The sequence below is a fragment of the Ruegeria sp. A5 genome, assembly GCF_056543005.1.
Genome location: NZ_JBQGAV010000001.1, coordinates 559809 through 672588, shown reverse-complemented (window position 1 = coordinate 672588; position 112780 = coordinate 559809). Strand labels below are relative to the sequence as shown.

Annotated in this window: 106 protein-coding genes and 6 tRNA genes (2 of these 112 only partly in view); 52 read left to right on the top strand and 60 right to left on the bottom strand. The window is 57.1% G+C overall.

The window, feature by feature from the left end:
* A protein-coding gene (locus ACR0AY_RS03410; RefSeq protein WP_480453718.1) for a class I adenylate-forming enzyme family protein crosses the window boundary here: on the bottom strand, positions 1–607 show its 5' end (the start). It extends 911 nt beyond the left edge of the window; 607 of the gene's 1518 nt are visible here — the first part of the coding sequence; the start codon lies at positions 605–607; the stop codon falls past the left edge of the window.
* Between the two features lie 65 nt (positions 608–672).
* Here ACR0AY_RS03410 and ACR0AY_RS03405 point away from each other — a divergent pair, with 65 nt between their 5' ends.
* The gene (locus tag ACR0AY_RS03405; protein WP_170396891.1) at positions 673–1296 is read left to right on the top strand and encodes an XRE family transcriptional regulator; all 624 of its coding nucleotides are present in this window, start codon (positions 673–675) and stop codon (positions 1294–1296) included.
* Here the strand turns inward: ACR0AY_RS03405 and ACR0AY_RS03400 are convergent.
* From ACR0AY_RS03400 to ACR0AY_RS03380, 5 genes are all read right to left on the bottom strand, one after another.
* Positions 1285–1521: a hypothetical protein gene (locus tag ACR0AY_RS03400; RefSeq protein WP_170396893.1), complete on the bottom strand. Its 237-nt coding sequence runs from the start codon at positions 1519–1521 to the stop codon at positions 1285–1287. The two genes, ACR0AY_RS03405 and ACR0AY_RS03400, sit on opposite strands and share 12 nt — an antisense overlap.
* A 187-nt stretch (positions 1522–1708) precedes the next feature.
* The gene (locus tag ACR0AY_RS03395; protein WP_170509637.1) at positions 1709–2368 is read right to left on the bottom strand and encodes an MIP/aquaporin family protein; all 660 of its coding nucleotides are present in this window, start codon (positions 2366–2368) and stop codon (positions 1709–1711) included.
* The gene (locus ACR0AY_RS03390; protein ID WP_170509640.1) at positions 2365–2841 is read right to left on the bottom strand and encodes an arsenate reductase ArsC; all 477 of its coding nucleotides are present in this window, start codon (positions 2839–2841) and stop codon (positions 2365–2367) included. The genes ACR0AY_RS03395 and ACR0AY_RS03390 overlap by 4 nt, the downstream gene beginning before the upstream one ends.
* A gap of 26 nt (positions 2842–2867) precedes the next feature.
* The gene (locus ACR0AY_RS03385) at positions 2868–3692 is read right to left on the bottom strand and encodes an arsenate reductase/protein-tyrosine-phosphatase family protein (RefSeq protein WP_480453715.1); all 825 of its coding nucleotides are present in this window, start codon (positions 3690–3692) and stop codon (positions 2868–2870) included.
* Between the two features lie 32 nt (positions 3693–3724).
* The gene (locus tag ACR0AY_RS03380) at positions 3725–5551 is read right to left on the bottom strand and encodes an extracellular solute-binding protein (protein WP_170509647.1); all 1827 of its coding nucleotides are present in this window, start codon (positions 5549–5551) and stop codon (positions 3725–3727) included.
* Between the two features lie 293 nt (positions 5552–5844).
* On the opposite strand from ACR0AY_RS03380, the gene ACR0AY_RS03375 reads away from it, so the two are divergent.
* Positions 5845–6618 carry a 3-hydroxybutyrate dehydrogenase gene (locus tag ACR0AY_RS03375; protein WP_170509650.1) on the top strand — a complete coding sequence of 258 codons (774 nt, stop codon included), beginning with the start codon at positions 5845–5847 and terminating at the stop codon, positions 6616–6618.
* A 64-nt stretch (positions 6619–6682) separates the two neighbouring features.
* Complete coding sequence (locus ACR0AY_RS03370) at positions 6683–7708, top strand: patatin-like phospholipase family protein (protein WP_170509652.1); 1026 nt, start codon at positions 6683–6685, stop codon at positions 7706–7708.
* On the opposite strand, the gene ACR0AY_RS03365 is transcribed toward ACR0AY_RS03370, so the two are convergent.
* The 4 genes from ACR0AY_RS03365 to ACR0AY_RS03350 all read right to left on the bottom strand — a co-directional run bounded on the left by ACR0AY_RS03365 (position 7709) and on the right by ACR0AY_RS03350 (position 10930).
* Positions 7709–8386, bottom strand: coding sequence for a DUF502 domain-containing protein (locus ACR0AY_RS03365; protein WP_170396909.1), 678 nt, complete (start codon positions 8384–8386; stop codon positions 7709–7711).
* A 63-nt stretch (positions 8387–8449) separates the two neighbouring features.
* A complete protein-coding gene (locus ACR0AY_RS03360) occupies positions 8450–9364 on the bottom strand; it encodes a pseudouridine-5'-phosphate glycosidase (protein WP_170406047.1) in 915 nt (304 codons plus the stop codon).
* Positions 9361–10254 carry a PfkB family carbohydrate kinase gene (locus ACR0AY_RS03355; RefSeq protein WP_170509655.1) on the bottom strand — a complete coding sequence of 298 codons (894 nt, stop codon included), beginning with the start codon at positions 10252–10254 and terminating at the stop codon, positions 9361–9363. The genes ACR0AY_RS03360 and ACR0AY_RS03355 overlap by 4 nt, the downstream gene beginning before the upstream one ends.
* A gap of 55 nt (positions 10255–10309) precedes the next feature.
* Entirely contained in the window at positions 10310–10930 is a 621-nt protein-coding gene (locus ACR0AY_RS03350) for a thiamine phosphate synthase (protein WP_170509658.1), read from the bottom strand.
* 164 nt (positions 10931–11094) lie between these two features.
* On the opposite strand from ACR0AY_RS03350, the gene ACR0AY_RS03345 reads away from it, so the two are divergent.
* Genes ACR0AY_RS03345 through ACR0AY_RS03335 form a run of 3 tightly spaced genes read left to right on the top strand, consistent with a single transcriptional unit; the run spans position 11095 to position 14517 of the window.
* Positions 11095–11838 carry an RNA methyltransferase gene (locus ACR0AY_RS03345; RefSeq protein ID WP_170396917.1) on the top strand — a complete coding sequence of 248 codons (744 nt, stop codon included), beginning with the start codon at positions 11095–11097 and terminating at the stop codon, positions 11836–11838.
* A 59-nt stretch (positions 11839–11897) separates the two neighbouring features.
* Complete coding sequence (gene ctaA, locus ACR0AY_RS03340) at positions 11898–13043, top strand: heme A synthase (RefSeq protein WP_170509661.1); 1146 nt, start codon at positions 11898–11900, stop codon at positions 13041–13043.
* 4 nt (positions 13044–13047) lie between these two features.
* Entirely contained in the window at positions 13048–14517 is a 1470-nt protein-coding gene (locus ACR0AY_RS03335; protein WP_170509663.1) for a carboxypeptidase M32, read from the top strand.
* 23 nt (positions 14518–14540) lie between these two features.
* On the opposite strand, the gene trhA is transcribed toward ACR0AY_RS03335, so the two are convergent.
* Both trhA and gyrA read right to left on the bottom strand, forming a co-directional pair.
* The gene (trhA, locus tag ACR0AY_RS03330; RefSeq protein ID WP_170406032.1) at positions 14541–15209 is read right to left on the bottom strand and encodes a PAQR family membrane homeostasis protein TrhA; all 669 of its coding nucleotides are present in this window, start codon (positions 15207–15209) and stop codon (positions 14541–14543) included.
* Positions 15210–15335: 126 nt separating this feature from the next.
* A complete protein-coding gene (gene gyrA / locus ACR0AY_RS03325) occupies positions 15336–18059 on the bottom strand; it encodes a DNA gyrase subunit A (RefSeq protein WP_170509667.1) in 2724 nt (907 codons plus the stop codon).
* 194 nt (positions 18060–18253) lie between these two features.
* Between gyrA and ACR0AY_RS03320 the strand changes: the two genes are divergently transcribed.
* A complete protein-coding gene (locus tag ACR0AY_RS03320) occupies positions 18254–18523 on the top strand; it encodes an usg protein (RefSeq protein WP_039535770.1) in 270 nt (89 codons plus the stop codon).
* A 3-nt stretch (positions 18524–18526) separates the two neighbouring features.
* Here ACR0AY_RS03320 and ACR0AY_RS03315 read toward each other — a convergent pair whose 3' ends face one another.
* Positions 18527–19480: a radical SAM family protein gene (locus ACR0AY_RS03315; protein WP_170509670.1), complete on the bottom strand. Its 954-nt coding sequence runs from the start codon at positions 19478–19480 to the stop codon at positions 18527–18529.
* A 163-nt stretch (positions 19481–19643) separates the two neighbouring features.
* On the opposite strand from ACR0AY_RS03315, the gene zwf reads away from it, so the two are divergent.
* The 4 genes from zwf (at position 19644) to ACR0AY_RS03295 (ending at position 25108) form a co-directional block, all read left to right on the top strand.
* Positions 19644–21098, top strand: a complete 1455-nt coding sequence (gene zwf / locus ACR0AY_RS03310) for a glucose-6-phosphate dehydrogenase (protein WP_170421852.1) — start codon at positions 19644–19646, stop codon at positions 21096–21098.
* Positions 21095–21766, top strand: coding sequence for a 6-phosphogluconolactonase (gene pgl / locus ACR0AY_RS03305; protein WP_170396937.1), 672 nt, complete (start codon positions 21095–21097; stop codon positions 21764–21766). The genes zwf and pgl overlap by 4 nt, the downstream gene beginning before the upstream one ends.
* A gap of 5 nt (positions 21767–21771) precedes the next feature.
* Positions 21772–23382 (top strand): glucose-6-phosphate isomerase, encoded by a 1611-nt coding sequence (pgi, locus tag ACR0AY_RS03300; protein ID WP_170406019.1) that lies wholly within the window; start codon positions 21772–21774, stop codon positions 23380–23382.
* A gap of 106 nt (positions 23383–23488) precedes the next feature.
* A complete protein-coding gene (locus ACR0AY_RS03295) occupies positions 23489–25108 on the top strand; it encodes a long-chain-fatty-acid--CoA ligase (RefSeq protein ID WP_170509673.1) in 1620 nt (539 codons plus the stop codon).
* Between the two features lie 18 nt (positions 25109–25126).
* Here ACR0AY_RS03295 and ACR0AY_RS03290 read toward each other — a convergent pair.
* The 3 genes from ACR0AY_RS03290 to ACR0AY_RS03280 form a co-directional block, all read right to left on the bottom strand.
* Positions 25127–25201, bottom strand: a tRNA-Asn gene (locus ACR0AY_RS03290).
* 117 nt (positions 25202–25318) lie between these two features.
* Positions 25319–25393 (bottom strand) — tRNA-Asn (locus ACR0AY_RS03285).
* A gap of 73 nt (positions 25394–25466) precedes the next feature.
* Positions 25467–26381 carry an MBL fold metallo-hydrolase gene (locus ACR0AY_RS03280; protein ID WP_480453712.1) on the bottom strand — a complete coding sequence of 305 codons (915 nt, stop codon included), beginning with the start codon at positions 26379–26381 and terminating at the stop codon, positions 25467–25469.
* A gap of 44 nt (positions 26382–26425) precedes the next feature.
* Between ACR0AY_RS03280 and ACR0AY_RS03275 the strand changes: the two genes are divergently transcribed.
* Positions 26426–27745, top strand: coding sequence for an ATP-binding protein (locus ACR0AY_RS03275; protein ID WP_170509678.1), 1320 nt, complete (start codon positions 26426–26428; stop codon positions 27743–27745).
* 2 nt (positions 27746–27747) lie between these two features.
* Here ACR0AY_RS03275 and ACR0AY_RS03270 read toward each other — a convergent pair.
* Positions 27748–27824 (bottom strand) — tRNA-Ile (locus ACR0AY_RS03270).
* Between the two features lie 107 nt (positions 27825–27931).
* Here ACR0AY_RS03270 and purM point away from each other — a divergent pair.
* The 3 genes from purM to rnd all read left to right on the top strand — a co-directional run bounded on the left by purM (position 27932) and on the right by rnd (position 30839).
* Positions 27932–28978 carry a phosphoribosylformylglycinamidine cyclo-ligase gene (gene purM, locus ACR0AY_RS03265; protein ID WP_480453711.1) on the top strand — a complete coding sequence of 349 codons (1047 nt, stop codon included), beginning with the start codon at positions 27932–27934 and terminating at the stop codon, positions 28976–28978.
* On the top strand, positions 28975–29571 hold the full coding sequence (gene purN, locus ACR0AY_RS03260; RefSeq protein ID WP_170509684.1) for a phosphoribosylglycinamide formyltransferase: 597 nt from the start codon (positions 28975–28977) through the stop codon (positions 29569–29571). The genes purM and purN overlap by 4 nt, the downstream gene beginning before the upstream one ends.
* A 110-nt stretch (positions 29572–29681) precedes the next feature.
* On the top strand, positions 29682–30839 hold the full coding sequence (rnd, locus tag ACR0AY_RS03255; protein WP_170406001.1) for a ribonuclease D: 1158 nt from the start codon (positions 29682–29684) through the stop codon (positions 30837–30839).
* On the opposite strand, the gene ACR0AY_RS03250 is transcribed toward rnd, so the two are convergent.
* Entirely contained in the window at positions 30836–31360 is a 525-nt protein-coding gene (locus ACR0AY_RS03250) for a hypothetical protein (protein ID WP_170392961.1), read from the bottom strand. The two genes, rnd and ACR0AY_RS03250, sit on opposite strands and share 4 nt — an antisense overlap.
* 141 nt (positions 31361–31501) lie before the next feature.
* Here ACR0AY_RS03250 and ACR0AY_RS03245 point away from each other — a divergent pair, with 141 nt between their 5' ends.
* A complete protein-coding gene (locus ACR0AY_RS03245; protein ID WP_170392962.1) occupies positions 31502–31912 on the top strand; it encodes a SufE family protein in 411 nt (136 codons plus the stop codon).
* Between the two features lie 3 nt (positions 31913–31915).
* Here ACR0AY_RS03245 and ACR0AY_RS03240 read toward each other — a convergent pair whose 3' ends face one another.
* Both ACR0AY_RS03240 and ACR0AY_RS03235 read right to left on the bottom strand, forming a co-directional pair.
* The gene (locus ACR0AY_RS03240) at positions 31916–32581 is read right to left on the bottom strand and encodes a DUF1638 domain-containing protein (protein ID WP_170509686.1); all 666 of its coding nucleotides are present in this window, start codon (positions 32579–32581) and stop codon (positions 31916–31918) included.
* 101 nt (positions 32582–32682) lie between these two features.
* Complete coding sequence (locus ACR0AY_RS03235; protein WP_170392964.1) at positions 32683–33381, bottom strand: corrinoid protein; 699 nt, start codon at positions 33379–33381, stop codon at positions 32683–32685.
* A gap of 315 nt (positions 33382–33696) precedes the next feature.
* On the opposite strand from ACR0AY_RS03235, the gene ACR0AY_RS03230 reads away from it, so the two are divergent.
* Positions 33697–34764, top strand: coding sequence for a PA0069 family radical SAM protein (locus ACR0AY_RS03230; protein ID WP_170509689.1), 1068 nt, complete (start codon positions 33697–33699; stop codon positions 34762–34764).
* 9 nt (positions 34765–34773) lie between these two features.
* Here ACR0AY_RS03230 and ACR0AY_RS03225 read toward each other — a convergent pair whose 3' ends face one another.
* The 3 genes from ACR0AY_RS03225 to gltX all read right to left on the bottom strand — a co-directional run bounded on the left by ACR0AY_RS03225 (position 34774) and on the right by gltX (position 38702).
* Positions 34774–35655 carry an autotransporter outer membrane beta-barrel domain-containing protein gene (locus tag ACR0AY_RS03225; RefSeq protein ID WP_480453709.1) on the bottom strand — a complete coding sequence of 294 codons (882 nt, stop codon included), beginning with the start codon at positions 35653–35655 and terminating at the stop codon, positions 34774–34776.
* A 230-nt stretch (positions 35656–35885) separates the two neighbouring features.
* On the bottom strand, positions 35886–37181 hold the full coding sequence (gene gltA / locus ACR0AY_RS03220) for a citrate synthase (RefSeq protein WP_170392967.1): 1296 nt from the start codon (positions 37179–37181) through the stop codon (positions 35886–35888).
* 114 nt (positions 37182–37295) lie between these two features.
* A complete protein-coding gene (gene gltX / locus ACR0AY_RS03215) occupies positions 37296–38702 on the bottom strand; it encodes a glutamate--tRNA ligase (protein ID WP_170509692.1) in 1407 nt (468 codons plus the stop codon).
* A gap of 78 nt (positions 38703–38780) precedes the next feature.
* Between gltX and ACR0AY_RS03210 the strand changes: the two genes are divergently transcribed.
* Entirely contained in the window at positions 38781–40808 is a 2028-nt protein-coding gene (locus ACR0AY_RS03210) for a ComEC/Rec2 family competence protein (RefSeq protein WP_170509695.1), read from the top strand.
* On the opposite strand, the gene lexA is transcribed toward ACR0AY_RS03210, so the two are convergent.
* The 6 genes from lexA to ACR0AY_RS03180 all read right to left on the bottom strand — a co-directional run bounded on the left by lexA (position 40802) and on the right by ACR0AY_RS03180 (position 45619).
* A complete protein-coding gene (lexA, locus tag ACR0AY_RS03205; RefSeq protein ID WP_170509698.1) occupies positions 40802–41500 on the bottom strand; it encodes a transcriptional repressor LexA in 699 nt (232 codons plus the stop codon). The genes ACR0AY_RS03210 and lexA overlap by 7 nt on opposite strands.
* Positions 41501–41570: 70 nt before the next feature.
* Positions 41571–42743 carry a molybdopterin molybdotransferase MoeA gene (locus tag ACR0AY_RS03200; protein ID WP_170509702.1) on the bottom strand — a complete coding sequence of 391 codons (1173 nt, stop codon included), beginning with the start codon at positions 42741–42743 and terminating at the stop codon, positions 41571–41573.
* Entirely contained in the window at positions 42740–43213 is a 474-nt protein-coding gene (moaC, locus tag ACR0AY_RS03195; protein WP_170405973.1) for a cyclic pyranopterin monophosphate synthase MoaC, read from the bottom strand. Before moaC ends, ACR0AY_RS03200 begins: the two co-directional genes overlap by 4 nt.
* A complete protein-coding gene (trpC, locus tag ACR0AY_RS03190; RefSeq protein ID WP_170509705.1) occupies positions 43213–44025 on the bottom strand; it encodes an indole-3-glycerol phosphate synthase TrpC in 813 nt (270 codons plus the stop codon). Before trpC ends, moaC begins: the two co-directional genes overlap by 1 nt.
* Entirely contained in the window at positions 44022–45041 is a 1020-nt protein-coding gene (gene trpD, locus ACR0AY_RS03185; RefSeq protein WP_170509708.1) for an anthranilate phosphoribosyltransferase, read from the bottom strand. The genes trpC and trpD overlap by 4 nt, the downstream gene beginning before the upstream one ends.
* A complete protein-coding gene (locus ACR0AY_RS03180) occupies positions 45038–45619 on the bottom strand; it encodes an aminodeoxychorismate/anthranilate synthase component II (protein ID WP_170509711.1) in 582 nt (193 codons plus the stop codon). Before ACR0AY_RS03180 ends, trpD begins: the two co-directional genes overlap by 4 nt.
* A 131-nt stretch (positions 45620–45750) precedes the next feature.
* Between ACR0AY_RS03180 and ACR0AY_RS03175 the strand changes: the two genes are divergently transcribed.
* Positions 45751–47298, top strand: a complete 1548-nt coding sequence (locus ACR0AY_RS03175) for a divergent polysaccharide deacetylase family protein (RefSeq protein WP_170509713.1) — start codon at positions 45751–45753, stop codon at positions 47296–47298.
* A gap of 24 nt (positions 47299–47322) precedes the next feature.
* Here the strand turns inward: ACR0AY_RS03175 and trpE are convergent, their stop codons facing one another.
* The 5 genes from trpE to fabI form a co-directional block, all read right to left on the bottom strand.
* Positions 47323–48834 carry an anthranilate synthase component I gene (gene trpE, locus ACR0AY_RS03170; protein WP_170509716.1) on the bottom strand — a complete coding sequence of 504 codons (1512 nt, stop codon included), beginning with the start codon at positions 48832–48834 and terminating at the stop codon, positions 47323–47325.
* A 12-nt stretch (positions 48835–48846) separates the two neighbouring features.
* Positions 48847–50688 carry a peptidyl-prolyl cis-trans isomerase gene (locus tag ACR0AY_RS03165; RefSeq protein ID WP_170509720.1) on the bottom strand — a complete coding sequence of 614 codons (1842 nt, stop codon included), beginning with the start codon at positions 50686–50688 and terminating at the stop codon, positions 48847–48849.
* 81 nt (positions 50689–50769) lie between these two features.
* Complete coding sequence (locus ACR0AY_RS03160) at positions 50770–51945, bottom strand: aminotransferase (RefSeq protein WP_170509723.1); 1176 nt, start codon at positions 51943–51945, stop codon at positions 50770–50772.
* A 39-nt stretch (positions 51946–51984) separates the two neighbouring features.
* Positions 51985–52494, bottom strand: a complete 510-nt coding sequence (gene gpt, locus ACR0AY_RS03155) for a xanthine phosphoribosyltransferase (RefSeq protein ID WP_170392980.1) — start codon at positions 52492–52494, stop codon at positions 51985–51987.
* Positions 52495–52500: 6 nt separating this feature from the next.
* The gene (gene fabI, locus ACR0AY_RS03150) at positions 52501–53307 is read right to left on the bottom strand and encodes an enoyl-ACP reductase FabI (protein ID WP_170405951.1); all 807 of its coding nucleotides are present in this window, start codon (positions 53305–53307) and stop codon (positions 52501–52503) included.
* A gap of 134 nt (positions 53308–53441) precedes the next feature.
* On the opposite strand from fabI, the gene pdxH reads away from it, so the two are divergent.
* From pdxH to ACR0AY_RS03130, 4 genes are all read left to right on the top strand, one after another.
* On the top strand, positions 53442–54047 hold the full coding sequence (pdxH, locus tag ACR0AY_RS03145; RefSeq protein ID WP_170405948.1) for a pyridoxamine 5'-phosphate oxidase: 606 nt from the start codon (positions 53442–53444) through the stop codon (positions 54045–54047).
* 117 nt (positions 54048–54164) lie between these two features.
* A complete protein-coding gene (locus ACR0AY_RS03140) occupies positions 54165–54692 on the top strand; it encodes a cold-shock protein (protein ID WP_170392983.1) in 528 nt (175 codons plus the stop codon).
* A gap of 7 nt (positions 54693–54699) precedes the next feature.
* Positions 54700–55167, top strand: a complete 468-nt coding sequence (locus ACR0AY_RS03135; RefSeq protein WP_170392984.1) for a DUF192 domain-containing protein — start codon at positions 54700–54702, stop codon at positions 55165–55167.
* Positions 55168–55210: 43 nt separating this feature from the next.
* Positions 55211–55287, top strand: a tRNA-Pro gene (locus tag ACR0AY_RS03130).
* An 8-nt stretch (positions 55288–55295) separates the two neighbouring features.
* On the opposite strand, the gene ACR0AY_RS03125 is transcribed toward ACR0AY_RS03130, so the two are convergent.
* Positions 55296–55730 (bottom strand): hypothetical protein, encoded by a 435-nt coding sequence (locus tag ACR0AY_RS03125; RefSeq protein ID WP_170509726.1) that lies wholly within the window; start codon positions 55728–55730, stop codon positions 55296–55298.
* Positions 55731–56274: 544 nt separating this feature from the next.
* Here ACR0AY_RS03125 and ACR0AY_RS03120 point away from each other — a divergent pair.
* Both ACR0AY_RS03120 and ACR0AY_RS03115 read left to right on the top strand, forming a co-directional pair.
* Positions 56275–59892, top strand: a complete 3618-nt coding sequence (locus ACR0AY_RS03120) for a vitamin B12-dependent ribonucleotide reductase (RefSeq protein WP_170509729.1) — start codon at positions 56275–56277, stop codon at positions 59890–59892.
* Between the two features lie 543 nt (positions 59893–60435).
* Positions 60436–60681 carry a CREC-EF hand family protein gene (locus tag ACR0AY_RS03115; RefSeq protein ID WP_170509731.1) on the top strand — a complete coding sequence of 82 codons (246 nt, stop codon included), beginning with the start codon at positions 60436–60438 and terminating at the stop codon, positions 60679–60681.
* A gap of 54 nt (positions 60682–60735) precedes the next feature.
* Here ACR0AY_RS03115 and ACR0AY_RS03110 read toward each other — a convergent pair whose 3' ends face one another.
* A complete protein-coding gene (locus ACR0AY_RS03110; RefSeq protein ID WP_170509733.1) occupies positions 60736–62280 on the bottom strand; it encodes a trimethylamine methyltransferase family protein in 1545 nt (514 codons plus the stop codon).
* 413 nt (positions 62281–62693) lie between these two features.
* Between ACR0AY_RS03110 and ACR0AY_RS03105 the strand changes: the two genes are divergently transcribed.
* Positions 62694–63212, top strand: a complete 519-nt coding sequence (locus ACR0AY_RS03105) for an outer membrane protein (RefSeq protein WP_170405935.1) — start codon at positions 62694–62696, stop codon at positions 63210–63212.
* A 17-nt stretch (positions 63213–63229) separates the two neighbouring features.
* On the opposite strand, the gene ACR0AY_RS03100 is transcribed toward ACR0AY_RS03105, so the two are convergent.
* Both ACR0AY_RS03100 and ACR0AY_RS03095 read right to left on the bottom strand, forming a co-directional pair.
* Entirely contained in the window at positions 63230–64405 is a 1176-nt protein-coding gene (locus ACR0AY_RS03100; protein WP_170509737.1) for a pyridoxal phosphate-dependent aminotransferase, read from the bottom strand.
* 57 nt (positions 64406–64462) lie between these two features.
* Positions 64463–64807 carry an MmcQ/YjbR family DNA-binding protein gene (locus tag ACR0AY_RS03095; RefSeq protein ID WP_170662636.1) on the bottom strand — a complete coding sequence of 115 codons (345 nt, stop codon included), beginning with the start codon at positions 64805–64807 and terminating at the stop codon, positions 64463–64465.
* 218 nt (positions 64808–65025) lie between these two features.
* Between ACR0AY_RS03095 and cysS the strand changes: the two genes are divergently transcribed.
* From cysS to ACR0AY_RS03080, 3 genes are read left to right on the top strand one after another with little or no spacing between them, the layout of a single operon-like run.
* A complete protein-coding gene (gene cysS / locus ACR0AY_RS03090; protein WP_480453707.1) occupies positions 65026–66621 on the top strand; it encodes a cysteine--tRNA ligase in 1596 nt (531 codons plus the stop codon).
* Positions 66618–68252 carry a citramalate synthase gene (cimA, locus tag ACR0AY_RS03085; RefSeq protein ID WP_170509743.1) on the top strand — a complete coding sequence of 545 codons (1635 nt, stop codon included), beginning with the start codon at positions 66618–66620 and terminating at the stop codon, positions 68250–68252. Before cysS ends, cimA begins: the two co-directional genes overlap by 4 nt.
* 1 nt (position 68253) lies before the next feature.
* Positions 68254–69030 (top strand): squalene/phytoene synthase family protein, encoded by a 777-nt coding sequence (locus tag ACR0AY_RS03080; RefSeq protein ID WP_170509745.1) that lies wholly within the window; start codon positions 68254–68256, stop codon positions 69028–69030.
* A gap of 2 nt (positions 69031–69032) precedes the next feature.
* On the opposite strand, the gene ACR0AY_RS03075 is transcribed toward ACR0AY_RS03080, so the two are convergent.
* Positions 69033–70259 carry an MFS transporter gene (locus ACR0AY_RS03075; RefSeq protein WP_170509747.1) on the bottom strand — a complete coding sequence of 409 codons (1227 nt, stop codon included), beginning with the start codon at positions 70257–70259 and terminating at the stop codon, positions 69033–69035.
* Positions 70260–70357: 98 nt separating this feature from the next.
* Here ACR0AY_RS03075 and ACR0AY_RS03070 point away from each other — a divergent pair, with 98 nt between their 5' ends.
* From ACR0AY_RS03070 to ACR0AY_RS03060, 3 genes are read left to right on the top strand one after another with little or no spacing between them, the layout of a single operon-like run.
* Positions 70358–70990 carry a DNA-3-methyladenine glycosylase family protein gene (locus ACR0AY_RS03070; RefSeq protein ID WP_480453705.1) on the top strand — a complete coding sequence of 211 codons (633 nt, stop codon included), beginning with the start codon at positions 70358–70360 and terminating at the stop codon, positions 70988–70990.
* A complete protein-coding gene (locus ACR0AY_RS03065; protein WP_170392997.1) occupies positions 70987–71652 on the top strand; it encodes an alpha/beta fold hydrolase in 666 nt (221 codons plus the stop codon). Before ACR0AY_RS03070 ends, ACR0AY_RS03065 begins: the two co-directional genes overlap by 4 nt.
* Positions 71653–71679: 27 nt before the next feature.
* On the top strand, positions 71680–71982 hold the full coding sequence (locus tag ACR0AY_RS03060) for a putative quinol monooxygenase (protein WP_170509753.1): 303 nt from the start codon (positions 71680–71682) through the stop codon (positions 71980–71982).
* Positions 71983–71986: 4 nt separating this feature from the next.
* Here the strand turns inward: ACR0AY_RS03060 and ACR0AY_RS03055 are convergent, their stop codons facing one another.
* Both ACR0AY_RS03055 and ACR0AY_RS03050 read right to left on the bottom strand, forming a co-directional pair.
* The gene (locus ACR0AY_RS03055) at positions 71987–72412 is read right to left on the bottom strand and encodes a VOC family protein (protein ID WP_170405910.1); all 426 of its coding nucleotides are present in this window, start codon (positions 72410–72412) and stop codon (positions 71987–71989) included.
* A gap of 31 nt (positions 72413–72443) precedes the next feature.
* The gene (locus tag ACR0AY_RS03050; RefSeq protein ID WP_170509756.1) at positions 72444–73049 is read right to left on the bottom strand and encodes an rRNA large subunit pseudouridine synthase E; all 606 of its coding nucleotides are present in this window, start codon (positions 73047–73049) and stop codon (positions 72444–72446) included.
* A gap of 211 nt (positions 73050–73260) precedes the next feature.
* Here ACR0AY_RS03050 and ACR0AY_RS03045 point away from each other — a divergent pair, with 211 nt between their 5' ends.
* Complete coding sequence (locus ACR0AY_RS03045; protein WP_170405905.1) at positions 73261–73848, top strand: HNH endonuclease; 588 nt, start codon at positions 73261–73263, stop codon at positions 73846–73848.
* 3 nt (positions 73849–73851) lie between these two features.
* Here ACR0AY_RS03045 and ACR0AY_RS03040 read toward each other — a convergent pair whose 3' ends face one another.
* On the bottom strand, positions 73852–74316 hold the full coding sequence (locus ACR0AY_RS03040; protein ID WP_170421771.1) for a disulfide bond formation protein B: 465 nt from the start codon (positions 74314–74316) through the stop codon (positions 73852–73854).
* Entirely contained in the window at positions 74313–74891 is a 579-nt protein-coding gene (locus ACR0AY_RS03035; protein WP_170509759.1) for a YqaA family protein, read from the bottom strand. The genes ACR0AY_RS03040 and ACR0AY_RS03035 overlap by 4 nt, the downstream gene beginning before the upstream one ends.
* A 145-nt stretch (positions 74892–75036) precedes the next feature.
* Between ACR0AY_RS03035 and ACR0AY_RS03030 the strand changes: the two genes are divergently transcribed.
* Positions 75037–75122, top strand: a tRNA-Leu gene (locus tag ACR0AY_RS03030).
* Between the two features lie 33 nt (positions 75123–75155).
* Here ACR0AY_RS03030 and ACR0AY_RS03025 read toward each other — a convergent pair.
* Genes ACR0AY_RS03025 through ACR0AY_RS03015 form a run of 3 tightly spaced genes read right to left on the bottom strand, consistent with a single transcriptional unit; the run spans position 75156 to position 79238 of the window.
* Entirely contained in the window at positions 75156–76190 is a 1035-nt protein-coding gene (locus ACR0AY_RS03025; protein WP_170509762.1) for a lipocalin-like domain-containing protein, read from the bottom strand.
* Positions 76180–78594, bottom strand: coding sequence for an FtsX-like permease family protein (locus ACR0AY_RS03020; protein WP_170509765.1), 2415 nt, complete (start codon positions 78592–78594; stop codon positions 76180–76182). Before ACR0AY_RS03020 ends, ACR0AY_RS03025 begins: the two co-directional genes overlap by 11 nt.
* Complete coding sequence (locus tag ACR0AY_RS03015) at positions 78591–79238, bottom strand: ABC transporter ATP-binding protein (RefSeq protein ID WP_170509767.1); 648 nt, start codon at positions 79236–79238, stop codon at positions 78591–78593. The genes ACR0AY_RS03020 and ACR0AY_RS03015 overlap by 4 nt, the downstream gene beginning before the upstream one ends.
* Here ACR0AY_RS03015 and ACR0AY_RS03010 point away from each other — a divergent pair.
* Positions 79237–79839 carry a potassium channel family protein gene (locus ACR0AY_RS03010; RefSeq protein WP_370644421.1) on the top strand — a complete coding sequence of 201 codons (603 nt, stop codon included), beginning with the start codon at positions 79237–79239 and terminating at the stop codon, positions 79837–79839. The genes ACR0AY_RS03015 and ACR0AY_RS03010 overlap by 2 nt on opposite strands.
* On the opposite strand, the gene cls is transcribed toward ACR0AY_RS03010, so the two are convergent.
* From cls to ACR0AY_RS02995, 3 genes are read right to left on the bottom strand one after another with little or no spacing between them, the layout of a single operon-like run.
* The gene (gene cls, locus ACR0AY_RS03005) at positions 79836–81248 is read right to left on the bottom strand and encodes a cardiolipin synthase (protein WP_170509770.1); all 1413 of its coding nucleotides are present in this window, start codon (positions 81246–81248) and stop codon (positions 79836–79838) included. The two genes, ACR0AY_RS03010 and cls, sit on opposite strands and share 4 nt — an antisense overlap.
* A 23-nt stretch (positions 81249–81271) precedes the next feature.
* Positions 81272–82246 carry an HAD family hydrolase gene (locus ACR0AY_RS03000; protein ID WP_170509773.1) on the bottom strand — a complete coding sequence of 325 codons (975 nt, stop codon included), beginning with the start codon at positions 82244–82246 and terminating at the stop codon, positions 81272–81274.
* A 60-nt stretch (positions 82247–82306) separates the two neighbouring features.
* Positions 82307–83917, bottom strand: coding sequence for an arylsulfatase (locus ACR0AY_RS02995; protein ID WP_480453702.1), 1611 nt, complete (start codon positions 83915–83917; stop codon positions 82307–82309).
* 191 nt (positions 83918–84108) lie between these two features.
* Between ACR0AY_RS02995 and ACR0AY_RS02990 the strand changes: the two genes are divergently transcribed.
* Positions 84109–84789: a Crp/Fnr family transcriptional regulator gene (locus ACR0AY_RS02990; RefSeq protein WP_170421752.1), complete on the top strand. Its 681-nt coding sequence runs from the start codon at positions 84109–84111 to the stop codon at positions 84787–84789.
* 7 nt (positions 84790–84796) lie between these two features.
* Here the strand turns inward: ACR0AY_RS02990 and ACR0AY_RS02985 are convergent, their stop codons facing one another.
* A complete protein-coding gene (locus ACR0AY_RS02985; protein ID WP_170509776.1) occupies positions 84797–85888 on the bottom strand; it encodes an AI-2E family transporter in 1092 nt (363 codons plus the stop codon).
* Positions 85889–86046: 158 nt separating this feature from the next.
* Between ACR0AY_RS02985 and ACR0AY_RS02980 the strand changes: the two genes are divergently transcribed.
* The 3 genes from ACR0AY_RS02980 (at position 86047) to ACR0AY_RS02970 (ending at position 89094) form a co-directional block, all read left to right on the top strand.
* Positions 86047–86904 (top strand): YihY/virulence factor BrkB family protein, encoded by an 858-nt coding sequence (locus tag ACR0AY_RS02980; RefSeq protein WP_170393012.1) that lies wholly within the window; start codon positions 86047–86049, stop codon positions 86902–86904.
* On the top strand, positions 86904–88808 hold the full coding sequence (locus ACR0AY_RS02975) for a cytochrome c3 family protein (RefSeq protein WP_170510783.1): 1905 nt from the start codon (positions 86904–86906) through the stop codon (positions 88806–88808). The genes ACR0AY_RS02980 and ACR0AY_RS02975 overlap by 1 nt, the downstream gene beginning before the upstream one ends.
* Positions 88809–88899: 91 nt before the next feature.
* Positions 88900–89094, top strand: coding sequence for a hypothetical protein (locus ACR0AY_RS02970; protein ID WP_170393013.1), 195 nt, complete (start codon positions 88900–88902; stop codon positions 89092–89094).
* A gap of 6 nt (positions 89095–89100) precedes the next feature.
* Here the strand turns inward: ACR0AY_RS02970 and ACR0AY_RS02965 are convergent, their stop codons facing one another.
* On the bottom strand, positions 89101–89817 hold the full coding sequence (locus ACR0AY_RS02965; RefSeq protein ID WP_170393014.1) for an RlmE family RNA methyltransferase: 717 nt from the start codon (positions 89815–89817) through the stop codon (positions 89101–89103).
* Complete coding sequence (locus ACR0AY_RS02960) at positions 89817–90929, bottom strand: Ppx/GppA phosphatase family protein (protein ID WP_170393015.1); 1113 nt, start codon at positions 90927–90929, stop codon at positions 89817–89819. The genes ACR0AY_RS02965 and ACR0AY_RS02960 overlap by 1 nt, the downstream gene beginning before the upstream one ends.
* A gap of 241 nt (positions 90930–91170) precedes the next feature.
* On the opposite strand from ACR0AY_RS02960, the gene ACR0AY_RS02955 reads away from it, so the two are divergent.
* The 4 genes from ACR0AY_RS02955 (at position 91171) to ACR0AY_RS02940 (ending at position 93678) form a co-directional block, all read left to right on the top strand.
* Positions 91171–91467: a virulence factor gene (locus ACR0AY_RS02955; protein WP_170393016.1), complete on the top strand. Its 297-nt coding sequence runs from the start codon at positions 91171–91173 to the stop codon at positions 91465–91467.
* Positions 91468–91493: 26 nt separating this feature from the next.
* Positions 91494–92420 (top strand): methylenetetrahydrofolate reductase, encoded by a 927-nt coding sequence (locus ACR0AY_RS02950; protein WP_170509779.1) that lies wholly within the window; start codon positions 91494–91496, stop codon positions 92418–92420.
* A gap of 9 nt (positions 92421–92429) precedes the next feature.
* The gene (locus ACR0AY_RS02945; RefSeq protein WP_170509782.1) at positions 92430–93494 is read left to right on the top strand and encodes a methyltetrahydrofolate cobalamin methyltransferase; all 1065 of its coding nucleotides are present in this window, start codon (positions 92430–92432) and stop codon (positions 93492–93494) included.
* Between the two features lie 110 nt (positions 93495–93604).
* Positions 93605–93678, top strand: a tRNA-Gly gene (locus ACR0AY_RS02940).
* A 1-nt stretch (position 93679) separates the two neighbouring features.
* On the opposite strand, the gene ACR0AY_RS02935 is transcribed toward ACR0AY_RS02940, so the two are convergent.
* Positions 93680–94537: a class I SAM-dependent methyltransferase gene (locus tag ACR0AY_RS02935; RefSeq protein WP_170509785.1), complete on the bottom strand. Its 858-nt coding sequence runs from the start codon at positions 94535–94537 to the stop codon at positions 93680–93682.
* A gap of 24 nt (positions 94538–94561) precedes the next feature.
* The gene (locus ACR0AY_RS02930; RefSeq protein ID WP_170509787.1) at positions 94562–96607 is read right to left on the bottom strand and encodes an ASKHA domain-containing protein; all 2046 of its coding nucleotides are present in this window, start codon (positions 96605–96607) and stop codon (positions 94562–94564) included.
* Between the two features lie 215 nt (positions 96608–96822).
* On the opposite strand from ACR0AY_RS02930, the gene guaB reads away from it, so the two are divergent.
* The 3 genes from guaB (at position 96823) to ACR0AY_RS02915 (ending at position 101891) form a co-directional block, all read left to right on the top strand.
* Entirely contained in the window at positions 96823–98271 is a 1449-nt protein-coding gene (guaB, locus tag ACR0AY_RS02925) for an IMP dehydrogenase (protein ID WP_170509791.1), read from the top strand.
* A gap of 61 nt (positions 98272–98332) precedes the next feature.
* Positions 98333–99496, top strand: a complete 1164-nt coding sequence (locus ACR0AY_RS02920) for an RsmB/NOP family class I SAM-dependent RNA methyltransferase (RefSeq protein ID WP_170509795.1) — start codon at positions 98333–98335, stop codon at positions 99494–99496.
* Between the two features lie 103 nt (positions 99497–99599).
* A complete protein-coding gene (locus tag ACR0AY_RS02915) occupies positions 99600–101891 on the top strand; it encodes an ATP-binding protein (RefSeq protein WP_170509797.1) in 2292 nt (763 codons plus the stop codon).
* A gap of 5 nt (positions 101892–101896) precedes the next feature.
* On the opposite strand, the gene ACR0AY_RS02910 is transcribed toward ACR0AY_RS02915, so the two are convergent.
* Positions 101897–102490, bottom strand: coding sequence for a sulfotransferase family 2 domain-containing protein (locus tag ACR0AY_RS02910; protein ID WP_170509799.1), 594 nt, complete (start codon positions 102488–102490; stop codon positions 101897–101899).
* Between the two features lie 190 nt (positions 102491–102680).
* Between ACR0AY_RS02910 and recA the strand changes: the two genes are divergently transcribed.
* The 4 genes from recA to ACR0AY_RS02890 all read left to right on the top strand — a co-directional run bounded on the left by recA (position 102681) and on the right by ACR0AY_RS02890 (position 107867).
* Entirely contained in the window at positions 102681–103745 is a 1065-nt protein-coding gene (gene recA, locus ACR0AY_RS02905; RefSeq protein ID WP_170393025.1) for a recombinase RecA, read from the top strand.
* A 179-nt stretch (positions 103746–103924) separates the two neighbouring features.
* The gene (gene alaS / locus ACR0AY_RS02900; protein WP_170510786.1) at positions 103925–106597 is read left to right on the top strand and encodes an alanine--tRNA ligase; all 2673 of its coding nucleotides are present in this window, start codon (positions 103925–103927) and stop codon (positions 106595–106597) included.
* Position 106598: 1 nt separating this feature from the next.
* Complete coding sequence (locus ACR0AY_RS02895) at positions 106599–106886, top strand: DUF1330 domain-containing protein (RefSeq protein ID WP_170509800.1); 288 nt, start codon at positions 106599–106601, stop codon at positions 106884–106886.
* Positions 106887–107246: 360 nt separating this feature from the next.
* Entirely contained in the window at positions 107247–107867 is a 621-nt protein-coding gene (locus ACR0AY_RS02890; protein ID WP_170509802.1) for a transglutaminase-like cysteine peptidase, read from the top strand.
* Positions 107868–107920: 53 nt separating this feature from the next.
* Here the strand turns inward: ACR0AY_RS02890 and ACR0AY_RS02885 are convergent, their stop codons facing one another.
* The 3 genes from ACR0AY_RS02885 to ACR0AY_RS02875 all read right to left on the bottom strand — a co-directional run bounded on the left by ACR0AY_RS02885 (position 107921) and on the right by ACR0AY_RS02875 (position 111227).
* On the bottom strand, positions 107921–108724 hold the full coding sequence (locus tag ACR0AY_RS02885) for a hypothetical protein (RefSeq protein WP_170509804.1): 804 nt from the start codon (positions 108722–108724) through the stop codon (positions 107921–107923).
* Between the two features lie 273 nt (positions 108725–108997).
* On the bottom strand, positions 108998–110815 hold the full coding sequence (gene typA / locus ACR0AY_RS02880) for a translational GTPase TypA (protein ID WP_170421712.1): 1818 nt from the start codon (positions 110813–110815) through the stop codon (positions 108998–109000).
* 76 nt (positions 110816–110891) lie between these two features.
* Positions 110892–111227 carry a DMT family transporter gene (locus tag ACR0AY_RS02875; protein ID WP_480453698.1) on the bottom strand — a complete coding sequence of 112 codons (336 nt, stop codon included), beginning with the start codon at positions 111225–111227 and terminating at the stop codon, positions 110892–110894.
* Positions 111228–111413: 186 nt separating this feature from the next.
* On the opposite strand from ACR0AY_RS02875, the gene ACR0AY_RS02870 reads away from it, so the two are divergent.
* A complete protein-coding gene (locus tag ACR0AY_RS02870; protein ID WP_255612097.1) occupies positions 111414–111545 on the top strand; it encodes a hypothetical protein in 132 nt (43 codons plus the stop codon).
* Positions 111546–111617: 72 nt separating this feature from the next.
* Here ACR0AY_RS02870 and ACR0AY_RS02865 read toward each other — a convergent pair whose 3' ends face one another.
* Positions 111618–111863 carry a hypothetical protein gene (locus ACR0AY_RS02865; protein WP_170393030.1) on the bottom strand — a complete coding sequence of 82 codons (246 nt, stop codon included), beginning with the start codon at positions 111861–111863 and terminating at the stop codon, positions 111618–111620.
* Entirely contained in the window at positions 111863–112516 is a 654-nt protein-coding gene (locus ACR0AY_RS02860) for an alpha/beta hydrolase (RefSeq protein ID WP_008758207.1), read from the bottom strand. The genes ACR0AY_RS02865 and ACR0AY_RS02860 overlap by 1 nt, the downstream gene beginning before the upstream one ends.
* A gap of 178 nt (positions 112517–112694) precedes the next feature.
* Here ACR0AY_RS02860 and iscR point away from each other — a divergent pair, with 178 nt between their 5' ends.
* On the top strand, positions 112695–112780 hold the 5' portion of the coding sequence (iscR, locus tag ACR0AY_RS02855) for a Fe-S cluster assembly transcriptional regulator IscR (RefSeq protein WP_170393031.1). 373 nt of this gene lie beyond the right edge of the window; only the first 86 of its 459 coding nucleotides appear in the window; its start codon is at positions 112695–112697; its stop codon lies off the right edge, out of view.

Genomic DNA, 112780 nt, shown 5'->3' with positions numbered 1-112780 from the left:
GCCGGTCCGAGGATTTCAGGCCATACCAGCCGTCGACCATCATCTGCCGAGCCCAGATGGCGCGGTGTGCATGCGCAACCGCACGGGGTTTGCCCGAAGTGCCCGAAGTGTAGACCACGTAGGCAAGCCGCTCGGGATCTCCCATGGCAAAACTTGCAGGCGGCAGTGATCGCATCCGGGCCAGTTCAGGCAGCATGATCTGATCCGGGTGCGCCGCGCAGGCGACCTGGGGATCTCGCAAAATGGCGGCGGGTTTCAGATCGTCGACGATCTTTGCGGTCTCTTGCTCGGTCAGTTGTGATGAGGTGGGCACGGGGACCAGCCCCACGGCGATTGCGCCCAGATAGGCGATCGGAAAATCGATGGTATTGCCCAATCGCATGAGAACAATGTCTTGGGCGCGAAGGCCGCTCTGCAGCAATCCTGAACCGGTGCCCATTATCGCCGAATGCAGATCGCCATAGGTCCAGTCTGTTGCACCATCCGATCCCAGCACCGAAAGTGCGGTCTTCTCAGCTGAACTTTTCGCATGGCGCAGCACATGCGCGGCAAGATTGAATGGGCGCGGGCAGGGCGTAGGCGGCCCCTGATCAAAGATCGACAACATGAGAACTGGCTATCCCCGTGCGAGGCGCGTTGCAAGCAGGGCATGCTCGCCCTATAGAAAGACCCATGGCCACCAATGATCATAAATCTATAGTCAGAATTGCCCGCGACAATGGTGTCAACACCGAGTTGGAGCCGGTCGATCTGGGCGCGCGCGTGCGCGAACTGCGTAAAGCCCGCAACTGGACGCTGGAACAGGCGGCGAGTCAGGCGGGTCTGGCTCGGTCGACACTCAGCAAGATCGAAAATGGTCAGATGTCTCCGACCTATGATGCTTTGAAAAAGCTGGCGACCGGATTGGAGATTTCGGTGCCTCAGCTTTTTACGCCGCCACAACGCGATCAGGTGATCGGTCGAATGGCAGTGACCAAGATGGGCGGGGGTGCGGCCCATGCGACCACCACCTACGAACATGAGTTGCTGGCAGAAACGCTGACCAAAAAGCAGATGCTGCCCTATCGCGCCCGTGTACGTGCACGCTCGATGGAAGAATTTGACGGCTGGGTGCGTCACGATGGTGAGGAATTTCTGTATGTTCTGACCGGAGTGGTGCGGTTGTTTACCGAGTTCTATGAGCCGGTCGAAATGCGCCGCGGCGACAGCGCTTATTACGACGGCAGCATGGGGCATAACGTCATTTCGGTCAGTGATGAGGATGCGACGATCCTGTGGGTGACGTCACTTGCTTAGGGCTTGGGCCGCTTCGCGGTTCAATGCTTCGGTGAACAGGAAATCCTCAAGCTCTTCGCGCGCCTCGTTTACGGTCAGGTGGTGACGCTCGGCCAGGTAAGCTTCGAACTGTTTGCGATCTTCGCCAACGCGCGCCATATCCCTATCGCGCAGGTTCGGAAACCTACGTTTTGCACGCGCATATGACGCGTCCCAGTCTTGCGTCAGATCAGCCCAGTTTAGCATCTGCGAGCCTTCCTTAGTTGGTGTTTCAGGATTGCTCTCCCCCAAGACAGCCTACGGAGCGCCGTGCGTTGCTGCAGACATGACAAAATGTCGCAGCCGGAGTCGGGAGATAAGATGCAAAAAACCCGCTGCGGAGATACCGCAACGGGCCCACGGACCTGCTGTAAAGTGAGTGGCGGCCGGTCCGTTATTCTGCTGGTTCGAATAACCAGTTCAGTATTTTGTGTCCGATAAATACAGCAATTAACTGCATAATTATGAACATCGGAATGTGCGCAGGGTATATCCCCGCAAAGGTATCCGTAAAGCCCCTTGCGATTGTAACGGCCGGATTAGCAAAACTTGTGGAAGACGTATACCAGTAGGCGCCGGTAATATAGAGGCCCACAAGGGCTGGTACCGTGTCCGGCTTGTGCCGAATTCCGCCGAAAATCACAAACAGCAAACCCAAAGTGGCGATAATTTCCGAAAACCACTGATGAGCCCCGGTACGATGCATCGTTTCCGAAGTTTGCAGAATCGGCAGGTCAAACATGTAATGGCTGGCCCAGACCCCCGCGATACCTCCGGCAATCTGAACAAGCATGTAAGGGGTGACCGCACGCCAGGGATGTTCACCGCGCAGCGCAAAGGCCAATGTCACTGCAGGGTTGAAGTGAGCGCCCGAGACAGGGCCGAGCGTAGTGATGATAGCGTAAAGGATGCAGCCGGTCGCAATTGCATTCGCCAGCAACGCCAGCGCGATGTTCCCGTCGGACAAGGTTTGCGCCATGATGCCTGATCCGACGACGCCGATCAGCAGGAAGGCGGTTCCGAGGAATTCGGCAAAGTACTGGCGGGCGCTCACAGCAGGGCTCCTATACGTTTGAGATGGGCCGAGAGTTCAACGCTGTCCATGGTTTCAATGGGCAGCTCCATAAGTGCTTCGGCGCGGCGCCCAAGAATTTCATATGCCGTCCTAAAGGCGGTTTCCCAGTCTGAATGAGACGCGGCAGCCGGGTCCTCGACACCCCAATGCGCGCGTACGGGGGCGCCGGGCCAGACGGGGCATGTCTCTTCGGCGGCTGAGCCGCAAACCGTGATCACTATGTCCATTTCCGGAGCATCTTCTGCTGCAAACTCATCCCAGCTTTTAGAGCGGGCATCGCGGACGTCATGGCCTTCGGCACCAAGCAGCGTCAAGGATTGCGGATGCACCTTCCCGGTCGGGTTGGAGCCTGCTGAATAGGCGCGTACACGCCCTTCGCCGGTGTGATTGAAGAGCGACTCCAGCAGAATCGACCGAGCCGAGTTGCCGGTGCATAGAACCAGTATGTTCATGGGGGTATCCTTGGATTGATCGAGGACTACTCGGCCATTCGGCCGATATCATCCACCTTGTGCTGTAGTGAGATGCGGTCGAGCGTTTCGAACGGGAGGCTGGCAAAGGCGGCGATACGGTTGCGCAGCAATCCATAGACCTGCTGGAATGCCAGCTGCTTTTGCGCGTCGGTTCCTTCAACTTTGACCGGATCGGGCAGACCCCAATGCGCGCTTATTGGTTGTCCTGGCCAAGCGGGGCAGGCCTCGTTCGCCGCGTGGTCGCAGACGGTAAAGACAAAATCCATCTTTGGGGCATCAGCAGCGGCAAATTCTTCCAGTGATTTTGAGCGGAGCGAGGTTGTGTCGTAGTCTTTTTGCTTCAAGAGTTCCAAAACGATTGAATTTGGTCCGTCCGATGGTGCCGTTCCTGCCGAATAAGCGCGAAACAAGCCGTTACCTTCATTGTTTAGGATGGCTTCCGCCATGATCGAACGGGCCGAGTTTCCGGTGCAGAGGAAAAGCGCATTCATGACGCGGTCAGGGGACGCCATAACGGGGTCATCCGAGGGTTGCATGCACAAATCAGGACGATTTTGACAGCAACCGCCCAGCAACTCATCAAACAGCCCGCGCACCGCTGGTAAGTTGGCGGCATATTGCAATGATGTCCCTCTGCGCGACTGCTGGATCAGCCCGGCGGATTTCAATGCATTCAGGTAGGTTGACGCAGTATTGGGTTTCAGCGCTAAAGCCTCAGCTATCTGACCCGCAGCAACGGAATCTGGATAGCGACGCATCAACAGCCGGAACAGATCCAGCCGCTTGGGATGTGCGAGTGCGTTCAGCCTGTCATGAATCTCTATTTCCATAATTCATGAAATATGGAAATAGAAAGGACTCGTCAATCCTGAAACCACCAGACCTGTGGCATATATTCTGGCCCATCGCCATAAATTGGCAGAGTGTCGGGTTGTTTCAGCTCTTTGACATGGGCGATACGGCCGACATCAAAGCTCCAGATAGGAATGACATAGCGACCCGCTGTCAGAACACGATCCAGCGCGCGCGTTGCCGCAACAAAATCCTCGTGGCTTTCCGAGGCCAGCATCGCGTCGATCAGCCCGTCCACGGCGGGCGAGGTCAGGCCCATAACATTCCGCGTCCCGGGAGCATTTGCGTTTTCGCTGCCCCAATACAGACGTTGTTCGTTGCCTGGCGAGAGCGACAGCGCACGACGGAACGGGGTCATGTCAAAATCTTGCGCATCGATGCGTGAAGTATATTGCGCGTCATCTACTTTCTCGACTGTCAACTGGATACCCAGGCGTTCGAGGGCGCGGGCGTAGATTTCCGCGATCACGCCGACATCCTGGACCACGTTCAGGCTGCCCTGGCTGATGACCAGATCAATCACAAACGGCTCACCGCTGGCGTTGCGAAGCTGGCCGTCCTGAATGATCCATCCGGCCTCTTCCAGCAGTTTAAGCGCTTTGCGGATATTTCGGCGGTTGCGTTCGGTTCCATCGCTTTGAGGCAATTCATATCCATCCAGCGTGCCCGGTGCCAACTCGGCGGCATAAGGTTGAAGCAATTCCTCGACACGACCAGTGGCCGGTCCGGGTTGCATCCCCAATTCCGAACCCGAGAAATATGAGATGATCCTGGGCTGCGCCCCGCCTGTAATGGTGTCGTTGATGAACTCGAAGTTGAAGGCCAGCGTTAGTGCCTCGCGTACGCGCCAGTCATCGAATGGCGCCTTGCGTGTGTTCATGACAAAGCCGGTCATGCCTGATGGTTTTTGATGGGGAATTTCCGTCTTCACAACATCACCGCGCTGAACCGCTGGGAAGTTGTACTGCGTATTCCATTTATCCGCGTTGAATTCACGAACGGCCGAAAGCTCACCAGCTTTGAACGCTTCAAACGCGACTGTGCCGTCTCCGTAGAACTCAACCCGTATGTCATCCAGATTCATCGTGCCCTTGCGGTAGGGGATATCGGCACCCCAATAGTCAGGATTGCGACGCAGGTTCACATAGCGGCCAGCCTCATAGTCATCGATTACGTATGGTCCGGAACCGATGGGTATATCGTGTAGTTGAGCGTCAGCGAACGACTTTCCCTCCCACTGCGCTTTTTGCAGGATCGGGCGCATTCCGGCGATCAGGGCCAGTTCGCGATCCGGTTCGTTAAAGGTGATCCGAACGCTGCGCGGTCCAGTCTGTTCAATGCTATCAATCTTGCCCCACAGCCCGCGATATCGCAGGTGGCCTTCGGTGCCCAGTGTCTCATACGACCAGATCACGTCATCGACAGTGACCGGCGATCCATCCAAGAATTCAGCATTTTCGCGCAGCGTGAATTCGACCCAGGTTCGGTCCGAATCTGTCTCAACTGATTCGGCTAACAACCCGTAAAGAGTGAAAGGTTCGTCCCAGGAGCGGCCCATCAGGCTTTCATGAGTCCAAAATCGCAACTGCCACGGCGCGGTGCCTTTTTGCACAAACGGGTTCAGACTGTTATAGCCGCCGGTATTGCCAAATACGACCTTGCCGCCCTTGGGCGCGTCAGGATTTGCGTAGGGTAGCGACACAAAATCCGGTGGTAGGGCCGGGTCACCATACATAGCTATGCCATGGGCCGATTCTGCTGACGCCATTGAGGCGGCGAAAATACAGGTGATTCCCACAATCGCGGGACGAAGGGGGCGGAGATAATCGGGGCTCATTTTGGAAACAATCCTGCTCTGGCCTTATTTTGTTTGGGATTCACCGTAGCCATGATTTTTCTTATTATCAAACTTTTAGCTTGGACGAGGGCGTGGAATTGCTTATAAAGGTTCTACTGCTCGATAGGTTTCTTGCCTGTATGAAACCTGCCTCAATAACTTAACGCCCGCTTCGTGCGGGCGTTTTTTTTGGCAAAACTCGTGCGGGTGCGCGGATCAGATCATTCCCCGTTTTCTTTGCAGGTGCAGCATGGCACTGTGTTTGAGAAACAAAAACTCATAAGGAGAGTGCCATGAGTCTGTCGGGCAAAACAGCCGTCATCACGGGTTCGAATTCGGGGATTGGGCTGGGCATCGCGCGTGAGCTGGCGAAGGCCGGGGCGGATGTGGTGCTGAATTCGTTCACCGACCGGGATGAAGATCATGCGTTGGCCACCGAGATTGGCAAAGAGACGGGAACCAACGCGCGCTATATCAAGGCAGATATGTCCAAGGGCGATGAATGCCGTGCACTGATCGAACAGGCAGGTGCTTGTGACATTCTGGTGAACAACGCCGGCATTCAGCATGTGGCTCCGATCGATCAGTTTCCGTCGGACAAATGGGATGCGATCATCGCGATCAACATGAATTCGGTCTTTCATACGATGGCGGCAGCGCTTCCGATGATGCGCGCGGCGGGCTGGGGGCGGATCGTGAATATTGCCTCGGCTCACGGTCTGACGGCCTCGCCCTACAAGGCGGCTTACATCGCGGCAAAGCATGGTGTCGTCGGGATGAGCAAGACCGTGGCGCTAGAGACTGCGCAGGAGCCGATTACCTGCAATGCTATTTGTCCGGGATACGTACTGACTCCATTGGTTGAGGCGCAAATTCCCAACACGATGAAAGAGTACAATATGAGCCGTGAGGATGTGGTGAAGAACATCCTGCTGGAGCGGCAGCCGTCGAAGGAGTTTGCCACGGTCGAGCAGCTGGGCGGAACTACGATCTTCTTGTGCTCGGATGCAGCGGCACAGATCACAGGAACGACGATATCCGTGGATGGGGGATGGACGGCATTGTGAGGGACCATGGGGGCTCTGCCCCCATACCCCCGAGGTATTTCTGGCCAGATGAAGAGGCGGAACCATGAAACGGATCAATCTGGCATTGCAGGGCGGTGGGGCGCATGGCGCGTTTACCTGGGGTGTACTGGATCGATTGCTGGATGAAGAGAATATCGAGGTTGCCGCGATCACTGGGACTTCGGCCGGCGCGCTGAACGGGGCAGCGTTCAAATCAGGGATGGTGCATGCAGGGCGCGACGGGGCGCGGGCGTGTCTGGATGGGCTTTGGAAACGCATGGGTGCCGTCGGCGATATGCGAATTGCCCATTGGATGCGGGGCATTGAGCCTGCTCATGTTGCACAAGCGTTAGAGTACTCCGTTCCGTTCTCGATGGCCGAAGCATGGTCGCGGCTGGTATCGCCTTACGCCTATGGGCCGTTTTATCGCAATCCGCTCACCCCGGTTGTGGATCGGTTCAACTTTGATGAGATTTGTGCAGACGAAGGGCCCGCGCTGTTTGTCTGCGCCACCTGTGTGCGCAGCGGCAAGATTCGCGTGTTCACAGGCGAGGAGATTTCGACCGATGCGATTCTGGCCTCGGCCTGCTTGCCGAACCTGTTTCAGGCGGTTGAAATCTATGACCCGAAATCCGAGCGGACCGAAGCGTATTGGGATGGCGGCTATACCGGAAACCCGGCGCTTTATCCGTTGTTCGGTGGAGATTTGCCAGATGATGTGGTGATTGTGAACATCAACCCGCTGGAACGCGATGAGGTGCCTAAAACGCCGCAGCAGATTCAGAACCGGATCAATGAGATCAGCTTTAACTCATCGTTGTTTCGCGAGCTGCGTGCGATCAATTTCGTTCAACGGCTTCTGGCCGAAGGCAAGCTGAAGGCTGGTGAGATGAGCCGGGTGCTGGTGCATATGATCGCTGATGACGCCTTGATGAACGACCTTTCGGCGGCCACCAAGATCGTGCCAAACCCGGTTGTGCTGAACCGGCTGAAACAGTCCGGGCGCGATGCGGCGGATCAGTTTCTGAGCGCGCATAAGGACGATCTGGGTCAGCGAAGCACGGTCGATTTGCCCGCAATGTTTGGTTGATTATTCAGGCGGCTGGGTTGGGTCTTTGTCATTCGGGTAAACCAGGCCCGCTGAGATCACCAGCTTGGCTGCGTCCTCGATGGACATATCCAGCAGGATCACATCCTCTGCGGGGAAAAACAACAGGAACCCGGATGTGGGGTTTGGGGTTGTCGGGACAAACACGCTTAGCAACTCGCCCCCGGTTTCGGCGCGATCGCTCACTTCACCGCGCGCTGTTGTCGAGACGAAGCCGATTGCCCAGATGCCCCGGCGCGGATACTGGATCAGGCAGGCTTTTTCGAAAGACCGCTCGGTCTGGGCGAACACAGTTTCCGAGATTTGCTTGATCCCGGAATAAACCGAACGGACCACGGGCATGCGGTCGACGACACTCTCGGCGAAATGGATCAGAGAACGGCCCAGAATGCCCTTTGCGATCCAGCCGACGATAATCGTGAACAGCAGGAATATGACCACGCCAACGCCGCGCAGGTTGATGCCGACATATTCCGAGGGTTGGAACCGTTGCGGGATCAGTGGCAGGACGGCGCTGTCGATCCAGCCAACCACAGACCAGATCAACCAGATGGTCAGCCACACCGGAGCAATGACGACGATACCAGTCAGAAAGGACGCGCGTAGCCGGGAGAACAGGCCGGGGCGTCGGTGGGGTTCTTCGTCAAACGGAGTGTTCATTGCGGTCCTGAGTGGTTTGCGGAATTAGGTAAGCAGTCCGGGCGCTTGGTGCAATAGCTGGGGTCAGTGGGCTGATTCCGTTAGTGCACGCGCGATGACCGCTGCCAGTCGGGCGTTGTTGCGTACCAAAGCGATGTTGGCGGTAAGCGAACGGCCTTCGGTCTGTTCATAGATACGCTGTAGCAGATAAGGTGTGACGCCTTTACCTGTGATCCGGTGAGTTTCTGCATCGGCCTGTGCGGACGCGATGATCGGGGCCAGCTCCTCGGACGGGATCTGATCGGCTTGCGGGATCGGGTTAGCGACCAACTGACCACCCGGCAGCCCCAACGCACGCCGTGCTGCGTGGGCTTTTGCTATGTCAGCGGCATCATCCATGCGCAGCGGGGCTGCCAAGGGTGATTTTGCGGACCAGAAGGCTGGGAACTCGTCCTGTCCGTGGGCGATGACGGGGACGCCGAGCGTTTCCAGAACTTCAAGCGTTTTGGCGAGGTCGAGGATGGCTTTGGCCCCGGCCGCGACCACAGTCACCGGGGTCTGCGCGAGCTCGTGCAGGTCAGCGGAGATGTCGAAGGAGGTTTCGGCCCCCTGATGCACCCCACCGATGCCTCCGGTGGCGAAGACCTCAATGCCTGCATAATGTGCGGCGATCATTGTTGCGGCGACGGTGGTGGCCCCGGTGCCGCCTGTGGCGAGGCAGGCGGCCATGTCAGCGCGTGACAGTTTGGCGACGCCTTGCGCCTGACCCAGTGCGCTCAGCTGGTCGGCTTCGAGGCCGACGTGCAAAACTCCGTCAATAACGGCAATCGTTGCTGGAACGGCGCCCGCATCGCGGATGTCTTGTTCAACCTGTGCCGCGACCTCGATGTTCTGGGGGTAGGGCATGCCATGGGTGATGATGGTGCTTTCCAATGCCACGATCGGTTGGCCCGCATCCTTGGCGGCGCGGACCTCTGCAGAATAATGAATGGTGATCACAGTGGGGTTTCTCCGGAAACATAAGTTGCAGCGGCGCGCAGCGCGCGGCTGAGTGCCGCGTCGCTGTCGGCACCATTCGCCTCGGCGGCGATATGGGCGGCCATGAAAGTGTCACCCGCGCCGGTCACGCGGGTGACCAGAACGGAAGGGGGTGTTTGGGTCAAGACGGCGTCAGCATCCCCGACGGTGGCCGAGTTGCCGCCATCGGTCACAAGCACCCGCAACGCGCCACGGTCCAGCAGGCCTTTGGCGGCGCTCTCGGAATCGGTGAACTCGCGCTGGCAAAGCAGTCCGGCCTCTTCGAGATTCACATAGAGCGTTGCACGGGCGTGTTTGAGGAAGGGCAGCAGCCGTTCTGCCTTGCCGGGCGAGGCCGGGGCGACGCGCAGGTCGGCTTTGGCGAAGGCGGGGCTTTGGGCGATCTCTTCAAGCAAGGTCAGCGTGAGGTTACCGTCCAGCGCGATGGGCCCTTCGAATGGTGTATTTTCATAGCCCAGCGGACCATGCATCAAGGGACGCAGGATTTTGGCTCCGGCAGCTTCAAGCGAATGGGCGTCGGCAATGGCGGCGATCAGCCCGTTGGCTCCTTCAACCGCCATATATCTGTCGGTCGGCAGGTCTTGCGAGCGATAGATGTGATCGGTGACCATCCCCAAACGCGCGCAGGACCGGACCAGTTCATCCCCTTCAGCGTCGCGGCCAATTGCAGTCAGCAAAGTCGGGGTCATTCCGAACCGCACCAGCGTCATGGCGATGTTCATGGCGACGCCACCGGGCAGGCGAGTAATGCGGCCGGGTACATCCGAGCCCTGTCGCATGGCGCTGGCCGAACGTCCGATCACGTCCCAAAGGACCGAGCCGATGCACAAAATTTCGCTGTTCTTGTTCATGCCTTGTGTCATGCCGCAGCCCCGACGCGGGTGCAAGGGTTAACGCTCGCATCCCTCAGCGCATTGCGGCAATCAGAGAGTTCAGCGCCTCCAACGGGTTATCTTGCGACCAGATTTCCTCTCCGATGCCGAAGAAATCGGTGCAGGGGGTGAGGTCTCGGATCAGATCGGACGTCAGGCCGCCCTCGGCCACGACGGGAACCTCGATCATTTCGGACCACCATAGGAACAGGTCCTTTTCGGCCTGAGTACCATCGCCCAGCGTGGCGGAACCAACCGGGCCAAAGGCCACGTAATCCGCGCCACTTTCACCAGCAGTCATCCCGTCATGACTGGAAGACCCGCAAAAACTGCCGACAATCGCATCCGCGCCCAGCTCCTTGCGGGCTGCCCTGACAGACCGCGCGCCGTCATCCAGATGCACCCCGTCCAGACCCAACCGCTGCGCCAGCAATACATGGTTGGAAATCACGATGGCCACATCGCGCGCATGCGCAACTTCGCGGCAAGCATCGGCGGCGCGTGCGATGGTATCTTCGTCGCTTCCAGCCAAGGCGAGGCGGATACATGCAATTTCAGCCCCGTCCAATACGTGACCCAATTGATCAGGGAATGTACTCAGCGCGATGGCCGGAGGCGTGATCAGGTAAATCTGCGGCTGCTCGGGGGTGTCCATGGCGCGTCCTTCGGGTTTGTCATCTTTCGCGCGGTTTAGCGGATTGCGCGGGGGAAGCAAACTTTTATGCCGGCTACGTACCCTTTTGCGAACAGAAGACGCCGGGCCGACTTGCCCTCGACCCATGCGGCCATTAGAGCAAGCGGAGTTTTTCGGAGTTAGCCATGCCCAGCGATACATCACAGCCGTCTTTTGTTCTGGTGCGCCCTCAGATGGGTGAGAACATCGGTGCTGCCGCGCGGGCGATGTGGAACTTTGGGCTGGATCGGATGCGGATCGTGGCACCGCGCGACGGCTGGCCCAACCCCAAGGCGGTGGCGATGTCCAGCGGGGCCGGGCGGCTTTTGGATGAGGCGCAGTTATTTGACGATCTGGCGGGCGCGCTGGAGGACACCACCTTTGTCTTCGCCACCACAGCGCGGCAACGTGGGTTGACCAAGCCTGTCTATAGCCCGGAGCGCGCAATGCAGCTTGCATCGCAGAAAGTGGCGGCGGGCGAAAAGGTCGCTGTTCTGTTTGGCCCGGAACGGGCAGGGCTTGAGAATGAGGATATCGCCAAGGCCAATGCGATTATCTCGGTGCCAGTGAATCCGGAATATGCGTCGTTGAACCTCGGGCAGTGCGTTCTGCTGACCGCCTACGAATGGATGCGACAGACCGGGGATGTCGTGCATGAGGCAACTGATCTGGGCAAGGGCGATTGGGCGACCGGGATCGAGGTTGAAAAGTTGGTCGAGCATTATGAGGACCGTCTGGAACAGGCCGGGTTCTTTTATCCGCCGGAAAAAGCCGAAGGAATGAAGGTGAACCTGCGCAATCTGTGGTCGCGGATGCGGATGACACGGGCCGATGTACAGATGCTCCACGGGATCATGCGGCAGATGGTCCGCTGGAAAGACAAAAGCTGAGGCTGGACCTATCTTTCGCCAAACCATAGCTTGCGACGAAATCAGGACATGAGGACAGCATGAGCGGTAAGCGCAGCATCTTCGAAGAGGTCTCGGACAGCGAAAAACAACAGGCCGTCCAACCCGGTATGATCGACCGGGGGCGTGGCGGTGCGCGGGCCGCGATCCGGGTTTGGCTGATGATCCTGTTCGCGCTGGTCGTGATCATGATTGCCGTGGGCGGGCTCACGCGGCTGACCGACAGTGGACTATCGATCACCGAATGGCGACCTATTACGGGTGCGATCCCACCGATGAACGCCGCCGACTGGCAAGCCGAATTCGACAAATACAAGCAGATTGACCAGTGGCGCATTCAGAACCAATGGATGGAGCCGGATGATTTCAAAACCATCTATTGGTGGGAATGGGGCCATCGCCAGTTGGGCCGCGTGATAGGATTGGTTTGGGCCGTTGGATTTATCGGTTTCCTTGTGACCCGCAAGATTCCGACAGGATGGGCTGGTAAGCTGCTGATCCCCGGCCTGCTTGGCGGTGTTCAGGGTGCTGTAGGCTGGTGGATGGTCGCCTCGGGCGTCACACAGGGTGAAGGCATGACCGCCGTTGCCAGCTATCGTCTGGCAACGCATCTTGGCTTGGCCTTCGTGATCCTCGGCTTTCTTGCCTGGTACATCTTTGAACTTGGCCGTGACGAACGTGACCTGATGCAGGCCCGCCGCGCGAAAGAGGCTAAGCTTTTCTCGATATCGACCGGACTGCTGCACTTCACCTTCCTGCAAATCCTCATCGGTGCGCTGGTGGCCGGGATCGACGCGGGGAGGTCCTACACTGACTGGCCCCTGATTGGCGGTCAGTTGCTGCCGCCCGATGCGGCCATGCTGGAACCGATGTGGCGTAACTTCTTTGAAAGTCCCGGTCTGGTGCAGTTTATCCACCGTTGCGTCGGCTATCTGCTGTTTATTTTCGCCATCATAGTCTGGCGGCGCGGTGGCAGCAGCGCGCACCCACAGACCCGCTTTGCCTTCAACGCCATGTTCGCGGCTTTGTCACTGCAAGTGGTCGTGGGCATCATCACAGTCGTCTATGCGGCACCTTGGCAGATTGCCATTTTCCACCAGTTCATGGCCGTGGTCGTCTGGACACTGATCCTGCGCGCCCGCTTCCTGACAGCTTACCCTATCGCAACATCTGTGCGCGGAGCATGATCCCATGACAGCATACAATGACCTGATGGCCTTTCAGCGCGAAACCTCGGCCCTGGGCCAGATTGCCGGTAGGCTCGGCTGGGACCAGGAAACGGTGATGCCGCGCGGTGCCGCGCCGCAACGGGCCGAGGAAATGGCAGCGATCGAGGCTGTATTGCATGCTCGCCGCTCTGACCCTCGCGTTGCCGAATGGTTGGAGCAGGCCGCACCGCAAGATGAGGTCGGCAAGGCACAACTGCGTGAGATACGCCGCGCCTATGACCGCGCGGTGAAGGTGCCCGCCGATCTGGCGACGGCGATTGCCCGCGTGACATCCGCCGCGCAGGGCACATGGGCCCAGGCGCGAGCGGACGAAGATGTCTCAGCCTTCCTGCCAGTGCTGGAAGAAGTTGTCTCGCTGAAACGGCAAGAAGGTGAAGCGCTGGCACAGGGTGGCGACGTTTATGACGCGATGGTCGAGGATTACGAGCCCTACACAACCGGCGCTCAGATCGCTGCGATCTTTGACGAAATGCGCCCACGTCTGGTGGCTCTTCGCGCCGCCGTTCTGGATCGCCCGGAACCTGTCGCGCTGACCGGCAGCTTTGACGAACTGACCCAGATGCGCCTGACGCAGAAACTGGCCACGACATTCGGCTATGACCTCAACAATGGCCGCGTCGACAAAGCGGTGCATCCGTTCAGCTCGGGCAGTGGGCTGGACGTTCGGATCACCACCCGCACCAGCGAGACCGATCCGTTCAACTGCTTTTACTCGACCATTCACGAGGTTGGACACGCCGCCTATGAGCAGGGCATCGACCGCGATTACCTGCTGACCCCGCTGGGACGTGGTGTGTCGATGGGTGTGCATGAAAGCCAAAGCCGGATTTACGAAAACCAGCTGGGCCGCTCGCGCGCCTTTACCGGATGGCTGTTTGACCAGATGAAAGAGGCGTTCGGTGATTTTGGCATCGCCGATGCAGATGCGTTCTATGCCACCGTCAACCGCGTCCACAACGGCTATATCCGGACCGAGGCGGATGAGGTGCAGTACAATCTGCACATCATGCTGCGGTTTGATTTGGAACGCGCACTGATGGCCGGTGACTTGCAGGTCGGCGACCTTGAAGCCGCCTGGAACAACCGCTTCAAAGCAGATTTTGGTTATGCGGTCGACAAGCCCTCGAATGGATGCTTGCAGGACGTACACTGGTCGGTTGGCCTGTTTGGCTATTTCCCGACCTATTCGCTGGGTAATGTCTATGCGGGATGCCTGTATCAAACACTGCGCGCGGCAATTCCCGGACTTGAGGGGCAGTTGGCAGCTGGCGATACTTCCGGGGCGACCGGTTGGCTTCGAGAGCATGTGCAGCAGCATGGCGGCCTGTACGCGCCCCGCGAAATCATTCAGCGCGCCAGTGGGGTGGAACCAGGGCCGGAGCCGCTGTTGGCTTATCTGGAGCAGAAGTTCAGGGCGTTGTACGGGCTTTGAGGCGTGTTCGTGGCGCTCCGGCGTTACACTGGCCCTGACGGTACCATTTCGATACGCAAGGCAACAGCGGCGAAGAAAAGGCCGCTTCCTGCCAATACAAATACGTGCCAGATGGTGTTGTGGTAGGGCAGCCAGTCCAGAAGGTAGAATACCACGCCTGCGGTATAGATGAGGCCTCCGGCGATCATCAAAGTAAGGGTAAGGGGTGAAAGTTCGGCCAACATCGATTGTCCGGCCCAAACCGCGGCCCATCCCATCAGAAGATACAGCGCCAGCCCGAACCAGCGGAAGCGGTTCGGGTCGATCATCTTCAGAACAGAGCCCAGCGTCGCAGAAGACCACAGCCCCAGCAAAAGCCCCGGAGGTTGCGAAGCCGAGAGCAGCAGGAACGGCGTATAAGTTCCTGCGATCTTCACGTAGATACCCGAGTGATCAAGGCGGCGCAGAAACTCTGCCCACTCATCATGCTCGATCATGTTGTAGAGCGCCGAGAACGTCAGCATCAAAACCAGAGTTATTCCATAGATCGAGGCGCCCAAAACCGCCGCCGGGTCTGACCGATAGAAGACTGTCATGATGATCAGCATAGGCGCTGCGATCACCGCCGAAGAAACACCCAGCACATGAACAACACCGTCACTTATTCGCTCAGCACGGCTATAGGCAGGTCGGATATGGGCGAATGACCACATATCGAAATGCTAGGCGCGCCGGGTCTGCTGGGGCAAGCCCACCCTCGTGCCGTTGGCAGGAACGTGACCCTGAGTAACAAAAACGCCCGCAATACGGGCGTTTTGTTACACTTCTGTAGTGCTTTGTTATTCCTCGGCTTCTTCGTCACCCTGGTCGGCGATCCAGGCCACACTAACGACTTCTTCGCCTTTACCGGTGTTGAATACCCGCACACCACCCGCGCTGCGGGAGCGGAACGAGATGCCCTCGACCGGCACCCGGATTGATTGGCCTTTCGAGGTAGCCAGCATGATCTGATCGTCGATTTCTACGGGGAAGGAGGCAACCAGCTCGCCGCCGCGCATGGCTTTGTCCATCGCCGCCACACCCATGCCGCCGCGACCGCGGACCGGGTAATCATGACTGGAGCTCAGCTTGCCCGCACCGCCCGACGTGATGGTCAAGATCAGGTTCTCGGCTGCCGACATCTCGGCATAGCGTTCCTGCGTGATACTGCCAGGCGCGGCTTCGTCCTCGTCCATTTCGCCGTCATCCGCAATGCCCGCGACTGCGCGGCGCATCTTGAGGTAGGCGGCGCGCTCGTCCGGGTCGGCCTCGAAATGGCGAATTACGGACATCGAGACGACACGGTCGCCATTGCTCAGCCTGATGCCGCGCACACCCGTAGATTCGCGTGAGTTGAAGACACGTACATCAGTGGTGCGGAATCGGATCGCACGGCCCGAATTGGTGACCAGCATCACGTCTTCATCTTCTGAACAGATGCGGGCGTTTACCAGTTCCACATCCTCGGGCAGTTTCATCGCGATCTTGCCATTGCGGCGGACGTTTGTGAAATCTGACAGACGATTGCGGCGCACGTCACCCGCGCTGGTGGCGAAGACGATTTGCAGGTTCTCCCACTCTTCATCCGGCACATCTACGGGCATGATCGCCGCGATCGAAACACCGGTCGGGATCGGCAGGATGTTGACGATCGCCTTGCCCTTACCGGTCCGGCTGGATTGCGGCAGACGCCAGGTCTTGAGCTTGTAGACCATGCCTTCGGTGGTGAAGAACAGCAGTTGCGTATGCGTGTTCGCCACGAAGAGATTGGTGACAACATCCTCTTCCTTGGTCTGCATACCCGACAGGCCTTTGCCGCCACGCTTTTGCGCCCGGAAATCGGCCAGCGGGGTGCGTTTGATGTAGCCGCCTGAGGTGACAGTCACGACCATATCTTCGCGTTCGATCAGGTCTTCGTCTTCCATATCACCGGACCAGTCAACGATCTCGGTGCGGCGGTCGACAGCGAACTGCTCGCGCACGCTGCGTAGCTCATCGGCGATGATGCCCATGATGCGCTCACGCGAAGACAGAATATCCAAGTATTCCTTGATCTTGTCGGCCAGTTCTTCCAGTTCGTCCGTGACTTCCTTTACACCCAGTTGGGTCAGACGCTGCAGCCGCAGTTCGAGAATGGCGCGGGCCTGTACCTCGGTCAGGTTATAGGTGCCGTCGTCATTCATCTTGGACAGCGGATCGTCGATCAGGCGTAGATAGCCTTCGATCTCGGATGCAGGCCAGCGGCGGGTCATCAGTTTCTCGCGCGCTTCAGCAGCGTCTGCCGACGAGCGGATCGTGGCAACCACTTCGTCAACATTCGAAACGGCCACGGCCAGACCACACAGGATGTGACTGCGCTCACGCGCCTTGCGCAAGTCATAGGCTGTGCGGCGGGCAACAACATCTTCGCGGAAGTCGATGAACGAGGTTAGGAAGCGGCGCAGGGTCAACTGTTCGGGTCGACCACCGTTCAACGCCAGCATGTTGCAACCAAATGAGGTCTGCATCGGCGAGAAGCGGTAGAGCTGATTCAGCACCACTTCGGGCGTTGCATCGCGTTTCAGTTCGACCACGACACGCACACCATTGCGGTCGGATTCGTCCTGTACGTGGCTGACGCCTTCGATGCGTTTTTCACGCACGGCTTCGGCGATCTTTTCGATCATCGAGGCTTTGTTCACCTGATAGGGGATCTCGTCGACAACGATGGCGTACCGATCCTTGCGCAGCTCTTCTACGCGGGTCTTGGCGCGGATGATGACGCTGCCACGGCCTTCAAGGTAGGCTTTGCGCGCACCTGAGCGGCCCAGCATCACACCGCCAGTCGGGAAGTCGGGGCCGGGCACATACTCGATCAGTTGCTCTGATGTCAGATCCGGGTCGTCGATCAGCGCCAGCGTGGCATCGACCACTTCGCCCAAGTTATGCGGTGGGATGTTGGTTGCCATACCCACGGCAATACCACCGGCACCATTGACCAGCATGTTCGGGAAACGGGCGGGTAGGACGGTCGGCTCTTTGTCTTTGCCGTCATAGTTGTCCTGAAAATCGACGGTCTCTTTTTCGATATCGGCCAATAGGGACGCGGCGGGCTTGTCCATCCGTACTTCGGTGTAACGCATCGCCGCCGGGTTATCGCCGTCCATTGAGCCAAAGTTGCCCTGACCATCAAGCAGCGGCAGCGACATCGAGAAATCCTGCGCCATCCGCACCAGCGCGTCATAGATCGCACTATCACCATGCGGGTGATACTTACCCATCACGTCGCCAACCGGACGGGCCGACTTACGATAGGACTTGTCATGAGTGTTCCCGGTCTCATGCATCGCGTAGAGAATACGCCGATGCACCGGTTTCAGCCCATCGCGCAGATCGGGGATCGCACGGCTGACAATGACCGACATCGCATAGTCCAGATAGGACGTGCGCATTTCGGATTCGATGGATACCGTCGGGCCGTCATAAACGGGGCGCTCGGGCGGGGTTTCGTCCATGTTTTCAGGGATTTCTGGCGTATCGCTCACGTAGGCTGCCCGTGTCTTGTTCTTGATCTATATCTTGTGGATACACTTTATCAGACCCGGCATATAAGGTGCAAGCAAGCAACCGTTCCCCGGCCAAATTAGGTCGGTAACACCTGAGTAACATATTGTTATCTAAGTATTAGGACAGTTCCGTGTTACTCTGAGTAGACCTTGTAACAAGATTGGAGGTCTGCATGGCGCAAAGTGAAACTGAACTCATGCTTAAGGGGTACGGGCTTACCACGGCGGAATTTTTCTACCACATGCCCGACTATATTCACGTACTGAACACGTTTATTTGGCAGGATTACGACCTTGCTCCGGACCATCCGAAGCTGTTCGAATTCGTAGAATTCTGGCAGAAAGAGATTGAAGGTCCGCTGCACTCGGTCAGGTTCACGCACCGTAAAATGATCGCGCCGGGGGAATGGCGCAACATGGTGGGTGAGTTTCGGGTAAATTAGCCCTCAGGCCGAACAGCTCGCGCCGCCCAATACACAGAATTTGGCGCAATGCGGGTGGTTCAAATGCACGTCGGCCTCGGCCTCTTCAAGGGTTTCGCCCAATTCAAACTCCGGCGAATAAGGCAGCAGCGTACAGGCCAGCACCGCCGGACGCTCGGCGCCTTTGCGTTTGACGACCATACGCGAGCTGGCGCACATCACCGCATCAGGGGCTTTGTCCAAGATGCCCCAGCAAGCGGTTGTGATTTCAGGAACTTCAACTGTTTCGTCCATCTCGGGAAACAAAACTGTTTGGCCCGGATTTTGCGCATCGATGTCAAAGCCGTGCTTGGCAAAGAATGCTGCATACCCCGCGCGGCTTTCAGCGTCGCTATCCCCCCAGACTGTGCGCCCGGCAATGGCCATCCTAAAGCCGTTATCCCGCAACCACTGCATCCCCGTCAGAGTTTTGGCAAAACTGCCTTTGCCGCGTTCTTCGTCATGCAGATCGGGGCGGTAGTGGTCGACGGAGACACGCAGCGTCAGTTTTTCTGCGTAGTCGCGCTGTAATTCCAGTAAACCCTCGCGCATTTTGCGGCGCATCATCGGCCGCATTGCATTGGTCAGGATCAAAACTTCGTACCCGCGCTCTAGCGCAACGCGCGTCATCTCGATCATCTCGGGGTTCATGAAGGGCTCACCACCTGTAAAGCCTATCTCGCGGATCGGCCATTGGCGCTGTTCGATCTGATCCAGATAGTCGCGGACTTCGTCGGCGGTGATGTAAACCAGAGCATCGTTGGTTGGGCTGCTGGCGATATAGCAGTTTACACACTCGATGTTGCACAGCGTTCCGGTGTTGAACCAAAGGGTTTCGGGATGAGTCAGCGCGACGGACGCGCGCGTTTGCCCGTCTGCTGTCACTAAACTGTTCTGAAACTTCCCGATATTCGCAGCCTGTAGGGCGTTGTCTTTCATTCCGGCATCCGGTTCTGTGCTTGTGCCAAACCGACTTAACCGTTTGTGCCGGTTTAGTTAAGAGTATCTACCCCTCGCTGACAGAGTTTTGATGTGGGAAGAAAGTTGCTGATTGGTTGCGCTAACATTGGACATGCCCCAAGCGGCAAGGTAAGGAAAAGCCATGGTTTCTCGTGTCATACCTGTTGACCCATTTGATCTGGTCATATTCGGCGGAACCGGCGATCTGGCACAGCGCAAGATTGTTCCGGCCCTGTTTCGGCGTTACTGCGCCGGGCAGTGGCCCGAGGCCACCCGGATCATCGGCGCAGCGCGGGGCGCTCTGACCGTTGATGGCTTTCGCGAAATGGTGGCCGAATCGTTGCGCCAGCACGCACCGAAGCGGGCAAAAGATCAGGAGGCTGTGAACGGTTTTCTTCAGCGCGTGGAGTATGTCCCGCTTGACGCTTTGTCCGAAGATGGTTGGGCCCAGTTGGCCGAAATGCTGAATGCGGATCGTATCAGGGCCTTCTATTTCTCGGTAGGCCCCCGTTTGTTTGGCCCGCTGGCCGAACAAATCAGGGCGCACAATCTGGCCAACCCGCAAACCCGTATCGTCGTCGAAAAGCCTTTTGGGCACGATCTGGAAAGTGCACGCGCGTTGAATGCGACACTGGCGGCGCATTTTGACGAAGGGCAAATCTATCGGATCGATCATTATCTGGGTAAGGAAACCGTTCAGAATCTGATGGCCGTTCGGTTCGGCAACATGCTGTTCGAACCGCTTTGGAACAGCCAGTATGTCGATCACATTCAGATCACTGTGGCCGAGACCGTCGGCATTGACGGTCGTGAAGAATATTACGAGCGCGCCGGCGCCATGCGCGACATGATGCAGAACCATCTGATGCAGCTTTTGTGTCTGATCGCGATGGAACCACCCGCAAAATTTGACCCGGACGCGGTGCGCGATGAGAAACTCAAGGTCATACGCGCGTTGGATTCGGTTGAGCCGCACCATATCGTACGAGGTCAGTTTGCAGGCGGTGCCGATGGCCGGGGGTATCGTGAAGTTGTCGGCAATCAAAGGACGACGACGGAAAGCTACATCGCATTGCGCGCACATATCAGCAATTGGCGTTGGGCGGGCACACCGTTCTATCTGCGCACGGGCAAAGAGCTGGTGGCGCGGTCCTCGGTCATCAATGTGATGTTCAAGGATGCTCCGCATTCGATTTTTGGCGAAGAGGCCGGGCGTCATGCGAATGCCCTGTCGATCCGGTTGCAGCCCAATGAAGGCATCACTTTGAAAGTGACTATCAAAGAGCCGGGGCAGGGAGGCATGCGTCTGGTTGACGTTCCGCTGGACATGAGCTTTGCCGAAGCGCTTGGGCCTGAAAACCAGGACCCACCCGACGCTTATGAGCGGCTGGTGATGGATGTCATTCGCGGCAACCAAACCCTGTTCATGCGCGGCGATGAAGTAGAAGCCGCATGGGCCTGGACCGATCCGATTATCGCGGGCTGGGAGGCGCGCGGTGATGTTCCCAAACCCTATGAAAACGGCAGCACCGGCCCGGGCGACGCCGAGTTGCTGATGAAACGAGACCACCGCCGCTGGCAAGGAATAAATCCATGAATATCAAAGAATACGCCGATCGCGACATGCTGGCGATTGATGTCGCGAATGCATTGGCTGGAGATCTTGAGGCCGCATTGCTACATCATGATACTGTCTCGTTGGCTGTTCCGGGCGGAACCACACCGGGGCCGATCTTTGATGGATTGTGCGCTGCTGATCTGGAATGGGATCGTGTGCACATACTGCCGACCGATGAAAGATGCGTGCCGGGTGATCACGAGCGTTCGAACGAGAGGTTGATCCGGGAACGGTTGCTGACCAGTCGCGCATCCATTGCACAATACATGCCGCTCTATGTTGCGGAACATGAGCCTGAGGCGGTTTTGCCCGAGATCGAAAGCCTGATTAACCCGCATCTGCCGCTATCGGTTCTGGTGCTAGGTATGGGTGAGGACATGCATACCGCCTCGCTCTTTCCGGGGATGCAGGGCTTGTCTGCTGCTCTGAACAACAACGCCCCGACACTGGCGGTAGCGCGGACCGACGTGCAGCCCGAAGCGCGTATCACGCTGACGGGTCCGGTTCTGGACGGCGCTTTGTCCAAGCATCTCGTCATATTCGGAGAAACTAAACGGAATGCCCTGGATCGTGCCATGTCACTGCCACCCGAGGAAGCTCCGATCGCGGCCGTGCTCAGCGGCATGACCGTACATTGGGCGGAGTAATCACGATGCAGCTGGATCAATTGAACTCACTCGCAGCCACACAGACGGGCCGTCGGATACTCGATCTGTTTGACGCCGATCCAAACCGGGCGCAGGGTTTCTCGGCTTCGACCGGAGATCTGCTGTTTGACTATTCGAAGACACAAATCGACGAAGATATCCGCGCGGCACTGATCCAGCTTTGCGATCAAGTCGAATTGGCAGAGCGTCGGGCCGCGATGTTCTCCGGTGAAAAGATCAACGAAACCGAAGGCCGGGCTGTATTGCATACCGCGCTACGCAATCTCGACGGAGGCCCGGTCGAGGTCGATGGTCAGGATGTAATGCCGGACGTACTGGGCACTTTGCAGCGAATGCGCGTCTTTGCCGAAGAAGTGCGTGGCGGGGCGATCAAAGGGGCAGGGGGCAGCTTTACGGATGTGGTCAACATTGGCATCGGCGGCTCGGACCTTGGGCCGGTGATGGCGACGCATGCCTTGGCACCTTATCACGACGGGCCAAGGCTGCATTATGTCTCAAACGTGGATGGTGCGCATATTGCGGATACGCTGCGCCCGCTTGATCCGACACGGACTCTGGTGATTGTCGCTTCGAAGACCTTTACGACCATCGAGACGATGACCAATGCACGCACGGCGCGGGCTTGGATGGTCGATGGTGGTGGTGATCCGGCGCGGCAATTCGCAGCGGTCTCCAGCGCTGTTGACAAGACTCAGGCCTTCGGGATTCCCGAGTCGCGGGTGTTTGGCTTCGCGGATTGGGTCGGCGGGCGGTACTCGGTCTGGGGGCCGGTCGGACTGCCGGTAATGATCGCCGTTGGCTCGAACGCGTTTGACGCGTTTCTACGGGGCGGTCAGGCGATGGATCTGCACTTTCAATCCGCCGAATGGGCAGAAAATCTGCCAGTTATGCTGGCGCTTGTGGGGGTCTGGCATCGTCAGGTGCTTGGGCATGCCAGCCGCGCAGTTCTGCCATATGATCAGCGTCTGCTTCGCCTGCCTGCCTATTTCCAACAGCTTGAGATGGAATCGAACGGTAAATCCGTCGCGATGGATGGCAGCGCGCTGACCATGCCTTCAGGTCCGGTTGTCTGGGGCGAACCCGGCACAAATGGGCAGCATGCATTTTATCAGTTGATCCATCAGGGCACCGATGTGATCCCCTGCGAATTCATGGTGGCGGCAAACGGGCATGAGCCGGAACTGGCCCATCATCATCGCCTTCTATTGGCCAATTGCTTGGCCCAGTCCGAAGCGCTAATGCGGGGTCGGTCGCTGGATGTTGCACGCGCACGCATGGCCGAAAAGGGCCTGACAGGCGACGAGTTGGAGCGTCAGGCACGCCATCGTGTGTTTTCGGGCGACCGCCCGTCAACCACGCTGATCTATCCGCAGCTTACCCCGTTTGTGCTGGGTCAAATCATTGCGCTTTATGAACACCGTGTGTTTGTCGAAGGCGTGCTGCTTGGAATCAACTCGTTCGATCAGTGGGGTGTTGAGCTGGGCAAGGAACTGGCAACGTCTCTGGGACCGATCGTGGACGGTGAGGTCAGCGCCGATGGCAAAGATGGCTCGACCTCGGCGCTGGTTGGATACGCATTGCGACATCGCGGTTGACGCGGCACCCTGCCGCACTCTCTTATTGTCAGACAATTGAATTCTTGGCAGGGTTGTTGCCAAGACATAACGGCGCGGCCAAGCGCTGACGATGGGAGGAATGTCCATGCTGGGACAGATGATGACGCAGCCTTTGCTGATTTCGTCGCTGATTGAACATGCTGAACGTTATCACGGGCAGACCGAGATCATCTCGGTCGAGACCGACGGAACCGTGACCGAGACAAATTGGTCCGGGATCGCGCAGAACGCCCGACGGATGGCTTCGGCTTTGGAAAAGCTGGGGCTGCAACCGCAGGATCGCGTGGGCACGCTGGCCTGGAATAACCGCCGCCACCTTGAGATCTACTATGCAGTGTCCGGCGCGGGCTTTGTCTGCCACACGATAAACCCGCGTCTGTTTCCCGAACAACTAACCTATATAATCAACCACGCGCAGGACCGGGTCCTGTTTTTCGATGCGACCTTCCTGCCTTTGGTCGCCGCGCTGCAAGAGCATCTGACTGAGGTGCAGTACTATGTGCTGATGGGTGCGCGGGACGAGGCTGCGCTGTCTCAGGTGCCGGGGTTGGTTTTTTATGACGAGATGATTGAAGCCGGTGATACAGACTACGCGTGGCCCAGCTTTGATGAAAACACTGCCTCCAGCCTCTGTTATACTTCGGGTACCACTGGGAACCCCAAAGGCGTTCTCTATTCCCACCGCTCTACAGTTCTGCATAGCTTCGCGTCGAACACGCGCGACGTAATCGGCTATTCCGCCATAGATGTGGTGATGCCGGTGGTGCCAATGTTCCACGTCAACGCTTGGGGCTCGCCCTATGCCAGCGCTATGTCTGGTTCGCGAATGGTGATGCCGGGGCCGGGATTGCATGGCGAGGCATTGGTCAATCTGATCGACACATATGGTGTCACGCTGGCGATGGGCGTACCGACCATTTGGCAAGGTCTGCTGGCCCATGCCGCGACATGCGGGACCAAGTTGAAAAGCCTCAATCGTACTGTAATCGGTGGTGCGGCATGCCCGCCCTCAATGATTGAAACGTTCCGCGAAACTTATGGCGTCGATACCGTCCACGCCTGGGGCATGAGCGAAATGAGCCCGCTGGGCACGACGAACTATCCGATGGCCAAACATCTGGACATGCCCATGGAGGCACAGCACAAGCTGCGCGAAAACCAAGGCCGCCCGCCCTTTGGGGTTGAACTGAAAATTGTTGATGATGATGGCAACGATCTTCCTCATGACGGTGAAACGCAGGGCGATCTGATGGTGCGCGGCCATTGGGTGCTGGACAGCTACTTCCACATGCAGGATGAGGCCTTGTTGCAGGATGGCTGGTTCGCGACTGGCGACGTTGCCACACTGGACCCGGATGGGTACATGACCATCCGCGACCGATCGAAGGACATCATCAAATCGGGGGGTGAATGGATCAGCTCTGTCGAGTTGGAGAATATCGCGGTCGCACACCCTCAACTAGCGACGGCTGCCGTTGTGGGCGTGCCGCATCCGAAATGGGACGAACGCCCGCTTTTGGTAGCAGTGAAGGCCGAGGGCGAAGAACCGACCGAGCAGGATTTGTTGGCATTCTTCGACGGCAAAATCGCAAAATGGCAGGTACCCGACAAGGTCGTGTTCGTTGATGCCTTGCCCCTTAACGCGACCGGAAAGGTCCTGAAACGCACGTTGCGCTCGGATTTCAGCGATGCGCTAATGGGATAAGTGCCAGTTTGGGAAGAATGGCTCCGGCGGTAGGGATCGAACCTACGACCAATTGATTAACAGTCAACTGCTCTACCGCTGAGCTACGCCGGAACGGTTCGCGCCGTATAGCAACCTCAAATTGCGGCGTCCAGTGGGGTAGTGGAGTTTTTTCTGCGAAAAAACTTCGCCGTGGCTCACGCAGCTAATTATGAAGAATTTGGTGTGATTTGGCTCCGGCGGTAGGGATCGAACCTACGACCAATTGATTAACAGTCAACTGCTCTACCGCTGAGCTACGCCGGAACTGAGGGGCGTATAACAACCCGTATTTTCGGCGTCCAGAGGGGAAGCGCACGGGCCGCCAATTTTTTCCGATTCACGCGATGCGCTTGAAACGAGACGCAACTGACAGATCCCCCAAGGGCGCCACACGGGATCTACCGGTCAGATCCACCAGATGGGCAAAGACATTACGCTCGGCCGCGGGAAGCAGCGCGGCGGGGGTTTCGGTATAGATTCGCTGGGCAAGCTGTTGGGCCGTTGCTGGGCCACTTCCCAAGGCGTCGAGTATCTGTGCTTCTCTCTGCAAGCGGTGGTCTATCAGCCAATCCAGGCGCTTGGCAGGATTCGCGATAGGGGCACCATGGCCCGGATGAAAAACCGACCACTCGCGCGCACGCAGGCGGCGACAGGCTGCCATGAAATCCGTCAGGTCTCCGTCCGGGGGCGAGACCAGAGAACTGGCCCAACCCATGACGTGATCAGCCGTAAAGCAGATATCTCCCCAGGCCAGCGCGATATGGTTGCCCAGATGGCCGGGTGTGTGGATCACTTCGAGTTGCCAGCCTTCTGCCGCGACGCGTTCACCGTCTTCAAGCTCGATATCAGGGCGGAAATCGGCATCGATTCCCTCACCACCTCCGGCAAGCCCGTTCTGGGCCAGTTCGGTCATGATTTCGCTGCGTCCAGCTTGCGGACCACCAAAAGCCAGAATCGGAGCGCCGGTGCGGGATGCGAGCGGGGCGGCCAAAGGCGAGTGATCCAGATGGGTGTGCGTAACAAATATGTGGCTGATCCGCTGCCCGGGTTCCAGCGCATCAACGATGGCTTGCAAATGCGCATCACTCAATGGCCCAGGGTCGATGACAGCAATGTCCTCATCGCCCAGAAGGTAGGTATTCGTACCACGATAAGTCATTGGCGAGGGATTGGGCGCAAGAATGCGCCTTAGCCCCGGGGCAAGCACGGCAACCTGTCCAGGGAGAGGGTTGAAATCGTCGGGGGCTTGCATTCTGACCTCTTCCTCTTGCCCGGGCAGCCCGCTAGGTTTAGCGCATGTCGACCCAATGGCTCAAACCCTATATGCCGCGCAGCCTATATGCGCGTGCCGCACTCATTCTGGTACTGCCGGTCATTGTCGTGCTTTTGGTGGTGGCGATTGCCTTTTTGCAAAAACATCTTGAAGAAGTGACCGCCCAGATGACCCGCACGGCGGCGCGCGAGGTGACACTGGTGCTGGACGTGATGGAGGGTGCGGAAACCCAGCAGCAGGCATTGGCAGCTGCGCGGCAGGACTTGTCGGTCTTGAACATGACCGCCCGTTTTCTGCCGCCGAATGAAGAGCCGAAAAACAGTCCGCGTCGATGGTACGATTTCATTGCCCCGCAGGTGGATGCGGAAATGCGCAGCTTGTTGCCTGATACCCAGTATGTGGCTCTGCCAAATGGACAGGAAGTGAGTCTTTTTCTGGCAACCAATCTGGGCATGCTTGAGCTAGAGTTTGATCGCCGACGCCTGTCGCCGACTGCACCGCATCAGCTGATTGTGACGATGGTGTTCTTTGCGGCTCTGATGACAACGATCTCGTTTCTCTACATGCGCAATCAGTTGCGCCCGATCACGCGCCTTGCGGACGCGGCGCAGGCCTTTGGTCGCGGGCGGGTCGTGCCTTATTCACCCGGTGGCGCAATCGAGGTACGCGCTGCGGGCAATGCCTTCGTTGACATGCGCGCCCGAATCGAGCGGCAGATTGAGCAGCGCACGCTCATGTTGTCGGGGGTCAGCCACGATCTGCGCACACCTCTGACGCGTCTGAAACTTGGATTAGCTATGTTGCCCGAGGACGAGGCCGCACCGTTGTTGCAAGACGTGGACGAGATGCAATCGCTGCTGGATGCATTCTTGGACTTCTCGCGTGGCGCTGCAGAGAGCGCACCCGAAGAGATTGAACCCGAAAACTGGCTGAGCCAAATCGTTGACGATGCACAGCGCGCGGGCCAGCACGTTGAACTAATCTCGGTCGAGGGGCGTGGAACGGCAATGCTGCGCCCATCGGCCATGCGCAGGGCAGTAGAGAATCTGATTGGAAACGCGAATCGCTATGGTTCACGCGCCGAGGTCAGCCTTTCGATGACGCCAAAGTCACTACGCATTCGGGTTGAAGATGACGGCCCCGGTATCCCGATCGAACAACGCACCGAGGCCGTCAAACCCTTCACGCGACTTGATCCGGCGCGAAACCAGAATCAGGGCACTGGCGTGGGTTTGGGCCTTGCGATTGTTGCCGATATCGCCCGCGTACATGGTGGTATTCTGCGACTGGGCAGCAGCGAAAGGCTGGGCGGATTAAGCGCGGATATCGTGATTGGACGGTGATTTGGTAGGCCCGGAGGGACTCGAACCCCCAACCAAAGCGTTATGAGCGCTCTGCTCTAACCAATTGAGCTACAGGCCCGCCTGAGGGCTTTGCCTATCACGATGGCAGCCCGCGTCAAGCCTGACCGTTGCAACATGGCCCACAATCGAATAACCCGCGCGCAAAGCACTCATGAGGGATTGGCCATGACAGCGGGCAAGAACGGAATCACCTATGCCGACGCAGGTGTAGATATCGACGCAGGCAACGCTCTGGTCGATCGGATCAAGCCTGCCGCCAAGCGCACCAACCGTTCGGGCGTGATGAGCGGGCTAGGCGGGTTTGGCGCTCTGTTCGACCTGAAAGCGGCTGGCTATAAAGACCCGGTTCTGGTGGGCGCAACCGATGGTGTGGGCACCAAGCTGCGGATCGCAATTGATACCGGCGTTGTCGATGGCGTGGGAATCGATCTGGTGGCGATGTGCGTCAACGATCTGATCTGCCAAGGTGCTGAGCCGCTGTTTTTCCTGGATTATTTTGCCACCGGTAAGCTGGACAACGATACTGCCGCGCGGATTATCGAAGGAATTGCCGAGGGGTGTGTCCAATCTGGCTGCGCCCTGATTGGTGGTGAAACCGCCGAGATGCCGGGTATGTACCCTGACGGCGATTTCGATCTGGCCGGTTTCTCGGTTGGTGCCATGGAACGCGGGGCCGCATTGCCCGAGGGCGTTGAACAGGGTGATGTCCTGCTGGGGCTGGCTTCGAACGGGGTGCATTCCAACGGCTATTCGCTGGTGCGCAAACTGGTTGAAATGTCCGGGCTGGGCTGGGAGGAAGAGTCGCCTTTCGGTGGCGGAACATTGGGTGAGGCTCTGCTGACCCCCACGCGGCTGTATGTGAAACCAGCGCTGCAGGCGATCCGGGCTGGCGGCGTTCGCGCGCTTGCCCATATAACCGGCGGCGGCCTCACCGAAAATCTGCCGCGCGTATTGCCCGAAGGGCTCGGGGCCGAGATTGATTTGAGTGCTTGGGACTTGCCGCCTGTGTTCAAATGGATGGCCGAGACCGGTGGCATCGCCGAGTCCGAGATGTTGAAGACCTTCAACTGCGGCATCGGCATGATTGTTGTCTGCGCTGCAGATCAGGCAGATGATCTTACAACACTGCTTGCAGAGGCAGGCGAATCCGTTGCGCGCATCGGAACGGTCACCGCAGCGCCGGGTGTGGCCTATTCAGGCAAACTGCTGTGAGCCACAAGCGCGTCGCGATCCTGATCTCCGGGGGCGGATCGAACATGCTGTCGCTGGTCGACAGCATGAATGGCGATCATCCAGGCCGACCATGTCTGGTATTGTCGAACGACGCAAATGCCGGAGGGCTGAAGAAAGCTGCACAGCGCGGAATTCCGACCGCAGCCGTCGACCACAAGCCCTTTGGCAAAGATCGCGCTGCGTTTGAGGCAGAACTGCTTAAACCGCTTATGGCAGCCCGGCCGGATGTTGTCTGTCTGGCCGGTTTCATGCGTGTATTGACGGGTGAATTTGTATCGCGTTTCCAGGGCCGGATGCTGAACATCCACCCATCGCTTTTGCCTAAGTACAAGGGTTTGAACACCCATGCACGCGCAATTGAAGCAGGCGACGCCGAACATGGCTGCACCGTTCACGAAGTTACTGCCGCGTTGGATGACGGACCGATTCTGGGTCAGGCGCGCGTGGGTGTACGGGTAGGGGACACGCCTGAGGAGCTCGCCGCCCGCGTGTTGACCTGGGAGCACAAACTCTACCCTGCCGTGCTTCGCCGTTATTGTATGGGCAACAAAGACCCAGTTCTTCTGCCCTAACGCGGCGGGGTGATTTACACGCAAAGGTTATTCGTCTTATGGTCGCATATCGCTCGGGACGAGGACGGCACGGGCAGTCACAATAACCAAAAGCAAGAACAGCACCGCGCATGAAAACCCTGACGACGACGCAAGAGCTGGCCGCATTCTGCTCGGCTGCTGCACAATATCCTTATGTCACTGTAGATACCGAATTTCTGCGCGAACGGACCTATTATTCGAAACTCTGTCTGGTGCAGCTTGCGGTGCCATCGGAAGATGAAGACAGCGCCGTTCTGGTTGATCCATTGGCTGACGGCATGTCGCTGGAGCCTTTGTACCAGCTGTTCAGCGACGAAAGCGTGGTCAAGGTTTTCCACGCCGCGCGGCAGGATCTTGAAATTTTTTGGGTCGACGCGGGCGTCTTTCCGACTCCGTTGTTTGATACTCAGGTCGCTGCGATGGTCTGCGGTTTTGGTGAACAGGTTGGCTATGAAACTCTGGTCCGTAAGATCTGCAAGGAAGGGGTCGATAAAACTTCTCGCTTCACCGACTGGTCACGGCGCCCTCTGACGGATGCGCAGAAAACATACGCACTGGCAGATGTAACCCATCTTCGGAAAATCTATGAGCATCTGGCTGCAGAACTTAAGAAGTCGCGCCGGGATCACTGGGTCGCAGAAGAGCTTCGCATACTGACCCGACCCGAGACATATGACATTCGCCCGGAAGAGGCGTGGCGGCGGGTCAAAACGCGGACCAACTCTGCCAAGTTTCTGGCCGTGGTTCGAGAGCTGGCGCAGTTCCGTGAGGCCTATGCGCAAGAGAACAATGTGCCACGAAGCCGTGTGTTCAAAGACGATGCGTTGATCGAGATGGCCTCGACCAAGCCCAAGACGCCCTCTGATCTGGGCGGGTCGCGCTTGTTGCTGCGCGAAGCGCGCAAAGGGGCGATCGCAGAAGGCATTCTGGAGGCGGTAAAACGGGGCGTAGGTTGCCCGCAAGACCGATTGCCGAAAATTGACAACAGCCGCGACAAACTGAAGGTCAACCCGGCACTTGCAGATTTGCTGCGCGTTCTTTTGAAATCAAAGACCGAAAGCGCAGGCGTTGCCGCAAAATTGATCGCCTCCAGCGCGGAATTGGATCAGATCGCTGCAGGCGAACGAGAAGTTCCCGCCATGTCCGGTTGGCGGTTCGAGGTTTTTGGCGAGGACGCGCTGAAGCTTTGCGAAGGCAAGATTGCTTTGGCCGCCAAGGGACAGGCCGTGCAAGTTGTCTCGCTTTAACGGCGACGAGATTCCAACGCGTTCTGCTGGCCCTTGACCCGAACTAAACGAATGCCTTCCAGTTCTTTCCGGCTTACATTGACGGCCTCTGAAACCATCCGCGACCGTTCGGTGCCCTGCGCAGTGGCGTAGTCCGGGTAGTCCACGCGGAAGGTGAACTCCATAACGCCATTTTTGCTGAGTTCTTCAGATCTTACGCGCGCGAGCTGTGCGTTGAACGCACCCTGTCGAATGGCTGTGCCAGCCGCATAGATGATTGCGCCCGTCGAGGTTGGGTCGATCCGCAATTCGTTGATCACGGCGATTGGAACGCTGTTATCCTCGGCGTCCGGACGCTCGAACAGGCCTTTTTTGTCGGCATTTTCGGGAACCAATGCATTGGCGTCATCGGCTGATACTTCGGATGGGCTGGGTGTGCTGCTGCCAAACCAGTTCGATGGATTCGCGCTTGAGTTGCTCCAGTTGCTACAAGCGGACAGAGCCATTGTGAAGATCATCAGAACAGGCAGAGTTTTGTGCATGGACCCAGTACTTTGTGCAACTTTACCTGCATCGGGTTAACGCAAATTCGATCGTTTGAAAAGCCACGCTGGGGACTGGACAGTCGGTAGCGCTGAGCATAGTTCACAATTGTGAATGCGTAACGCAAGGACGGACCCGATATGGCAACGCCAGCCTTCGAAGAGATAGTCGAGGATTTCGAGTTCCTGGAGGACTGGGAAGACCGCTATCGCCATGTGATCGAGCAGGGCAAAGCGATGGAGCCTCTGGATGATGCATTCAAAGTCCCTGCGACCAAGGTGAATGGTTGCGCCAGTCAGGTCTGGCTGCATCCAACCATTGAGGGCGGTCAATTCCGCTTTGACGGTGACAGCGATGCCCTGATTGTTCGGGGCCTGATTGCGGTTCTGCGTAGCCTGTATAACGGCTTGCCGGTGGCCGAGGTGCCCAGTGTTGATGCCGGTGGAGAACTCGCGCGACTGGGGTTGCAGGATCATTTGTCTGCCCAACGTTCGAACGGGTTACGCGCTATGATAGAACGTATTCGCGAAGTGGCATTGGCCAGCGCCTGACTTTTAGGTGGATTTGCGCGCTGCCCAGTCAGCAAGCGTGGTTTCCAAATCGCCATAGCCGGTTTGCCGACGTTCGAATTCCAGCCCCATCCGTTCGGCACACTCCTGCGCGCGGCGAGTGAGGTTGGGATCATCAGTTTGTGCTTGATAGACGAGCTTGGTGTAATTGCCGAAATACATCTCTCGCAATTCAGGATGCCGGTCCAGACCCAGCGGTTTCCAGACAAACGCATCAAACTGCCGCGCAAGGAAATCTGTCAGATAAAAAGCGGTGGTTTCATCGTCGCCATGCGCGGCAAAGGCCAAATTGCCCTCGAAGAAAGAATAGCAATGGGGCCCTTGGATCATCTCGACCCCCAGCCGCTCGCATGCTGCCTGTAACAAGCCACCGGTTCCGCAATCGGCATAGACAACGTAGATCCGGTCATATGAGCCCCGATGCTTGGCAACCGCATCCTCGACCGCCTGTGTGATCTTTTCCGGGTGCACATGCAAAATGGCGGGCAGGCAAGTCAGCGCCATGTGATCCCAGCCGTTCCGTTCTTTCAGGTCCAAAATCTCGCGCGCCAGTGCGCCGCATGCGATCAGAAGAATTGACTCGGTGCTGTGCGGTGCGACATAGCCCTGACGGGTCAGGCTGTCATCATCTGGCATGTTTGAGTCGGTCATCTGATCTCTCTGGCTGGTCTTTAGCTATATATGTGCCCGAGGTTCGGACAAAAAAGGCCGCCCCAAAAAGGACGGCCTGTCTCACGATATGATCTCGCGCCTTAGCCAGCCAGTTGGTTGTGCTTGCGCGACATGAAGTCCTTGGCCATTTCCACCGCCACGGCTGCGTCGCGGCAATAACCGTCAGCGCCGATCGCCTTGCCGAACTCTTCGTTCAGCGGAGCGCCGCCAACCAGAACGGTGTACTCATCACGCAGGCCTTGTTCGACCAACGTGTCGATCACGACCTTCATATAAGGCATCGTCGTCGTCAGCAGAGCGGACATGCCCAGAATGTCGGGCTGTTCGTTTTCCAGCGCTTCGAGGTAGTTCTCGACCGGGTTGTTAATGCCGATATCAACAACTTCGAACCCGGCGCCTTCCATCATCATCGCAACAAGGTTCTTGCCGATGTCATGGATGTCGCCCTTTACGGTGCCGATCACCATCTTGCCAACGCGCGGAGCACCAGTTTCAGCCAGCAGAGGCTTCAGGATCGCCATACCGCCTTTCATGGCGTTGGCCGCCAGCAGAACCTCAGGCACGAACAGGATGCCGTCGCGGAAGTCATGGCCGACAATTGTCATGCCGCCAACCAGCGCTTTGGTCAGGATGTCATAGGGTTGCCATCCGCGCTCGAGCAGGATGTTCACACCTTCTTCGATCTCTTCCTTCAGGCCGTCATAAAGGTCATCGAACATCTGTTCGACGAGTTCGTCGTCATTCAGTTCGGACAGGACGATGTCTTCTTCATCAGACATGGGTATTTCCCTGAGCTGTGCGGGCCTGCGGCCCGTGGTGGCATTTTCACCGTTTTGGCCATTTCGTCGCAGGTCTACTGTGACGATTGCGACCTAGGTCGTTCTGAGACCGACCTATAGGCCGAATATTCGCACTCAGCGACATCGAATTTTGCAAGATCATCCTGCATTGGTTTCATTAGCCACGGTAAATTCACCTGCAGTCTAATGCGTCGCCGGTTTCGAGCATCTGATGATTTTTGGGAATCGAAACATGAATCTTGCCAGTGAAACTGGTTTTAACTACATCTAGTGATAGGAACAAAAGGCGAACAAATGACTGCTGCCATCAAAAGCCCTGGGCGCGGAGCAACCTCAAACGAAGCAGGTCGATTCGAGAGGTTTACAACCGAGTTGACCGAAGATGGCTGGGATTTGCCAGACGAACTGCCCCCGTTGCGGACCGAAGTTCGGGAAGAAATGGCGCGCAATCTGATCACCTATAACAAGTCGCCGGACCTACCTTTTGACCGATCCATAAACCCATATCGGGGCTGCGAGCATGGATGCGTGTATTGCTTTGCTCGGCCAACGCATGCGTATCTGGGGTTGTCTCCGGGTTTGGATTTCGAAACCCGCCTTGTTGCGCGACCCAATGCGGCTGAGCTATTGCGTCGCGAACTCTCGGCACGTTCTTACAAGGTGGCCACGATTGCACTGGGCACCAACACCGACCCCTATCAGCCGATCGAAAAAAAACGCAAGATAACAAGAAGCTGTCTAAAGGTTCTGAGAGATTTTCAACATCCGGTCGGTATTGTGACCAAGGGGACTCTGATCGAGCGTGATCTTGATATTCTGGCACCGATGGCCAGCAATGGTCTTGTCCGGGTTGGCATTTCGCTGACCACATTGGACCGGGATCTTTCCCGGCGGATGGAACCCCGGGCGCCTTCACCACAGCGCAGGCTCGGAATGATCCGCAACCTGACCGAGGCTGGCGTGCCAGTGCGCGTTATGACGTCTCCGGTGATTCCCGGTTTAACCGATCATGAATTGGAAAACCTGTTGGAGGCCGGAAAGCAGGCTGGCGCCGATGCTGCAAGCTGGATCATGCTGCGGCTTCCGCGTGAAGTATCCGCGCTCTGGCGCGAGTGGCTGATCGAACATCAGCCGGGCAGGGCTGAGAAGGTGATGGCACGGCTGCGCGAAATGCATGGGGGTAGGGAGTATGATCCCCGATGGGGCCACCGCATGCGGGGCGAAGGGACCTATGCCGAGATGATTGCGCAACGGTTCAAGGCCGCAGTCAAACGTCTCGGGCTGTCGACTGATATGCCGCCACTAAACTGTGCGGCTTTTGCGCCGCCACCTCAGCCCGGTGATCAGCTGGCTTTGTTCTGAAACCTTTGTTCAGAAACTGATGCCAATCCCGGCGGAGAATCCGTTAACCGTATCGCTGCCGTAATAACGGACCATAAACCGTGTCGTTGATACCCAAGGCACCCATGTGTCGGACAGATCAACCTCGATCCCGCCACCTACGCGGGCCAGCCAGTCGGTGCCCAATACAAGTGACTGATCCCCGATCAGATAGGACAGGGACAGATCGCCCACCCAGCGGACCGGGCGACCGAACATGCGTTTTCCAGTTGGAAAGCGGTAGCGTGACCACAGAACTGCATTTGCGGCAGTTGATTCAACCAACAGGTCCTCGTTGTCTCCGATAGGCCAGTATTCGATATGGGTATAGCGCAGGCTTGCCTCGAATTCCCGGTCGTTGGACAGAGCTTTCTCGTACGAGACCGTCATCGATCCGCCTGCGCCACCAGCCCAGATGCCGCCGCTTTCGAGAAAGTCTCGATCAAGCCCCAGGCGGTTGGCGATGGCTTGCGCACCGACAGATGCGTCGGATTGCGTACGCCCGACCGAGATATGGGCCATCGGGGTCATTTTCCAATACTCGCCGATGTCGAACTGATAGCCGACACCGCCGGTCAGGGCGAGGCTGGTCCATTTCAGCGGAATACGCGTGGTGTCTCCGGTGCCGCTGAAGGTCAGAACGGGGTCATAGCGCGCGTAGCCTATATACCCCTCAAGATAGATCGGCACGCCCTCAGCAAGGCGAAACCCGCCGCCCAGCTGGGCGGATTTGAAATCGTAATCGCGATTGTCTGTATTTGATTGCAGCGAGATTGCGCTGGCAGAATCATCCGGGATGCCTGCTAGCCCTAAGATTGCCAGCGACCCGGCGGCGTTTTCCTGCTGCTGCTTCTCAAAAGCACGTTCCAGCACGCTTTGAGCGGATGCCGATTGCGCAATTAGCAACATAATGAACAATAGGATTAAACGCATGAGAACCAAACACTATTCGCCGGACGCGGCAACATTAGGCGGACTGAGGCAGTGCGGAAAGATGCATCGAAACAGTCATTTACGATTGGTTTCGAACGGTCTCATTTTGGTAACGCCAAGGAAAAAAGACCCCGGATAACCGGGGTCTTCACATCGATATTGTGTGTGAATCAGCGGTTTTCGATGTCCACGTAATCGCGGTTGGTCGCGCCCAGATAAAGCTGACGTGGGCGTCCGATCTTATTCTGTGGATCGGCAATCATTTCTTTCCACTGGCTGACCCAGCCAACGGTGCGTGACAACGCGAAGATTGGCGTGAACATCGACGTTGGGAAACCCATCGCTTCCATCACGATGCCCGAATAGAAGTCGACATTCGGGAACAGTTTCTTTTCGATGAAATACGGATCTTCCAGAGCCTGTTTTTCCAGCGCCTTCGCGACCTGTAGTTTGGGATTGTTTTCCACGCCCAGCAGGTCAAGTACTTCGTCTGCCGATTGCTTCATCACTTTCGCGCGTGGATCGAAGTTCTTGTAGACGCGGTGGCCAAAGCCCATCAGACGGAACGGGTCATCTTTGTCTTTGGCGCGCTCGATAAACTCGGGGATGCGGTCCACGCTGCCGATCTCTTCCAGCATTTCAAGGCAAGCCTGGTTCGCACCACCATGGGCCGGACCCCAGAGACAGGCGATACCGGCCGCGATACAGGCGAACGGGTTTGCACCCGAAGAAGATGCCAGACGCACCGTCGAAGTCGAGGCGTTCTGTTCGTGATCCGCCTGTAGCATGAAGATACGATCCATGGCGCGTGCCAGAATCGGGTTCACCTCGTAATCTTCGGCAGGAACGGCAAAACACATGCGCAGGAAGTTTGACGCATAGTCCAGGTCGTTGCGCGGGTACACGAAGGGCTGACCGATATGGTATTTGTAGGCCCAGGCCGCGATGGTCGGCATTTTTGCGATCAAACGGTGCGAAGCTACTTCACGCTGACGCGGGTCCGCGATGTCGGTCGAATCGTGATAGAACGCGGACATGGCACCAACCACACCCACCATGATGGCCATCGGATGCGCATCCCGGCGGAAGCCGCGATAGAAATACTGCATCTGCTCGTGCAGCATCGTGTGGCGGGTGATTGTGGTCTCGAAGTTCTCCAGATCCTTCGCCGAAGGCAGCTCGCCATACAGCAGTAGATAGCTGAGTTCGAGGAAATGCGACTTCGAGGCGATCTGTTCGATCGGATAACCGCGATGCAGCAACTCGCCCTTGTCACCGTCGATGAATGTAATGGTGCTGTCACAGCTTGCGGTCGACGTGAAACCCGGATCATAAGTAAAGACGCCAGCCTGACCATAGAGCTTGCGAATATCGATCACATCGGGCCCAGCGGTCGGAGAAAACACCGGCAGATCATAGCTTTCGCCGTGGACAGTCAGTTTGGCTGATTTTTTGCTCTCGGTCATGTTTGTCCCTTCTTCATTCGTGCGCATGCCGGATCGCTGTCCGACAAAGCAGGCAACGACTGCGTTCCGTCGCGCAGTCCGTTCTTAACGGAGCAGCGTTACCCTTATGTGAAATCAGGCCGGGTTCGCTGCATCAGAAAGCCGCGCCAGGGTTTCATCGCGCCCAAGCACAAGCATCATGTCAAATACCGAAGGTGTAACTGCCCGGCCCGCTAGTGCCGCCCGCAGCGGACCAGCCAATTTGCCGAACTTAACCCCATTCGCCTCTGCGAACGAATTCAGGGTCTCCTCCAGTTCGTTCCGGGACCAGCTAGCATTTTGCAGCTGCGGCGTCAATTCTTTCAGTATACCGTCGGATACAGATGCCAGCGCCTTTGCGGCCTTTTCATCTGGCTGGATAGGTCGCGACGTAAGCACAAAATGAGCTTTTTCAATGAGTTCCGGGAACGTGCGTGCGCGGTCCTTGAGGCAATACATCGCACGGATCAAATCACTGGATTGTGTTTCGGAAAGCGGCGGCAAACCAGCTGACTTCAGATATCCCTGGATTTCATGCTGCAGCGCGGCATCTTCCCCGACGGCAATATGTTGTCCACAAAGGTTTTCAAGCTTCTTCACATCAAATCGCGCCGGGCTTTTGCCGATGCCATCCAGATCGAACCACTCTTTAGCTTGGGCATCGGTAAAGAACTCATCATCCCCATGGCTCCAGCCCAGCCGAGCCAGATAGTTGCGCATTCCGGATGCCGGATATCCCATAGCCTGATATTCTTGCGCCCCCAACGCACCGTGACGTTTGCTGAGCTTTTTCCCATCTGGTCCATGGATCAAAGGGATATGCGCCCAGACTGGTACATCCCAACCCATCGCCTCGTAGATCATCATCTGACGGGCGGCGTTGTTGAGGTGATCGTCGCCCCGGATCACATGAGTCACGCCCATATCATGATCGTCAACCACAACGGCCAGCATATAGACCGGAGTCCCATCCGAACGCAGCAGGATCATGTCATCCAACTGATCGTTGCGAATGGTGACATCGCCCTGCACCTGATCGCGGATCACAGTGGCACCGTCTTGCGGAGCCTTGATGCGGATCACGTAAGGTGCGTCGGGATGTGTGGCAGGGTCAGCCTCGCGCCACGGGCTGCGAAACAGGGTCGACTGCCCCTCGGCCCGCGCCTGTTCACGGAATGCAGCGATTTCTTCCTGCGTCGAAAAGCACTTGTATGCCTTGCCGTCGGACAGCAATTGATGCGCGACCTCTGCATGTCGAGGGGCACCCTCGAATTGGCTGACGACCTCACCGTCATGATCAAGCCCTAGCCAGTCCATGCCTTGCAGTATGGCCGCTGTTGCTTCCGGCGTGGAACGTTCCCGATCGGTATCCTCGATCCGCAACAGGAACTTGCCGCCGCGACCCCGCGCATAAAGCCAGTTGAACAGCGCAGTGCGGGCGCCACCGATATGCAGAAATCCGGTGGGAGAGGGGGCAAAACGGGTGACGACCTGATCGGACATGGTGTGGATTAACCTTTTGGTAACCTTAGCGGGCATAGTTTGGCGACTATCTACCCAGCCCGAAGGACGGGGGCAACCATGCGTGTTCTGACACGGGTCGAGACCGCATTGCTGACCCAGCGGGGACACTTGTTTCCGTGGTCCCCGATCTGCCTGGCGGTCGGGATTGGTTGGTATTTCAGCCTCAGGTTCGAACCCGAGGTTGAGCTCTATGTCGGCGTTCTGGCGCTTGCCTTGCTGGCGCTTGCCTCCACCCGTTGGATGGGGGCCGCGTGGTCACCGCTGGCCACTGGCTTAGCCCTGATCGCGATGGGGTTCGCTCTGGCCGGGACGCGGGCACATATGGTTGCGGAGCCGGTCCTGCAATGGCGTTACTATGGCCCGGTCGAGGGGAGGGTCGTAGCGCTGGACCGCTCTGCGTCGGATGCGCTGAGGGTGACATTGGATCAGGTGCGGATCGGGGACGTTCCTGCTGATCAAAGACCCCGGCGCATCCGGCTTTCTATTCACGGTGAGTCAGTTGCGCTGTCCCCGGGTCAGCGGATTATGACCACAGCACATCTTTCGCCGCCGCAAGGGCCAGTTGAACCCGGAGGTTTTGATTTTCGCCGCCACGCCTGGTTCCAGCAACTCGGCGCTGTTGGATACACTCGGGCTCCGGTCCTGACGTCGGCTGCGGCGCAAGATGGTTTGGACGGAGTGCGTATCACGGCCTTGCGCATGGAGATCTCGGATCGGGTGCGCACGATCCTGCCGGGCGAAGTCGGGGGCTTTGCCGCCGCCGTAACTACCGGTGATCGCAGCGGGATGGGGCAGGCCTCGTTAGAGGCGTTGCGCGCGTCCAACCTGGCTCATCTTCTGGCGATTTCGGGCCTTCACATGGGTTTGTTGACCGGTTTCGTTTTTGTGGCGTGCCGCATGGGGTTCTCAATGGTACCTGTCATCGCGCTTCGCATGCCCGTACGCAAGGTGGCCGCGCTCTGTGCGTTATTCGCGTCGACAATCTACCTGCTTCTGTCTGGTGGGAACGTCGCGACTGAGCGCGCCTTTGTGATGGTCTGCGTTATGCTGGGGGCCGTATTGTTGGACCGGCGCGCGATTTCATTGCGGGCGGTGGCCATGGCTGCGCTGATTGTTCTTACCTTGCGCCCGGAAACTCTATTGAGCCCCGGATTTCAGATGTCTTTTGCTGCTACAACCGCCTTGGTCGCAGGGTTCGGCGCATTGCGGGACTATGGCCCAATGCCAGGCCCAAAGTGGCTGCGGCCTGTGCTGGCCTTGTTGACATCCTCGGCGATCGCGGGGATCGCGACAGCTCCGATCGGGGCGGCGCATTTTAACGCTATTTCGCACTATGGGTTGTTGGCAAATCTCGTCTCCGTGCCCGTCATGGGAACGCTGGTCGTTCCAAGTGCGGTGGTCGCCGCCCTTCTTGCACCTTTTGGGCTTGAAGCGATTGCATTGCACGTAATGGGTCTTGGGCTGAGATGGATCCTTACCGTTGCCAATTGGGTCGCGGGACTGGAGGGCGCGCGCGGGTACGTAGTAAGCCCAGACTATTTCGTATTGCCTGCTCTGGCTCTGTCTCTTCTGTGGCTAATGCTGTGGCAAGGGCGCGCACGGTGGCTCGGCATCGCTCCGGCAGCACTAGCGATAGCGCTGTGGGGTCAGGGAAGCCGCCCAGACGTGCTGATCGCCGATACCGGCGGGCTGGTCGGAGTGATGACTGAACACGGGCGCGCGCTGAGCAAACCGAAAGGCAGCGGATTTGTCGCGTCGGTGTGGCTGGAAAATGACGGGGACGGGGCAGATCAACCAAAGGCCGCTTTGCGATGGCCAGAGGCATCAGCGGGAATTCAACGTTTTCTTCTGGGAGACAAAGAGCTTGTCCACTTGACTGGCAAGCGGGCTGCGAGCGCCTTTCAGGAATGCAGGAAAGATCAGATCATTGTCGCCCCGGTGTCGTTGACTTTGACCGGTGAATGCAGCGTTTACGATACGGAATTTCTTCGGAAGACAGGCAGTCTTGCGTTATCCAAGGGGCGTTTGTTCGCGAGTTCTGATATCTCAGGCCGCCGCCTATGGTCCCCCAAGCTGCCTCAGTAGCTTCGGATCAAGCCTACCAGGCGGCCCTGAACTTTCACCTTGTCCTCTGGCAGCACGCGGGTCTCATAGGCCGGATTCGCCGCTTCCAGCGCAATGGCCTGACCTCGGCGGAAAAACCGTTTCAGCGTGGCTTCCTGATCTTCCACCAATGCCACCACGATGTCACCGTTGTCAGCGGCCGTTGTTTCGCGGATCACCACGACATCGCCATCGTTGATACCGGCGTCGATCATCGAGTCGCCACGAACCTCAAGCGCATAATGTTCACCACGGCCCGAAACCATCGAGCCCGGTACCGCAACGCGGTGCGACACATGGCTGATCGCTTCGATCGGTACACCGGCAGCAATCCGGCCCATAACAGGCAATTCCATTGCATCAACTGTGATGGGTTCAAAGTTCGCGGGGCGTGGACCTTCAGGGCGATCGCCTTCAATCACACGGGGTTTGAAACCTGCTGTTGGCTCTCCCCCAAGGCTTTCGGGCAGCTTGACAATTTCGATGGCACGGGCTCGATGGGCAAGGCGGCGGATAAAGCCACGTTCTTCCAGCGCGGTGATCAGTCGATGAATCCCGGATTTTGACCGTAGATCCAACGCGGCCTTCATCTCATCAAAACTGGGCGGAACACCGTCCGCTTGCACGCGTTTGTGGATGAATTCCAGCAAATCCAATTGCTTCTTGGTCAGCATTGCTCATACCTCGTCGCTCATGCGTTTTCTTTTGTTCTACGCATGTTCACGTTTTGTGTCAACGGATTTGCTAGATCGGCAGGTAAAGGACCTCATCCCCGGCCTCGCGCGCGGGATCGTGGGGTTGGCGTACCAATAGTGCATTGGCTTGCGCCAAAACACTTAGCAGCGAGCTGTCCTGATCATCACAGGCGCGGATGCCGCCGTTGTCCAACACCGCCCGCATATAATGCTCACGCGGGCCATTTTTTCCGAGCGGGGCAGAAAGGCGGGCGCGTTGGAATGGCTGTAGGGCCTGTTCAATCCCCAACATGCGGCGCACCATTGGGATGAGGAACAGGTAACCGCACACCATGGCACTGACCGGGTTTCCGGGTAGACCGACCATTGCAGCACCCCCAAGCCGCCCGGCCATCAGAGGTTTACCCGGTCGCATGCGAATCTTGTAGAACGATTGCTTCAGCCCAAGACCTTCCGAGACATCCGCAACCAGGTCGTATTCGCCAACCGACGCCCCTCCGATGGTCACCACGAGGTCAGCGCCCTGTGCCAAGCCAAAAGCTGTTTCTAATGACGCTAAGGTATCTTGTGCGATAGGAAGTACACGAACTTGTGCGCCAGCGTTTTCCAGTAACGCCTTAAGACCAAAGGTATTTGAGGCGATGATCTGATCGGGGCCGGGTGTTTCTCCGGGCATCACCAGTTCGTCACCGGTTGAGATTAGTGCAACCACGGGTTTGCGGTTCACAGGGACCGAAGCGATGTTCATCGCCGCCATTAATGCGACATCTTCGGGTCTGAGCTGGCGTGGGGCCGTGATCTGCGTACCGATGCTGAAATCGATCCCCGCAGGGCGGATATTGGCCTTTTCACCGGGGGCGTCGGTTATGGTGATCAGATCACCGCGTCGGTCGACATCTTCCTGTATGACGACGAAATCTGCACCATCCGGCACAGGCGCACCAGTGAATATCCGCACAGCTTGGCCGGGTCCGACGCTTCCAGCAAAGCGACGTCCGGCCGCTGCTTCGCCAACCACTTTGAACATTGCATGCAGTTCGACTTCGGCCGCCTTGACGGCGTACCCATCCATCGATGACGCAGCAAAGGGCGGCTGATCACGCGTTGCTGCAACGTTTTCTGCCAGGATACGACCGGCAGCCTCGGCAAGGGCAACCGTTTCTGCGGGCAGCGGTGAGACCAGATCGAACAGCAGAGCCCGCGCTTCTTCAACCGAGATCATGATGCCTCGTAACGCCCTGATTTTCCGCCGTCTTTCAGTAGAACACGAATGCCGCCGATCTCCATCGATTTGTCCACGGCCTTCGCCATATCGTAAACCGTCAGTGCGGCTGTCGAGACTGCTGTCAGCGCTTCCATCTCTACGCCGGTCTGGCCGGAAGTCTTTACAGTCGCTTCAATCTGAACGCCGGGAAGGTCCGGGTCTAAGCTCAGTTCAATGGCGACTTTGGTCACGGGTAGCGGATGACACAGAGGTATCAGGTCAGGCGTTTTCTTGGCGCCCATTATGCCCGCAAGTCTGGCAACACCAAGAACATCGCCTTTCTTAGCGCGTCCTTCTGAAATGATATCAAAGGTTTCCTTCGCCATCTTGATGTATCCAGATGCAACCGCAACCCGGTCGGTGACAGCCTTGTCGGACACGTCCACCATGTGGGCCTCACCTTTGGCATCAAAATGGGTCAGCGGCATCACATCACTCCGGGAATGAGCGGGTTGGCGAGCAATGCTCGAGTTGCCGAAGCTACATCATCCTGACGCATCAGGCTTTCACCAATAAGGAAACAGCGCGCACCGTAGCGGGCGATATCGGCGAGGTCCGCCGGAGTGCTCAGGCCGCTCTCGCAGACGATCGTGCGATCCGCTGGAACCAGCTTTGACAGATGACGAGTTGTATCAAGAGTCGTCTCGAACGTCTTGAGATTGCGGTTGTTTATCCCGATCAGCGGGCTTTTCAACTGCGATGCCCGCTCAAGCTCGTCTGCATCATGGACTTCGATCAGAACATCCATGCCCCAGTCAAATGCGGTTTGCTCAAGCTCGGCGGCCTGTGCATCGCTGACCGATGCCATGATGATCAGGATGCAATCCGCACCCAATGCACGCGCTTCGACCACCTGATAGGGGTCGTACATGAAGTCCTTCCGCAATGCTGGCAACGAACAGGCCGCGCGCGCTTCGGTCAGAAAGGACTTGTCACCCTGAAAGCTAGGCGTGTCCGTCAGAACCGACAGGCAAGCCGCGCCGCCCTCTTCATAAGCTTTGGCAAGCGTGGGCGGATCGAAATCAGCGCGGATCAGACCTTTGGACGGGCTGGCCTTTTTAACCTCGGCGATCAATCCGTACCCCTTGCGCATAGCCGAATGCAGCGCCTCGGCAAAGCCCCGGACCTCGGATGCGTTCCGAGCCTCGGATTCCAGTGTTTCCAGAGATTTATGCTCTTTGTCCGAAGCAATTTCTTCCAGTTTGTACGCTTTGATCTTGTCCAGAACGGTCTCGGTCATGCGGCTTCCTGTGTAATGCGCGCCAGCGCGGTGATCTTTTCACGGGCCTTGCCGCTATCAATGCTTTCTGTGGCCATCGCAACGCCCTCGCGCAGATCGCTTGCCGCATCTGCAACGACCAGCGCCGCGGCAGAGTTCAGCAGCACCGCGTCGCGGTAAGCTGAGGCTGCCCCATCCAGCAGGGCGCGGAAGGCGACTGCGTTCTCTTCGGGCGTGCCGCCGATGATATCTTCGAACGGATGCACAGGCAGGCCGGCGTCTTCGGGGTGAAGCTCGACCTCTTTGACAACGCCATCCTCAACCGATGCGATCCAGCTGACCCCGGTGATCGTAAGCTCATCCGTACCGTCTGAGCCGTGAACCAACCAGGCATGTTCAGTTCCAAGCAGGCCCAAAGTTTCGGCCATCGGGCGGATCAGGTCACGGCTGAACGCACCGGTCAGTTGGCGCTTCACTCCGGCGGGGTTGGTCAGGGGGCCCAGAATGTTGAAAATCGTGCGCGTACCCAGTTCTTGCCGCGAGGGCATGACATGGGCGATCGCCGGGTGGTGCATTGGGGCCATCATAAAGCCGATACCGACCTCTTTCAGCGCTTTCTCAACGACTTCCGGGCCGACCATTACGTTGATACCTAGCTGCCCAAGAGCATCTGCTGCGCCGGATTTCGAGCTCAGATTCCGATTACCGTGTTTTGCAACGGTGACACCGGCGCCAGCCGTCACAAAAGCCGTGGCTGTCGAGATATTGAGTGTTCCTTTGCCGTCGCCCCCCGTGCCAACGATGTCCATCGCGCCAGCGGGAGCTTTCACTGCATTGCATTTCGCGCGCATTACGGCAGCGGCGGCGGCGTATTCCTCGACCGTCTCGCCGCGCGTGCGCATTGCCATCAGCAACCCGCCGATCTGGCTGGGCGTGGCGGCCCCATCAAAGAGGATGCCAAAGGCCTGTTCCGCCTCGGCACGGGTCAAAGGTCGATCGGCCGCAGCACCGATCAGCGGTTTCAGAGCGTCGCTCATGCGGGGACTTTCATTTCGTTCAGGAAGTTCTTGAGCAGGGCGTGACCATGCTCGGACGCGATGGATTCCGGGTGGAACTGGACGCCGTGGATCGGCAATTCTTTGTGCTGCAGGCCCATTATGGTGCCATCCTCAAGCTCGGCTGTGATCTCAAGACAATTGGGCAAGCTTTCGCGTTCAACGACCAGCGAATGATATCGGGTGGCCTCGAAGGGCGAGGGCAAACCAGCGAATACGCCTTTGCCGGTGTGGTTCATCGTGCCCATTTTCCCGTGCACGATCTCATGACAGCGCACGACCTTGCCGCCAAATGCCTGACCGATGGTCTGGTGCCCCAGACAGACGCCCATCAGGGGTGTTTGCGTTTCGGCTGCAGCCTCGGTCAATGCCAGGCAGATACCGGCCTGATCGGGGTCACAAGGGCCGGGGCTGAGCAGAATACCAGCCGGGTTCATCGCCATTGCTTCCTGCACGTCCAGAGCGTCATTCCGGCGCACGACCATCTCGGCCCCAAGCTCACCCAGATAGTGAACGAGGTTGTAGGTAAACGAGTCATAGTTGTCGATCAGCAGCAGCATTTGGGCACTTATCTTCCTATGGGCAATTCGGGCTGGCGATGCAGTCCCTGAGCGCGGTATAATGTCGGGACATACATGCTCAGGCTTGTGCGGCAGCGTCAAGAGGACATACCCAACTTGACACCGTGCAGGTGAGCGTCGCGGAAGATGGCGTCTGGGTGGATGAGGCACGAAACAACGCGAGAGGCGAGATTTCGATGAGCGGATTTTACGGTGGAGTGATCGCCGGGGCGGTCTCGGTATTGGCACTGGGCGCGGTTCTTTCGCTGACAACTCCTTTGTCACGTAAACCAGATGTGACGGCAACAGCGCCCGAAGTGGCTGATACTCCGCAGCCCCTGGAGGCTGCGAAAGTTGAAGAAAGCAATGCCGATGCTGATCTGGTTGAGTTGCCACCATCCGGCCCTGAAACCCCCGATCTATCATCAGATTCGCTGGATGGCTTGGCAGGTATCGAGCTTGAGCCCGGTGCCCGTCCTGAGGCGGGTGGAGCACCGACCGTAGCCGAGGCACCTGCAGCGATCTCATCTTCTGACGTGACCGTTCAAACCGAAGCGCCCGCGGCACCGCCAAATCCACTTGCCGAACCAACCTCGCCACAACAGGAAGCCGAACCGGCAGCGCTCGCGGACGCTCCAGCAGCGCCTGCGCCCGAGGAAGCCCCGGAACCGCAGGTTGCGGAAGAAACGCCCAACGAGGCCCCTCAGGTCGCTGCCTTGCAGCCTGAGATCGCGGATGTGCCGGATGCAGCTCCAGAGGCTCAGGAAGCGGAACCCGTGCCTGATGAAAATCCAATCGCGGTTGAGGGTGAAGAAGATACCCGCCCTGTACGTCAGCCGCGCGTATTGACCCTGCCGCAAATTGGCGGAGAGGGGGCCACAGGTTCCGGTTCGTTGATCGGCAAGCGTGTCGTGCCCCTAACCGAGAGGGATGACCCGCCCGTCGAACAAGCCGTGATTACTCCAGAAGTGGTGGCCAAGCCCATCGAAGCACATGCTGCCACCTTCGAAAATCCAGAATCCAAGCCATTGATGTCAATCATTCTGATCGATGATGAAGGGGCTTTTGGGGCCGAGGCGTTGCAGGATTTCCCATACCCGCTAAGTTTTGCCGTCAGCCCGTCTGACCCGAATGCAGCGGAAAAAATGGCCCGTCATCGCGAGGCTGGATTTGAAGTATTGGCCTTGGTTGACATGCACGAAGCCGCCAGTGCTCAGGACGCTGAGGTGTCGTTGTCGGTGTGGTTGGATCAATTGCCTCAAACCGTTGGCATTCTGGAAGGTGTCGGAAGCGGCATTCAGGGCAACCGAAAGCTGGCTGATCAGGTTGCGGCGATTGCCGGAGATACCGGGCGCGGGCTGGTGACGCAGGACAATGGTCTAAACACAGCGCAAAAGCTTGCAGCGCGCAACGGCATTCCATCCAGCGTAGTGTTCCGCGATTTCGATGGTGCCAAACAGGACCCCAAGATCATGCGGCGTTTTCTGGATCAGGCAGCCTTCCGCGCCGGACAGGAAGGTGCCGTGGTAATGCTGGGTCGTCTGCGTCCCGAGACGATCTCGGCTCTGTTGCTGTGGGGGCTTGAGGATCGCGGCAGCCGCGTGGCGATGGCCCCAATTTCTGCCGTGATGATGAAAGAAGTCCAGCAGGGCGATGCCGGATCGCTGACGGACGGGTGACGGCAGCGACCATCCGCCACCCCACTAGCTGTTTCCGCTGCCTGTAAACCGCGCCGCATCCGCAGCCGCGCGGCGAATGGCGTTCGATTTATGGACGGTCTCCATGTATTCCGCTTCTGGGTCGCTGTCATAGACAACGCCGCCTCCAGCTTGGATATACAGTTTGTGGTCTTTCACAATGGCCGTCCGCAGCGCGATGCACATATCCATGTCGCCGCCTGCGCTGAAATACCCGACACCGCCACCGTAGATGCCGCGCTTTTCAGGCTCCAACTCGTCGATGATCTCCATCGCGCGCACTTTGGGCGCGCCTGATACCGTGCCTGCAGGCATCCCGGCAAAGAACGCGTCCAATGCGTCCTTGTCTTCGGCCAGTTCACCGACCACGTTTGATACGATGTGCATCACGTGGCTGTAGCGCTCGATGATGAACTCTTCGGTAGGACGCACGGTTCCGATCTTAGAAACACGCCCGGTGTCATTGCGGCCCAGGTCCAGCAACATGAGGTGCTCGGCGAGTTCTTTCTTGTCGGCCAGCAGGTCGATTTCGTTGGCTTTGTCTTCTTCGGGCGTCGCGCCACGCGGGCGGGTACCCGCGATAGGGCGGATCGTGACCTCATTGCCGAAGACACGCACCAGAATTTCTGGGCTTGCGCCTACGACCTGAAAGCCGCCGAAGTTGAAATAGAACATGAATGGCGATGGGTTGGTGCGCCGCAGCGAGCGGTAGAGGGCAAATGGCGGTTGTGGAAAATCCTGCGTCCAGCGTTGGGCCGGGACGACCTGAAAGATATCGCCCGCGCGGATATATTCCTTGGCCTTTTCAACGGCCTCCATATAGCCCGACTTGGTAAAGTTCGACACCGGAGGCCCAACTTCGACCGCGTCGCCCAGATCGCGGGTTTCGGCGGGCATGGCGCGTTCCAGATCGCGCACGGCATCCATCACACGCTCGGCAGCCTGCGCATAGGCGGCTTTGGCGGTTTGCCCCTCGCTGACCCAGGCGGGCGACACCACGGTAACCTCGCCTTTGACGCCGTCCAACACAGCAATGACCGAGGGGCGCAGCATGATCGCATCGGGCAGGCCCAACGGGTCAGGGTTCACATCCGGCAGGTATTCCACCAACCGGACCATGTCGTAGCCCAGATAGCCAAACAGGCCAGCGGCGGCCTGCGGCAGGTCATCGGGAAGCGCGATGCGGCTTTCAGCCAACAAGGCGCGTAAGTTGTCCATCGGGTTGCCATCCTGTGGCTCGAACGCCTCGGCATCGAAGCGGGCTGATCGGTTCAAGGCCGATGTCTCGCCCTGACAGCGCCAAATCAGATCGGGCTTCATTCCGATGATCGAATAGCGCCCGCGTACCTCACCCCCGGTTACCGACTCGAGCATGAAGGCGTCTTTCTGAGCGCCTGTCAGTTTCAGCATCAGTGAAACCGGCGTATCCAGATCAGCGGCGAGGCGGGTATAGACGACCTGATTTTCGCCCGCATCATAAGCGCGCGCGAAACTTTCGAAATCCGGGGTCAGGGCCATGTTCTGTCTCTTTTAGTAACTGGCCCGTACCGCGTTCAGCGCTTGCTGATCCAGCACAGGGCGTGCGCGTGTCTGGGCATTGCGCACATAGATGTCAAAGATGTTCTGCGCCAGCGCCTGGCTCAATTGCGCAGCCAGTGCATCCTGCATCTGGCGTTGCTCATCGGTTTCCGCCGGAGGCAGCTCTTCATCCAGACGCACGATCAGGGCGTTACCGTTTCCGGGAATGACACGCAGCTCGCCAGGGTCCATTTCAAACACCTGAGTCATGAAGTCCACGGGAACATCCTCGAGGAATGCGGTACGTGTCAGCGCATTTTCGACACGGAAGGGCAGGCCTGTGGCGGTAAAGTCGCCATCTGTTGCCAGCTGGGTCAGAACCGTGTTGCCCTGATTTTGCAGCGCTTTCGCAGTTTCTACCTGCAGCCATGCCTCGGCGACACGGTCACGGGCGCTTTCCAGAGGTTCCGGGCGCGGCTCTAGCACTTCATTCAAGCGCAGCGCAAAGATCGAACCATCTTCAAGGAACGCGACCTCTGGGAAATCACCTTCTTGCACAGCCTCAGCCACTGCGCGGAAGCCGTCATACGCGGCGACGCCATCGTCGCTTTGCTGGGTCCAGTCGATCTGACCCAGTTCTATCTCGGTCTCACCGGCCAGTTCTTCCAGTGTTGCGCCACCTGCAAGCAGGTCGTTGATGTCTTCGGCCTGTGCTTCGATCTGACGGCGCGCTCGGTCGGCGGCGAGTTCTGCACGAAGTTCGGGTTCGGCGTCTTCGAAACTGACATTGTTCTCGGCCAGCGATCCATTGATCCGGAACAGGGCAGGGCCGAACACCGTGGGAAGCGGGCCGACCACATCGTCGATCTCGGCGGCAAACACGGCGTCGGCTGCATCGCCCAGATCTTCACGGGTGACATCGCCCAGATCAACATCGCTCAGCTCAAGCTGACGTTCGCGGACCAACTGTTCGAAATCGGCCCCGCCAACTTCAAGTTGTGCCAGCGCCTCGGTTGCGGATTCTTCGCTGGGATAGGGCAGACGCTCGACCAAGCGGCGCTCGGGTTGGAAAAATTCGTCAGCGCGTTGGTCGTATAGACGGCGCAGAGAATCTTCGTCCACTTCGATCGTATCGAGCAGCATGTCGGGCGACAGAATGGCGTAGGTCAGTTGCTTGGTGCGGGGCAGGGTGAACTGATCGGTATTCTCATCGTAATATGTCTGAATCTGCGCGTCTGTGGGTTGGGCCACGGGCGTTTCGAGAAGGTCGGCTGACAGGGTCGCCACGGTAAAGCTGCGGCGGGCCAGCACATAGTTCGACAAAGCCTCGGTCAGCGTACGGGGCATTTCTACACCGCTCATGACCGCACCCTGAACGATGGTGCGTGAAGATTCTTTGCGCAGATCCGATTCGAATTCGGAATCGGTCATTCCGACCTGTTCCAGCTGAAAGCGATAGGCTTCGCGGTCGAATGTACCGTTTACACCTTGGAACGCCGGTATCTGTACAATCTCGTCCTGCAGGTTCTCGTCACCGATCGAAATGCCAAGCTGTCCGACCTCGTTATCGATTGCGGCCAGCGCGATCAGGCGCGAAAGGGCAAGTTGATCGAGGCCAAGATCATGTGCCTGCGAAATCTGCATTGCCTGTCCGGTTTGCGCTTCGACGGCCCGGATCTCGCGCTGAAGCTCACGAAAATACGCGTCGACCGAAATGCTTTCATCACCGACCTGCGCAACCGTACGTACGGTTCCGGTCAGGCTGGTGGCGCCAAAGCCCGCAAGGCCCAGCATCAAAAGACCCATGAGAATCCAGACAAAGGTTTTGGATAGGTTTTTCATGCCTGCGGCCATGGTGCCCTCTTGGTTTTGTCGGCAAATGTCTGCCCAGTCGGTTGCGGCCCTGAATACGATGCGTGCAGCCGGGGGGCAAGCTTAGAAGGACAAGCCCTGCAATCGGTCGAACAATTGCGCGATACCGGCGCGGTCGAGGTTGGCAAATGCTACACGAACCTGCCGCTTTCCCGCGGAATCGCCCTCTGGCATGAACATGGTACCCGGCAAAAGCAGTATACCTGCCTCGGGTACCAGCCGTCGGGCCAATTCGTCGGAAGCGATGCCAAAGGGATGTTCGAGGTAGGCAAAGTAAGCGCCAAGTCCCAAAAGACGCCAGCCTTTGTCTTCAAGGCGTGGCATTCCTTCTGCAATGGCGGCTCTTCGGTCGAGAATTTCATCTCGTTCACCCGCAACCCATTGGGTCAAGTTCCGCATGCCCCAAAGCGCGGCAAACTGGCCGATCTGGCCGGGGCAGATCGCGACCGTGTCCAGAAATTTTTCGATCTCCGCCAACAGGACGGGGCTGGTTGAAATCGCGCCGACACGGTGACCGGTCAGGCGATAGGCTTTTGAGAACGAGTAGAGATGGACAAACGTATCGTCCCAACCCGATTGCTGGAACAGGTCATGAGGCGCGCCTGATCGACTGTCGAAATCGCGATAGGTTTCGTCAACCAAAAGACGAAGCCCCGTTTCCCGCGCAAGATCATAGAAGCGGCGCACCAAGTCCGCAGGGTATTCGACACCACCGGGATTATTCGGCGTCACCAACGAAATCGCCCGTGTCTTTTCGGTGATAAGGGCGCGGGCCTGTTCCGGATCGGGAAGCAAATCATCGTCTGTGGGCAAATCAACGGTTTTTACCCCAGCCATATCCAGCCACATCTTGTGATTGAAATACCAAGGAGTCGGAAGGATCACCTCATCCCCCTGATCGGTAATTGCCGAAATCACGGCTGAAAAGGCCTGATTGCAACCCGAGGTGATTGCGATCTGATTCGCCGATACCTCAGCCGCATAATGTGCGCTGATCTGAGCCGCGAGTTCGGACCGCAGGTCATCGTTGCCCAGAACCGGGCCGTATAGATGCGCGCTGTCCTGCTCGACCGCGAATTCGGCCATTGCTTGCCGCAGCGCTAACGGGGGCGGATCGACCGGAGCCGCCTGACTGACATTGATCAACGGACGGTCAACCGCGAACTCGACCCCGTCCAGCCAACGGCGTGCCTCCATCACCGGAGGGGCAAAGGTGGCGGCAGTGCGGGTCATTGTCATGGTGAGTCCGTGATTTCAGCGCTTAGTTAAAACGCTTGATTAATCGGTGCCCCGATAGGGTTCGACATATTGCAGCGCCATGTCCCATGGGAAGAAAATCCATGTGTCCTGACTGACCTCGGTAATGAAGGTGTCTACCATCGGACGGCCCTTGGGCTTGGCGTATACGGTCGCGAAATGCGCTTTGGGGAACATCTCGCGCACGAGTTCCAGCGTTTTGCCGCTATCGACCAGATCGTCGATGATCAGAATACCGGTGCCATCACCCATCAGATCAGCATTGGGCGCTTTGAGAATTTCTGCTTCGCCCTGCGCCTGATGGTGATAAGACTTCACGCTGACAGTATCGACCGTACGGATATCCAGTTCGCGGCTGACGATCATCGCGGGGGCCATGCCGCCACGTGTAATTGCCACGACCGCACGCCAAGCGCCGTCATCTGGTCCTTGCCCATCCAGACGCCACGCAAGAGCGCGCGAGTCGCGATGAATCTGATCCCAGCTAATGTGGAAGCCTTTTTCGTGTGGCAGGCGGTCCTTGGCGCTCATGGTCTGTTATCCTTTTTCAACGTCCGGCGCGTCGACGGCCTTCATTCCGACGATGTGATAGCCTGAATCCACGTGCAGATTCTCACCTGTCACTCCGCTGCTGAGATCAGACAGCAGATACAGGGCCGATTTACCAACATCATCGATGGTCACATTCCGGCGCAGGGGCGAGTTATACTCGTTCCACTTCATGATGTAACGGAAATCGCCGATGCCGCTGGCCGCGAGCGTCTTGATCGGGCCTGCCGAGATCGAATTCACGCGAATGCCGTCTTTGCCCAAATCCTCGGCCAGATACTTTACGGATGCCTCAAGGGCGGCTTTTGCAACACCCATTACATTGTAGTGTGGCATGACCTGTTCAGCGCCGTAATAGGTGAGGGTGATCGCACTGCCGCCTTCGTTCATCATTTTTTCCGCGCGCTGCATAACGGCGGTGAAAGAGTAGACCGAAACATCCATCGTCAGGTTAAAGTTCGCGCGCGATGTGTCGACGTAGCGCCCGCGCAATTCGTTCTTGTCAGAAAAGCCAATGGCGTGGACGACGAAATCCAGTTTACCCCATTTCTTTTCGAGCGCGCTGAAGAGTTCATTAATTGATTCTTCGTCGCTGACGTCACAGGGCAAAACGATCTCGCTGCCCAACTGCGCCGCCAATGGATCGACGCGTTTTTTAAGGGCGTCCCCCTGATAGGAAAAGGCCAACTCGGCCCCGGCGTCGGACAAGGCGCGGGCGATACCCCATGCGATTGATTTGTCATTGGCCAGTCCCATGATGAGGCCGCGTTTTCCGGCCATCAACTGATTTGACATCTTCGGTTCTCCGCCTGTCGTCGCATTGTGTTCGGTTGGTTTATGCCATTGATTGTCCTGCTTCAAGGCCATGCGCTCTTGCCCGCAGCGGGTTCTCGCCTTAGGGTCATGTTAATTGTTTCCTGGGGATGGAAATGAACGAGCATAATGGCATCTTCGCCGGGGCTGATCCGTTTGAAATCGCGGATCGGTGGCTGGCCGAGGCAGAAAAGACCGAACCGAATGATCCTAATGCGATTGCTTTGGCAACCGTGGACCCGGAAGGTTTGCCGAACGCCCGTATGGTTCTGCTGAAGGAAATCGAGAAGGACGCGTTTGTTTTCTATACGAACTATCACAGCGCCAAGGCTCAGGAGTTGGACAGCGCCCACAAAGCGGCTTTTGTGATGCATTGGAAATCTTTGCGGCGACAAATCCGTGTTCGTGGTACAATCACCAAGGAAGATGGGCCGCAGGCGGACGCATACTACGCCTCGCGCTCGCTCAAAAGCCGCTTGGGTGCTTGGGCGTCACACCAGTCGCAACCGCTGGAAAGTCGTGCATCCCTGATGGCCGAAGTGGCTAAAGTGACCGCAAAGTTGGGTACCAACCCGCCTCGCCCTGAATTTTGGGGGGGATACCGTGTAACACCTGTCGAAGTCGAGTTCTGGGCCGATGGTGCCTTCAGGTTGCATGACAGGTTTCAGTGGAAGCGACAAAATGTCGATTCCGACTGGCAAGTGCTGAGGTTAAATCCATGACGTTCGCGTTGCGTGAAATGCAACTGTTTGCAGACAATAGCTTTTTTCAGCTTGAATTTGCGAGCCAAAACATAAACAAGAAACCCTTAACGACTTGCCTATCGTAATGGGAAAACAGTGCCAGAAGATCTGAACAGCATGTACCGCGTCCGTGGACACGTAAAATGGTTCGATCCCGCCAAGGGATACGGATTTGTTGTGTCTGACGAAGGCGGCCCGGACATTCTGTTGCACGTCAACGTGCTGCGAAACTTCGGGCAAAGCTCGGTCGCGGATGGCGCCGGCATCGAGATCATGACCCACAAAACTGATCGCGGTGTTCAAGCGGTCGAAGTGATCAGTGTTGACCCGCCTGTTCGCGCGGAAACCATGATGTTGGCCGATTTTGCCGAGCTTGATCCAACCGTGATCGGCAGCGCTCCGCTTGAGGCTGCGCGCGTCAAATGGTTCGACAAGGGCAAAGGGTTTGGCTTTGCCAATGTTTTCGGCAGCAGTGAAGACGTATTCCTGCATATCGAGGTGCTACGTCGTTCTGGGTTGGCAGATCTGCAACCGGGCGAAGCGCTGGCCATGCGGGTCATTGATGGCAAGCGCGGAAGAATGGCCGCGCAGGTTCTGGCCTGGGAAGCGGCCCTGAACGACTAGGTTCTGAATGATGAGAACGGCTTTCGTACTGGCGCTCCTGAGTTTTTTGATTGGCGGGATCGCGCGGGCTGAATGCCGTCCGGATCGTGTCGAGCTTCGAAATGATCTGGCAGAGGTTCGCTTCGACGTTGAGCTGGCCATCACACCGAAAGAGCGATCGCGCGGATTGATGTTTCGCGAAAGCATGCCCAACAGATCTGGAATGTTGTTTGTTTTTGATCCCCCTCAACCTGTTGCGTTCTGGATGAAGAATACCCTGATTCCGCTTGATATGATCTTTGTTGATCGCGCGGGCACTGTGACGCGTGTGCACGAAGGTGCAATTCCGGGGGATCTGAGCCCAATCGAAGGCGGCGATTCGGTTTATGCGGTCCTGGAAATCAACGCTGGCCTAGCCGAGCGTTACGCCATTCGGCCTGGATCGCAGATGCGCCACGAAGTTTTTTCGCAAGGTCCTGCAATTTGGCCCTGTTAGGGCTTTTCAAATCAGATCGGCACGTTTAGGAAGGCGCACGGTCCGGGGCGTGGCGCAGTCTGGTAGCGCACCTGTTTTGGGTACAGGGGGTCGTAGGTTCGAATCCTGCCGCCCCGACCATTTTTCCTCTACACTGGCGTTCCGCCATAATCGGTGTAGAGCTTGGAAAAACCCCTGTCCAAATCTTTGCTTTCAATAGGTATTCTAAGAGTTGAGCCATCTTTCTGCGGAACCAGAAAGTACAACTCTGCGTCCACGCGATACCCGGCCTGATTCTTGGTCGAGCTCAGCCGCGTTACGATCTGCGGCAAGTTCTGCGGATAGCCGTTGAAGCTGAGAATCAAATACGCCGTTGCCTCGGGCGGCAAGGTCTCGCGGCATTCAAAGATGCTTGCGGTGGTCTTGATATACTTGTCGCCCGGCCCCGCGCAGTCGGTCCTGAAGGAATTGAAAAGGTTCTGCGGATAACCGTCGAATTGCGCGCTGCGAGATGCAGGTGGTGCTTCCTGTGATGTGCAGGACACGATTAGCGCCACAATAGTTAACAATGAAATCAAACGCATGTAGAGTAGATTTCCCATCCAGAAAAGACGTGTGATTTCAAGTATGGCACGCGCCGCGATGTCGTGACGATGATTCTCTGAACATGTCCTTAACGCGGGATCGGTTGATCAATGACCTCTAACTGTGGCGGAAAACACGAGAAATCACTCTGACACATCAAGGCGGAATGGGTTGGTCGTCCGGGACATGTCTGTGGAGGAATCGCGATGCGGCGAAATTCCGCCGGTTCAGCAAAACAGGTCAAGCTAAAAGATTCCAAAAATGACCGAAAAAGCCCGTTGACCAACTATGGGAATATACGTCAGATTGTATGGGCCGAAAGACGAGCCACTAAATCTGGTAGGCAATGACCGGAAAAGGCATCGGGCGAGGGACGGAAAGCAAACCACTATGTCGTAGACCGTATTCGCGGTTCTGCGCTGTTCTAGGCAGCGTCCGGTCCCTTGCGTCTCAAATTCGTCGGTAGTGCGGGCGGCACCCCGCAGCATCAAGATTTAGTGCCGGGACTTGAAATTTGGACAGATCGAAGCTGGGGCAGCGGACATGAAGATTGAAAGAAAATTCACCAAACCGGGACTGGATGCATATGCCGATCTGGATTTTGTGTCCGCAACATCCGAGATTCGCAATCCGGATGGCACAATCGTGTTCCGTCTGGACGAGATCGAAGTGCCTGCAAAATGGAGCCAGGTGGCTAGCGATGTCATCGCACAGAAGTACTTCCGCAAGGCCGGTGTTCCTTCCAAACTGAAGAAGGTTAAGGAAAAGGACGTTCCCGAATTCCTGTGGCGATCGGTTCCTGCGGAAGATGCTGAATTTGATGGCGAAACCTCATCGAAACAGGTTTTTGATCGTCTGGCCGGCGCGTGGGCTTATTGGGGCTGGAAGGGCGGCTATTTCTCGACTGAAGAGGACGCGAGCGCCTATTTTGACGAGATGCGCTATATGCTGGCGACCCAGCGCGCAGCTCCGAACTCGCCGCAGTGGTTCAACACCGGTCTGCACTGGGCATATGGGATCGATGGCCCGGCGCAGGGGCACCACTATGTTGACTACAAAACCGGCAAGCTAACCAAATCGAAATCCGCTTATGAGCAACCGCAACCGCATGCGTGCTTCATCCAGTCGGTCGACGATGATCTGGTCAACGAAGGCGGCATCATGGACTTGTGGGTGCGTGAGGCGCGCCTGTTTAAGTATGGCTCGGGCACCGGAACCAACTTCAGCCATCTGCGTGCAGAGGGTGAAGCGCTTTCGGGTGGCGGCAAGTCTTCGGGCCTCATGGGATTTCTCAAGATCGGCGACCGCGCCGCTGGCGCGATCAAATCAGGCGGTACAACCCGTCGAGCAGCAAAGATGGTAATCGTCGATGCAGATCACCCGGACATCGAGCAATTCATCGAATGGAAAGTGATCGAAGAGCAGAAGGTGGCCTCGATCGTTGCCGGATCGAAGATGCACGAGAAGATGCTGAACGGTATTTTCGAGGCCATCCGGTCTTGGGACGGCTCTGCCGATGATGCCTATGATCCAAACGCAAACGACGCCCTGAAAAATGCGGTTCGCGAAGCGAAAAAGGTCGCGATCCCAGAAACTTACATCAAGCGCGTTCTGGACTACGCCAAGCAGGGCCACGATAGCATTGAATTCCCGACCTACGATACGGACTGGGATTCAGAGGCTTATAGCTCGGTCTCGGGCCAAAACTCGAACAACTCGATCCGGGTGACCAATGCGTTCCTGACCGCAGTTGAAAAAGACGCGGATTGGGAACTGATCAACCGCACCGACGGCAAGGTTGCTCGTACAGTCAAAGCTCGTGATTTGTGGGAAAAGGTCGGCCACGCCGCATGGGCCTGTGCCGATCCTGGCATCCAGTTCCATGATACTGTCAACGAATGGCACACTTGCCCCGAAGACGGTGAAATCCGCGGTTCGAACCCGTGTTCGGAATACATGTTCCTCGATGACACTGCCTGTAACCTGGCGTCGATGAACTTGCTGACCTTTTTCAAGGACGGTGAGTTCCAGGCGGCGGACTATATGCACGCCTCGCGGCTTTGGACGCTGACGCTGGAAATCTCGGTGACCATGGCGCAGTTCCCGTCTAAGGAAATTGCGAAACTCTCTTACGATTTCCGTACGCTGGGTCTGGGTTATGCCAACATTGGCGGTCTGCTGATGAACATGGGCTATAGCTATGACTCGGATGAGGGTCGTTCGATCTGTGGCGCGCTGACCGCGATCATGACCGGTGTGGCTTATGCGACCTCGGCAGAGATTGCAGGCGAGCTTGGCCCGTTCAAAGGATATGAGCGCAACGCAGACCACATGCTGCGCGTCATCCGCAACCACCGTCGTGCGTCGCAAGGAGTGACCGATGGTTATGAAAAACTGGCTGTTAAGCCGGTGCCTCTGGATCACGACAATTGCCCGGATAAGCGTTTGATCGATCTGGCCATGTCAGCTTGGGATGAAGCGCTGAGCCTCGGCGAAAAGAACGGTTATCGCAACGCGCAGGCCACAGTTATCGCACCAACCGGCACCATCGGTCTGGTGATGGATTGCGACACGACCGGGATCGAACCGGACTTTGCTCTGGTCAAGTTCAAGAAGCTGGCCGGCGGTGGTTACTTCAAGATCATCAACCGCTCGGTGCCTTCGGCGCTGGAAAAGCTGGGCTATTCCTCGGCTCAGATTGAAGAGATCGTGGGTTATGCGGTTGGTCATGGCACCATCGGCAACGCGCCGGGGATCAACCACACCTCGCTGACCGGTCATGGTTTTGGCCCGAACGAGTTGGCAAAAGTAGATGCCGCACTGGAAAGCGCGTTCGACATCCGGTTCGTCTTCAACCAGTGGACGCTGGGCGAGGACTTCTGCACCGGTGTTCTGGGCATCCCGGCGACCAAGCTGAATGACCCGACCTTCGATCTGCTGCGCCATCTGGGCTTTACCAAGGCGGATATCGACGCGGCAAACGACCATGTTTGCGGAACCATGACGCTGGAAGGTGCGCCGCATCTGAAGGAAGAGCACTATTCGATCTTCGACTGCGCCAACCCGTGCGGTAAAAAAGGCAAGCGTTTCCTTGGGGTTGATAGCCACATCACCATGATGGCGGCGGCGCAGAGCTTCATCTCGGGCGCGATCAGCAAGACGATCAACATGCCGAATGACGCGACCATCGAGGACTGCCAAAAGGCATACGAACTCAGTTGGTCGCTGGGTGTGAAGGCGAACGCGCTATACCGCGACGGCTCGAAACTGTCGCAGCCTCTGGCCGCGGCGCTGGTCGAAGATGATGACGAAGCGGCGGAAATTCTGGAAAGCGGTTCGACGCAAGAAAAAGCTGTCGTTCTGGCCGAGAAGGTGATCGAGAAGGTTGTGGTCAAGGAAATGATCCGCAGCCACCGCGAGAAACTGCCGCATCGCCGCAAGGGTTATACCCAGAAGGCGATCGTGGGCGGCCACAAGGTCTATCTGCGCACCGGTGAATTCGAAGACGGCAAGCTGGGCGAGATTTTCATCGACATGCACAAGGAAGGCGCTGGCTTCCGGGCGATGATGAACAATTTTGCCATCGCCGTGTCGGTCGGCCTGCAATACGGTGTGCCGCTGGAAGAGTTCGTCGATGCGTTCACCTTCACCAAGTTCGAACCGGCTGGGATGGTGCAGGGCAACGACTCGATCAAGAACGCGACGTCGATCTTGGATTATATCTTCCGTGAACTGGCCGTTTCCTATCTGGACCGCACCGATCTGGCCCATGTGAAACCCGAAGGTGCGACCTTCGACGATCTGGGTCGCGGCGAAGAGGATGGTCTGTCCAACGTATCGGAAATCAGTGAAAGCGCGGCGACCAAATCCTTGGAAGTGCTGAAACAAATCAGTTCAACCGGCTATCTGCGCAAACGACTGCCGCAAGACCTGATGGTCTTCAATGGCGGACAGGCTGACGTGACGGGTATGGCGGAAACCGCAGCGACATTCGAAGCACCCGCTGAGACGGCGGTTGCGACCGGAATGGACGCCCGTACCAAAGCCAAGATGCAAGGGTACGAGGGCGATCCCTGCGGCGAATGCGGAAACTACACGCTGGTGCGCAACGGCACCTGCATGAAATGCAACACCTGCGGCGCGACAAGCGGGTGTAGCTGAGTTTAGCGCCCCGGCAACCCGGGGTGCAGGGGTCGGATGCTGCCACAGTAACCGGCCCCGACGAATACGAAGCAAGGCGCTGAGACTTACCATCGATGCCTTGTTTCACTCGGCCGACATGCCCGTGTCGGCCGGGAACAGGGTGGGGCGGAATATTTGCTCCCTCCCACTCTCTCACGGGACGGGTGCGCTCGTCCCATGCGCAGTCCAGGCCGCAGGCAAAAAAACACCGGGCGGTCAACGAAATGAGCCTGGAAGGCGAAACTGACAGGGGGCTTCGGCCCCCTTTCTTTTTTCAACCCCGAGTCGTGGATTTGAGCAGGGCATTGCCGGATCATCCTGTTTGGATCGGGCAAGAGTTGCCGAAACCTGTCCTGGCCATTTCGCCCGGCAAGCCTCCGCAAATGCGACTCAGTCAAACACGCAGAGATTGGCTCGAATGCGGTCATATCAATCTGAGCGGGTGACACGCTTTCAAGATGGCCTTTTTTTGGCGCTTGTCCGGACGCAAACACTCAAGAAAACGCAATCAGGAGGCATAACATGAAACCGCAAATAATGGCCCTTATCTCAACCTTCGCACTTGGCCTGCCGACATTGGCCGTTGGCCAAAGCGCCGCCGATACCAACGGCGACGGCGTGCTGACGATCGATGAAGTTCAGGCCGTCGTGCCTGACGTTGATGCCGAAGGCTTTGCGCAGATGGACGCAAACGGCGACGGTGCGCTGGATCAGGATGAGATCACCATCGCTGAACAAGCGGGCCTGCTGCCGCCGTCCAACGGTTGATCAAGCAGGAATACTGGCGGCCCGGAGGCTCCGGGCCGCTTATTTTTCAGTGTCTTACGCGGGTAAGTAAATGTTGAACTTGCTGCGAATTTCCGCGTCCAGAAGCGGGTCGAATCTGGCCGGGGATGGCACGGCGAGGATCTCTTCCTTCCGCTTCACTGCCTTTTCGATCAGATCTGGTTTGCCAAGCTCAACCCATTCCTTCGGAGATGATCGGTCACCAAAGGTAGGATAGACGTAATCTGCCTGCATACGGCCTAGCGTCGCATCGGTGCCAAGATAATGCCCAGGACCACCCATGCAGACTTCGGCCATCTGGTCCAGTGCCAGTGTCTCGTCCGTCACCTCAATTCCGCGCACACAGCGCTGTGCCTGTCCGATCAGGTCATCGCTCAGGATCAGGCTCTCGTGGCAGAACCCCAGCAACGAGGCATGCATGCCTGCGGCCTCATACACCATGTTCAGGCCCGATAGCCCAGCCATGACGTTCGAACACATTTGTTCCCAACCGGCCTGCATGTCGGGCAATTTCGCGTCCGATGCACCAGCTGCGGCACCACCGGGCAGATCGTAAAACTGGTGCATTTGCGCGCAGCCCGCGGTTAGCAGAGCTTGTTCACCCGATCCGATGGACATAGCACCGGTGCGCAGGTCCAGACCAAAAGGCCAAGTGCCAAAAATCGCGGGTGCACCGGGCTTTACGGCGTTTACATAAACCAAACCCGCCAGACATTCGGCGGTGGCTTGTGTGATCGCTCCGGCAACGGTCGAGGGTGCGGTAGCTCCTGCCATGCCCGCAGAAAGCAACAAAACCGGCATTCCGGCCTTGATGCATTCTTCCATCACCTCGCAGCTTTCGGTGGCGAATTTCATCGGGGGCACAACGAAGCAGTTGGAGTTGGACATGAAGGGCCGCTCGCGCCACTTGTCCTCTCCGCCCGCGATCATGTGCAGCATCTCGATGGCGGGGGCCACATGGCTGGGCTCCGTGAACGACGTACCGATATGTTTGAACGTGCCTGAGGTGGTGGCGTAGACCGTGTTCAGATCCATCTCAAGGTTGTCGGCGATATCTCGGCACACCATGGGGCGTTGAACAAAGTGAATGTTTTCAAGCTGTTCACAGATGCGAGTCGCGTCATGCAGGTCCTGCAGGGTCGAGTCGCGATATTCCTGCCCATGCACGTCGACCATGCTGACCGCTGCGCCTGCGGTGCCATAATGGACACGCGTTCCCGACAGCTCCAGATCCGATTTGCCGTCCCGGCTGTGCAGAGTGATCGAGCGATTGGCCTTGGCGATTGTGTCCTCGACCAATGCGCGCGGAAAGCGGATGCGGCCATCGTCGCCCAAGGTGCATCCCGCAGCCACGAGATAGTCGATCCCACTTTGTGGCGCATCAGCAAGGCCGATGGTTACCAGAGCGGTCAGAGCGGCCTCGTGGATGCGTTCGATCTGTGCTTGGGTCAGAATCTTCAGGGTTCCGCCCTCAATACCAGGCCGAATCGGGCGAAGATGTTCCGGAAGAGCTGACGCACGGGCGGCACGACGCGCGGCGCGGCCACCGCTGCGGGATGAGTTTCGGGTTTGTTCGTTCATGTGTGTGTCCGGTCAAAAAAGTACGTTGTGGGTGAGTGTACCTAGACCAGTGCTGGCCGTCCTCGTGCCGCACGACCGCGATCCGCACCAATGGTGCGGCTGACCAGCCGAATCTTCCAAACTTCGTTATGCATCAACTTCCTCAGTCTGATGCGCCCATTGTTTCAATGCACTTCTGGACAATCTGTTCTGTTTGCGACTTTGGACTAATTTTATCGGGTCGTCAGTCAAAATGAACTGGGCGCAAATCCTCGTGACTAAATGTTTTTTTCCAATAGCGGTAAGAATCTGTTAATCTGCACGTAGTTTTTTGGATTTGTACCTTAGGTTTAAGTAAATACTGGGGTTGGCTGATCAGCAGATCGCTGCCTCGGGGATGCGCCCAAACCGGCAACGGATGTTTGGAGGTCTGCATGAAGTCATTACTGGCCGCACTCGCCGCAGCACTGATAACAGGTGCAGGGCAGGTTGTGGCAGAAGACTGGACAGGCGCGTACGCTGGTTTCAGCTTTGGTTATGCAGATGTTGATGGGTCCGGAGGGGCAGGCGGAAGCGGGGGCAGTTTTGGCCCGCTGATCGGATACGACTATGATTTTGGAAATTTCGTGCTTGGCGGTGAGTTGGAATATAACCGCCTGAATCTTGATCTGGGACAATCCGAAGGAAGCCTTGATAGTATGTCGCGATTGAAGTTGCGCGGCGGCTACGACTTTGGATCAGCCCTTGGCTATGTTGTCTTGGGAACCGCGCGGGCCAGTACGTCGGGTGACAGTGATACGGCAGCCGTTTACGGGATCGGTGTTGCCTATCCGCTTGGCGATCGGTTTGTAATCAGTGGCGAAGCGCTGCGGCAGAACTTCGATGATATACCGGAGTCTGGTCGAAGCCTCGACGCAAATGTGTTCAACTTGCGCACCACATTCCGCTTCTGAAACTCGGTGGTCGATTGTCATCCATCTGCCAATTGAGCGGCAAATTCGCATAGGGTCTGTAGCGATGTGACGAATTTCTCGTCATCGATTGTCATGGCCACGCGGATGTGACCTGCGGCGGCAGAACCAAAGCTCTCACCGGGCATCACAGCGATGGCATGCGTGTCCAGCAGCGCATTTGCGAACACATCGCCGCTAAGACCCGTAGCCCGGATATCCAGCATCAGATACATCGCGCCTTGCGCCGGTATTAAGGTGACGACCTGCTGCGCAGCCAGCACTTCAATCGCCAGAGCGCGGCGGCGGCGAAACGGCGCGGCGATCTTGTCTTCGAGAGGTTGTCCCACGCTCAGCGCATAGTTGGCCGCATCCTGTATAAAGCCGGGCACACCATAGGTTGTGTGTGTTGCCAAGTTGGTCAGGTGGTCGATCACGCCCTCCGGAGCAACGATCCACCCACAACGCGAGCCAGTCATGGCATGAGATTTCGACATTGAACCCACGACCAGAGTGCGCTCAGCCATGCCGGGTAGGGCGCGAGGTGACAGGTGTTCACCCTCCCAAACCTGCGTATCGTAGACTTCATCGGAAATCAGCCATAGATCGCGGCGCTGACAAACCTCGGCGATGGCAGAAAGTGTTTCGGCGGAATAGACCACACCAGTTGGATTGTTTGGGGAGTTTATCAGCAGCGACACCGCCCCGCCTGCCGCGCCATCGATATCGGAAGCGCGAGGTTGGAACAAATCTTCGGCGCGTGTTTCTATGCGTTTGGCTACCGCTCCAACGCCACGGATCGTGCCGGGGTAGGTGGCATAATACGGATCCAGGTAGAGCGCGATATCGCCCGGATCGCAAAGCGCGGTGTGTGCCGCAAACAATGCGGCCTGACCGCCAGGGGTGATGATAACGTTGTTGCGTGTGGTCGCTACACCTGTTCGCATTTGGACACGGGCGGCCACAGTATCACGCAGCAGATCAGTGCCCGGAACCATCGCGTATCCTGTGTGCCCGCTGCGGGCCGAACTTTCCATGGCCGACAATATCGACTGATCGGTCCGAATGTCATGCTCGCCGATCGTCAACTCGGTGACGGCATGGCCTTCGGCAATCATCCGACGCGCGCGGATGAACACATCCCAGCCGTCTGATCCACCCTCGGTCAGATGCGTAATGCGATGCGATAGTTTCAAGGGATTCTCCCGACCGGCTATGACGCCGAATGGGGCAAAGCACAGCAATTTTGTCAATCAGCTTCGCGGCGGCAAACTCGCCTGTATCTTCTTGGTCAGCGATGCACGGACGATATCGTATGAGGTGATCAGGCGATGTTGCATCTCGTCGGCGGCGGTTTCCCACGGCAGGCGAACCCAGCTGCGGTGAAAATACGGGGCCTTGGTGCCAATCCCTGCGTCGATCAACATCTGCGCGGTCTCAATGTCGGGTGTCTTGACCGATACACCATCCCCGACCGAACCGACGCAGGCGAACATCTTGCCGCCAACTTTCCATGCGTCGTGGCCGCCACCCCAAGGGTCCGAAAGTTCGGCACCGGGCAGGTCTGCGCATACGGAATTGACGTAATCACGGGTCATGGTGGGCAGACTGCCTCTGTGGAGGTTGAAACTCAAGGCTTGGCTCAGCATCAATCCCGTGCTAGGCAAAGCGCATGAACCGGAAAACTTGCATCATTATCTGCTGCATTACCTGCTGATTTCTCAAGCGGGCCGGTTTCTTTCGTTTTCATCTCTGAGACAAGTTGCTAAGCCCGCGCCAACGCGTGACGTATATGCTGTTTCAGGAGCACGACCCGATGACGACGATCAAACTGCACAACACAAGGACTCGGACGAAAGAGGATTTCGCGCCGATCGATCCCGATAATGTGCGGATGTATGTCTGTGGTCCGACGGTCTATGATCGGGCGCATCTGGGGAACGCACGGCCTGTGGTTGTGTTCGACGTGCTCTATCGTTTGTTGCGGCATGTATACGGTGCTGATCACGTGACCTATGTGCGCAATTTCACCGACGTGGATGACAAGATCAACGCCACCGCATTGTCGCGCAAGAAGGCTGGGGCTGACGGGTCTTTGGAACAGTTGGTGCAGGAACGTTCGGACGAAACCATCGGCTGGTATCTGCACGACATGGGCGCGCTGGGGGCGTTGGAACCCAACGCGATGCCGCGCGCCACAGAGTATATCGCGCAGATGATTGCGATGATCGAAGACCTGATGGCCAAGGGGCACGCTTATGCTGCCGAGGGTCACGTGTTGTTCGCGGTGGACAGCTGGAAGGAACACTATGGTGCGCTGTCGGGGCGGTCGGTTGATGACATGATCGCCGGGGCGCGGGTCGAGGTCGCGCCTTACAAGAAGAACCCGACGGATTTTGTGCTGTGGAAGCCGTCGACCGATGAGTTGCCCGGCTGGGACAGCCCATGGGGCCGGGGGCGTCCGGGGTGGCATATCGAATGCTCGGCCATGAGCTATGAATTGCTGGGCGAGAGCTTTGATATTCACGGTGGCGGCAACGATCTGATGTTCCCGCACCACGAGAACGAGATTGCTCAGAGCAAATGTGCCCACCCGCATGGCGAATTCGCGCGTGTCTGGATGCATAATGAGATGCTGCAGGTCGAGGGCAAGAAAATGTCCAAATCGCTGGGCAATTTCTTCACCGTTCATGATCTGCTTGAGCAGGGTGTGCCGGGTGAAGTGATCCGATTTGTGTTCCTGCAGACCCATTATCGCAAGCCGATGGACTGGACCGAGAAGAAGGCGCGCGAAGCCGAGGCAACATTGCGCAAGTGGCGGGCGTTGACAGCGGGCATCGAGCCCGCCGCCACCGCGGCACCAGCGGTCATCGATGCGCTTGCAGATGATTTGAATACGGCAGGAGCCATCGCGGAGTTGTTTAGCTTGGCCTCTTACGGCAAGGCGGAGCAATTGCTTGCGAGCGCACAGTTGCTTGGTTTGTTAACGCCTGAGCTAGGTGGTTGGGCTTCAGTAACGAAATTCGAGACTGATTTAGATGACTTGATTAACATTTTGCTGGCTGCAAGATCACGAGCTCGGTCGGAAAAGAATTGGACAACAGCAGACTTAATTCGCGATTCGTTTAAGGCCGCTGGTGTTCGAGTAACGGATGGACCAAGCGGCCCTACGTGGTCACTGGAAAAAGATGAACTCGACTCCATTCCATATTTTCAGAGAGTTAGAGCTGCCTATGCCTCCGGAGATAAGGAAGAACTAGATATTGCTCTGGCAGAAGCAGAAAACGCCGGTGTCCATTTTTCCGTTTCGCAGTCGCTAGATATCGCGCCAGCCTGGCGTTCGAAGCCTAAGAAAGAATTTGTCCAAGCAACACTAACAGCTCTCAAATTAAAATTGGAGAGTTCTAGATGACCAAAGAACGCCTTTACCTCTATGACACCACGTTGCGCGACGGGCAGCAAACTCAGGGTGTGCAGTTCTCGACAGCCGAGAAGGTGCAGATCGCGCAGGCGTTGGATTCGCTGGGGATTGATTACATCGAAGGGGGTTGGCCCGGAGCGAACCCGACCGACAGTGCGTTTTTTGAAAGCGCGCCTGAGACGTCGGCCTGTATGACGGCGTTTGGAATGACCAAACGCTCGGGCAGGTCGGCTGAGAATGATGACGTTCTGGCTGCTGTTATGAACGCGGGAACACCAGCCGTTTGTCTCGTCGGGAAATCGCACGATTACCATGTGACCCACGCGCTTGGTATCACGCTGGAGGAAAACACCGAGAACGTTCGCGCCTCGGTCGCGCATATCGTGGCGCAGGGGCGGGAGGCTCTGTTTGATGCCGAGCATTTTTTTGATGGCTACAAGGACAACCCGGAATATGCGGTTGAAGTCTGCCGCGCTGCGCTCGATGCAGGGGCACGGTGGGTGGTTCTGTGTGACACCAATGGCGGAGCATTGCCGGCAGAGGTCGGGCGGATCATATCCGAGGTGATTGCGGCCGGTCTGCCGGGGGATCGGCTGGGCATTCATACGCATAACGACACTGAGAACGCAGTGGCGTGCTCGCTGGCTGCAGTCGATGCGGGGGCGCGGCAGATTCAAGGTACGTTGAATGGGTTGGGAGAGCGCTGTGGCAATGCCAACCTGACCGCTTTGATCCCAACGCTGATGCTGAAAGAACCCTATGCCTCGTGCTATGAGATCGGAGTGATGCCCGAGGCGCTGGCCGGGCTGACGCGCATCAGCCGGATGCTGGATGATATCCTGAACCGAGTGCCCAGCAAGCAGAGCGCCTATGTGGGCGCGTCGGCATTTGCGCATAAGGCCGGGCTGCATGCCAGCGCGATCCTCAAGGACCCGACAACCTATGAGCATATCAATCCGGCAAGTGTTGGAAATGCGCGCATCATTCCGATGTCGAACCAGGCTGGGCAATCGAACCTGCGCAAACGTCTGACCGATGCGGGATTGGCCGTAGAAGCGGGCGATCCGGCGTTGGGACGTATCCTTGAGCGGATAAAACTGCGCGAGGCCGAGGGGTATTCCTACGACACCGCGCAGGCTAGTTTTGAGCTGCTGGCGCGGGATGAGCTGGGGCAATTGCCCGAATTCTTTGAGGTCAAGCGCTATAAGGTGACCGTTGAGCGCCGGAAGAACAAATACAACAAGATGGTCAGCCTGTCCGAGGCGGTTGTTGTTGTGAAAGTGGATGGTGAGAAGAAGCTGTCAGTGAGTGAATCGCTGGATGAAAGCGGCAGCGATCGTGGTCCGGTAAACGCGCTGGCGAAGGCTCTGGCCAAGGATTTGGGGCAGTATTCGCAGATACTGTCTGATATGCGGCTGGTCGATTTCAAGGTGCGTATCACGCAAGGCGGGACCGAGGCGGTCACGCGCGTGATCATCGACAGCGAAGACGGGCAAGGGCGGCGCTGGTCTACAGTTGGGGTGAGTGCGAACATAATTGATGCCTCGTTCGAAGCGCTGCTGGATGCGATTCAGTGGAAACTGGTGAGCGATTGCGCCCCGCAGTCAGCGGCCGCCGAATAAGGTGGAGTTCGACGACGACATCAAGGCTTGTGCTGCGCTGGTTCATCGCGCCGATCCCGATCGCTTTATGGCTGCCATGGCCGCACCAGTTGAGGCACGGGCAGTTTTGTTCCCGATTTATGCGCTGAACGTCGAGGTGGCCCGTGCCCCATGGGTGACGCAAGAGAGCATGATCGCCGAGATGCGGCTGCAATGGTGGCGCGATGCCTTGCAAGAGATTGCCGAAGGTCCATCTGTTCGTCGGCACGAGGTTGTTACGCCATTGTCGCGCGTGATTTCTCCGCATCTGGCAGCGCTGCTGGATGAATATGTGGCCGTAAGGCGTTGGGATATCTATCTTGATCCGTTCGAGGATGAGGCGCATTTTGACGCCTATATTGCCCATAGCGCTGGGACATTAATGGTGGTGTCGGCGCAGGCTCTGGGTTCGGCGGATGAAACTGTTCTGCGTGAATTCGGATACGCAGCGGGGATCGCGAATTGGCTGCGCGCAATTCCCGAGCTTGAGGCACGTGGGCGCATTCCTTTGCTGGACGGAACCCATGACGGGGTTCGGGCGCTGGCGCAGAAGGCTTTGGACCGATTGGCGCAAGCGCGGTCCACCCGCAACGAGATCTCGGCACAAGCACGGCCTGCGCTCTATGCGGGGTGGCAGACGGAATGGGTGTTGCGGACTGCATTGGCCAGACCGGACCGGGTGGCCGCAGGTGCGTTGGCTCAGGGTGAAATCCGACGTCGGTTTACCCTGATGAAAACGGCAGCGACCGGGCGCTGGTAACGTCAGACGGTTTGTGGGTCCGAAGGCCTCAGAACCAGCCACAGCAGCGCGCCACCTGCAAGGGTCAGCAGCGGGATCATGGCGAGGTTTACGGCCGTCCAACCCTCGACCGCTGAACCGCCCGAGCAGTTCATCAATCCGCCAGAGGCAAGCGAAGCAAAGGTCACGCCGCCAAACACCAGCAAGTCATTCAGGCCCTGCATTCGCCCGCGTTCGTGCACTTCATGCGAGTCTGCCAACATGCTGGTGGCGCCAATGAAGCCAAAGTTCCATCCGATGCCAAGCAGGATCAGGGCGACGAAAAAGTTACCTAGATCAACACCTTGCAGGGCGACAATGCCTGCGCCGCCAAGGATTGCCAAACCGAGAGCTACGATCTTTTCGACCCCAAACCGCGCGATCAGGTGGCCGGTGAAGAAGCTGGGAATGTACATCGCCAGTACGTGGCTGGTGACGATATCCGCGGCATCACCTTCGGTATATCCGCACCCGACGACGGCCAAAGGCGTAGAGGTCATGACAAGGTTCATCAGCGCGTAAGAGACCATGGCGCAAATGATCGCCACTGCGATGCGCGGGGTTTTCAGCAGTTCCAATCGGGTCCGGCCTTTCGGCTCGTCTTCGGTTGGTTTCGGCGGGGTCGGGATGTCGAGGAAAAAGAACAACGCCGACCCCAGAACGTTGATCGCGATCACCGCCAGATAAGTGCCCAAAAACGGGACCACATACGCCTGCGAGGTCAGCTTGACGATCTGAGGGCCGATGATCGCCGCCGCAAGCCCTCCGGCCATGACGTATGAGATCGCCTTGGGCCGAAATGCATCAGAGGCGGTGTCCGCTGCTGCAAAGCGATAAAAGCCATGTGCGCTCATGTATATGCCGGTCAGGAAGCTGCCGACCAGGAAGATCGGGAACGAGCCGAGATAAAGCCCGTAAGCCCCGATAACGCCCCCTGCGGCACCTGCGGTTGATCCCACAAGAAACCCGGCACGGCGTCCCCAGCGTTGCATGATGGCCGAAATCGGCGTGGCCGCCAGCATTGAACCCAGAACGATCAGTGAAATCGGCAGCGTCGCAAGGCAAGCGTTGCTCGCCAGCGATTGGCCTGCCAGCCCGCCGACGATGAACATCATGGGCATCTGTGCACCCAGGATCGCCTGTGCTGCCACCAAAACGGCAACGTTGCGTTTGGCCTGACTATCGTCAGGGGTGGCAGCGATCATTGTCATGGGCGAATGGTTATCTACGATTGAGACTTGGCACAAGCGGGTTGCATATGCGGCACATCCGCCTAACGTGCGGACAAGGATCACTTATCGGAGAGCGCATGTCCGTCGGACGCATCATCGAAACACCGGACTGCGTTAACGAAGGGGCCGAGTGGTTGGCTGAGGCCTGCCCCCGGATGGCTTATGCGATGGAGCAAACCGGACCTCTGCCACTCAGGCGCAAGCCTGACGGGTTCGCCCAATTGCTCAGCGCGATTGTCAGTCAGCAGGTCAGCGTGGCCTCGGCAAACGCAATCTGGAAGCGGCTGCAGGACGCAAAACTGACCAGCCCGCGCAAAATCATGTGGGCCACGGATGATGATCTGCGCGCTGTGGGTCTCAGCCGTCAGAAAATTAGCTATGCCCGCGCCTTGGCTGAGGCGCGGATCGATTACAAAGCGTTGCGTGATGCGCCAGATGACGAAGTGGTCGCAATTCTGACCGAGGTACCGGGAATCGGTGTCTGGACTGCCGAGATTTATGCGATGTTTTCGCTGGGTCGCGCCGATGTGATTGCACCGGGCGATCTGGCCTTACAGGAAGCTGCACGCATCCTCTATGAATTGCCAGAACGACCAAAAGACAAAGAGTTACGCCAGATGGCTGAAGCATGGTCGCCGTGGCGATCGGTTGCGGCGCGGGTGCTGTGGGCCTATTACCGGGTCGCAAAAGACAGAGAAGGGATCAGATGACACGGGTTTTGAACGCGCTCAGGAAAGAGCCGGTTTCAGGCGACACACGCTCGGTCGTGGTGTTTGTGCATGGTTATGGTGCAAACGGGGCCGATCTTTTGGGGCTGGCTGATCCGTTGGGCGAGCATCTGCCGGATACGTTGTTTGTAGCTCCGGACGCGCCTGAACAGATCATCGGTATGCCCAACGGTTTCCAGTGGTTCCCGATCCCGTGGATTGATGGCTCATCCGAGGAGGAAGCCCGACGGGGTATGGAAATGGCGGTTGAGGATTTCAACGCGTTCCTTGATGCGCTGATGGTGGATGAGGATGTCCTGCCAGAGCAGGTAGTGCTGTTCGGTTTCAGCCAGGGCACGATGATGAGCTTACATGTAGCCCCGCGCCGCGAGGACCCAGTGGCCGGGATCGTAGCGTTCTCGGGCCGTTTGCTGGAACCTGATTTGCTGCCAGACGAAACCGTAAGTCGCATGCCGATCCTGCTGGTGCATGGCGATGCCGATGACGTTGTACCGCCGCAATCGTTGCCAGAAGCAGCTGAGGCACTTCAGGCGGCCGGGTTCAAAGAGGTTTATGCCCATATAATGAAGGGCACCGGCCACGGGATTGCTCCGGATGGCTTGAGTGTTGCGCTGGCCTTCATGCGGGATAAGCTGAGCCTCTGACTTGCGGGGCGATCTAAGGAGAGCATGATGCTGATCGTGACAGGAGTGGTCGAAGTTTCAGATGCAGCGGTCGAGATAGCCATTGCTGCCGCGCAGGAAATGGTTGCGGAAACTCTGAAAGAACCCGGATGCCTGATCTATGAATTCAGTCAAATCCTGGGTCAGGCGACCCGCTTTCGGGTCTATGAGGAATGGCAGGATCAGGCCGCGCTTGAGGCCCATTTCGCGACCCCTCATATGACTGCTTTTCAGGCGGCACTTGGTGAGGTCGGCGTTGTCTCTAGCGAAATCTACCGTGTGATCGGGGGCGAGAAGCAGCCGCTTCGCTGATCGATCACTCCCACAGCCTTCCTTCCGAGAATTCGACCGAGTTGCCTGCAGGGTCTCGTACATAGAGCGACCGGGCTCCGTTGGGCCAGTCGAACTCGGCATCGACAGGGATGTTCCAGTCCAACAGATGCTTGCGCATCACGGTGATTTCATCTCGGGTTAGGACAAGGCAAACATGGCTGGGACCGCGCGCCCCATGCGGTGGGACCGGCAGATCGGGGTTGCCTGGCGGTTTCTCGGTTTCGCTGGCATTGAACAGCAACAGGACAGACCCGCCGATTCGATAGAACACATGGCGGTCGGTGACGCGCTGGATTTTCTCTAGCCCCAATATCTGACCATAGAAATCCTCGGCCGCATCTAGATCGTCGACATACAGCGCGGCTTCCAGGATGGCAGACGGGGCAGGGATATCCGGTGTGACCTTCATGCCCTAAGCCTATCACATCACGCAGTTTTTGTCACCGGCGCGGGCGGCGGTCCCGCTTGCGCGACGGTGCTGAGTCAACAGCTGGCATCGGCAGGCTTTCCCACTGACCGGGGTCAAGGCCGTCCAAAGTCCAATCTCCAACACGGGCTCGGATCAGGCGCAGAGTTGGGTGCCCGACTGCGGCTGTCATCCGGCGAACCTGACGGTTGCGGCCCTCTTTAATCGTCAGTTCAACCCAACTGTCGGGCACCGTTTGGCGAACCCGGATCGGCGGGGTGCGTGGCCACAGCCATTCGGGTTCGTCAATCAGCCGCGCCTTGGCGAGGCGCGTCAAACCATCCTTAAGTTCAACACCTTCCCGCAACGCCTTTAGTGCCGCTGTATCGGGAATGCCTTCGACCTGAACCCAGTATGTCTTAGGCATCTTGTGCTTGGGGTCTGATATCTGCGCCTGCAATCGCCCATTATCAGTCAGCAGCATCAAACCCTCGCTATCCCGGTCCAAGCGTCCCGCAGGATAGACACCGGGCAGGTCGATGAATTCCGACAGCGTGCTGCGGGGCGAGTCAGAATTGGCGCGGTCGGTGAACTGCGGCAATACATCGTAAGGCTTGTTGAAACGGATGAACCAGGACATGCCCCGCCATAGCTTGCAGACCACATCTGCGCAACCTGTGGATAAGTGTCACTTATCTGTTACGTATTCGGCCTAACCAATACCCGAGATGTTGTGTGAACTCGGCACTTGTCAGAGATTTAACACGATATATAGTTAACTTAAGGCCGGGGCGGGTGTTCCCCGCTCTGATGTCACAAACGGGCAGTACAGAGCGAGGAGCGATTCTGTTATGGACGGAGACTTCAGGACCGAATTTGTCAGGGAAACCGGTGCGCTCAAGCATCATCCGGCATTGGTTTTGAACGCCGATTACAGACCTCTTTCCTACTACCCGTTGTCTTTATGGCCGTGGCAGGAGGCGATCAAAGCTGCCTGGCTGGACAGGGTGGATATTGTTGCGGAATATGACGAAGTTGTCCGCAGTCCCAGTACCGAGATCCGAATACCCTCGGTCGTTGTCCTGAAAGACTATGTAAAACCCAGAAAGCGCGTGGCCTTCACGCGCTTTAATTTATTTTTGCGGGACGAATTCAAATGCCAGTACTGCGGCAGCCGTGAAAACCTGACCTTTGATCATGTTGTACCGCGCGCTGCGGGCGGGGTCACAAGTTGGCAGAATGTCGTTGCAGCGTGCAGCCCGTGCAATCTGCGCAAGGGCTCAAAATCCCTGCGACAAGCCAGAATGTCTCTGAATAAACCGCCGCGTCAGCCGGATGCTGAGGCTTTGCGCAATATCGGTCGGAAGTTCCCCCCGAACCATCTGCACGAAAGTTGGATCGACTTCCTCTACTGGGATGCCGAACTGGATCAGCTATAAACCCTAGCGCGCGCGCCAGGCTGCGATCCAGATCAGGACCAGACCCGTCGAAATCAATCCATTCCAGCCCGCCATGGAAATCCCGAACATCTCCCACGGGATGTCATCGCAACGCACGAGCGGGGCGGACATGATCTGATCCATTAACTCTTCTGCACTCAGGCCGCCGATATCACCAGATGTGCAGGTCGATGGGCCCTCCCACCAGCCTTGCTCGACCCCAGCATGGTAAAACCCTATTCCCGCCGTTGTGGCCGCCGCCAGAGCGCCTAGTAGGGGCAGGGGGCGGACGCCCGGGAAGGCAAAGGCTAGAGCACCAAGAATCACTGCGACACCATGAGGATACCGCTGCCAGATGCACATTTTGCACGGCGCGAGCCCACCGATGTACTGAAAGCCCCAAGCCCCAAGTAGCAACGCGGCTGAGCCGGATGCGGCAACCAGAACCAGAAGTCTTTTGCGCGTCATAAGTATTTTACCACAAGAAAGCCGCCAAACAGTAGGATTATGAATAGGGTAAACATCAAACCCAACCGTTTTTCGATGAAGTCACGGATTGGTTCCCCAAATTTCCACAGCAGCCCGGCCACAAGAAAGAAGCGCAAGGCGCGCGCCAGGATCGAGGTGGCTATGAACGTCCCAATAGGCATCCCGGTCCAGCCCGACATGATGGTGATGACCTTATATGGGAAAGGCGTCACACCAGCCGCCAGCACGGCCCAGAAGCCGAAATCATTGAAGCGGGTATTGAACTCTTCCATTGCGTGGGCTTTGCCCATGGCTTCCAGAACAGGCTGCCCAATGCTTTCGTAAAAGAATGCCCCAATTGCATAACCCAATATCCCACCCAGCACCGAGGCAACCAAGGCGACCGTCGCGATCAGCCAGGCCCGCGACGGACGTGCAAGGATCATAGGAATCATCAAAACATCGGGTGGGATCGGAAAAAACGAACTTTCGACAAAAGCCACAACAGCCAGCGCCCAGAGCGCATGAGGATGTTCGGCCAGACGAATGGTCCAGTCATAAAGGGATCGCAACATGAAGAATAAGTATCCTGGTAACCGCTGCGGCAAGCCAAACCATGCACCCGACTGACCGTCAACCTCCTTCGATGAAACATTCAGGGCAGTGGTTGTTTTTTGCCTCTGGACCTTCTCTCAGTAGGGCGCTAATCCAGTGTTCGTGGCCCAAGTGGCGGAATGGTAGACGCAGGGGATTCAAAATCCCCCGCCTTCACGGGCGTGAGAGTTCGAGTCTCTCCTTGGGCACCACAGCAATTCTGAATATATTGCTGAAGTTCGGCTTCAATACCCCGTCATCTCAAGATATCCGCGCCCTGTGTGGCTACCTTTAATGGTGATTGGGCCTTCCCAGTATTCGAACCGGGTTCCCATCCAGGCTTTCGGGGTTATGGCATCGACTTCAACATCGATCCCGCGATCCGGCAAGGATACCTGCCATTTGATCGGAACGTCACGATGCGCCACGCGGGCGGTTTCAAGGGGCATTAGCAGAACTGAGCCATCGGGCAGGGGGGTCGTTTGCCCATCAGGCTCAATCCATGTAGCGGCCGTGAAATCCCCTCGATCCCCGCGTAGGCGGAAGGCCATCAGCTTGTCACCGTCGTCAAAGCTGAGCGAGAACCAGTCCCAGCCGCTTTGATCTTCGGCCAAGGGTTGCGAAGACCATTCGCGATCCAGCCAACCCTGGCCGGCGACTTCGACATCTTCGTTGGGCAGGTGGAGCGTGCCCTCGACCGAGTAGAAGGGTTGTGAATAGTAATAGCTGGCCTGACCATCGGCGGATTTCACCGAATACCCCTCGGCCCCGTGAAACACCAATGGGCCTTGGGCCTTCAGAGTCAGATCATATCCAAAGTTTGATCCGTTTGCTGTCAGGCTCAGGGTTTCCAAATCATCGCCGCGCATGTGCCATTCATCGATCCATGCCTCAAACGGTTGGGCCGTAACGCCAGCCTGTCCAACACCGCCGCGAGAGAGTCGTTCGGCGAAATAGTGTGTTTCTGGCGTTGTGAGCGCGGCATGGCCCATCCAGATCTGTGGGTTTTGCCAGCCGTCAGCCTCGGACGGTTTCAGGGCCGATCGGAACAGGGTCCATTGTATGCCATAGTCGCGACCCTCTGCGTCTTTGAGGTTTGCCGTCAGATACCACCATTCAATCCGATAATCCGGATGGGCGCCGTGATCTTGCGGAAACTGAAAGCTGTAGTCCGGTTCAGGACGCGTAAAGCCATCCGCATTGCCGCCCAACCCGGCATAACCCTGCGCCCAACCGGGAATTGGAAGGAGGATGAACAGAATGAAGGCTTTAACGTTCATTGGCAAAAACCCTCAACAGCGCAGCAGGTGGTAGGCGGAGCAATCGTAATGCGGGTAGGGCCGCTGCGAGCACGGCGGCAACCAGAGTCAGCAGGAATAAGCTCAGCCAATCAGTTGGGAACAAATACATGGGCAAGCGCCATCCGAAGGCCTGCACGTTGATCACGGCCAGCAGCACCCATGCCAATACAAGGCCCAATGGAAGGGCAAGACAAGCGGTCATCACCGCAAGCAGGACACTGCGCAGAAGCTCTAGCTTGGCCAGTTGCGCGCGCGTAAGGCCCAGCGCCCAGACCGGTGCGACCTGAGGCAGGCGCTGGGTCCACAATGTCAGCAAACTGGTGAGTATCGCGAACCCCGCAACGCCCAGTGTCAGCACATTCAGCGCTGAGGTGACGACGAAAGTTTTCTCAAAAACAGCCATCGATTGCGCTTTCATAGCGGCCTGCTGCACAACTGCCGATGGGGGTAGGTCAAATTGGTCACGCAACGCCTGTGCCAGCTCCGAGGCCTGATCCGGTATGATGCGGATGCCGAAGCGGCGTGTATCCGTATCCGGGGCAATCTGATCTAGCATCGGCATAGCGACGATGGCCTGACCTGTCGGGTTCCCGTAATCGGAATAGACACCTGCAATCGGCAAGCTGTGCTCGGGTGTGATCGCGACGGTATCTCCGGGCCACAGATCCGCGCGTCGTGCGAGTTGCTCGTTGATCAGAACGGCGCCGCGATACAGGACGTTGTCCCAGACGTCGGGATCCTTGGCGATCAGTGGCCAGTTGTTGCGATAGCTATCGTGATCAACAATCCCGTACAGAAACAACGGCCCGGTCTCGTGCGGCAATTCGGTGCTGCGAATGGGTAGGACAGCTGACGCCCTTGGGGCGAGCCAATCGATAAGGGCTGCGCCTTGTGCATTGTCGGCTGCGGTCACGTAAAGTTCGGAGGTCAGCCGTTGATCGAGCCAGCCAGTAAAGGTGAGGCGGAAGCTTGAAACCATTGTGCCCACGCCGATATTCGCGGCGAGCGCTAGCAGCAAGGCCATCAGCGCAAGTGACAGACCGGGCAATTGCGCCCGCATGTCCGCGAGCACCCATTGACCAACAGGCGTGCGGGCCCGGCGCAGGCACAAGGTCAATATCCCTGACAGTGCGAGCGGCAGCAACAAGGCCGCTCCGGTCAGCATCCCGGCAAGCAAGGCAAATCCTGCGATAAGTCCGCCGATTGTGAAATATGCGATAAAGCCCACTGCTAGCAGGGCTAGGCCACATGCGCCTGTAATCTGGGCCGAGGCTTTACTGCCACGCCAAGCTTGTAAGCCCGGCCCTGCGAGGATGGGCATGCGCGAAAGTCGCCAAAGAGCGTGGCCACTGGCCGCCAACGTGCCGCCTGTCGCCATCGCAAGACCCGCGGCGACCCATTGGGGGCGTAATGACATCTGCCCGTCGATTGTTGCCCCATAGAGGCCGCGCAACGTGGCGGCGACATCAGGCAACAAGGCTCCAGCCAGAAAATACCCCAGGATTAACCCGAAAAGGCCACCGATCAGGGCCAAGAGAAGCAATTCACCCAGAACGATCCAGATCAGGCCCCGCATGGGAAGGCCCAACGCCCTTAATGTACGGATCGTGCCACGCCTCTGCGCGAAGGCGAGGCCAACCGTTCCGTGAACGATGAACAGGCCGACGGCGAAAGACAGCAAGCCGAAGGCTGAGAGGTTCAGGTGAAAGCTGTCGGTAAGTTGCGCGGTATCCAACTGGGCCGAGGGGCTAATGCGTTGAAGTTCAAGCGCAAGTTCTGACAGAGATGGGACCCCACGGGGCTGATTGGGCAAGATCACCAGACGGGAAATCTGACCGGGACGGTTCAGAAGACGCTCGGCCACTCCAATATCGGTGAGCACCAGATCAGGTGGCAGCGCGGTGCTGGAAAGCACCGGTGGGAATTTGTCGTTAGATTGAAACAGCGGGGCCAGGGCGGGTGACATCAGCAGCCGCCCCGGAGCTGTCAGCATATCAGCTGGGTCGGGGGCATCCGCGCCTTGCTCGATCTGGGTGATCGCGGGCAGTACAGGGTAGGCCACCAAATCCACCCCCATCAGACGTACGGAACGGCCCTTGATGCGCAGCGTGCCTTCTAAGACGGCCGCCACTTGCCAACCTGCGCGCCTGAGCTCGGCGTAGCGGGAAAGAGGGATCGTGGAACCGGAGGCGCGCAATTCGTCGAATTGTCCGATGGCAAGCTGGGTGCTGGCGCGTTCATAGCTCGCGCGCGCTTCGGCATTGATGGCTTGCACGGCCGACCACAGACAAGTTGCCAGCGCGATACCCGTCAGAAGCGTCATCAATTGCAATGGGTGCATCCGCCAATGGGACACCAGCGCCAGGACCGCAGCGCGTGTCATGCGATATGCCCGCCCGTCAGGTGGGCACGTCGGTCGAGACGGCTGGCGATGTCATTCGAGTGAGTGACCAGCAGGAGCGCAGCGCCGGTATCGGCAACCAATGAAAGCATCAGGTCTAGCACCACCGCACTTGCTGTTTCGTCCAGATTGCCAGTCGGCTCATCCGCTAGCAGCAATCGTGGTCGGATCGCCATGGCGCGTCCGATGGCAACTCGCTGCTGCTGTCCGCCCGAAAGGTTCTCGGGGTAGCGGTCTTGCAATTCGCTCAGGCCAAGGCGCTTGGTCAGGTGGACAACCCAATCCGGGTCGTTCCGACCCGCAAGTCGCGCATGGATCGAGAGGTTCTGGGCAACGGTCAGCGACGGGATCAGGTTGAACTGCTGAAAGACCAGAGACAGGGTGCCGCGACGCAATTCGGCGCGTTCCGCATCATTCAGGGCCGACATGGCGCGCCCGTCCAGAGTAATCTCTCCGCCATCAAACCCATCCAGCGCCGCCACCAGATGCAATAATGTGCTTTTGCCACTGCCACTTTCTCCGGTCAGCGCCAAGGTCTGCCCCTGTTCCAACGTCAATGAAACATCGGTCAGGACAGGTCGCCCACCGGGATAGGATTTTCGAACGTGATCGATTGATAGCAACATGCAAACTCTCATCTGGTCTCGTCACAATGTGCAACGCGGCGCGCCAGTGTCCAGAGCCGAGATCGGTTCTATTCGCCGCAGCCTTACGCATCGCATGGGGTTGTCGGCAACGCGCGAAACCCCCATGCTTGCACAGTTTTCAGCGATCAGAACAAAGGCCGTTTACATGACATTGTCGCAACAAATCATTTGGGGCAGCTTCTATCTGGGTATTTGTTTTCTGATCGAAATCATGCTGCTGACATGGTGCGTTCTGGTCATCCGAAAACTGGTTGCGAAATGGGAGACGCGCAGCACTATCCTTGCAACCGCAGGCCCGATCAGCGTGGCGCTGGTGTTTATCGTGCTGACCCATACGGTTCAGGTCTGGATCTGGGCGATTGTCTGGGTGTGGGGTGATGTGCTGCCGGATTGGAATTCGGCCCTCTATTTCTCATTGGTGACGTTCACAACGCTGGGTTACGGCGACATCGTCTTGGGCGAAGGGCTGCGCATCTTCGGAGCGTTTGCATCGGTCACGGGCCTACTGGCCTTTGGGCTGTCGACCGCGTTCCTGGTGGCCCTCATGACGCGGGTGTTTGAAGAACGGTTCCTGAACTAGAGGATCGGTGCAAACAACCGAGCAAGCGGCGCACCAAAACGGATGTGGAACGGTTGCTGCGGCAAATCGCGGGTCAGTTCGTAACTTGCTTCAAAATCAGTTTCCAGCATCGCAGCCACTGCGTTTGCTGCGCGACGATCAAAGAACAAGGCCATCGCCTCAAAGTTCAGACGGAAGGATCGGTTGTCCAGATTGGTGGTGCCAACGGCGGCCAAGGTATCGTCTACAACAAACGCTTTTTGATGCATGAAGCCGTCGGTATAGCGAAACACCCGGGCGCCACAGTCTCGGATTTCGTCGAAATAGGCAAAAGCGGCCAGCCAGGGCAGACGATGGTCGATGACATCCGGCACGAGTATTCGTACATCCACACCACGCAACGCCGCGTGCTGTAGCGCGGTCATGATGTCGATGTCGGGCACAAAATAGGGCGAGGCGATCCAAAGCCGTTCTTTCGCCTCAGAAATGGCCGCAAAGAACATCATTGCGCCGGTTTCTGTTTCGTCGCCCGGGCCCGTTGCCACCAGCAGCGCATTCATGTCCTGATCAGATTCATTTCCAGCCCAATCGAGTTGGTCGATCAGATCTTCGTTGCGCGCCCAGTGCCAATCCTCGGTAAAAATCAATTGCAGTTGCCGTACAACGTGGCCGGTCATCTTGATATGCGTGTCCCGCCAGCGACCGAACCGAGGGCTTTGCCCCAAGTATTCAACGCCGATGTTGTGACCACCGATAAAGCCGACATCGCCATCCACGATCACAGTTTTTCGGTGGTTGCGATAGTTCAGTTGAAACCGGAAATTGGGCCCGCGTTGTTCGCGGGGATCTGCAACATCCACACCGGCCTGGCGCAGCGTCTCAAAATAGCTGGACGGCAGGCCATAGCTACCCACCGCGTCGGTCATGAACCGAACATGTACGCCACGCTTGACCGCGGCGATTAGCCGGTCCCGCACCCTTCGCCCAAGATCATCATCCCGGACGATGTAGAACTGGATCAGAACGTAATTCTCGGCCTTATCTATGGCGTCGAGAATGGCATCAAACGTAGCTTCGCCGTCGATCAGCAGCTCGGCTCCATTCCCACGTGAGACGGGCAAATGGGCCAGCGCTTCAAACGCGCGAGGATTGAATCGCATCGTCTGAAGGTCGGGTTTCGAGAAATCGGCAAAGGTCTTGATCCCTTCGACGACGCGCTCACTTTCTTGCCGAGCGATCCGGTATCCTCTGAACCGATGGTGACCGAGGAATAGATACAGCGGCACGCCAAACATCGGGGCCGACAGCAGGAACACAACCCAGCCAACCGCTCCTTGTGGTGTGCGTGCAGTCTGCGCAGCGCGAACTGCAAAGACGACCGCTACGCAATAGAGTGAAAACAGAAAAAACGAGACGAGTAATGTCCACATCGGGGCGCAGCGATCCGGGTTGCTTAGTTTGCCCCAGTGTAGATGCGGGACCAGTCGTTGGCCATATCAACAATGACCCATCCCATATCCGGGCCTTTGTCCAACCCATCGACTAGCCGTCCAACCGGGCTTTCGCGGTCGTAGGCCCATTCGCGATCCGCATCAGTGTGATGGATCAAAACGCCCAGCCGTGGCCCGTCGCCTGCGGTGGTCCATTCAAGCATGGCAAAATCCCCGTCCGAGTTTCCTCCGGCAAATATGGGACGCTTGCCGATGGTGCGCTCGATATTGATTGGCTTGCCTTCTTTGTCATCGATGAAGGCAATGCCGGGGGCCTTGTTGATTACGGGCGTGCCGTTTTCGCTGTCATAAGTTGTTTCCCCATAGGTGCCCAGAATCTGTTCGGGCGGGATGCCATATGCCTGTTCGGCGAAGACGCGCATGAAATGCAGGCCTCCGCCCGAAACGATATAGGTTTTGAAATCCTCATCCCGCAGGTAGCGCAACAGCTCGACCATCGGCTGATAGGTCATCTGGTCGTAGGGCAGATTAGTTTTGGGATGTCGTGCAGTACTAAGCCAATCGGCCACCGACGCTTGGAACATTTCAACGCTGCTGCCCGAATGCGATGCGTTGACCACTTCGATCAGAGCGTCGTGCCCGCCTTCCAGAATGGTTTTCAGATCACCCTCAGCAGCCGCTTTCAACGCTGGGGTCGATAAGATTGATGGGTCTTGTTTAGCAAGCTCTGCCAGTTGGTCCATGGCAAATATGAACTGAAAATAGACCGGTTGTTCAGCCCAGAGCGTGCCGTCATTGTCAAACACCGCAATCCGATCGGCGGGAGTGACATAGAATTCATTCGCCGGGTCGCTGACCGCGTCAACAAAGTCGATGATCTGCTGTTTTGATGCCGAGTCGGTCCAGCTGGGCAGGGGGTCTGCGAACGCCACTAGGGGGACGGTGGCTATAAACGCCGTGAGTTTGAGAAATCTCATGTAATAGCCTCTGATACTGGAAAAAGGGGCCGCGCTTTACGGCGGCCCCTGTCTTGTTTTCTAGTTCGAAGTTGGTGTGGCCAATTTCTGCATCACCTGATCAAGGCTGAAGCTGGCCGCCTTCTGACGTGGTGGGAATTCTTGGAAAGTACTCAGGAAACTCGCCACATATTGCTGCGCCGGTACTAGGAAATACACCCGGTCGATCATCCAGTCGTAGTATGTGTTGGATGTACGGTATCCACGCTCATAAGGGTCGCGGCGCAAATTCACGATGATCGGCACGCGCAGTTCCGTGAATGGTTCCATCCATGCGCGCAGGGTGGCCCATGCTTTTTGCTCCAAAAAGATCAGCTTCCAGTCGTCAAAACGCAAAGCGGACAGGTCGCCGTCATCCGTGAAATAAAAGATTTCTCGGCGGGGGCTTTCAGTGGTCTCACCGGTCAGCAGTGGCAAGATGTTGTAGCCATCCAGATGCACTTTGTAGTCGCGACCCATGGCAGGTGAGGAATAGCCGGCTTTCAGCTTTTCCTTGATTTCGGGGTCGCCAGCGACCGCCAGATAGGTGGGCAGCCAGTCCATGTGATGCACGATTTCGTTTGAGATCGAACCCGCTTCGATCTTGCCGGGCCAACGCACCATGGATGGTACGCGCCAGCCGCCTTCCCAGTTGGTGTTCTTTTCGCCCCAGAACGGTGTCGAAGCGGCATCCGGCCATGTGTTGTAATGCGGGCCATTATCGGTGGAATAATGAACGATAGTGTTGTCGGCGATGCCGAGTTCGTCCAGCAGATCAAGCAGTTGGCCGACCTGAATGTCATGTTCGATCATGCCCGCCGTGTATTCATCGGCCGGACTACCTAGGATTTCGTTGGCTGTTTCGCGCATTTCTTCCCCGACATGGGTGCGGAAATGCATGCGTGTGCCATTCCACCAGACATAGAATGGTGTGCCGTTCTGGTTGGCCTCACGAATGAACTCAACTGCAGCTTCCAGGGTTTCCTGATCCACCGTTTCCATGCGTTTGCGTGTCAGTGGACCGGTGTCTTCGATGGGGCCGCCTGCGCTGGACTTAATCACACCGCGCGGACCATAGGCCTCGCGGAACGTGCGCCCGTCGGGCAGAACCGCGTCCCCGGGATAATCTTCATGCTCGGGTTCTTCTTCGGCATTGAGGTGATAGAGATTCCCAAAAAACTCATCAAATCCGTGATTTGTCGGCAGGTGCTCATCCCTGTCGCCCAGGTGGTTCTTGCCAAACTGGCCGGTCACGTACCCATGATCCTTAAGCAACCCTGCAATCGTGGGGTCTTCGATCTGCATCCCTTCTTTGGCGCCAGGCAAGCCAACCTTGGACAGTCCAGTCCGGAACACCGATTGGCCCATGATGTAAGATGAGCGGCCAGCTGTGCAGGATTGCTCGCCATAATAATCGGTGAAGATCATGCCTTCATCGGCGACCCTGTCGATATTGGGGGTCTGGTATCCCATAAGGCCCATTGTGTAGGCCGAAATGTTGGATTGGCCGATGTCATCGCCCCAAATGACCAGAATGTTGGGTTTTTGATCCTGCGCCCATGCGGGCAGTGCGACCAGAACGGCAATCGACGCTGCTGCGGTACGGCGCAGTCCGATACGCCAGTTTTCCAAGAACCGGGTTGTAGTTAACATGTTTTACTCCTGAACTTGTGGACAATTTGTCCCTGTGAACTATCTGAGACTTGTGTCCAGAATAGGATTAGTTGCAGTCGTTAAGCATTGGATATCCCGCGAAAATAGCCAGATTGCGGGATTCGTGTGTAAGTAATGTAGGCCAGTGAGCCTGATTGAAATTTATCATATGATGAAGTTTAAATATATAGATGGCATTAATTGAAACTGATCTAGACGCGCTGCAGGAAAGTTCCTGGTTCAAAACCAGATCTCCCGCCTTTCAGGATGCTCTGTTACGCAGTGCCGTGCGCCGAACTTACGGTGCTGACGAAGCTTTGTTTGTCCAGGGTGATCCCGCCAACGGGATCCACGCTGTATTGGATGGTAGTGTTAAGATCACCGTCCCCGCAGATGACGGTCAGGAATTTGTCATACACCAAGAAGGACGTGGCTTTTGGATCGGCGATCTCGCGTTGTTTGCGACTGCGCATCGGCTGATCAGCGTGGTGGCGACTCGGCCAACCGAGACGCTTTTCTTTCCGGCCCCGCGGTTAGAACGCTTGGTGCAGGATTCTCCTGACTTTGTTCGGGATTTCTACGCCTTAAGTCATGAAAACATGCAAAAAGCCCTGCGTATCGTTGCCAATCTTGCGGTGACCGGCACCGAGAAACGGCTGGTTCTGAGGTTGCTGCATCTGGATGAGGTGACATCCGATGCAGAGGGTTGGATACCGGTTTCGCAGGAAGAGCTGGCGGCTATGATTGCAGTCTCTGCGCCAACGCTTCACCGAGCATTACACAGGCTTATCGAATTAGACTTGATCGAAGGCGGGTATGGTCGGCTGAGGTTGAAAGATCGACGCGCCCTCGTCGCTAGCTGTCAAAGTTAACGGACGTTCAAGCCGAATGTTCGGTTGACGACCGATCATCCTCACCGAGCCTTCCATCCAAAGACATCAAGATCGCGACCGGGCGCAGCGCGGGGATGTGGCTGAAGATGATCAGGATGCAGACGGTCAAAGGCACACTCAGGAACGCTCCGATCAGACCCCAGACCGTAGTCCAGAAAGTTAATGCCAAAATCACTAGGAAGGTCGACATGTTCAGCGATCGGCCCAGCATAGCCGGATCCAGAAAGTTGCCGATTAGAAACTGTAGTGTGCCGCACCCCAGAACGATCACGAGAAATGGCCCGATCGTCTCAAACTGAACCAGAGCGATCATTGCGGGAAAGATGACGGCGATGATCGAACCGATTGACGGGATGAAATTCAGGGCGAAAGTCAGCACGGCCCAGGTTTCAGCATATTCCAGACCCAGCGCTTTGAATACGGCGTAGCTGATGGTGGCGGTGATCAGACTGATAAATGTTTTCACGCCGACGTATCGCTGCAGGCTGTACGAAATCGCATCAAGAACCAAGGCCAGGTCAGCCCCCAGCCGCGGGTTGCCGGCGGCAAGCTGGATTTTCTTGCGAAAGGCCAACCGCTCGGCCATCAGAAAGGCGACATAAAGGCTGATAAGGAAGAACTGGTTAAGCAGTGATGTGGCGCTGCCCAGCAATATCCGAGCGACATAGGACATATCGATGCTGACCAGATTGTCTCGGATAAAACTTGTGACATCGTTGCCGACCAACCCGGTAATCCTATGAACAGCCCCGTCAAACTGGCTTTCGTAGGTGTTGATCGAGCGTGCAAACTGCGTGGCCTGACTTCCCAGAATGTACATGATCATGAACAAACCGGCCAATACAACCGTTACTCCCGCGACATTCGCCAGCCAGATCGGCACCCTCGTCACTGCAATGACCCGGTCGCTAAGGGCCAGGATCAGCACGTTAATCAGTAACGCCATGGTCAACGGCACCAGAAAGTTTGCCCCTGCATAGAGGCCGAGCACCATTAGCGTGGCCACGATCGCTACATCCCGCAATACGCTCAGCTGCGGACGCGCACGGGATGGGCTGTTTTCTGGGTCAGAGGTCATAAGATGGCCTTGGTCTGAGTGCTGCCTGGATGTGTTTTGATTGATCCTGCACAGGCTGGCGGGTTTATGCAATCCATACAGAAGGTTATACGCATGAAATCGGTGGCCTGATCCGATTGACGGTTCTGCCAAAGGAAAAGGCAGGCTAGGCTAGCGCAATGCCAACTGTTTTGATTCCCTCGTTCGGCCAATTCCTGCGTGCGCTCTGGCTTGCTGTGCGCCGATTTAATGACAAAAACGGCTTCGTCATGAGCAGCCACGTCGCCATGTCGTTGATGATGGCCCTGTTTCCATTCGTTCTATTCACGGTCGCGTTGGCAGGGGCCTTGTCACAGGGCTATGTGACCGATGAACTGATCGAACTGATATTTGGCGCCTGGCCCAAAGACGTGGCCGATCCCATCGTTTCAGAACTGCGTGCTGTTTTGGCCGGTGCGGGCTCGGGCGTGATCACTTTGGGTGGCTTGTTGGCGATCTACTTTGCCTCGAACGGAGTCGCCGCCGTGCGAAAGGCGATGGCGCAGGCCTATCACGACACGGACAATTGGCCGTTCTGGAAGACCCGACTGCTGTGCTTTGTGCTGGTCATAATCGGCGGTGCTGCCATTCTGGCCATCGCGGCGGTCGAAGTCGTTCTGCCGGTCTATACCCGTTTGGTTTCGGAAAAGACGGCAGTGGATGTGGACAACTGGCTGTCGGTGGATCGTCTGCGATGGACCTTTACCGTGGCTGTCCCCGCTGGCACCGTTCTTTTGGCCCATCTGATCTTGCCCACCCGACGGCACAGCCTACTACAAATCTTGCCGGGCGTAATCCTGACATTGGCTTTGTGGGCTGCAGGTGGATGGGGCTTTTCAATCTACATCGCCAAGTTTGCGACCTATAGCGCGACGTATGCCGGGCTTGCAGGGGCAATGGCAGCGCTGATTTTCCTGTACCTGTGCTCGGCCATGCTGATCCTCGGGGCCGAATACAACGGTGCGCTGATCGATTTGCAAAACGAAGAGGGGCAATGATGTATCTCCGCGCTATCGTGATGACCGCGATCCTTTGGGCGACCGCGCAGCAGTCGCAGGCGCAGGACTATGTTGGATCAGACGCGTGCTCGGATTGTCATAAGGAAGAAACCGAAGCCTGGGAAAGCTCATACCATGCGCTTGCCTGGACCGAGGTGGAGGACGGCCATGTTAAGGCTGATTTCGATGGAACACGCTTCTCGCATGACGGAATGAGCGTGGCCTTTGCGGATCAAGATGGAGCTCTTACGGCGCAGGTCACCGAAAAGGACGGCGTTACAACGACCTATCCGGTCCATTCAGTGGTTGGTATCGCGCCGCTACAGCAATATCTTTTCGAAACCGAACCCGGCCGATTGCAGAGTTTTGATGTGGTTTGGGACGTCGAAAAGGGCCGTTGGTTCCACCTTTACCCGGATCAGGATCTGCCTCCGAATGATGGGCTGCACTGGACCGGTCCGTACAAAAATTGGAACGCCCGCTGTGCCGAGTGTCATGCGACCGGCTATGTGAAGAACTACGACTCTGAGGAAAGGCGCTATGCCTCGACACAGGTCGAAATTGGTGTCGGGTGCGAGGCTTGCCACGGGCCGGGTTCTGCGCATTTGGAGTGGACGACCGGAAAAGTGTTGCAAGACGGTTTGAGCGAGTTCGGATTCCCTACGACATGGGGCAGGGGGCAGACAGAAGCGGAAATTCAGCAATGCGCCGGCTGTCATTCCCGGCGCGAGGCGTTGGAAGATGGTAATCCGCTTCCCGGCAAGCCGTATCACGACGCCTATAACCTGGCGTTGCTGCGACCGGGTTTGTATCACCCAGATGGCCAGATTTTGGACGAGGTCTATGTTTACGGCTCATTCCTGCAGTCGCGCATGTATGCAGAAGGGGTGGGTTGTATGAATTGCCACGATCCGCACCGGGCTGAGGTGAAAGCCGAGGGTAATGGGTTGTGTACCCAATGCCACTCCCCCGCTGGCAACCCGGATTTCCCGACCCTTCGGCTGGCCGAATATGACACGCCCGCGCATCACCAACATGCTGAAAATTCTGCGGGCGCTCAATGCAAGAACTGCCACATGATCGAGCGTGTCTATATGGGGGTAGATGGCAGGCGCGATCACAGCTTCCGCATTCCCCGCCCTGATCTGGGGCTCGGAACTGATGCCTGCACCGATTGCCATGCGGATGAAGATCAGTCTTGGGCGGCGCAGCAGATTGAACTCTGGTTCCCAGAATCATCCTATAGAGTGGCGCATTATGGCACGACATTTGCAGCAGCAGGCAGTGGTCAATTGGACGACCCTGAAACGCTGGTCGCGATCGCTCTGGATGAAGGGCAGGCAGGTATCGTTCGCGCAACCGCTCTGTATTTGTTGCAACCTTTTGCAACGCCTGATCTTGCCGAGCGTCTGGCACCGTTGCTGGCCGATCCGGACCCACTGATACGGGCCAATGGACCGGTACTGCAGCGTCAGGTTCCTGCCCAGTTGCGCGCTTCGCGGTTAGAGCCGTTGTTATCCGACCCCATGCGCAATGTACGCATCTCGGCTGCGAAAGAGTTCTTATCGATCCCCGCACAGGCCATGACGCAAGACCAACGCGCAAGCGCGCAGCAGGGCATGGCGGATTGGCAACGTAGCATTTCCAATCGTTTGGACTTTCCTGAGACCCATTTGGTGCTGGGTGGTTGGGCGCTTACGCTCAGAAACGCGCCGGCTGCAGAACGTGCATTCCGCGAGGTTGTAACGCTCGACCCGCAGCGCGTTGAGGCTTGGCCGATGCTGGTTCAACTTGCCCACATCAATCGCGGTGTTCAGGCTGCGTTGGCGACATTGGACGAGGCCTTGTTAGTTCTTCCCGATGATCCAAACTTAATGCAACTGGCACAGGAACTCGGGAGATAACTGGCATGGAACTGGCAGATTTGCGCCATCTTCACGGCGCATTCTGCGGTTAGCCAACCGGTATAAGCACTCGGATTGCTACAGGTGATGTATGCCGGATCGCACCGCTACCCTCGCAAAGCCGCTGACGGCGGCCCGTAAAACGACGCTTGACCAGCGTATTGAAGAGCTGCGCGCGCGCAAGCCTGTCGATATCAATCATGGCGAAGCACTATTGCTGCAAGGCATAGCTGCAGCGTCTCTGCGGAAACAGAGTATAGCGCCGGGAAAGATCGATCTGGATTAACGCCGCTTAACCCCGGAAGCCGGTGGCGACAACAAACTTCTCGGAACTATCAGAACGTGAGGCCGGAGGCTTCACATTGGCAACCTTGTTGAATTTCTGCTTGAGCAGTTTCTGAAGGTCCCCCTCAGCCCCGCCAGCAAGCACCTTGGCAACGAAGGTGCCGCCCTCTTCCAGCACGTCGAACGCGAAATAAGCCGCCGTTTCGCACAGGGCCATGATCCGCAGGTGGTCAGTCTGTTTGTGGCCCGAAGACGCAGCCGCCATATCAGACATGACCACGTCCGCTTTGCCACCCAGCCAGTCCTTGACCTTCTGATCGGCGTCATCTTCCATGAAATCAAGGACATGCGCGGTGGCACCGGCGACGGGCTCAACCTCTTGAAGGTCAACCCCCAGAACGGTGCCGATGCGCTTGCCGCTTTTCTCGCCGAGTGCATTGACGCGTTTCACAGCGACTTGCAGCCAGCCACCGGGCGCACAACCCAGATCGACCACGCGCGCGCCGGGTACGAGAAACCGGAACTTGTCGTCCAACTCAAGTATCTTGAATGCCGCGCGTCCGCGATAGCCTTCGACCTGCGCGCGTTTGACATAGGGGTCGTTCAACTGCCGTTCCAGCCAGCGGGTCGAGCTGAGCTTGCGCCCGCGCGCGGTCTTGACCTTCACCTTCAGGTCGCGTTGCCCGCGACCCGAGTTGCTTTTGCCAGTTGGTGTCTTCGCCATCAGAACGGTCCGTCTTCCAATACACCGTCCGCACTCATTTGCGCATAAAGCAAACCCTCGCGCAGCCCACGGTCCGCCACAGAAAGGCGATCGGTGGGCCAGCAGCGCAACAGCGCTTGCAAGATGGCCGAGCCGGACATGATCAGGGCCTGCCGATCTTCTCCGATCCGGGGATCACGGCGGCGCCCACGAGGGCCGAGTTCTAGATAGCCTCGTATCACCTTGTCAATCTGATCGCTGGTCATCCGCAATCCGTCCACCTTCGTCCGGTCATAGCGCTTGAGGCCAAGGTGTGAGGCGGCGACAGTGGTCACCGTTCCGCTGGTGCCCACAATCTGAAACCCTTCGCGGGCCTGTTCATCCTTGTAAGGTGCGAAATCGGCCAGATTTTCTTCGAAAAACCAGCTCATAAGCGCAAAACGCGCGGCATCGTCTTCGACGTCGTTGAACTGATCACGCAATGTTGCCACGCCCAGCGGGACGCTGATCCAATCAACCACCTTGGCCGCAGGGAAAGGGCTTTCAGGCGTGTGGAACCCGTTATGCAATCTCATAATCGCGGCAGGCCGATCCCGACGAGGAACAGAGGAGATGTCGATCCAGACCAATTCGGTTGAGCCGCCGCCGATATCGACGACCAACAATTGCTCGGTCTTGGTCGACACCAGCGGTGCACAGGAAATCACAGCCAGACGTGCTTCTTCCTCGGGCTGGATGATGTCGAGCGTCAGGCCGGTTTCGCGTTTAACTTGCCGGATGAAATCGCGTGAATTCTTGGCGCGACGGCAAGCCTCGGTTGCGATCAAGCGCATGCGCTTGACCTTGTTACGTTTGAGTTTTTGCTGACAAATCCGCAGCGCCTGTACGGTACGTGCCATAGACGCCCGCGACAACCGCCCGGTGCGTTCCAGACCGGCACCCAACTGCACCGATTTGGAGAAGCTGTCCACCACATGAAATCCACTGCCCTTGGGCTGGGCGATCAACATGCGGCAGCTATTTGTCCCCAAATCCAGTGCCGCATATAACGCATCTGGATCGGGTCTTGCCGGCGCGGGGCTTTCGACCGCTTTCGGGAACGCGCCCGCACCTCTGGGACGCTTGGGCGCCATCTTAAACGCCCTCCGATTTTCGAGTTACCCCGACCATAGGTCGCGCAATTGGATCACGCAAGACGCTCATTAAAGTCATTAGGATTTTGATGTTCGGTTTTGCCCCCCAAGGCATTAAAAGCTGCGGTACGCAGCCGTGGGCAAAAAGGTCGCTGCAAATACGCCGTATGTCGAAAATCGACCGACTTGGACCCACATTGAAGTTTAGAACCGGTCCATCTGGTTAGGAGGAATCACGGTAATGCCTGACGTCACCATCGTATATTGGCGCGATATTCCCGCCCAAGTCATCGTCGGCAAGGGCCGTCGTGGCGCTAAGCGGCAGTTGGAAGAGCGGTTTGAACAAGCCATCGACCGGGCCGCAATGAAGGTGAACGCCAAAGATAGTGATGCCTATCTGGCTGAGTGGCGCAAAGCCGAGCCTTTCGCAGTTGAGGGCGACCCGTCCGAAATTGCCGAAGCCGAGGCCGCGCGTTTGGAAACAGAGTACGATCAGGACCGTATCAAGACCCTGATCGCCAATGACGGTTGGGCATGAGCCCCAGATCTTTATGGGAGGCCGCTATGGCTTTGCTGAACTTCAAGAAACGTGATGCGGTCGAAAACGGCCCTGTGAACCCGACCGTCGAAGCCTTTTTGCAGGGCTACTCGATCGAGGTGATGCCGCGCACTGCGGAAAAGGTCGAAGATTTCCGCGCGCTGCTGCCAGAAGGCACCCGTGTCTACATCGCCCATATCGAGGGCACGCCAATCGAAGACATGGTCAAAACTGCCAAGCGCATCGCGGCCGAAGGTTACCCTGTCATGCCGCATTTCCCGGCACGGATCATCAAGGATGCCGCAACGCTGGAAAACTGGATTTCCATGTATCAGGGTGAAGCGGGTGTCGAGCAGGCGCTTCTGCTGGCCGGTGGGGTCGCCAAACCGCATGGTGATTTCGACAGCTCGATGCAGCTGCTGGAAACCGGACTGTTCGACAAGGCGGGGTTCAAGCGACTGCACGTAGCCGGTCACCCCGAAGGCAACAAGGATATCGATCCCGACGGCTCGACCAAGAATGTCGATGACGCGCTGCGCTGGAAGCAGAAGTTTTCGGAAACCACCGACGCCGAAATGGCGCTGGCCACTCAGTTTGCGTTCGACGCCAAGCCGATCATCGCTTGGGCGAACGGTCTGAAAGAAGCGGGTATTGATCTGCCGATCCATATCGGTATCGCGGGCCCGGCGAAGCTGCAGACGCTGATCAAATTCGCTATCGCCTGCGGCGTTGGTCCATCGCTGAAAGTCCTGCAGAAGCGCGCCATGGACGTGTCCAAGCTGCTGTTGCCTTACGAGCCAACCGATGTGGTCACCGAACTGGCCAATCACAAGGCAGCCAACCCGGATTTCAATATCACCAAGGTACACTTCTTCCCGCTGGGCGGGATCAAGACCAACGCCAACTGGGCGATCAACAACGGCGGCGCTTCGGCAAAGCCGGTTAACTCCTAAGGAACGGACATGACCCGTACAGTCGTAGAATCAAAAACAAAAACTGCCGTTCTGGGCTTTGACGAACCGTTCTGCGTTATCGGTGAGCGGATCAACCCGACGGGCCGTAAGAAACTGGCTGCCGAATTGGAAGCAGGCGATTTCTCGACAGTCGAAAAGGATGCTCTGGCGCAGGTCGCTGCAGGCGCGACCGTTCTGGATATCAACGCAGGCGTCGTCTACAACTCGAACCCCAACCCGAACGAGACCGAGCCGCCGCTGATGACCAAGATCGTCGAGCTGGTGCAGGGGCTTGTTGATGTACCGCTTTGCATCGATTCTTCGGTTCCGGGCGCTTTGGAAGCCGGTCTTGAGGCGGCGGAAGGTCGTCCGCTGTTGAACTCGGTCACCGGTGAAGAAGAGCGTCTGGAACTGGTTCTGCCACTGGTCAAGAAATACAACGTACCCGTTGTGGCGATCTCGAACGATGACACCGGAATCTCGGAAGACCCCGATGTGCGTTTTGCCGTCGCCAAAACCATCGTTGAGCGTGCAGCCGATCACGGCATCCCGGCTCACGACATCGTGGTCGATCCGCTGGTCATGCCGATTGGTGCGATGGCAACTGCTGGCCAGCAGGTGTTTGCTCTGGTCCGTCGTCTGCGGGAGGAGCTGGGCGTGAACACCACATGCGGTGCGTCCAACATCTCGTTCGGCCTGCCGAACCGTCACGGTATCAACAACGCCTTCCTGCCGATGGCAATGGGTGCGGGAATGACTTCAGCGATCATGAACCCGGTGGCTCTGCCGGTGACTCAGAAGAAGATTGCTGAAAAGAAAGAGGCCGTTGCTGCCGCCGGTATCATTCTGCCCGAGGATATGGACGACGAAACCTTTGTACAGATGTTCGGTCTGGGTTCGACCCTTCCGCGTGCGGGCAAAGAGATGGAGGCCATCCGCGCCGCCAACCTGCTGACCAACAACGACCCACATGGCGGTGAGTGGATCAGGTTCAACAAACCACCCGCTGAGGCCGGAGCCGAAGGCGAGGGTGCACGCGGACGTCGTGGCGGCGGTCGCCGTCGCCGCGCTTAAGGTATATAAAACAATCGATTGGGCCGGATCTTTGATCCGGCCTTTTCGATTCGTCAGGGTTTGTTGACCCTTGAACCCCGGTAAAGAGCAGTGCTAATCAATGCCCAGCGGCGGGTATGATGTAATGGTAGCCTGTCAGCTTCCCAAGCTGAACGCGCGGGTTCGATTCCCGCTACCCGCTCCAATCATTCTGCGCGTCGGGCCTGATAGAGGTTGATCATCGCCGGGATGAGGATCTCCGAACCAGACTGATACTGTCGGAACTCTTCTGCGACCGCTTGTTGAATAGCGTCAGTATCAGCCTCACTCCCTTCGAAATGAGCAACAACACGGCCCGCAGGACCAACACGTGTCACCAGCCTCGCCGTGCCTTCAACGCCGCCAAAACCCGTCAGGTTCACTGTGATCGCGTCGCCGGTTATTTCAGACAGCCCCGCTTGGGTCATCAGACCTTTGACATGGTCGATGTCGTGGAACGCCAGCGGCCCGGGCGCATAGCGGTCTACGCGGGGCGGTTGACCCATTCGCCGAACGGCAGCGACATGGGGTATCTTGAACCACGGGTTGACGTCCAATGGCCCCCAGGAAGCGAACGTCATTTGCCCACCGGGTTTCAGTGCCGAGGCGATGTTTCGGAATGCTGCGATCGAGTCGCTAAAGAACATGACACCAAACCGGGAGATTGCGGCATCCATTTGTCCGGGTTCAAACGCGTAGGTTTGCGCATCCGCGTGCTGAAAAGTGATAGTCTGTATCCCGTCGCTTTCAGCACGTTTGGCTGCGCGGTCCAGAAAGGGCTGTGAAATGTCAGCGGCCAGAACGTGCCCGTTCGGCCCTACCGCGCGGGCGGCAGCGATTGCACTGACGCCCGTGCCACATCCGATATCCAGCACCTTCATGCCTGCCGACAAGGCGGCCCGGTTCAGAACGAGATCAAGAACAGGCGCAAAGGCGTGGTCAAGCTGATCTTCATAGGTCAGCCATTTGGTGCCTTGTTCCGAGTTTCCCCAGAATTCCGCCTGTTCCTCGTTCACTGATGTCATGTTCGCCTCCTGTGGATGGGGCGACTATGACCTCCGGCGGCGTCGACGGCCAGATTTTTCATCATCCCCGCCGCCGGTATTGAAGGACGGAGCGGGCAGGGTGACGACCTGCGCCAATTCAGGGAACGGATCGGTTTTGTGCGGGATCGCATTGGCGGCGACGAAATGGTCTTGAAACTTGGGTTCGATTGCCGTTTCGACCTTGGTGATCTCGCGCACCACGCGTTCGATCTCGGCCCGCGATCCGATGTTACACAGCGCGATCCGGGCACCGGTTCCAGCGGCATTACCCGCGCTGGAGACCTTCTCCAGCGGTGCATCAGGGATCATACCCAGCACCATCGCGTGCTTGGTCGAAATATGCGCGCCGAAGGCACCGGCAAGTACCACGCGATCCACATGGTCAACCTCCATCTCATCCATTAGGAGACGCGCTCCGGCATAGAGCGCGGATTTAGCCAACTGGATGGCACGGATATCACCCTGAGTTACCGTGATACGCGGACCGCCCTCGGCGCTGGCATCGTGGATCAGATAGGAGTTGGTGCGGCCTTCGGGAACGCAACGCTGTGTGCCAGTCTGCGCGGCCGAGCCGATCAGCCCGCTTTCGTCCAGAAGACCTGCAATGCGCATCTCGGCCACGGCCTCGATAATGCCTGAGCCGCAGATACCGGTGATGCCCGTGGTGGCAATGTCCTGATCAAAGCCTTCGTCATTCGACCAATTCTCGGACCCGATCACGCGGAAACGCGGTTCTTTGGTGACAGGATCGATTTCGATTCGTTCAATCGCACCGGGCGCGGCTCTCTGGCCCGAGCTGATCTGGGCACCCTCAAATGCGGGGCCGGTGGGTGACGAACAGGCCAGAACGCGGTGGGTGTTGCCCAGCAAGATTTCCGCATTGGTACCCACATCCACGATCAGTACCAGATCGTCGGACTTGCCGGGTTCCTCGGATAGGGCAACGGCAGCGCAGTCCGCACCCACATGGCCCGCAATACACGGCAGGATATAGACCTGCGCGCGTGGATTCATCGTGGTCAGGTCCATCTCATGCGCAGGCAGGGACATGCTTTCGGACGTCGCGAGCGCAAATGGCGCCTGACCCAGTTCGACTGGGTCAAGACCCAGCAAAAGATGGTGCATGACCGGATTGCAGACGAACACCGTTTCGACGATCAAAGCGGCATCGATCCCGGCCTCATCAGCGATTGAAGTGGTCAGATCGTTGATCGCTTCGCGCACGGCCCGGGTCATTTCCTTGTCGCCACCGGGATTCATCATGGCGTAAGACACGCGGCTCATCAGGTCTTCGCCGAAACGAATTTGCGGGTTCATCAGGCCGGAAGAAGCCTTGACTTCACCGGTTTCCAGATCGGTCAGGTGCGCAGCGATGGTGGTCGAGCCGAGGTCGATAGCCAGACCGTAAAGCCCATGTTCGTGCAGGCCGGGCCAAATTTCGACGATACGGGCCACGTTGTCCTTGTGGCCTTTGTGGACGGCGACCGTGACCTCCCATTTCCCTTTGCGCAACGCTGGCTGCAGCTTGGACATCAGCGACAGATCGGCGGTAATCGCATCGATCTTCCATTGTTCGCGCAAGGCGCGTTCTAACCGTTCCAGATCGCCTGTGGGCGAGTGCATGTCGGGTTCTTCCACCACCACGAAATACAGGCGTGTTGCAGGGTCCATGGTGATGGCGCGGGCGGCGGCGGCCTTGCGGACCACCTGACGGTGAACCTGGCTTTCAGGAGGCACGTCGATCACCACGTCACCCTGAACCGAGGCCTGACAGCCCAAACGGCGCCCGGGTTTCAAGCCTCGTTTGTCGTCATAACGCTGTTCAACCGCGTTCCATTCGCTCAGCGCGTCCTCCGAGACGGTCACGCCATGCTTGGGAAACTCTCCATAGCTGGGGGTGATCTGACATTTCGAACAAATACCGCGTCCACCGCAGACTGAATCAAGATCGACACCCAACTGGCGCGCTGCCGTCAGGATTGGCGTGCCAACGGGAAAGTGTCCGCGTTTGCCGGACGGGGTAAAAACGACAAGAGGATCGGTGGTCATGAATGGCCTGCCTTTGTATTCGCGCGTATGCCGGCGAACATATGGGTTTGAACGCAAAGGGAAAGGGCATTCAGCGGCACGTTTTGCATTGCTTGCGTCGTTTTCGGGCGTGGCAGAAGCCCGCAGGGGAAAACAACTTGGGTTCGGGGCTTTCCCTCTGGTGAAATCCATGCAATAGGGTCACCGTCAAACGGGCTTTTGCATGGGGTTATCAAATGCAGATTCGTGAGGCACTCACCTTCGACGACGTTCTTCTGGTTCCGGGCGCATCTTCTGTGCTGCCGGCAACCGCTGATACCACCACGCGCGTGACGCGTGAGATTACGATGAACATCCCGCTGCTAAGCTCGGCGATGGACACGGTGACCGAGGCGCGTATGGCTATCGCCATGGCGCAGGCTGGGGGCATCGGCGTGGTGCACAAAAACCTCACGGTCGAGGAACAGGCCCGCGAAGTGCGTCGGGTTAAGCGGTTCGAATCCGGTATCGTCTATAACCCGGTCACGCTGCGCGCGGATCAAACATTGGCAGATGCTCAGGCTTTGGTAGAGCGCTACAACTTCACCGGCTTCCCGGTCGTTGAAGAAAGCGGTCGTGTCGTCGGCATTGTCACCAACCGAGATATGCGCTTTGCGACCTCGGATGACACGCCGATCAAAGCGATGATGACCTCTGACAATCTGGCGATGCTGCAAGAGCCCGCCGATCTGGAAGAGGCCAAAAGCCTCATGCGTGCGCGTCGGATCGAAAAATTGCTGGTCGTCGATGGCGAGGGCAAGCTGACAGGCTTACTGACGCTGAAAGATACCGAGCAGGCCGTGCTGAACCCTACAGCCTGCAAGGACCGGTTGGGCCGTCTGCGTGTGGCTGCTGCAACCTCGGTCGGAGACGCTGGGTTCGAGCGGTCAGAGCAGTTGGTCGATTCCGGGGTCGATATCATTGTTGTGGATACCGCACATGGTCATTCGCAAGGGGTTCTGGACGCGGTGAAACGTGCCAAGACGCTGTCGAACGAGGTTCAGATCATCGCCGGTAACGTCGCCACTGCCGAGGCCACCAAAGCGCTGATCGATGCAGGTGCAGACGCGATCAAAGTGGGCATCGGGCCCGGCTCGATCTGTACCACACGGATGGTCGCGGGTGTTGGCGTCCCTCAGTTGACGGCCATCATGGATTGTGCCGCTGCGGCGGGGGAAGTTCCGGTCATTGCTGATGGTGGCATCAAATTCTCGGGCGATTTCGCCAAGGCGATTGCGGCAGGGGCATCTTGCGCCATGGTGGGTTCGATGATTGCGGGCACGGATGAAAGCCCGGGCGAGGTGATCCTCTATCAAGGCCGCTCGTTCAAATCGTATCGCGGCATGGGCAGCCTGGGTGCGATGGCGCGTGGCTCGGCGGATCGCTATTTCCAGAAGGACGCCGCGAATGACAAGCTGGTGCCCGAAGGGATCGAAGGCCAGGTGCCGTACAAAGGGTCCGCAAGCGCTGTTGTGCACCAACTGGTTGGAGGTTTGCGCGCGGCGATGGGCTATACCGGTTGTGCCACCGTCGATGAGATGCGCCAGAACTGCAACTTTGTCAAAATCACTGGCGCAGGTTTGAAGGAAAGCCATGTGCATGACGTTCAGATCACACGGGAAAGCCCCAATTATCGCGTGATGTAAGTTTGTGAGACCCTTCAGGGGGGTCTCTCGAAATTGATCGTGTAGACGAACGGAAAACGCGATGACACCTGCTGCTCGGGTTCAGGCCTCGATCGAGATCCTCGACGACATTCTTGCCGGTGCACCGGTCGAGAAGGCGTTGACCGGCTGGGCTCGACGCAGTCGGTTCGCGGGATCTAAGGATCGCGCTGCGATCCGGGATCATGTGTTTGATGCATTGCGGTGCAAGCGATCCTTCTCGGCGCTCGGTGGATCCGAGACGGGGCGCGGCCTGATGATCGGTGCCGCCCGATCCTTGGACTCAGACCTAACGTCATTATTTTCGGGTGCGCGGTATGCACCTGCAGAGGTAACCGAAGCTGACCAACCCAGGTCATTTCAGAGCGACGCAGAACGTCTGGATATCCCCGAGTGGTTGTGGCCCCAATTTCAGGCCGCGTTGAAGGACGAAGCTGAACTTGCCGCAGCCGCGCTACAATCGCGCGCTCCGATTCATCTGAGGGTCAACCTGCTGAAAACTGACCTGCCTACAGCCATTCAACGACTGGCTGCCGAGGAGATCACGGCGCATCCACATCCGGCCTGCGATACTGCATTGGAAGTTACCGAGGGCGCACGCAAGATATCTCAGAGCGGTCCGTATACAGATGGGCTGGTTGAGTTGCAGGATGCCGCGAGCCAAGCGGTAGTTGCCGCGCTTGATTTGCAGCCAGGCATGCGTGTCCTTGACTATTGTGCGGGTGGCGGAGGCAAGTCCCTTGCTTTAGCGGCTACGTATATGGGTGTTCAGGTCTTTGCCCATGATGCCAATTCCAACCGTATGCGCGACTTGCCAGCGCGCGCGGCAAGGGCGGGCGCGGATGTCACGATCCTGACCACAGGCCAAATCACCGGTCAGGCCCCGTTCGATGTGGTTTTGACAGATGTGCCATGTTCCGGCAGCGGATCGTGGCGTCGCGCGCCGGCAGGGAAATGGGCGCTAACGCCCGAGCGTTTGGAGGAACTAGCGCAGATTCAGGCCACCATTCTACGAGATGTTTCACCTCTCGTTGCGCCCAAAGGCGTGCTTGCCTATGCGACCTGCTCGATGCTGGCGATTGAAAACGACGACATTATTGATGGATTCTTGGCCAGCAATCCCGAATGGCAGAGCGGATACCGCAAAACGTGGCTGGTTTCACACGGGACCGATGGATTTTTTACAGCACACTTGACGCGAATATAAACTTTAAAACACAACCTTAAGAAGTTTATGTCACTGATCATTAAGCAGCAATTAACCATTGCAGGCAGATATTGATCAGAAATTGTAATAATCCGGGCTGTTTATGTCTATTCAATCTGAATTTACCCCCTCTCGATCAAGTGGATGGGGCATTGATCGTGGGCGCTATGCCTCACTGGCATTGATCGCCATTTTATTGAGCGTACTTTCCTTCTTTGACGTCTTGCCGCCACGGTTAAGTGCCGGGGTCGCAGCCGTTGGCTTGTCCTTCCTGGTAGTAGTGGTCTTTGCATTGGCGCGTGCTTGGATATTGAATCAGATCGAAGCGCAAACATACGCTGCGATGACGGGTTTTCTAGTGCAAGAAACCGATGCCTGTGTCATTTCGGATGCGACGGGCGAGGTGCTAGTTGCAAACGCTCAGGCCAATGCGCGTCTTATTCGGAACGCGGGTACGCGACTAGATGAGTCTCTGCGTACCGTATTTGCAAACCCGTCGGCGGCGCTGTTGCGTTTGCAGTCTCATGCCCTGAAACGGGGTTTTTGGGAAGAAGATGTTGTCACGCGCGGACAAACAATACCGGTGTCTGTTTCAAAGCTGGGTGAAAATCGGTTTTGCTGGCGTTTTAGAATAGATGCACCCCAGATCTGGCGCAGCGTGCAGCGGCCGGTTCTGACGGTCGGACGAAATGACGTGGTGCTGGATGCCAATGATGCGGCTATCGAGCTTTTTGGTCAGATTCCCACATGCCTCAAGCCGATGGTTCAGGCTGGCGGTGCAGTTGTTGGTAGCATCATACAGATTAAAACCGGGGAAACTGAAGCACCATTCACTGTCACAACGCTCAGGCACAGCGGTATTGTGCGTGAGTTGCTTTTAACGCCGCTGCAGCACGCCGAAGGACCGCAGCACACGACATCATTTGCAGATTTGCCAGTTGCGATCATGTGCATGTCTCCCGATGGAGATGTTAGCGAAGCAAACCACCTCGCGGTTGAATTGGTCGGTGAGATCCAACCGGGGCGGACGAATATCGAAAGCATGATGCAGGGGCTCGGCTATCCGATAAGGGACTGGCTGGCGAGTGCTGCCGAACAAGGCGCAGCACCGCGGTCTGAATTCCTGCGTTTGGTGCGCAAGGACAAAGAGGTATTTGTGCAAGTTACGCTGTCACGGATTCTCAGGGATGGTCAGGTCTGTCTTATTGCGGTTCTGAACGATGCCACCGAACTGAAAACGATGGAGGCGCAGTTTGTTCAAGGCCAGAAGATGCAAGCCGTTGGGCAATTGGCGGGCGGGGTGGCACATGATTTCAATAACTTGCTGACGGCGATTTCGGGGCATTGTGATCTGTTGCTGTTGCGCCATGACCAAGATGACCCGAATTACGGCGATCTTGTACAGATCAATCAGAACGCCAACCGTGCTGCAGCGTTGGTCAGCCAGCTTCTGGCCTTTTCGCGCAAACAAACGCTCCGGCCCGAAGTGCTGGATCTGCGAGATACGATTTCAGACCTTATCCATTTGCTAAACCGTCTTGTGGGCGAGAAGGTCCGCCTGACGCTCAGTCATGATCCGGTGCTCAAATCCGTCTGCGCGGACAAGCGCCAGTTAGAGCAGGTTTTGATGAACCTGGTCGTCAATGCGCGTGATGCGATGCCTGAGGGGGGGGAGATTCGGATCGAGACCGAAGTAGTGACATTGGATCAATCGATCACGCGCGATCGGGCGACGGTACAGCCGGGGGAATATGTTACGGTCAAAGTCATCGATAGCGGCATCGGGATTCCTGCAGACAAACTGCAAAAGGTGTTTGAGCCATTTTATACGACCAAACGCACAGGCGAGGGGACGGGGCTGGGGCTATCGACTGTTTACGGGATCGTAAAACAGACTGGTGGTTTCATATTTGTCGACAGTGTGCAGGACCGGGGAACGGAATTCACCGTGCTCTTGCCTGTGAGTTCCCGGGTCCAGGAATCGGAGCCTGAGGTACCCGATACGTCAGAGGTGCAAAGTTCCCGATTGGGTGAAGGCGTGGTTTTGTTGGTCGAAGACGAAGCCCCGGTGCGCGCCTTCGCGACGCGGGCGCTTCGCTTGAAAGGCTACACTGTGCTTGAAGCTGAATCAGCCGAAGATGCGCTGCAATTGTTGGACGACCCCAATTTGCTGGTGGATGTTTTTGTTACCGATGTCGTCATGCCCGGAATGGACGGCCCGACTTGGGTGCGCGAGGCCATGAAAACACGTCCTGACGTGCGGGTGGTCTTCATGTCAGGCTATACTGAGGGGGCGTTCGGCGAATCTGGTCCTCAGATCGAAAATTCCACCTTCCTGCCCAAGCCGTTTTCGTTGACCCAGCTGACCGAAGCGGTGTTTCAGCAAATGAATTGAAAACGCTATTCGGCAGCACGATACAATGCGTATTCTGCGGCGTGCAATGATTGGAACCGGAGTTCAGTTTGTTTTGAGAAGTCCATCGGGCAAGCGGGCGAGACGTTCTCACGCGGTAGATCGATTTTACATTCCAGCCGATTCTGAAGGAAATCCATTATCTTTTGCTGGCTGTCATATTTGAAGATATGCGCAACACCTTTACCGTTACTGCGGGGTCGCAAAAAATCGGTTTGGCATCCCACATCTGCGTAGGCCGGGCGGGGGTTTTGCATATAGGCGTCAAGGAATGCCTCGAAGCTTAAACCTTTTGTGGAATGCGGATGACCTGCCAATTCGGCGCGCGTTCGATATCGATACCAACTTCCCAACCAATCGACAGGTTCGCGCACAATGGCCATGACGTCCATTTCTGCATCAAACATCTTGCGAAACATGGTCTGGAAGAAGCGATCATAGCGACGCATGTTCGCATGTTTCAGGTCTGTTGGTCCGGACACAACGATATCGGCCCTATCGCGTAAAGCTGATTGATACGCGGTGGAGCCGGTCTTTGGAACAGACAGAAGCGCAAGCCGCTTTTCATAGAAAACAAGCATTTATCTTTTCTCTTCAATGCCTTTCAAGTCTCAGATTGTCGTAAACGACTCTTTAACACAATTGCTGAAGAGTAGTTTTCATAAGTTTTAGTTGAAATGTTCTCTTTTTGGTCCCATAAGGAACAAGAGGCGAACAAAGCAGCGATTGCCGCCCGATCAAGGGTGTGACAAAAGAGAAGGCGACAGGACAATGGCGGATCTTCTGACGATGAGCGACAAGAAAAACGCAGACAAGCAAAAGGCGCTCGACAGCGCATTGGCCCAGATCGAACGGCAGTTCGGCAAAGGCTCGATCATGAAGTTGGGCGAAGATTCCAAGCAGGATATCGATGCGAGTTCGACCGGATCGCTGGGCTTGGATATCGCTCTGGGGATCGGCGGCTTGCCGATGGGCCGGATCGTCGAGATTTATGGCCCGGAAAGCTCGGGTAAGACCACGCTGACGCTGCACTGCATCGCTGAACAGCAAAAACGCGGCGGAGTCTGCGCGTTCGTCGACGCAGAACATGCACTGGACCCTCAATATGCGCGCAAGCTGGGTGTGGATCTGGATGAATTGCTGATCTCTCAGCCCGACACCGGCGAGCAGGCCCTTGAGATCACCGACACCTTGGTGCGGTCGGGGGCCGTGAACATGGTCGTGGTCGACTCGGTTGCGGCGCTGACGCCGAAATCCGAGTTGGAAGGCGACATGGGTGACAGCAGCGTGGGTGTTCAGGCCCGGCTGATGAGCCAGGCGATGCGCAAGCTGACCGGCTCGATCAATCGCTCGAACTGCATGGTGATCTTCATCAACCAGATCAGGATGAAGATCGGTGTGATGTTTGGCAGCCCGGAAACCACTACCGGTGGTAATGCGTTGAAATTCTACAGCTCGGTCCGTCTGGATATTCGCCGTATCGGTGCGATCAAGGATCGGGACGAAGTTGTGGGCAACCAGACCCGCGTCAAGGTCGTCAAGAACAAGGTGGCACCGCCGTTCAAGCAGGTGGAATTCGACATCATGTATGGCGAAGGCATCAGCAAAATGGGTGAGCTTCTGGATCTGGGCGTCAAGGCCGGTGTGGTCGAAAAGTCGGGTTCGTGGTTTAGCTACGGTGATGAGCGGATCGGGCAGGGGCGTGAGAATGCCAAGCAATATCTGCGTGACAATTCCCGTGCGGCGCTCGAGATCGAAGACAAAATACGTGCCGCGCATGGGTTAGACTTTGAAATGCCACCCGAAGCGGAAGAGGATGACATCCTCGAAGCTTAAAGCGTGCCTCAGGGGGAACCGAAGAAATCCCCGGCACCCCGGTAGTGCTAAAATATCTGGAACAGGGTGGCCCCTCGGGGCCGCCTTGTTTCGTTTCGGATGGGCCAATGCTGTGGACACTCTCGGGGGGTGGGGCTAAACCTTTGCTGACCATAACGACTGCGCGCCGAGAGAGCCTTATGCCAACGCTGAACGACATTCGATCTACCTTCCTGAACTACTTTGCCAAGCAGGGGCACGAAGTGGTTGCGTCCAGCCCGCTGGTTCCGCGCAATGATCCGACACTGATGTTCGTCAACTCGGGTATGGTTCAGTTCAAGAATCTGTTTACTGGCGTCGAAACCCGCGACTACAGCCGTGCTACCACTGCACAGAAATGCGTGCGTGCAGGCGGCAAACACAACGATCTGGACAATGTGGGCTATACCGCTCGCCACCATACGTTCTTTGAAATGCTGGGGAATTTCTCATTCGGGGATTACTTTAAGCATGAGGCGATACCGTTCGCTTGGGAACTGATCACCAAAGAATTTGGTATCGATAAGAACCGTCTGTTGGCCACTGTCTATCACACCGATGATGAGGCATTTGAAATCTGGAAAAAGGTTGGTGTCCCTGAAGACCGGATCATCCGCATCGCTACTAATGACAATTTCTGGCAAATGGGCCCTACCGGCCCCTGCGGCCCGTGCACCGAGATTTTCTATGACCACGGTGATCACATCTGGGGTGGGCCTCCGGGTTCGGCTGAGGAAGATGGTGATCGGTTCATCGAAATCTGGAACATCGTTTTCATGCAGAACGAACAGTTCGAAGACGGCTCGATGGTCGAACTCGACATGCAGTCGATCGACACCGGCATGGGATTGGAACGCATTGGTGCCTTGCTGCAAGGCAGCCACGACAATTATGACACCGATCTGTTCAAAACGCTGATCGAAGCCTCCGCGGATGCGACCGGTGTTGATCCTTATGGGGATCAAAACGTGCATCATCGCGTGATTGCGGACCACTTGCGTTCAACTTCGTTCCTGATCGCGGATGGTGTGATGCCGTCAAATGATGGGCGAGGGTATGTTCTGCGCCGTATCATGCGCCGCGCGATGCGCCATGCGCATCTGTTGGGGGCCAAAGATCCGGTGATGCACCGCCTGGTACCCACGCTGGTGCAATTGATGGGTGCGCAATATTCAGAGCTTGGTCAGGCGCAGCCACTGATCGAAGAGACACTGCTGCTTGAGGAAACTCGGTTCAAGCAAACTTTGGATCGCGGTCTGAAGCTGTTGGATGAGGAAGTTTCGGGCCTACCTGAAGGCGATCCACTACCCGGAGACGCGGCATTCAAACTGTATGATACCTATGGTTTCCCGCTCGATCTGACGCAGGATGCGCTGCGCGAGAAAGGTCGAACCGTCGACACCGATGGATTTGACGTGGCGATGGCCGAACAAAAAGCCAAGGCACGCGCGGCGTGGGCCGGGTCTGGCGAATCTGCCGATCAGGTGGTTTGGTTCGATGTGCTGGATGCGGCCGGTGCGACCGATTTCCTTGGCTACGATACTGAAAAGGCCGAAGGTCAGGTCGCTGCGTTGGTGGTCGATGGTGTATTGGTCGACAAGATCGAGAAGGGTGGTACCGGCTGGGTCGTAGTCAACCAGACACCGTTCTATGGCGAGGCCGGCGGCCAGGTCGGCGACACCGGTGAAATTCGCAGGCTGGATGAGCGCGACGATATCGCCCGTGTTGAAGACACCAGAAAGTTTGCTGATGGCAAAGTCTATGCTCACAAGGTCACGATTGATCATGGGGCGATCTCAAAAGGTGACGCAGTTGAGCTGGAAGTCGATCACGCGCGCCGCACGGCCATTCGTGCCAACCACTCCGCGACGCACCTTCTGCATGAAGCTCTGCGTGAGACATTGGGTGACCACGTGGCGCAGCGCGGGTCGCTTAACGCATCAGATCGTTTGCGGTTCGATTTCAGCCATTCCAAGGCTCTGACACTGGAAGAAGTGCAGAAAGTTGAGCGAGAGGTGAACGCATTCATCCGGCAAAACTCAACCGTGGAAACCAGGATTATGACACCTGATGACGCCCGTGAACTGGGTGCTCAAGCTCTGTTCGGTGAGAAATACGGGGATGAGGTGCGCGTGGTTTCGATGGGCAAAGCACCCACCGGCAAAGGCCAGGATGGCGAAACATGGTCGATTGAACTGTGTGGCGGTACCCATGTGCGCCAGACCGGTGATATCGGAACCTTCGTCGTGCTGGGCGACAGTGCCAGCAGCGCGGGCGTGCGGCGGATCGAGGCTTTGACGGGTGATGACGCATTTAAGTATCTGTCGAAACAGGATCATCGCCTTTCCTCAATTGCGCTTGAGTTGAAAGCGCAGCCTGATGACGTTGTGGCGCGTGTTAAGACTCTGCTGGATGAGCGTAAGTCGCTGCAAAACGAAGTTGCGCAGTTGCGCCGTGATCTGGCCATGGCCGGAGGCGCGGGGCAGGGCGGTGGAGCGGAAGCGCGCGATGTGAACGGCGTTGCGTTCTTTGCGCAGTCGCTCTCGGGTGTGTCCGGAAAGGACCTGCCTGCATTGATTGATGAGCACAAAAGCCGTTTGGGAACCGGTGCAGTATTGTTGATTGCTGATACCGGCGGCAAAGCGGCTGTTGCTGCGGGCGTCACGTCTGACCTGACAGACACGGTATCCGCGGTGGATCTGGTCCGGGCGGCGGTCGCTGAACTGGGCGGCAAAGGCGGTGGCGGACGGCCTGACATGGCACAGGGGGGGGGCAAGGATGCCTCGAATGCAGAGGCTGCAATCAAGGCCGCTGAACAGGTTTTGGGAGGATAAGATGCCAGCACTTTGGATCGCACACGTCACTGTGACAGATGCCGATGCTTATGGAAAATACGCCGAGCTTGCAGGGCCGGCAATTGCGGCGCATGGGGGTGAATTCATCGCCCGCGCGGCACGTTACGTGCAGTTAGAGGGCAAAGAGCGACCACGCAATGTGGTCGCCCGCTTCCCAACCGTCGAGGCTGCGGTAGAGTGCTACAATTCTCCTGCATATCAGCAGGCATTGGATCATGCCCGTGGCGCCAGCGAGCGAGAGCTGGTGGTCGTTGAAGTTACCGACTGAGAATCAGGCTCAATCTACCTTCGCATGAAATTTGCAAATTCTGCCCGGCCCAGAGCCGTGCGACCTGCCATGCATTTTAGCGTGGGCGGCTCTTCACGATCGCTCTGAATTTATACACATTATTACAATGGGTTGTGCATACTTCCGGTTGGTTTTGAACATATTTCTCTGTCCGATTGTGGCACTTCGCGCCACTTTCTTGCGCGGAAATGGTCACGAAAAGTGACGAATTTCCGCCGTTTTTTCCGCTCAATCTCGGATTTGATTGCGTGACAACCACGGTTTGCGGATATGGTCCGGTGTACAGATGGGTTCTGATCCACGCAGTTTGCAGGGACTAATAGGACTCGAGGGACAGGCATGAAATTCTTTGGTACGACCTTAGACGCCCACTTAAAGAGCGCTGCCAAGCTTGGCGGGCTGTTTGGTTTGGCTATCCTGATTAACGGTTCGCTGTTGTTTGGGACTGAAGCATCGGCGAAAGATGCCGCGTTTATCCCGAGTATCGCTGCCTCGCCACCACCCTCCGGTGCGCGTCAGCTTTGCGGTAAGTATTCCTGGGCATGTGCGCAAAAAGGTATCGGTTCCTTATCCACCAGCCAAGAATTGAAGCTTGTCAAAGAAATCAACCGCCGCGTTAATCGATCCACGCGAGAGGTCACGGATCAGTCGCAATACAAAACCAGTGAACTTTGGGCGCTTCCAACGTCGCGCGGTGGTGACTGCGAAGATTTTGCGCTTCTAAAGAAAAGAGATTTGATCCAGGCTGGTTTCGACCCTCGTAAACTACTGCTCGCGACAGTGTTGGATACGCGCAGAAACTCTCATGCTGTTTTGGTTTATCGGTCAAGCGACGGCGATCTGGTTCTGGATAATTTGACCAATCAGATCAAGCCTTGGAAGGCGACGCGCTATCTGTTCCTGAGGATGCAAGATCCTAAACAGCCACGAAATTGGGTCGGAGTTTACGGAAAGAGCTAGAAATCCGAGAAACAAAAAAGGGCGCCTGTAATGAGCAGCGCCCTTTTTCAGCATTAGTTATCAAATATACCAGTATTAACTTTGTTTTTCGACTTTTTGTTTTTCGACTTTTTGTTTTTTGACTTTTTGTTTTTTGACTTTTTGTCTTTGGACTTTTTGTCCTTCGACTTTTTGTCTTTGGACTTTTTGTCCTTCGACTTTTTGTCTTTGGATTTTTTATCCTTCGACTTTTTGTCTTTGGACTTTTTGTCCTTCGACTTTTTGTCTTTGGACTTTTTGTCCTTCGACTTTTTGTCTTTGGATTTTTTATCCTTCGACTTTTTGTCTTTGGACTTTTTGTCCTTCGACTTTTTATCCTTCGACTTTTTGTCTTTGGACTTTTTGTCTTTGGACTTTTTATCCTTCGACTTTTTGTCTTTGGATTTCTTGTCATCAGGATCGTTGTCATTTCCGTTGTTGTTACCTCCCGGCGTCGACGAACCGGGGTTGTTGTCCGGAGAAGAATCACCGCTAGGGCCGGAACTTGAACTTTCCCGCTCAGATTCATCTGATGGACCGTCGCCTGATCTTTGGTCGGCGAAGCCGATGCTCGCAGTTGGCAAGTCAGTCAAAACAGCTGCAAATCTTGGGCAATCGAGAATTGTACGCTCCAGGATCGACTCGAAGTCGGCGCGCCGTTGGATGTAACGGAGCATGCTCGAAGAAACCACGTCGCACGCACAAAGAGTGTTCGACGAAACAGACTGTTTGGCCGTGCTCACTGTGCACGTACCAGCCGCCTGAACGGAATTTACGAAGGTGAAGGGTAAGATTGCGGAAGCAAAAGCAATCGATAACAGTTTGGATCTAATGCGCATCGCACACTCCTTAAACACTCGTTAACTAAACTGCCGTATACTCATACGGCGTCACACTTTGAACACAAAGTCCTCTTTCTATCGCCTGTTTTCAAGCAAACTTTCTGTTGGATTTCTGTGATCCAGCTCACTCAAACACGATTAATCCATAAGAAACAAAAAGAAGACCTGCTGTTGCACCAGGTCTTCTTTTTCTGTGTTGTTTCTAGCCTGACGCAAAAATGTCACGAATGTGGCAATGTTTCCAAAACGTGAACAAGTTCACAGCATTGATCAGGCTGATTTTGACATCCGTTTACGCTCGTGCGGATCCAGGTAACGTTTGCGAAGCCGGATCGCATTAGGTGTCACCTCGACCAGTTCATCGTCGTCGATATAGGCGATTGCCTCTTCAAGCGAGAACTGAATATGAGGGGTCAGCCTTACTGCGTCGTCCGATCCACTGGCACGCACGTTAGTTAGCTTTTTACCTTTCAGCGGATTCACTTCCAGATCGTTGTCTCGCGAATGTTCACCGATCACCATGCCCTGGTAGACATCGGTTTGCGGTCCAACAAACATGCGGCCACGCTCTTCCAAATTCCACAGCGCATAGGCGACCGCCTGACCGTTTTCCATCGAGATCAGAACACCCGCACGTCGACCAGGAATCTGCCCTTTATGGGCTGCCCAGCCGTGGAAGACCCGGTTCAAGACACCAGTTCCGCGTGTATCGGTCAGGAACTCTCCGTGATAGCCGATCAGGCCACGAGACGGCACGTGGGCGATGATCCGGGTCTTGCCTGCCCCTGCAGGGCGCATTTCAGCCAGTTCACCTTTGCGCGCACCCGTGATTTTCTCGATCACGGCGCCAGAATATTCATCATCCACATCGATCGTGACTTCTTCGATAGGTTCAAGGCGCTGGCCGTCCTCCTCGCGGAACAAAACCTGTGGGCGCGAGATGCTAAGCTCGAATCCTTCGCGACGCATGTTTTCGATCAGAACACCCATCTGCAATTCGCCGCGACCAGCAACCTCGAAGGCTTCGCCGCCGGGCGTGTCACTGATGCGGATGGCTACGTTCGATTCGGCTTCTTTCATCAGGCGATCACGAATGACCCGAGACTGAACCTTTTTGCCGTCACGACCGGCCAGCGGGGAATCGTTTATGCCGAAGGTCACTGTGATGGTTGGCGGATCGATAGGCTGGGCAGGCAGGGCCTCTTCGACTTGCGGGGCTACAAGGGAATCTGCCACGGTGGCTTTGCTCATACCCGCAATCGTGACAATGTCGCCTGCTTCAGCGACGTCAATGGGTTGTTGAGCTAATCCACGGAATGCAAGGATTTTCGACGCGCGGAAGCTTTCAATCTGGGTGCCATCTCGGCTGAGTGCCTTGAGGCTGTCACCCGCTTTCAGAGTTCCACTTTCCACACGACCGGTCAAAATACGACCGATGAATGGATCGCTGCCCAAAGTGGTGGCGAGCATCCTGAACGGTTCGTCCTTTTTCTCGATCTGCTTGGGGGCGGGGACGTGATCAACGATCAGATCGAACAGGGCGGTCAAGTCCTTGCGCGGACCGTCAAGCTCCATATCGGCCCAGCCGGACCGGCCCGAAGCATACATGGCCGGGAAGTCCAGCTGATCGTCATCGGCGCCCAAGTTGGCGAAAAGGTCGAAACATTCGTCCAGCGCGCGATCAGGCTCGGCATCGGGTTTGTCGACCTTGTTCAGCACGACAATCGGGCGCAGGCCCAAAGCCAGCGCCTTTGAGGTCACGAATTTGGTTTGCGGCATCGGGCCTTCGGCGGCATCGACCAGCAGTACAACGCCGTCGACCATGCTGAGAATACGTTCGACTTCCCCACCGAAATCAGCGTGGCCGGGGGTGTCGACGATGTTAATGCGGGTATCCTTCCACTCAACGCTGGTGGCTTTGGCCAGGATGGTAATGCCGCGTTCGCGTTCCAGGTCGTTGCTGTCCATGGCGCGTTCTGCCACGGCCTGGTTTTCCCGGAACGCGCCGGATTGTTTAAGCAGCTCATCCACCAGGGTCGTCTTGCCGTGGTCCACGTGAGCGATGATTGCGATGTTGCGCAGGTCCATGAGAGGTCAGCCTTTGAACGGGAAGTTGCCGCGCGCATAACGCGGCGCGACAAAATATACCAGCCCTAACCGGCGGTCAGTGGCCCGCTGTAGCTGAAAACAGGTGGATGATCAGAATGCCGCTCAAAATCATGCCCAAACCCAAGACTGCGGGCCAATCGAGTTTTTGGCCAAAAACCAGAAATCCAATCAGTGCGATCAGGGCAATACCAAGGCCCGACCAGATTGCATAGACAATGCCCACAGGCATGACCTTTAACGTGAGGGCCATAAGATAAAAGGCCGACCCATAGCCAACCACGACAAGAGCCGACGGCCAAAATCGCGTAAACTGATGGCTAGCCTGCAACGCAGTCGTGCCGATGGTTTCCGCGATAACAGCCAACATTAGGATTAGGTAGGTCTTTGGCACGAGCGATGCCTCTCTGAATTATCGCGAAAGGTTGAGCATACTTGCGATCATTTGGGCAAGGGGATTCAGATGCAGATGATCAAAACCCTAACTTTACCAAAGGTCAGGTAAACCCGACTATTCGGGCTTTTGCATATGTGCTAAACACTCGATTGTTTTTAGTGTGTTTTTAATGAGTTTGATAAGATGACGACTTTTGCAAAATCGGTCATTATCGCTTCGGTTTTGATTGTGGCGTTGGGGTGGCTTGCAGACGGGGGGTCCGTCGACATTGATGCAGCCCAGAATGTTGAGCGGTTCACAGGTTTTCCGGTTTAGGCGCCCACCGAGCGATATCCTTGAAAAGGAGCTTTCGGGCTCCTTTTCTTTTCTTCAGACGCTAAGCAATCTTTACTGCTTTTCGATCGCTTTCAGCTTGGATCGATGTTCAGACAGTCTTTTCACCACGAATTGACGCGCCTTGCGTTCCGCCAGCCTAACCCGGATTTCGGTCAAGAACGCTTCTTCCAGAGATTGCGAGGCTGCGCCGAGAACGTCTCCAACCTCCACAAAGAATCGATCCTCGCCCGTCTCGTCCATAACCTTCATCGTGTCCTCGGCCAATCTGGCGGCGAGGGTAGTGATGGTGTCGGACATCAGCGCGTATTCTCTGTCAGGCGGCGTTTCACGTAATCCGTCACATCTGTCATCAGCGTGTCCATGTGGCGGTCTTGGAAGAAGTGATCGGCACCTTCCACCTCATTATGGGTGATGGTGATACCCTTTTGTTCATGCAGCTTTCCGACCAGAGACGCAGTGTCTGCAGGTGGTGCCACACGGTCCGCCAATCCGTTGATGATCAAGCCAGAAGACGGGCAGGGTGCCAGGAACGAAAAGTCGTACATGTTTGCGGGCGGCGATACACTGATGAAGCCAGTGATCTCGGGGCGGCGCATCAGAAGCTGCATTCCGATCCATGCACCGAACGAGAACCCAGCGACCCAGCAATGCTTGGAGTTGTTGTTCATCGACTGAAGGTAATCCAGCGCTGATGCTGCATCGCTCAGCTCACCTACACCCTGGTCATACTCACCCTGGCTGCGACCAACGCCGCGAAAGTTAAAACGCAGAACCGTGAAGCCCATGTTGTAAAAGGCGTAATGCAGGTTATAGACCACCTTGTTGTTCATGGTCCCGCCAAATTGTGGATGCGGGTGAAGCACGATAGCGATCGGTGCGTCTTTTTCCTTTTGCGGGTGGTAGCGGCCTTCCAGGCGGCCTTCGGGTCCGGGAAAAATCACCTCGGGCATGTGTGCTTTGGTCCTGTTTTTTGACGCGTCGGCCCCGAGATTATCTTGACGGTAATCCTCAGGTACCTTAGAACGGTTCTAATTACATTGTGTCGCGTGAAAACGCTGTCAGTGGGAGATACGCACTGGCTCGGGCGACGTCAATGTTTTCGCGCAGTTCTTGCCTGAAGGAAACAAAATGAAGCTGTCGACCAAAGGCCGCTATGCGATGGTTGCGCTGGCGGATATCGCCCTTCAGTCCTCGGACAAACTTGTCACGTTGGG

Excerpts from the sequence above, each read along its gene's own strand:
- ACR0AY_RS02865 (WP_170393030.1), bottom strand. The coding sequence starts at position 111,863 with ATGTCCGACACCATCACTACCCTCGCCGCCAGATTGGCCGAGGACACG.
- lexA (WP_170509698.1), bottom strand. The coding sequence starts at position 41,500 with ATGCTGACCAAGAAGCAATTGGATTTGCTGGAATTCATCCACAAACGC.
- recA (WP_170393025.1), top strand. The coding sequence starts at position 102,681 with ATGGCGGATCTTCTGACGATGAGCGACAAGAAAAACGCAGACAAGCAA.
- ACR0AY_RS03200 (WP_170509702.1), bottom strand. The coding sequence starts at position 42,743 with ATGATCTCGGTTGAAGAAGCGCGGGCTCTGCTGTTCGATCTGGTCTCA.
- ACR0AY_RS03370 (WP_170509652.1), top strand. The coding sequence starts at position 6,683 with ATGAAACGGATCAATCTGGCATTGCAGGGCGGTGGGGCGCATGGCGCG.
- ACR0AY_RS02995 (WP_480453702.1), bottom strand. The coding sequence starts at position 83,917 with ATGTTAACTACAACCCGGTTCTTGGAAAACTGGCGTATCGGACTGCGC.
- ACR0AY_RS02935 (WP_170509785.1), bottom strand. The coding sequence starts at position 94,537 with ATGACATCAGTGAACGAGGAACAGGCGGAATTCTGGGGAAACTCGGAA.
- ACR0AY_RS02870 (WP_255612097.1), top strand. The coding sequence starts at position 111,414 with ATGACGACTTTTGCAAAATCGGTCATTATCGCTTCGGTTTTGATTGTG.
- ACR0AY_RS03235 (WP_170392964.1), bottom strand. The coding sequence starts at position 33,381 with ATGTCTGATGAAGAAGACATCGTCCTGTCCGAACTGAATGACGACGAA.
- ACR0AY_RS03250 (WP_170392961.1), bottom strand. The coding sequence starts at position 31,360 with ATGCACAAAACTCTGCCTGTTCTGATGATCTTCACAATGGCTCTGTCC.
- ACR0AY_RS03105 (WP_170405935.1), top strand. The coding sequence starts at position 62,694 with ATGAAGTCATTACTGGCCGCACTCGCCGCAGCACTGATAACAGGTGCA.
- ACR0AY_RS02910 (WP_170509799.1), bottom strand. The coding sequence starts at position 102,490 with ATGCTTGTTTTCTATGAAAAGCGGCTTGCGCTTCTGTCTGTTCCAAAG.
- ACR0AY_RS02915 (WP_170509797.1), top strand. The coding sequence starts at position 99,600 with ATGTCTATTCAATCTGAATTTACCCCCTCTCGATCAAGTGGATGGGGC.
- ACR0AY_RS03115 (WP_170509731.1), top strand. The coding sequence starts at position 60,436 with ATGAAACCGCAAATAATGGCCCTTATCTCAACCTTCGCACTTGGCCTG.
- moaC (WP_170405973.1), bottom strand. The coding sequence starts at position 43,213 with ATGCCGCTGACCCATTTTGATGCCAAAGGTGAGGCCCACATGGTGGAC.
- ACR0AY_RS03000 (WP_170509773.1), bottom strand. The coding sequence starts at position 82,246 with ATGAGATTTCTCAAACTCACGGCGTTTATAGCCACCGTCCCCCTAGTG.
- ACR0AY_RS02955 (WP_170393016.1), top strand. The coding sequence starts at position 91,171 with ATGCCTGACGTCACCATCGTATATTGGCGCGATATTCCCGCCCAAGTC.
- trpE (WP_170509716.1), bottom strand. The coding sequence starts at position 48,834 with ATGGCCCTGACCCCGGATTTCGAAAGTTTCGCGCGCGCTTATGATGCG.
- ACR0AY_RS03345 (WP_170396917.1), top strand. The coding sequence starts at position 11,095 with ATGCCCAGCGATACATCACAGCCGTCTTTTGTTCTGGTGCGCCCTCAG.
- ACR0AY_RS03050 (WP_170509756.1), bottom strand. The coding sequence starts at position 73,049 with ATGTCCTGGTTCATCCGTTTCAACAAGCCTTACGATGTATTGCCGCAG.
- ACR0AY_RS02930 (WP_170509787.1), bottom strand. The coding sequence starts at position 96,607 with ATGACCACCGATCCTCTTGTCGTTTTTACCCCGTCCGGCAAACGCGGA.
- ACR0AY_RS02985 (WP_170509776.1), bottom strand. The coding sequence starts at position 85,888 with ATGACCTCTGACCCAGAAAACAGCCCATCCCGTGCGCGTCCGCAGCTG.
- gltA (WP_170392967.1), bottom strand. The coding sequence starts at position 37,181 with ATGACCGAGAGCAAAAAATCAGCCAAACTGACTGTCCACGGCGAAAGC.
- rnd (WP_170406001.1), top strand. The coding sequence starts at position 29,682 with ATGAAAACCCTGACGACGACGCAAGAGCTGGCCGCATTCTGCTCGGCT.
- ACR0AY_RS03230 (WP_170509689.1), top strand. The coding sequence starts at position 33,697 with ATGACTGCTGCCATCAAAAGCCCTGGGCGCGGAGCAACCTCAAACGAA.
- ACR0AY_RS03365 (WP_170396909.1), bottom strand. The coding sequence starts at position 8,386 with ATGAACACTCCGTTTGACGAAGAACCCCACCGACGCCCCGGCCTGTTC.
- cls (WP_170509770.1), bottom strand. The coding sequence starts at position 81,248 with ATGTGGACATTACTCGTCTCGTTTTTTCTGTTTTCACTCTATTGCGTA.
- trpC (WP_170509705.1), bottom strand. The coding sequence starts at position 44,025 with ATGACCGAGACCGTTCTGGACAAGATCAAAGCGTACAAACTGGAAGAA.
- ACR0AY_RS03350 (WP_170509658.1), bottom strand. The coding sequence starts at position 10,930 with ATGGACACCCCCGAGCAGCCGCAGATTTACCTGATCACGCCTCCGGCC.
- ACR0AY_RS03125 (WP_170509726.1), bottom strand. The coding sequence starts at position 55,730 with ATGCGTTTGATTTCATTGTTAACTATTGTGGCGCTAATCGTGTCCTGC.
- ACR0AY_RS03015 (WP_170509767.1), bottom strand. The coding sequence starts at position 79,238 with ATGTTGCTATCAATCGATCACGTTCGAAAATCCTATCCCGGTGGGCGA.
- ACR0AY_RS03095 (WP_170662636.1), bottom strand. The coding sequence starts at position 64,807 with ATGACCCGTGATTACGTCAATTCCGTATGCGCAGACCTGCCCGGTGCC.
- ACR0AY_RS03385 (WP_480453715.1), bottom strand. The coding sequence starts at position 3,692 with ATGGAAATAGAGATTCATGACAGGCTGAACGCACTCGCACATCCCAAG.
- typA (WP_170421712.1), bottom strand. The coding sequence starts at position 110,815 with ATGGACCTGCGCAACATCGCAATCATCGCTCACGTGGACCACGGCAAG.
- ACR0AY_RS03120 (WP_170509729.1), top strand. The coding sequence starts at position 56,275 with ATGAAGATTGAAAGAAAATTCACCAAACCGGGACTGGATGCATATGCC.
- fabI (WP_170405951.1), bottom strand. The coding sequence starts at position 53,307 with ATGTCAAATCAGTTGATGGCCGGAAAACGCGGCCTCATCATGGGACTG.
- ACR0AY_RS02975 (WP_170510783.1), top strand. The coding sequence starts at position 86,904 with ATGTATCTCCGCGCTATCGTGATGACCGCGATCCTTTGGGCGACCGCG.
- ACR0AY_RS03295 (WP_170509673.1), top strand. The coding sequence starts at position 23,489 with ATGCTGGGACAGATGATGACGCAGCCTTTGCTGATTTCGTCGCTGATT.
- ACR0AY_RS03035 (WP_170509759.1), bottom strand. The coding sequence starts at position 74,891 with ATGTTGCGATCCCTTTATGACTGGACCATTCGTCTGGCCGAACATCCT.
- ctaA (WP_170509661.1), top strand. The coding sequence starts at position 11,898 with ATGAGCGGTAAGCGCAGCATCTTCGAAGAGGTCTCGGACAGCGAAAAA.
- gpt (WP_170392980.1), bottom strand. The coding sequence starts at position 52,494 with ATGAGCGCCAAGGACCGCCTGCCACACGAAAAAGGCTTCCACATTAGC.
- ACR0AY_RS02885 (WP_170509804.1), bottom strand. The coding sequence starts at position 108,724 with ATGCGCATTAGATCCAAACTGTTATCGATTGCTTTTGCTTCCGCAATC.
- ACR0AY_RS03335 (WP_170509663.1), top strand. The coding sequence starts at position 13,048 with ATGACAGCATACAATGACCTGATGGCCTTTCAGCGCGAAACCTCGGCC.
- ACR0AY_RS03025 (WP_170509762.1), bottom strand. The coding sequence starts at position 76,190 with ATGAACGTTAAAGCCTTCATTCTGTTCATCCTCCTTCCAATTCCCGGT.
- ACR0AY_RS03135 (WP_170392984.1), top strand. The coding sequence starts at position 54,700 with ATGATGAGAACGGCTTTCGTACTGGCGCTCCTGAGTTTTTTGATTGGC.
- ACR0AY_RS03045 (WP_170405905.1), top strand. The coding sequence starts at position 73,261 with ATGGACGGAGACTTCAGGACCGAATTTGTCAGGGAAACCGGTGCGCTC.
- ACR0AY_RS03315 (WP_170509670.1), bottom strand. The coding sequence starts at position 19,480 with ATGAAAGACAACGCCCTACAGGCTGCGAATATCGGGAAGTTTCAGAAC.
- trhA (WP_170406032.1), bottom strand. The coding sequence starts at position 15,209 with ATGTGGTCATTCGCCCATATCCGACCTGCCTATAGCCGTGCTGAGCGA.
- ACR0AY_RS03075 (WP_170509747.1), bottom strand. The coding sequence starts at position 70,259 with ATGACAATGATCGCTGCCACCCCTGACGATAGTCAGGCCAAACGCAAC.
- gltX (WP_170509692.1), bottom strand. The coding sequence starts at position 38,702 with ATGTCCGATCAGGTCGTCACCCGTTTTGCCCCCTCTCCCACCGGATTT.
- ACR0AY_RS03065 (WP_170392997.1), top strand. The coding sequence starts at position 70,987 with ATGACACGGGTTTTGAACGCGCTCAGGAAAGAGCCGGTTTCAGGCGAC.
- cimA (WP_170509743.1), top strand. The coding sequence starts at position 66,618 with ATGACCAAAGAACGCCTTTACCTCTATGACACCACGTTGCGCGACGGG.
- ACR0AY_RS02860 (WP_008758207.1), bottom strand. The coding sequence starts at position 112,516 with ATGCCCGAGGTGATTTTTCCCGGACCCGAAGGCCGCCTGGAAGGCCGC.
- guaB (WP_170509791.1), top strand. The coding sequence starts at position 96,823 with ATGCAGATTCGTGAGGCACTCACCTTCGACGACGTTCTTCTGGTTCCG.
- ACR0AY_RS03040 (WP_170421771.1), bottom strand. The coding sequence starts at position 74,316 with ATGACGCGCAAAAGACTTCTGGTTCTGGTTGCCGCATCCGGCTCAGCC.
- ACR0AY_RS02960 (WP_170393015.1), bottom strand. The coding sequence starts at position 90,929 with ATGGCGCCCAAGCGTCCCAGAGGTGCGGGCGCGTTCCCGAAAGCGGTC.
- trpD (WP_170509708.1), bottom strand. The coding sequence starts at position 45,041 with ATGAGCGACGCTCTGAAACCGCTGATCGGTGCTGCGGCCGATCGACCT.
- ACR0AY_RS03380 (WP_170509647.1), bottom strand. The coding sequence starts at position 5,551 with ATGAGCCCCGATTATCTCCGCCCCCTTCGTCCCGCGATTGTGGGAATC.
- ACR0AY_RS03280 (WP_480453712.1), bottom strand. The coding sequence starts at position 26,381 with ATGCAAGCCCCCGACGATTTCAACCCTCTCCCTGGACAGGTTGCCGTG.
- ACR0AY_RS03320 (WP_039535770.1), top strand. The coding sequence starts at position 18,254 with ATGGCGCAAAGTGAAACTGAACTCATGCTTAAGGGGTACGGGCTTACC.
- ACR0AY_RS02945 (WP_170509782.1), top strand. The coding sequence starts at position 92,430 with ATGACCCGTACAGTCGTAGAATCAAAAACAAAAACTGCCGTTCTGGGC.
- zwf (WP_170421852.1), top strand. The coding sequence starts at position 19,644 with ATGGTTTCTCGTGTCATACCTGTTGACCCATTTGATCTGGTCATATTC.
- ACR0AY_RS03245 (WP_170392962.1), top strand. The coding sequence starts at position 31,502 with ATGGCAACGCCAGCCTTCGAAGAGATAGTCGAGGATTTCGAGTTCCTG.
- ACR0AY_RS03240 (WP_170509686.1), bottom strand. The coding sequence starts at position 32,581 with ATGACCGACTCAAACATGCCAGATGATGACAGCCTGACCCGTCAGGGC.
- ACR0AY_RS03010 (WP_370644421.1), top strand. The coding sequence starts at position 79,237 with ATGCAAACTCTCATCTGGTCTCGTCACAATGTGCAACGCGGCGCGCCA.
- ACR0AY_RS03020 (WP_170509765.1), bottom strand. The coding sequence starts at position 78,594 with ATGACACGCGCTGCGGTCCTGGCGCTGGTGTCCCATTGGCGGATGCAC.
- ACR0AY_RS03355 (WP_170509655.1), bottom strand. The coding sequence starts at position 10,254 with ATGAACAAGAACAGCGAAATTTTGTGCATCGGCTCGGTCCTTTGGGAC.
- ACR0AY_RS03180 (WP_170509711.1), bottom strand. The coding sequence starts at position 45,619 with ATGCTGCTGCTGATCGACAACTATGACTCGTTTACCTACAACCTCGTT.
- ACR0AY_RS02890 (WP_170509802.1), top strand. The coding sequence starts at position 107,247 with ATGAAATTCTTTGGTACGACCTTAGACGCCCACTTAAAGAGCGCTGCC.
- pgl (WP_170396937.1), top strand. The coding sequence starts at position 21,095 with ATGAATATCAAAGAATACGCCGATCGCGACATGCTGGCGATTGATGTC.
- ACR0AY_RS02970 (WP_170393013.1), top strand. The coding sequence starts at position 88,900 with ATGCCGGATCGCACCGCTACCCTCGCAAAGCCGCTGACGGCGGCCCGT.
- ACR0AY_RS02965 (WP_170393014.1), bottom strand. The coding sequence starts at position 89,817 with ATGGCGAAGACACCAACTGGCAAAAGCAACTCGGGTCGCGGGCAACGC.
- ACR0AY_RS03400 (WP_170396893.1), bottom strand. The coding sequence starts at position 1,521 with ATGCTAAACTGGGCTGATCTGACGCAAGACTGGGACGCGTCATATGCG.
- ACR0AY_RS03375 (WP_170509650.1), top strand. The coding sequence starts at position 5,845 with ATGAGTCTGTCGGGCAAAACAGCCGTCATCACGGGTTCGAATTCGGGG.
- pgi (WP_170406019.1), top strand. The coding sequence starts at position 21,772 with ATGCAGCTGGATCAATTGAACTCACTCGCAGCCACACAGACGGGCCGT.
- ACR0AY_RS03160 (WP_170509723.1), bottom strand. The coding sequence starts at position 51,945 with ATGACAATGACCCGCACTGCCGCCACCTTTGCCCCTCCGGTGATGGAG.
- ACR0AY_RS02920 (WP_170509795.1), top strand. The coding sequence starts at position 98,333 with ATGACACCTGCTGCTCGGGTTCAGGCCTCGATCGAGATCCTCGACGAC.
- ACR0AY_RS03275 (WP_170509678.1), top strand. The coding sequence starts at position 26,426 with ATGTCGACCCAATGGCTCAAACCCTATATGCCGCGCAGCCTATATGCG.
- ACR0AY_RS03405 (WP_170396891.1), top strand. The coding sequence starts at position 673 with ATGGCCACCAATGATCATAAATCTATAGTCAGAATTGCCCGCGACAAT.
- ACR0AY_RS03070 (WP_480453705.1), top strand. The coding sequence starts at position 70,358 with ATGTCCGTCGGACGCATCATCGAAACACCGGACTGCGTTAACGAAGGG.
- ACR0AY_RS03390 (WP_170509640.1), bottom strand. The coding sequence starts at position 2,841 with ATGAACATACTGGTTCTATGCACCGGCAACTCGGCTCGGTCGATTCTG.
- ACR0AY_RS03210 (WP_170509695.1), top strand. The coding sequence starts at position 38,781 with ATGCGTGTTCTGACACGGGTCGAGACCGCATTGCTGACCCAGCGGGGA.
- cysS (WP_480453707.1), top strand. The coding sequence starts at position 65,026 with ATGACGACGATCAAACTGCACAACACAAGGACTCGGACGAAAGAGGAT.
- ACR0AY_RS02950 (WP_170509779.1), top strand. The coding sequence starts at position 91,494 with ATGGCTTTGCTGAACTTCAAGAAACGTGATGCGGTCGAAAACGGCCCT.
- ACR0AY_RS03060 (WP_170509753.1), top strand. The coding sequence starts at position 71,680 with ATGCTGATCGTGACAGGAGTGGTCGAAGTTTCAGATGCAGCGGTCGAG.
- ACR0AY_RS02980 (WP_170393012.1), top strand. The coding sequence starts at position 86,047 with ATGCCAACTGTTTTGATTCCCTCGTTCGGCCAATTCCTGCGTGCGCTC.
- ACR0AY_RS03055 (WP_170405910.1), bottom strand. The coding sequence starts at position 72,412 with ATGAAGGTCACACCGGATATCCCTGCCCCGTCTGCCATCCTGGAAGCC.
- ACR0AY_RS02895 (WP_170509800.1), top strand. The coding sequence starts at position 106,599 with ATGCCAGCACTTTGGATCGCACACGTCACTGTGACAGATGCCGATGCT.
- ACR0AY_RS02990 (WP_170421752.1), top strand. The coding sequence starts at position 84,109 with ATGGCATTAATTGAAACTGATCTAGACGCGCTGCAGGAAAGTTCCTGG.
- purM (WP_480453711.1), top strand. The coding sequence starts at position 27,932 with ATGACAGCGGGCAAGAACGGAATCACCTATGCCGACGCAGGTGTAGAT.
- pdxH (WP_170405948.1), top strand. The coding sequence starts at position 53,442 with ATGAACGAGCATAATGGCATCTTCGCCGGGGCTGATCCGTTTGAAATC.
- ACR0AY_RS03110 (WP_170509733.1), bottom strand. The coding sequence starts at position 62,280 with ATGAACGAACAAACCCGAAACTCATCCCGCAGCGGTGGCCGCGCCGCG.
- ACR0AY_RS03165 (WP_170509720.1), bottom strand. The coding sequence starts at position 50,688 with ATGGCCGCAGGCATGAAAAACCTATCCAAAACCTTTGTCTGGATTCTC.
- alaS (WP_170510786.1), top strand. The coding sequence starts at position 103,925 with ATGCCAACGCTGAACGACATTCGATCTACCTTCCTGAACTACTTTGCC.